Annotated in this window: 108 protein-coding genes, 3 tRNA genes, 3 pseudogenes and 1 other annotated feature (1 of these 115 running past the window's edge); of the genes and pseudogenes, 89 read left to right on the forward strand and 25 right to left on the reverse strand. The window is 45.2% G+C overall.

The features are described from left to right. Positions 1 to 3: 3 nt before the first annotated feature. The 11 genes from G9F50_RS14775 to G9F50_RS14825 all read left to right on the forward strand — a co-directional run bounded on the left by G9F50_RS14775 (position 4) and on the right by G9F50_RS14825 (position 9632). A tRNA-Thr gene (locus G9F50_RS14775) sits at positions 4 to 76 on the forward strand. 19 nt (positions 77 to 95) lie between these two features. Then, a tRNA-Tyr gene (locus G9F50_RS14780) sits at positions 96 to 180 on the forward strand. 4 nt (positions 181 to 184) lie between these two features. Beyond that, a tRNA-Gln gene (locus G9F50_RS14785) sits at positions 185 to 256 on the forward strand. Positions 257 to 488: 232 nt separating this feature from the next. Further along, positions 489 to 1052 carry an RNA polymerase sigma factor SigW gene (gene sigW / locus G9F50_RS14790; RefSeq protein ID WP_003156766.1) on the forward strand — a complete coding sequence of 188 codons (564 nt, stop codon included), beginning with the start codon at positions 489 to 491 and terminating at the stop codon, positions 1050 to 1052. A gap of 13 nt (positions 1053 to 1065) precedes the next feature. Next, positions 1066 to 1692 carry an anti-sigma-W factor RsiW gene (gene rsiW / locus G9F50_RS14795; protein ID WP_011996220.1) on the forward strand — a complete coding sequence of 209 codons (627 nt, stop codon included), beginning with the start codon at positions 1066 to 1068 and terminating at the stop codon, positions 1690 to 1692. Positions 1693 to 1857: 165 nt separating this feature from the next. Continuing rightward, complete coding sequence (gene cdaA, locus G9F50_RS14800) at positions 1858 to 2679, forward strand: diadenylate cyclase CdaA (RefSeq protein ID WP_003156763.1); 822 nt, start codon at positions 1858 to 1860, stop codon at positions 2677 to 2679. Next, entirely contained in the window at positions 2672 to 4111 is a 1440-nt protein-coding gene (gene cdaR, locus G9F50_RS14805; RefSeq protein ID WP_165417776.1) for a CdaA regulatory protein CdaR, read from the forward strand. The genes cdaA and cdaR overlap by 8 nt, the downstream gene beginning before the upstream one ends. Before the next feature lie 17 nt (positions 4112 to 4128). Beyond that, positions 4129 to 5475 (forward strand): phosphoglucosamine mutase, encoded by a 1347-nt coding sequence (glmM, locus tag G9F50_RS14810; protein WP_007408011.1) that lies wholly within the window; start codon positions 4129 to 4131, stop codon positions 5473 to 5475. Between the two features lie 431 nt (positions 5476 to 5906). Then, positions 5907 to 7709, forward strand: coding sequence for a glutamine--fructose-6-phosphate transaminase (isomerizing) (gene glmS / locus G9F50_RS14815; RefSeq protein ID WP_003156758.1), 1803 nt, complete (start codon positions 5907 to 5909; stop codon positions 7707 to 7709). Between the two features lie 419 nt (positions 7710 to 8128). Next, entirely contained in the window at positions 8129 to 9001 is an 873-nt protein-coding gene (locus G9F50_RS14820) for an ABC transporter ATP-binding protein (protein ID WP_085341685.1), read from the forward strand. After that, entirely contained in the window at positions 8979 to 9632 is a 654-nt protein-coding gene (locus G9F50_RS14825; protein WP_165406588.1) for an ABC-2 transporter permease, read from the forward strand. The genes G9F50_RS14820 and G9F50_RS14825 overlap by 23 nt, the downstream gene beginning before the upstream one ends. 113 nt (positions 9633 to 9745) lie before the next feature. Here G9F50_RS14825 and G9F50_RS14830 read toward each other — a convergent pair whose 3' ends face one another. Beyond that, on the reverse strand, positions 9746 to 10627 hold the full coding sequence (locus G9F50_RS14830) for a hypothetical protein (protein WP_041481998.1): 882 nt from the start codon (positions 10625 to 10627) through the stop codon (positions 9746 to 9748). A gap of 134 nt (positions 10628 to 10761) precedes the next feature. On the opposite strand from G9F50_RS14830, the gene G9F50_RS14835 reads away from it, so the two are divergent. Then, entirely contained in the window at positions 10762 to 11928 is a 1167-nt protein-coding gene (locus tag G9F50_RS14835; protein WP_015239061.1) for a DUF4885 family protein, read from the forward strand. Positions 11929 to 11980: 52 nt separating this feature from the next. Here the strand turns inward: G9F50_RS14835 and G9F50_RS14840 are convergent, their stop codons facing one another. From G9F50_RS14840 to G9F50_RS14850, 3 genes are all read right to left on the reverse strand, one after another. Then, positions 11981 to 12826 carry an aldo/keto reductase gene (locus tag G9F50_RS14840; protein WP_185670514.1) on the reverse strand — a complete coding sequence of 282 codons (846 nt, stop codon included), beginning with the start codon at positions 12824 to 12826 and terminating at the stop codon, positions 11981 to 11983. A gap of 110 nt (positions 12827 to 12936) precedes the next feature. Then, a complete protein-coding gene (locus G9F50_RS14845; protein ID WP_007408978.1) occupies positions 12937 to 13629 on the reverse strand; it encodes an LrgB family protein in 693 nt (230 codons plus the stop codon). Further along, a complete protein-coding gene (locus tag G9F50_RS14850) occupies positions 13599 to 14003 on the reverse strand; it encodes a CidA/LrgA family holin-like protein (RefSeq protein WP_003156751.1) in 405 nt (134 codons plus the stop codon). The genes G9F50_RS14845 and G9F50_RS14850 overlap by 31 nt, the downstream gene beginning before the upstream one ends. A 195-nt stretch (positions 14004 to 14198) precedes the next feature. Between G9F50_RS14850 and G9F50_RS14855 the strand changes: the two genes are divergently transcribed. From G9F50_RS14855 to G9F50_RS14910, 12 genes are all read left to right on the forward strand, one after another. Continuing rightward, positions 14199 to 14630 (forward strand): MarR family winged helix-turn-helix transcriptional regulator, encoded by a 432-nt coding sequence (locus G9F50_RS14855; protein WP_011996235.1) that lies wholly within the window; start codon positions 14199 to 14201, stop codon positions 14628 to 14630. A gap of 425 nt (positions 14631 to 15055) precedes the next feature. Further along, complete coding sequence (locus tag G9F50_RS14860; RefSeq protein ID WP_022552512.1) at positions 15056 to 16441, forward strand: amino acid permease; 1386 nt, start codon at positions 15056 to 15058, stop codon at positions 16439 to 16441. Positions 16442 to 16533: 92 nt separating this feature from the next. Continuing rightward, positions 16534 to 17247 carry a YjjG family noncanonical pyrimidine nucleotidase gene (locus G9F50_RS14865; protein ID WP_021495325.1) on the forward strand — a complete coding sequence of 238 codons (714 nt, stop codon included), beginning with the start codon at positions 16534 to 16536 and terminating at the stop codon, positions 17245 to 17247. A 10-nt stretch (positions 17248 to 17257) separates the two neighbouring features. Further along, positions 17258 to 18388 carry a sensor histidine kinase gene (locus tag G9F50_RS14870; protein WP_060562999.1) on the forward strand — a complete coding sequence of 377 codons (1131 nt, stop codon included), beginning with the start codon at positions 17258 to 17260 and terminating at the stop codon, positions 18386 to 18388. 4 nt (positions 18389 to 18392) lie between these two features. Then, the gene (locus G9F50_RS14875; RefSeq protein ID WP_060563000.1) at positions 18393 to 19037 is read left to right on the forward strand and encodes a response regulator; all 645 of its coding nucleotides are present in this window, start codon (positions 18393 to 18395) and stop codon (positions 19035 to 19037) included. Positions 19038 to 19178: 141 nt separating this feature from the next. Next, positions 19179 to 20114 (forward strand): ABC transporter ATP-binding protein, encoded by a 936-nt coding sequence (locus tag G9F50_RS14880; protein ID WP_060563001.1) that lies wholly within the window; start codon positions 19179 to 19181, stop codon positions 20112 to 20114. Between the two features lie 8 nt (positions 20115 to 20122). Beyond that, complete coding sequence (locus tag G9F50_RS14885) at positions 20123 to 21310, forward strand: ABC transporter permease (protein WP_060563002.1); 1188 nt, start codon at positions 20123 to 20125, stop codon at positions 21308 to 21310. Further along, positions 21307 to 22449, forward strand: a complete 1143-nt coding sequence (locus tag G9F50_RS14890; protein WP_060563003.1) for an ABC transporter permease — start codon at positions 21307 to 21309, stop codon at positions 22447 to 22449. Before G9F50_RS14885 ends, G9F50_RS14890 begins: the two co-directional genes overlap by 4 nt. A gap of 13 nt (positions 22450 to 22462) precedes the next feature. Beyond that, positions 22463 to 22642, forward strand: coding sequence for a hypothetical protein (locus G9F50_RS14895; protein ID WP_060563004.1), 180 nt, complete (start codon positions 22463 to 22465; stop codon positions 22640 to 22642). Between the two features lie 103 nt (positions 22643 to 22745). Then, complete coding sequence (locus G9F50_RS14900; RefSeq protein ID WP_007408988.1) at positions 22746 to 23222, forward strand: DUF4879 domain-containing protein; 477 nt, start codon at positions 22746 to 22748, stop codon at positions 23220 to 23222. A gap of 80 nt (positions 23223 to 23302) precedes the next feature. Then, positions 23303 to 23551 (forward strand): sigma-G-dependent sporulation-specific acid-soluble spore protein CsgA, encoded by a 249-nt coding sequence (locus G9F50_RS14905; RefSeq protein ID WP_031378862.1) that lies wholly within the window; start codon positions 23303 to 23305, stop codon positions 23549 to 23551. A 109-nt stretch (positions 23552 to 23660) separates the two neighbouring features. Then, a complete protein-coding gene (locus G9F50_RS14910; RefSeq protein ID WP_060563005.1) occupies positions 23661 to 24359 on the forward strand; it encodes a YqeB family protein in 699 nt (232 codons plus the stop codon). Between the two features lie 45 nt (positions 24360 to 24404). Here G9F50_RS14910 and G9F50_RS14915 read toward each other — a convergent pair whose 3' ends face one another. Further along, the gene (locus tag G9F50_RS14915; RefSeq protein WP_025284161.1) at positions 24405 to 24665 is read right to left on the reverse strand and encodes a hypothetical protein; all 261 of its coding nucleotides are present in this window, start codon (positions 24663 to 24665) and stop codon (positions 24405 to 24407) included. Between the two features lie 185 nt (positions 24666 to 24850). On the opposite strand from G9F50_RS14915, the gene G9F50_RS14920 reads away from it, so the two are divergent. After that, positions 24851 to 26470 (forward strand): glutamate/serine transporter AimA, encoded by a 1620-nt coding sequence (locus G9F50_RS14920; protein WP_007408992.1) that lies wholly within the window; start codon positions 24851 to 24853, stop codon positions 26468 to 26470. A gap of 92 nt (positions 26471 to 26562) precedes the next feature. On the opposite strand, the gene G9F50_RS14925 is transcribed toward G9F50_RS14920, so the two are convergent. Continuing rightward, positions 26563 to 27450 (reverse strand): glycerophosphodiester phosphodiesterase, encoded by an 888-nt coding sequence (locus tag G9F50_RS14925; RefSeq protein WP_007408993.1) that lies wholly within the window; start codon positions 27448 to 27450, stop codon positions 26563 to 26565. A gap of 95 nt (positions 27451 to 27545) precedes the next feature. Further along, the gene (gene glpT, locus G9F50_RS14930) at positions 27546 to 28880 is read right to left on the reverse strand and encodes a glycerol-3-phosphate transporter (RefSeq protein ID WP_003156725.1); all 1335 of its coding nucleotides are present in this window, start codon (positions 28878 to 28880) and stop codon (positions 27546 to 27548) included. 334 nt (positions 28881 to 29214) lie between these two features. Between glpT and G9F50_RS14935 the strand changes: the two genes are divergently transcribed. Further along, positions 29215 to 29457 carry a DUF2651 family protein gene (locus tag G9F50_RS14935; protein ID WP_007408994.1) on the forward strand — a complete coding sequence of 81 codons (243 nt, stop codon included), beginning with the start codon at positions 29215 to 29217 and terminating at the stop codon, positions 29455 to 29457. Positions 29458 to 29512: 55 nt separating this feature from the next. Here G9F50_RS14935 and hpaB read toward each other — a convergent pair whose 3' ends face one another. The 3 genes from hpaB to G9F50_RS14950 form a co-directional block, all read right to left on the reverse strand. Beyond that, entirely contained in the window at positions 29513 to 30958 is a 1446-nt protein-coding gene (gene hpaB / locus G9F50_RS14940; RefSeq protein WP_113708620.1) for a 4-hydroxyphenylacetate 3-monooxygenase, oxygenase component, read from the reverse strand. A gap of 150 nt (positions 30959 to 31108) precedes the next feature. After that, on the reverse strand, positions 31109 to 31996 hold the full coding sequence (locus G9F50_RS14945; RefSeq protein ID WP_060563006.1) for a hypothetical protein: 888 nt from the start codon (positions 31994 to 31996) through the stop codon (positions 31109 to 31111). Between the two features lie 71 nt (positions 31997 to 32067). Next, positions 32068 to 34272 (reverse strand): glycoside hydrolase domain-containing protein, encoded by a 2205-nt coding sequence (locus G9F50_RS14950; RefSeq protein WP_060563007.1) that lies wholly within the window; start codon positions 34270 to 34272, stop codon positions 32068 to 32070. A gap of 373 nt (positions 34273 to 34645) precedes the next feature. Between G9F50_RS14950 and G9F50_RS14955 the strand changes: the two genes are divergently transcribed. The 9 genes from G9F50_RS14955 to trhO all read left to right on the forward strand — a co-directional run bounded on the left by G9F50_RS14955 (position 34646) and on the right by trhO (position 41890). Further along, complete coding sequence (locus G9F50_RS14955; protein WP_025284165.1) at positions 34646 to 35089, forward strand: hypothetical protein; 444 nt, start codon at positions 34646 to 34648, stop codon at positions 35087 to 35089. A 264-nt stretch (positions 35090 to 35353) separates the two neighbouring features. After that, positions 35354 to 35824 (forward strand): helix-turn-helix transcriptional regulator, encoded by a 471-nt coding sequence (locus G9F50_RS14960; protein ID WP_003156718.1) that lies wholly within the window; start codon positions 35354 to 35356, stop codon positions 35822 to 35824. A 72-nt stretch (positions 35825 to 35896) separates the two neighbouring features. Further along, entirely contained in the window at positions 35897 to 36964 is a 1068-nt protein-coding gene (locus tag G9F50_RS14965) for an iron-containing alcohol dehydrogenase family protein (RefSeq protein ID WP_060563008.1), read from the forward strand. Positions 36965 to 37045: 81 nt separating this feature from the next. Then, entirely contained in the window at positions 37046 to 38200 is a 1155-nt protein-coding gene (purT, locus tag G9F50_RS14970; protein ID WP_032870218.1) for a phosphoribosylglycinamide formyltransferase 2, read from the forward strand. Between the two features lie 476 nt (positions 38201 to 38676). Beyond that, positions 38677 to 39210, forward strand: a complete 534-nt coding sequence (pssA, locus tag G9F50_RS14975) for a CDP-diacylglycerol--serine O-phosphatidyltransferase (RefSeq protein ID WP_003156712.1) — start codon at positions 38677 to 38679, stop codon at positions 39208 to 39210. Further along, a complete protein-coding gene (locus tag G9F50_RS14980) occupies positions 39201 to 39689 on the forward strand; it encodes a DedA family protein (RefSeq protein WP_025650172.1) in 489 nt (162 codons plus the stop codon). The genes pssA and G9F50_RS14980 overlap by 10 nt, the downstream gene beginning before the upstream one ends. After that, on the forward strand, positions 39682 to 40497 hold the full coding sequence (locus G9F50_RS14985) for a phosphatidylserine decarboxylase (protein ID WP_060563009.1): 816 nt from the start codon (positions 39682 to 39684) through the stop codon (positions 40495 to 40497). Before G9F50_RS14980 ends, G9F50_RS14985 begins: the two co-directional genes overlap by 8 nt. A gap of 42 nt (positions 40498 to 40539) precedes the next feature. Further along, complete coding sequence (locus G9F50_RS14990) at positions 40540 to 40815, forward strand: hypothetical protein (RefSeq protein WP_060563010.1); 276 nt, start codon at positions 40540 to 40542, stop codon at positions 40813 to 40815. A gap of 106 nt (positions 40816 to 40921) precedes the next feature. Continuing rightward, positions 40922 to 41890 (forward strand): oxygen-dependent tRNA uridine(34) hydroxylase TrhO, encoded by a 969-nt coding sequence (trhO, locus tag G9F50_RS14995; protein ID WP_025853808.1) that lies wholly within the window; start codon positions 40922 to 40924, stop codon positions 41888 to 41890. A 36-nt stretch (positions 41891 to 41926) separates the two neighbouring features. On the opposite strand, the gene gltP is transcribed toward trhO, so the two are convergent. Next, positions 41927 to 43177, reverse strand: coding sequence for a glutamate-aspartate/proton symporter GltP (gene gltP, locus G9F50_RS15000; protein WP_014304261.1), 1251 nt, complete (start codon positions 43175 to 43177; stop codon positions 41927 to 41929). Positions 43178 to 43546: 369 nt separating this feature from the next. On the opposite strand from gltP, the gene G9F50_RS15005 reads away from it, so the two are divergent. After that, positions 43547 to 44614, forward strand: coding sequence for a branched-chain amino acid aminotransferase (locus tag G9F50_RS15005; protein WP_060563011.1), 1068 nt, complete (start codon positions 43547 to 43549; stop codon positions 44612 to 44614). 40 nt (positions 44615 to 44654) lie between these two features. Here the strand turns inward: G9F50_RS15005 and G9F50_RS15010 are convergent, their stop codons facing one another. The 4 genes from G9F50_RS15010 to G9F50_RS15025 form a co-directional block, all read right to left on the reverse strand. Continuing rightward, positions 44655 to 46058 (reverse strand): amino acid permease, encoded by a 1404-nt coding sequence (locus G9F50_RS15010; RefSeq protein WP_162262651.1) that lies wholly within the window; start codon positions 46056 to 46058, stop codon positions 44655 to 44657. 113 nt (positions 46059 to 46171) lie between these two features. Beyond that, positions 46172 to 47119, reverse strand: coding sequence for a homocysteine S-methyltransferase (gene mmuM, locus G9F50_RS15015; RefSeq protein ID WP_015239082.1), 948 nt, complete (start codon positions 47117 to 47119; stop codon positions 46172 to 46174). A gap of 115 nt (positions 47120 to 47234) precedes the next feature. Beyond that, positions 47235 to 48671, reverse strand: a complete 1437-nt coding sequence (locus G9F50_RS15020; RefSeq protein WP_060563013.1) for an alanine/glycine:cation symporter family protein — start codon at positions 48669 to 48671, stop codon at positions 47235 to 47237. Between the two features lie 24 nt (positions 48672 to 48695). Continuing rightward, on the reverse strand, positions 48696 to 49679 hold the full coding sequence (locus G9F50_RS15025; protein ID WP_007409011.1) for a glutaminase: 984 nt from the start codon (positions 49677 to 49679) through the stop codon (positions 48696 to 48698). A 243-nt stretch (positions 49680 to 49922) separates the two neighbouring features. Between G9F50_RS15025 and glnK the strand changes: the two genes are divergently transcribed. The 5 genes and pseudogenes from glnK to G9F50_RS15050 form a co-directional block, all read left to right on the forward strand. Continuing rightward, entirely contained in the window at positions 49923 to 51215 is a 1293-nt protein-coding gene (glnK, locus tag G9F50_RS15030; RefSeq protein ID WP_052827007.1) for a two-component system sensor histidine kinase GlnK, read from the forward strand. A 1-nt stretch (position 51216) separates the two neighbouring features. Beyond that, a complete protein-coding gene (gene glnL / locus G9F50_RS15035; protein WP_060563014.1) occupies positions 51217 to 52164 on the forward strand; it encodes a glutamine utilization two-component system response regulator GlnL in 948 nt (315 codons plus the stop codon). 6 nt (positions 52165 to 52170) lie between these two features. Next, positions 52171 to 52405, forward strand: a pseudogene (locus tag G9F50_RS15040) (hypothetical protein); the annotation flags it as partial. A 48-nt stretch (positions 52406 to 52453) separates the two neighbouring features. Further along, positions 52454 to 52704: a binding site (T-box leader), on the forward strand. An 87-nt stretch (positions 52705 to 52791) separates the two neighbouring features. Next, on the forward strand, positions 52792 to 52956 hold the full coding sequence (locus G9F50_RS15045) for a tryptophan RNA-binding attenuator protein inhibitory protein (RefSeq protein WP_007409016.1): 165 nt from the start codon (positions 52792 to 52794) through the stop codon (positions 52954 to 52956). 115 nt (positions 52957 to 53071) lie between these two features. Beyond that, positions 53072 to 53266: pseudogene (locus G9F50_RS15050) on the forward strand (transposase); the annotation flags it as partial. A gap of 145 nt (positions 53267 to 53411) precedes the next feature. Here the strand turns inward: G9F50_RS15050 and G9F50_RS15055 are convergent. Further along, positions 53412 to 54305, reverse strand: a complete 894-nt coding sequence (locus G9F50_RS15055) for a cation diffusion facilitator family transporter (RefSeq protein ID WP_060563016.1) — start codon at positions 54303 to 54305, stop codon at positions 53412 to 53414. Between the two features lie 428 nt (positions 54306 to 54733). Between G9F50_RS15055 and G9F50_RS15060 the strand changes: the two genes are divergently transcribed. The 4 genes and pseudogenes from G9F50_RS15060 to G9F50_RS15075 all read left to right on the forward strand — a co-directional run bounded on the left by G9F50_RS15060 (position 54734) and on the right by G9F50_RS15075 (position 57351). Then, the gene (locus G9F50_RS15060; RefSeq protein WP_060563017.1) at positions 54734 to 55354 is read left to right on the forward strand and encodes a nitroreductase family protein; all 621 of its coding nucleotides are present in this window, start codon (positions 54734 to 54736) and stop codon (positions 55352 to 55354) included. 24 nt (positions 55355 to 55378) lie between these two features. Next, positions 55379 to 56317: pseudogene (locus tag G9F50_RS15065) on the forward strand (ring-cleaving dioxygenase). A 129-nt stretch (positions 56318 to 56446) separates the two neighbouring features. Continuing rightward, complete coding sequence (locus G9F50_RS15070) at positions 56447 to 56836, forward strand: DoxX family protein (RefSeq protein ID WP_007609195.1); 390 nt, start codon at positions 56447 to 56449, stop codon at positions 56834 to 56836. Between the two features lie 176 nt (positions 56837 to 57012). Next, a complete protein-coding gene (locus tag G9F50_RS15075) occupies positions 57013 to 57351 on the forward strand; it encodes a thioredoxin family protein (protein WP_007409022.1) in 339 nt (112 codons plus the stop codon). Between the two features lie 63 nt (positions 57352 to 57414). Here the strand turns inward: G9F50_RS15075 and G9F50_RS15080 are convergent, their stop codons facing one another. After that, positions 57415 to 57798, reverse strand: coding sequence for a DUF2512 family protein (locus G9F50_RS15080; RefSeq protein ID WP_003156684.1), 384 nt, complete (start codon positions 57796 to 57798; stop codon positions 57415 to 57417). A gap of 153 nt (positions 57799 to 57951) precedes the next feature. Between G9F50_RS15080 and G9F50_RS15085 the strand changes: the two genes are divergently transcribed. The 4 genes from G9F50_RS15085 to tatC all read left to right on the forward strand — a co-directional run bounded on the left by G9F50_RS15085 (position 57952) and on the right by tatC (position 61392). Then, positions 57952 to 58380 (forward strand): cell wall hydrolase, encoded by a 429-nt coding sequence (locus G9F50_RS15085; RefSeq protein ID WP_003156683.1) that lies wholly within the window; start codon positions 57952 to 57954, stop codon positions 58378 to 58380. A 263-nt stretch (positions 58381 to 58643) separates the two neighbouring features. Beyond that, positions 58644 to 60395, forward strand: coding sequence for an alkaline phosphatase D family protein (locus G9F50_RS15090; RefSeq protein ID WP_033575133.1), 1752 nt, complete (start codon positions 58644 to 58646; stop codon positions 60393 to 60395). A gap of 12 nt (positions 60396 to 60407) precedes the next feature. Beyond that, positions 60408 to 60605, forward strand: coding sequence for a twin-arginine translocase TatA/TatE family subunit (locus G9F50_RS15095; RefSeq protein ID WP_003156681.1), 198 nt, complete (start codon positions 60408 to 60410; stop codon positions 60603 to 60605). Positions 60606 to 60666: 61 nt separating this feature from the next. After that, entirely contained in the window at positions 60667 to 61392 is a 726-nt protein-coding gene (tatC, locus tag G9F50_RS15100) for a twin-arginine translocase subunit TatC (RefSeq protein ID WP_060563019.1), read from the forward strand. Here the strand turns inward: tatC and pcp are convergent. After that, positions 61389 to 62036, reverse strand: coding sequence for a pyroglutamyl-peptidase I (gene pcp, locus G9F50_RS15105; RefSeq protein WP_007409027.1), 648 nt, complete (start codon positions 62034 to 62036; stop codon positions 61389 to 61391). The two genes, tatC and pcp, sit on opposite strands and share 4 nt — an antisense overlap. 71 nt (positions 62037 to 62107) lie before the next feature. On the opposite strand from pcp, the gene G9F50_RS15110 reads away from it, so the two are divergent. After that, the gene (locus tag G9F50_RS15110) at positions 62108 to 63235 is read left to right on the forward strand and encodes an aminotransferase class V-fold PLP-dependent enzyme (RefSeq protein ID WP_060563020.1); all 1128 of its coding nucleotides are present in this window, start codon (positions 62108 to 62110) and stop codon (positions 63233 to 63235) included. 35 nt (positions 63236 to 63270) lie between these two features. Here the strand turns inward: G9F50_RS15110 and lmr(B) are convergent, their stop codons facing one another. Together lmr(B) and lmrA are read right to left on the reverse strand one after the other, a co-directional pair. Then, positions 63271 to 64710: a lincomycin efflux MFS transporter Lmr(B) gene (gene lmr(B), locus G9F50_RS15115; protein ID WP_060563021.1), complete on the reverse strand. Its 1440-nt coding sequence runs from the start codon at positions 64708 to 64710 to the stop codon at positions 63271 to 63273. A 36-nt stretch (positions 64711 to 64746) separates the two neighbouring features. Beyond that, a complete protein-coding gene (gene lmrA / locus G9F50_RS15120; protein ID WP_015416737.1) occupies positions 64747 to 65313 on the reverse strand; it encodes a transcriptional regulator LmrA in 567 nt (188 codons plus the stop codon). A 177-nt stretch (positions 65314 to 65490) separates the two neighbouring features. On the opposite strand from lmrA, the gene G9F50_RS15125 reads away from it, so the two are divergent. The 4 genes from G9F50_RS15125 (at position 65491) to G9F50_RS15140 (ending at position 69718) form a co-directional block, all read left to right on the forward strand. Further along, positions 65491 to 66606, forward strand: coding sequence for a type II asparaginase (locus G9F50_RS15125; RefSeq protein ID WP_060563022.1), 1116 nt, complete (start codon positions 65491 to 65493; stop codon positions 66604 to 66606). A gap of 196 nt (positions 66607 to 66802) precedes the next feature. Then, positions 66803 to 67447: a lipase EstA gene (gene estA, locus G9F50_RS15130; RefSeq protein WP_003156672.1), complete on the forward strand. Its 645-nt coding sequence runs from the start codon at positions 66803 to 66805 to the stop codon at positions 67445 to 67447. Between the two features lie 137 nt (positions 67448 to 67584). After that, entirely contained in the window at positions 67585 to 68655 is a 1071-nt protein-coding gene (locus G9F50_RS15135; RefSeq protein ID WP_060563023.1) for a helix-turn-helix domain-containing protein, read from the forward strand. A gap of 130 nt (positions 68656 to 68785) precedes the next feature. Further along, positions 68786 to 69718, forward strand: a complete 933-nt coding sequence (locus G9F50_RS15140) for an aldo/keto reductase (RefSeq protein WP_060563024.1) — start codon at positions 68786 to 68788, stop codon at positions 69716 to 69718. A gap of 43 nt (positions 69719 to 69761) precedes the next feature. Here G9F50_RS15140 and G9F50_RS15145 read toward each other — a convergent pair whose 3' ends face one another. Continuing rightward, a complete protein-coding gene (locus G9F50_RS15145; RefSeq protein ID WP_060563025.1) occupies positions 69762 to 70757 on the reverse strand; it encodes a DUF5105 domain-containing protein in 996 nt (331 codons plus the stop codon). A gap of 126 nt (positions 70758 to 70883) precedes the next feature. Between G9F50_RS15145 and G9F50_RS15150 the strand changes: the two genes are divergently transcribed. Together G9F50_RS15150 and G9F50_RS15155 are read left to right on the forward strand one after the other, a co-directional pair. Next, positions 70884 to 72284: a YcdB/YcdC domain-containing protein gene (locus tag G9F50_RS15150; RefSeq protein ID WP_060563026.1), complete on the forward strand. Its 1401-nt coding sequence runs from the start codon at positions 70884 to 70886 to the stop codon at positions 72282 to 72284. Positions 72285 to 72484: 200 nt separating this feature from the next. Beyond that, the gene (locus tag G9F50_RS15155) at positions 72485 to 73843 is read left to right on the forward strand and encodes a YcdB/YcdC domain-containing protein (protein ID WP_060563027.1); all 1359 of its coding nucleotides are present in this window, start codon (positions 72485 to 72487) and stop codon (positions 73841 to 73843) included. On the opposite strand, the gene cwlK is transcribed toward G9F50_RS15155, so the two are convergent. Beyond that, positions 73840 to 74343 carry a peptidoglycan L-alanyl-D-glutamate endopeptidase CwlK gene (gene cwlK / locus G9F50_RS15160; RefSeq protein WP_060563028.1) on the reverse strand — a complete coding sequence of 168 codons (504 nt, stop codon included), beginning with the start codon at positions 74341 to 74343 and terminating at the stop codon, positions 73840 to 73842. The two genes, G9F50_RS15155 and cwlK, sit on opposite strands and share 4 nt — an antisense overlap. A 109-nt stretch (positions 74344 to 74452) precedes the next feature. Between cwlK and G9F50_RS15165 the strand changes: the two genes are divergently transcribed. The 6 genes from G9F50_RS15165 to G9F50_RS15190 all read left to right on the forward strand — a co-directional run bounded on the left by G9F50_RS15165 (position 74453) and on the right by G9F50_RS15190 (position 80929). Continuing rightward, complete coding sequence (locus G9F50_RS15165; protein ID WP_003156660.1) at positions 74453 to 75574, forward strand: response regulator aspartate phosphatase; 1122 nt, start codon at positions 74453 to 74455, stop codon at positions 75572 to 75574. Positions 75575 to 75689: 115 nt separating this feature from the next. Next, positions 75690 to 76469 (forward strand): glucose 1-dehydrogenase, encoded by a 780-nt coding sequence (locus G9F50_RS15170; protein ID WP_060563029.1) that lies wholly within the window; start codon positions 75690 to 75692, stop codon positions 76467 to 76469. 82 nt (positions 76470 to 76551) lie between these two features. Further along, the gene (locus G9F50_RS15175) at positions 76552 to 78231 is read left to right on the forward strand and encodes a glycoside hydrolase family 13 protein (protein WP_060563030.1); all 1680 of its coding nucleotides are present in this window, start codon (positions 76552 to 76554) and stop codon (positions 78229 to 78231) included. A gap of 185 nt (positions 78232 to 78416) precedes the next feature. Further along, on the forward strand, positions 78417 to 79382 hold the full coding sequence (locus G9F50_RS15180) for a metal ABC transporter substrate-binding protein (protein ID WP_060563178.1): 966 nt from the start codon (positions 78417 to 78419) through the stop codon (positions 79380 to 79382). Positions 79383 to 79436: 54 nt separating this feature from the next. Then, positions 79437 to 80132 (forward strand): metal ABC transporter ATP-binding protein, encoded by a 696-nt coding sequence (locus tag G9F50_RS15185; RefSeq protein ID WP_003156655.1) that lies wholly within the window; start codon positions 79437 to 79439, stop codon positions 80130 to 80132. Continuing rightward, complete coding sequence (locus G9F50_RS15190) at positions 80090 to 80929, forward strand: metal ABC transporter permease (protein WP_060563031.1); 840 nt, start codon at positions 80090 to 80092, stop codon at positions 80927 to 80929. Before G9F50_RS15185 ends, G9F50_RS15190 begins: the two co-directional genes overlap by 43 nt. Before the next feature lie 44 nt (positions 80930 to 80973). Here G9F50_RS15190 and G9F50_RS15195 read toward each other — a convergent pair whose 3' ends face one another. Further along, positions 80974 to 81969 carry an LLM class flavin-dependent oxidoreductase gene (locus G9F50_RS15195; protein ID WP_060563032.1) on the reverse strand — a complete coding sequence of 332 codons (996 nt, stop codon included), beginning with the start codon at positions 81967 to 81969 and terminating at the stop codon, positions 80974 to 80976. Between the two features lie 275 nt (positions 81970 to 82244). Between G9F50_RS15195 and G9F50_RS15200 the strand changes: the two genes are divergently transcribed. The 10 genes from G9F50_RS15200 to G9F50_RS15245 all read left to right on the forward strand — a co-directional run bounded on the left by G9F50_RS15200 (position 82245) and on the right by G9F50_RS15245 (position 92346). Beyond that, on the forward strand, positions 82245 to 82841 hold the full coding sequence (locus G9F50_RS15200; RefSeq protein WP_015239102.1) for a TerD family protein: 597 nt from the start codon (positions 82245 to 82247) through the stop codon (positions 82839 to 82841). A 23-nt stretch (positions 82842 to 82864) separates the two neighbouring features. After that, a complete protein-coding gene (locus tag G9F50_RS15205) occupies positions 82865 to 83446 on the forward strand; it encodes a TerD family protein (RefSeq protein WP_003156648.1) in 582 nt (193 codons plus the stop codon). A 32-nt stretch (positions 83447 to 83478) separates the two neighbouring features. After that, positions 83479 to 84057 carry a TerD family protein gene (locus G9F50_RS15210; protein ID WP_003156645.1) on the forward strand — a complete coding sequence of 193 codons (579 nt, stop codon included), beginning with the start codon at positions 83479 to 83481 and terminating at the stop codon, positions 84055 to 84057. Positions 84058 to 84095: 38 nt separating this feature from the next. After that, a complete protein-coding gene (locus tag G9F50_RS15215) occupies positions 84096 to 84869 on the forward strand; it encodes a TerC family protein (RefSeq protein WP_003156644.1) in 774 nt (257 codons plus the stop codon). A 72-nt stretch (positions 84870 to 84941) separates the two neighbouring features. Further along, complete coding sequence (locus tag G9F50_RS15220; RefSeq protein WP_060563033.1) at positions 84942 to 86564, forward strand: YceG family protein; 1623 nt, start codon at positions 84942 to 84944, stop codon at positions 86562 to 86564. 6 nt (positions 86565 to 86570) lie between these two features. Next, positions 86571 to 87659, forward strand: a complete 1089-nt coding sequence (locus tag G9F50_RS15225) for a toxic anion resistance protein (RefSeq protein WP_007609246.1) — start codon at positions 86571 to 86573, stop codon at positions 87657 to 87659. Positions 87660 to 87774: 115 nt separating this feature from the next. Next, on the forward strand, positions 87775 to 88977 hold the full coding sequence (locus G9F50_RS15230) for an MFS transporter (RefSeq protein ID WP_060563034.1): 1203 nt from the start codon (positions 87775 to 87777) through the stop codon (positions 88975 to 88977). Positions 88978 to 89359: 382 nt separating this feature from the next. Then, entirely contained in the window at positions 89360 to 90616 is a 1257-nt protein-coding gene (opuAA, locus tag G9F50_RS15235) for a glycine/proline betaine ABC transporter ATP-binding protein OpuAA (protein WP_003156640.1), read from the forward strand. Further along, entirely contained in the window at positions 90617 to 91465 is an 849-nt protein-coding gene (opuAB, locus tag G9F50_RS15240; RefSeq protein ID WP_003156639.1) for a glycine/proline betaine ABC transporter permease subunit OpuAB, read from the forward strand. Beyond that, positions 91465 to 92346 (forward strand): glycine betaine ABC transporter substrate-binding protein, encoded by an 882-nt coding sequence (locus G9F50_RS15245; protein WP_015416757.1) that lies wholly within the window; start codon positions 91465 to 91467, stop codon positions 92344 to 92346. Before opuAB ends, G9F50_RS15245 begins: the two co-directional genes overlap by 1 nt. Positions 92347 to 92380: 34 nt before the next feature. Here the strand turns inward: G9F50_RS15245 and G9F50_RS15250 are convergent, their stop codons facing one another. Further along, a complete protein-coding gene (locus G9F50_RS15250) occupies positions 92381 to 93502 on the reverse strand; it encodes a M20 peptidase aminoacylase family protein (RefSeq protein ID WP_043021497.1) in 1122 nt (373 codons plus the stop codon). A 133-nt stretch (positions 93503 to 93635) separates the two neighbouring features. On the opposite strand from G9F50_RS15250, the gene G9F50_RS15255 reads away from it, so the two are divergent. From G9F50_RS15255 to G9F50_RS15330, 16 genes are all read left to right on the forward strand, one after another. Next, positions 93636 to 95069 (forward strand): YfcC family protein, encoded by a 1434-nt coding sequence (locus G9F50_RS15255; RefSeq protein ID WP_060563035.1) that lies wholly within the window; start codon positions 93636 to 93638, stop codon positions 95067 to 95069. A gap of 91 nt (positions 95070 to 95160) precedes the next feature. Beyond that, on the forward strand, positions 95161 to 95649 hold the full coding sequence (locus G9F50_RS15260) for a DUF6773 family protein (RefSeq protein WP_165406590.1): 489 nt from the start codon (positions 95161 to 95163) through the stop codon (positions 95647 to 95649). A 232-nt stretch (positions 95650 to 95881) separates the two neighbouring features. Then, a complete protein-coding gene (gene amyE / locus G9F50_RS15265) occupies positions 95882 to 97861 on the forward strand; it encodes an alpha-amylase (RefSeq protein WP_165406591.1) in 1980 nt (659 codons plus the stop codon). A 248-nt stretch (positions 97862 to 98109) separates the two neighbouring features. Next, complete coding sequence (locus G9F50_RS15270) at positions 98110 to 99063, forward strand: L-lactate dehydrogenase (RefSeq protein WP_007609256.1); 954 nt, start codon at positions 98110 to 98112, stop codon at positions 99061 to 99063. A 1187-nt stretch (positions 99064 to 100250) separates the two neighbouring features. After that, positions 100251 to 100469 (forward strand): thiazolylpeptide-type bacteriocin, encoded by a 219-nt coding sequence (locus G9F50_RS15275; RefSeq protein ID WP_099566370.1) that lies wholly within the window; start codon positions 100251 to 100253, stop codon positions 100467 to 100469. A gap of 26 nt (positions 100470 to 100495) precedes the next feature. After that, entirely contained in the window at positions 100496 to 100699 is a 204-nt protein-coding gene (locus G9F50_RS20825) for a thiazolylpeptide-type bacteriocin (RefSeq protein ID WP_076983281.1), read from the forward strand. A gap of 84 nt (positions 100700 to 100783) precedes the next feature. Then, positions 100784 to 103294: a lantibiotic dehydratase gene (locus G9F50_RS15285; RefSeq protein WP_060563038.1), complete on the forward strand. Its 2511-nt coding sequence runs from the start codon at positions 100784 to 100786 to the stop codon at positions 103292 to 103294. After that, positions 103295 to 104371: a hypothetical protein gene (locus G9F50_RS15290; RefSeq protein WP_060563039.1), complete on the forward strand. Its 1077-nt coding sequence runs from the start codon at positions 103295 to 103297 to the stop codon at positions 104369 to 104371. Next, positions 104371 to 105894, forward strand: a complete 1524-nt coding sequence (locus tag G9F50_RS15295; protein WP_060563040.1) for a hypothetical protein — start codon at positions 104371 to 104373, stop codon at positions 105892 to 105894. The genes G9F50_RS15290 and G9F50_RS15295 overlap by 1 nt, the downstream gene beginning before the upstream one ends. After that, complete coding sequence (locus G9F50_RS15300) at positions 105891 to 107582, forward strand: YcaO-like family protein (RefSeq protein ID WP_063096131.1); 1692 nt, start codon at positions 105891 to 105893, stop codon at positions 107580 to 107582. Before G9F50_RS15295 ends, G9F50_RS15300 begins: the two co-directional genes overlap by 4 nt. Continuing rightward, entirely contained in the window at positions 107579 to 108892 is a 1314-nt protein-coding gene (locus tag G9F50_RS15305) for a nitroreductase family protein (protein ID WP_142671737.1), read from the forward strand. The genes G9F50_RS15300 and G9F50_RS15305 overlap by 4 nt, the downstream gene beginning before the upstream one ends. Then, the gene (locus G9F50_RS15310) at positions 108889 to 109731 is read left to right on the forward strand and encodes a thiopeptide-type bacteriocin biosynthesis protein (RefSeq protein ID WP_060563044.1); all 843 of its coding nucleotides are present in this window, start codon (positions 108889 to 108891) and stop codon (positions 109729 to 109731) included. Before G9F50_RS15305 ends, G9F50_RS15310 begins: the two co-directional genes overlap by 4 nt. 18 nt (positions 109732 to 109749) lie before the next feature. Then, a complete protein-coding gene (locus tag G9F50_RS15315; protein WP_060563045.1) occupies positions 109750 to 110520 on the forward strand; it encodes a SagB/ThcOx family dehydrogenase in 771 nt (256 codons plus the stop codon). Positions 110521 to 110525: 5 nt separating this feature from the next. Then, the gene (locus tag G9F50_RS15320) at positions 110526 to 111545 is read left to right on the forward strand and encodes a hypothetical protein (RefSeq protein WP_060563046.1); all 1020 of its coding nucleotides are present in this window, start codon (positions 110526 to 110528) and stop codon (positions 111543 to 111545) included. Then, complete coding sequence (locus G9F50_RS15325; RefSeq protein WP_060563047.1) at positions 111542 to 112273, forward strand: ABC transporter ATP-binding protein; 732 nt, start codon at positions 111542 to 111544, stop codon at positions 112271 to 112273. Before G9F50_RS15320 ends, G9F50_RS15325 begins: the two co-directional genes overlap by 4 nt. Beyond that, entirely contained in the window at positions 112266 to 113003 is a 738-nt protein-coding gene (locus tag G9F50_RS15330; protein ID WP_060563048.1) for an ABC transporter permease, read from the forward strand. The genes G9F50_RS15325 and G9F50_RS15330 overlap by 8 nt, the downstream gene beginning before the upstream one ends. A 491-nt stretch (positions 113004 to 113494) precedes the next feature. Here the strand turns inward: G9F50_RS15330 and G9F50_RS15335 are convergent, their stop codons facing one another. Then, positions 113495 to 115027: an MDR family MFS transporter gene (locus G9F50_RS15335; protein ID WP_015239110.1), complete on the reverse strand. Its 1533-nt coding sequence runs from the start codon at positions 115025 to 115027 to the stop codon at positions 113495 to 113497. 113 nt (positions 115028 to 115140) lie between these two features. On the opposite strand from G9F50_RS15335, the gene G9F50_RS15340 reads away from it, so the two are divergent. Next, positions 115141 to 115343, forward strand: partial view of a MarR family transcriptional regulator gene (locus G9F50_RS15340; protein ID WP_003156626.1) — the 5' end (the start) only. The gene runs 259 nt beyond the window's last position; only the first 203 of its 462 coding nucleotides appear in the window; it begins with the start codon at positions 115141 to 115143; its stop codon lies off the right edge, out of view.

Raw genomic sequence — 115343 nt, forward strand, 5'->3', positions numbered from 1 at the left:
TTTGCCGGCCTAGCTCAATTGGTAGAGCAACTGACTTGTAATCAGTAGGTTGGGGGTTCAAGTCCTCTGGCCGGCACTGTTTTTCAAAAAAATACGGAGGGGTAGCGAAGTGGCTAAACGCGGCGGACTGTAAATCCGCTCCCTCAGGGTTCGGCAGTTCGAATCTGCCCCCCTCCACCATTTTTGGGCTATAGCCAAGCGGTAAGGCAACGGACTTTGACTCCGTCATGCGTTGGTTCGAATCCAGCTAGCCCAGTCTCAGACACCTTTTGCATAAAGGTGTCTTTTTTTTTATCAGCATTTTGTTTCGATTTCTGATTGTTCATCAGATATACTATTTTTAAGCTGCTGTTAAGGCAGTATATTCTGTATTTTCCATCTACACCCTGCCTGAAATTTGGTAAAATAAATGTAATAAAAAAAATGAAACCTTTTAAAACAATCAACGTATAGATACAGACCGGTGAAGGGCAGAGGTAAGATAAAACATGGAAAACCTGATTAAAAAAAGAATCAAGCAAGTCAAAAAAGGCGATCAAAATGCGTTTGCAGAAATCGTTGACCTTTATAAAGATAAGATTTACCAGCTTTGCTACCGCATGCTCGGCAATGTTCACGAAGCGGAAGATATTGCGCAGGAAGCTTTTATCAGAGCGTATGTCAATATCGACAGTTTCGATATCAACAGAAAGTTTTCGACGTGGCTTTACAGAATTGCGACCAACCTGACCATTGACCGCATCCGCAAGAAAAAGCCTGATTACTATCTGGACGCAGAAGTAGCGGGAGCAGAAGGGCTGACGATGTATTCGCAGATCGCCGCGGACGGGGTTCTCCCTGAAGACGCCGTATTGTCATTGGAGCTGTCGGACACAATTCAGAAAAAGATTTTAAAGCTGCCTGACAAGTACAGAACGGTTATTGTATTAAAGTATATTGACGAACTCTCTTTAATTGAAATCGGGGAGATTCTGAATATCCCTGTCGGCACCGTCAAGACAAGGATACACAGAGGCAGAGAGGCTCTTAGAAAACAATTGAGGGATCTTTAAGTGGGGTGATGAAATGAGCTGTCCTGAACAGATCGTGCAGCTTATGCATAAGCATCTTGATGGAGATATCCTTCCTGAAGATGAAAACGTATTAAAACAACATTTGCAGTCATGCGGGAATTGCAAACGGCATTTTCATGAAATGGAGAAATCCGTAGCACTCGTCCGAAGCACATCGCATGTCACGGCCCCTGCTGATTTTACTGCCAAAGTTATGGCGAATCTTCCAAAAGAGAAAAAACGCGCTTCTGTAAAACGATGGATCAAAACTCATCCGATGATTGCAGCCGCAGCGGTTTTTGTGATTTTAATGGGCGGCGGTTTTTTCAACAGCTGGCATAATGACCACAATTTCAGTGTGTCCAAACAGCCGAACCTTGTCGTGCAGAATCACACGGTCACCGTCCCTGAAGGCGAGACCGTAAAGGGCGATGTCACAGTAAAAAACGGCAAGCTGTTCATTGAAGGAAAAGTCGACGGCAATGTGACCGTCGTCAACGGAGAAAAATACATGGCCTCAGCCGGACAAGTCACCGGGCAGATTGAAGAGATTAACCAATTGTTTGACTGGGTCTGGTACGAACTGAAATCGGCGGGCCAGGGCGTCGTGAGCGCTTTGGACCCGAGTGAAGATGAGTAAAGCGTATAATCGCTTTACTCTTTTTTTGTGCATCGCCGCGCTGGCTCATTTCACTTGAGAAATCAAAATGTGGTATAATGAGCACGCTATATGATGTACATATTGCTCATGCAGCACAATTCATAACAGAAAAACGAAATGACTGAATTCTTGGAGGACGAGGAAATGGCTTTTGAGGACATCCCATTTTTGCAATACCTCGGCAATGCCGTTGATATTCTCCTTGTTTGGTATGTGATATATAAATTAATCATGGTCATACGCGGGACGAAGGCGGTTCAGCTTTTAAAAGGAATCGTCGTCATCGTATTGGTCCGGATGGCCAGTTCATATTTGGGACTCAGCACGCTTCAGTGGCTGATGGACCAAGCGATAACATGGGGATTTTTAGCGATCATCATTATATTCCAGCCTGAGCTGAGACGGGCGCTTGAACAGCTCGGACGGGGCCGGTTCTTTTCCAGGAGCGGAACCCCCGTGGAGGAAGCGCAGCATAAGACAATTGAAGCGATTACAAAATCGATCAGCTACATGGCGAAACGCCGCATCGGCGCACTCATCGCGATTGAGCGCGATACGGGAATGGGCGATTATATTGAGACGGGCATCCCGCTTAATGCGCAGGTCAGCTCGGAGCTTTTGATTAATATCTTCATCCCGAATACACCGCTGCATGATGGAGCGGTCATTATGAAAAATAACGAGATTGCGGCGGCTGCCTGTTATCTGCCGCTTTCTGAAAGCCCGTTTATTTCAAAGGAGCTGGGGACGCGTCACAGAGCGGCTGTCGGCATCAGTGAAGTGACGGACAGCTTAACCATTATTGTATCTGAAGAGACGGGCGCCATCAGTGTGGCCAAAAACGGAGACCTTCACAGAGAATTGACGGAAGAAGCACTGAAAGAAATGCTTGAAGCCGAGTTTAAGAAAAACGCCAGAGATACTTCTTCTAACCGCTGGTACTGGAGGGGCAAGAAAAATGGATAAATTCTTAAACAACCGCTGGGCTGTAAAGATCATTGCATTGCTCTTTGCGCTGCTGCTTTACGTTGCGGTTAACAACAACCAGGCGCCGACTCCGAAAAAGCCGGGGGAATCCTTTTTTCCGACATCAACGACTGACGAGGCTACGCTTACTGATATTCCTGTAAAAGCATACTATGATGAAGCGAACTATGTTGTCACCGGCGTGCCCCAGACCGTAAATGTCACGATTAAAGGCTCGACAAGCGCGGTGAAAAAGGCGAGACAGACGAAGAATTTTGAGATATACGCCGATATGAATAAGCTGAAGACCGGGACTCATAAGGTCGAATTGAAGGCGAAAAACGTATCGGACGGACTGACAATCTCCATTAACCCGTCAGTCACGACGGTTACGATTCAGGAAAAAACGGCCGAGAGTTTTCCCGTGGAAGTTGAATACTACAATAAAAGCAAAATGAAAAAGGGATACACCCCTCAGCAGCCGATTATCAGCCCGAAAAACGTGCAGATTACAGGTTCGAAAAATGTGATTGATAACATTTCACTTGTCAAAGCATCCGTGAACCTTGAAAATGCAAATGAGACCATTGAAAAGGAAGTGAAGGTGACCGTCTATGACAAAGACGGCAACGCACTTCCTGTTGATGTTGAACCGTCAGTCATTAAAGTGACGGTTCCCGTAGCCAGTCCGAGCAAAAAGCTTCCTTTCAAAATCGATAGGAAGGGAAGTCTTCCGGACGGGGTGAGCGTTGCGAGCATTGACTCGAATCCGAGTGAGGTGACGGTTTACGGCCCGCAGGATGTGCTGGATTCACTTGAATTTATTGACGGCGTATCTCTTGATTTAGGCAAAATTGATAAAGATACCGATATCAATGCCGATATCCCGCTTCCTAAGGGTGTCACCAAGGTATCACCGGAAAAAATCACGCTTCATGTTAAAGTGGACAGTGAAGACAAAAAGAATTTTGACAATGTCGGAATCAAGACGGTCGGACTGGGAGGCTCACAGCAGATTGAGTTTCTCGATCCTGAATCGCAGGCGATAAATATTACGGCCAAAGGCTCTCCCGCCAACATTAAGGCGCTGAAAAAGTCGGACATTGAACTGTATGCCAATGTCTCGGACTTGGATGACGGAGAGCACTCTGTAAAGCTAGAAGTAAACGGCCCGCAAAACGTCACATGGGCCCTGTCAAAAGACGCGGTTAAGATCAAGCTGACTTCTAAGAAAAACACAAGTTCAAATAAAAATGACGGCGGCTCCGCTGATTCCGGCAATAAGAACGGCACAAGCGGAGACGCAGACAAAGACAAGAACAAAAACCGGGAAGACGACACTGACAGCGATCAGAATAAAAGTCAAAACCAGGATCAAAATCAAGACCAGGATGAAGACGGATCAAGCGCTGATTCTTCTTCAACAGAATGAAAAAGGAGCGATACAAAATGGGCAAGTATTTTGGAACAGATGGTGTAAGAGGTGTTGCCAACAGCGAGCTTACGCCAGAGCTGGCCTTTAAAGTTGGGCGTTTTGGCGGTTATGTCCTGACCAAAGATAAGCAGCGCCCGAAAGTGCTGATCGGCCGTGATACACGTATCTCCGGACATATGCTGGAGGGAGCCCTTGTCGCCGGACTTTTATCGATCGGAGCTGAAGTGATGCGCCTCGGCGTTATTTCTACGCCGGGGGTATCCTATTTAACGAAAGCCATGGATGCTGAGGCGGGCGTCATGATCTCCGCTTCTCACAACCCCGTACAGGATAACGGAATTAAATTTTTCGGAGGGGACGGCTTTAAGCTTTCTGATGAGCAGGAGGCCGAGATTGAACGTCTCATGGATGAACCGGAAGATAAGCTGCCGAGACCGACAGGCGCGGACCTCGGGCTTGTAAACGATTATTTTGAAGGCGTTCAAAAGTATCTGCAATTTTTAAAGCAGACGGCGGACGAAGATTTCACAGGCATTCATGTAGCGCTTGACTGCGCCCATGGTGCGACATCATCCATTGCGACGCACCTTTTTGCCGATCTCGATGCTGACGTATCTACAATGGGGACGTCTCCGAACGGATTAAACATTAATGATGGCGTCGGGTCTACACACCCGGAAGCGCTGAGTGCTTTCGTCAAAGAAAAAAACGCCGATATCGGCCTTGCGTTTGACGGAGACGGCGACCGCCTCATTGCTGTTGATGAAAAAGGAAACATCGTCGACGGTGATCAGATTATGTACATATGCGCGAAGTATTTGAAATCAGAGGGCCGTCTGAAGGATGATACCGTCGTATCGACTGTAATGAGCAACCTCGGTTTCTACAAAGCGCTTGAAAAAGAAGAAATCAAAAGCGTTCAAACGGCAGTCGGCGACCGCTATGTCGTAGAAGCGATGAAAAAAGACGGCTATAATGTCGGCGGCGAGCAGTCAGGGCACCTTATTTTCCTTGATTACAACACTACCGGCGACGGTCTTTTGTCCGCGATCATGCTTGTGAATACGCTGAAGGCGTCCGGCAAAACCCTTTCAGAACTTGCGGATGAAATGAAAAAATTCCCGCAGCTCTTAGTGAACGTGAAAGTGACGGATAAATATAAGGTAGAAGAAAACGCTAAGGTGAAGGCCGTTATTTCTGAAGTGGAAAAAGAAATGAACGGAGACGGCCGGATTTTAGTGCGCCCGTCAGGCACCGAACCGCTCGTCCGCGTGATGGCCGAAGCGAGAACAAAAGAGCTTTGTGACGAATATGTCACAAAAATCGTGGATGTCGTGCGGACAGAAATGGGAGCGGAGTAGCGAAGTTTATAAGCAGAGAGCGAACAAGACAAGTGCGATCAGCATAATATGATAGTAAACATGATGCCGGGGCGGCAAAAAATAATTGACCGTCCTTGGCACATGCTGTAAAATCAAGCTTGTTCAGCCTTTGTTTTTCACTTGCAGGAAAGGCGGGATTGTTTGCATCTTTTATAATTACAGCGCCCGAACTAAGCGCCCGAAAAACGGCTTAGTTGACGAGGATGGAGGTTATCGAATTTTCGGCGGATGCCTCCCGGCTGATTCATTTAGATCACAGCCGTAAGGATTTCTTCAAACCGGAGGGGCGACTCTCCGAACAAAGAGAAATCACATGATCTTCCAAAAAAACATGTGGGAGGGGACGATTGAAAGTCCCCTTGTAATTTGACTTTCTTCGTCTCCTTTTGCACCTTTAGGAGGAAGAAAAAATGTGTGGAATTGTAGGTTATATCGGTCAGCTTGATGCGAAAGAGATTTTGTTAAAAGGATTAGAGAAGCTTGAGTACCGCGGTTATGACTCTGCCGGTATCGCTGTGGCGAATGAGCAGGGCGTGCATGTGTACAAAGAAAAAGGCCGCATCGCCGACCTTCGTGAAGTGGTGGATCACACGGTTGAATCTCAAGCGGGAATCGGCCATACACGCTGGGCGACTCACGGCGAACCAAGCTTCCTGAACGCTCACCCGCATCAAAGCGCACTCGGCCGCTTTACACTTGTTCACAACGGTGTGATCGAGAACTATGTTCAGCTGAAGCGCGAATATCTTGAAAACGTTGAACTGAAAAGCGACACGGACACTGAAGTAGTCGTTCAAATGATCGAGCAATTTGTGGCGGGAGGACTTAGCACAGAAGAAGCGTTCCGCAAAACACTGACTCTGTTAAAAGGCTCTTACGCAATTGCATTATTTGACGGTGAAAACACAGACACCATTTACGTTGCAAAAAACAAAAGCCCTCTGTTAATCGGCCTTGGAGATACGTTTAACGTCGTGGCATCTGACGCGATGGCTATGCTTCAAGTAACGAATGAATACGTTGAGCTTTTGGACAAAGAAATGGTGATCGTGACAAAAGACGAAGCCGTGATTAAAAACCTTGACGGTGAAGTCATGACACGTGCGTCTTATATCGCTGAGCTTGACGCCAGTGATATCGAAAAAGGCACATACCCTCACTACATGTTAAAAGAAACGGATGAGCAGCCGCTTGTTATGCGCAAAATCATCCAAACGTATCAAGACGAAAATGGCAGACTGGCCGTGGCCGGCGATGTCGCTGACGCCGTGGCGGAAGCGGACCGCATTTATATCGTGGCTTGCGGAACGAGCTACCATGCCGGTCTTGTCGGGAAACAATATATTGAAATGTGGGCAAACGTACCGGTTGAAGTGCATGTAGCGAGTGAATTCTCTTACAACATGCCGCTTCTGTCTAAGAAGCCGCTCTTTATCTTCCTTTCTCAAAGCGGAGAAACAGCGGACAGCCGCGCCGTGCTTGTTCAAGTCAAAGCGCTGGGTCACAAAGCGCTGACGATCACAAACGTTCCGGGATCAACGCTTTCCCGTGAAGCGGATTACACATTGCTTCTGCACGCAGGCCCTGAGATCGCGGTTGCATCAACAAAAGCGTATACGGCTCAGATTGCCGTCCTCGCGATCCTTGCATCCGTTGCAGCAGAACGTAACGGCGTTGATATCGGTTTTGATTTAGTCAAAGAATTAGGTATCGCGGCAAACGCCATGGAAGCCCTCTGCGACCAGAAGGACGAAATGGAAATGATCGCGCGTGAGTACCTGACTGTTTCAAGAAACGCTTTCTTCATCGGCCGCGGCCTTGACTACTTCGTGTGTGTCGAAGGCGCCCTGAAGCTGAAAGAGATTTCTTACATCCAGGCGGAAGGCTTCGCCGGCGGCGAGCTGAAGCACGGAACAATCGCTCTGATTGAAGAAGGAACACCGGTCTTTGCACTGGCGACACAAGAACACGTCAACCTGAGCATCCGCGGAAACGTGAAGGAAGTCGCAGCCCGCGGCGCCAACACTTGCATCATCTCGCTGAAAGGCTTAGAAGACGCAGACGACAGATTCATCCTGCCGGAAGTCAACCCTGCGCTTGCTCCGCTGGTATCTGTTGTGCCATTGCAGCTGATTGCTTACTACGCTGCACTGCACCGCGGCTGTGACGTTGATAAACCGCGCAACCTTGCGAAGAGTGTGACTGTGGAATAATATATTTAACCCCTTTGGTTATTAGCCAGAGGGGTTTTTTAATGCGGAAATGAGAAATACATACTCTTTGCGATTGTAAAGAAATCCCCTTTTATATATTGAAAAGGATTAACACCTGCTTTATAATACGAGATGCATTCCGGTTAAAATCCATAAATGTAATCATTAGTAAATCATTTTTGTGCATGCCTCATCAGAAAGTAATCACCTTCAGCAGTTTTCATCATGAATATCCCATTATATAAATGTAATCAATCGATTACACATCCACATTATGCTTAAGACTTTAAAATCCCTGTTGTATTTGCCGACTCCTGATCCATTATGAATACTCGACTAGATATAAAAATAACAACATTTTTGCAATAATCCGGTTCAATTCTCAAAAAAAGTCTGACAACAATGATAGGAGTGGAATGATGTCAAACCTTTTAGAAATCAGAAACATCAGCAAATCTTTTGGCCATAAAGCTGCTTTAAAGGATGTTACATTCAATGTGCCTGCCGGATCAATTGTCGGTTTTATCGGTGATAACGGCGCAGGCAAGTCAACAACATTTAAAACGATATTAGGATTAATCTCTCAGGATAGAGGTAAAGTGAAAATCTTTGGTAAAGAGAATCTGGATAAACATATAAAGTTCAAAGAAGATATTGGGGTCGTATTTGATGCGATGAATCTTCCTGCGCACCTTACGATAAAGCAGCTGAATCATGTATTTAAGAAACTATTCGACGCTTGGGACCAAGATCATTTTTACCGGTTGGTTCATTCTTTCTCTTTACCTATGGACAAAAAAGTGAATACATTCTCGCGCGGCATGTCAATGAAGTTATCCGTAGCTGTTGCTTTGTCGCATAATGCACAATTATTACTCCTGGATGAAGCAACGGGAGGGCTTGATCCCTCTTCAAGAGATGACCTGTTAAATGAATTAAAAAGCTTTGTGAGTAAAAGCAACGGCGGTATTTTACTTTCATCGCACATTATGACTGATGTCGAGAAGATAGCCAGCCATATCATTATTATGAAAGATGGCGAAATTTTATTAAATGAAGAGAAAGATAAGGTTCTTGAAAGCTATACTGTTATAGACGTTGATGAAGGCCAATTGGCTGAGCTTGACGAAGATATCGTTCTAGCAAAAAGGAAACATGGATCTTATTGGAGTGTGCTTGTATCGGATCAACAGAAATTGCCGAATGGCGTAACGGCCAACACCATTTCCATAGAAGAAATCAGCGTCTTTTTAACGAGGAGTGAAAACATTGAGAGGTCTGTTACTGACTAACTATTACCTGGTTTATCGAAGTTTCTTTGCATACACGGGGTTGGCCATATTGGTATCAGCAGTCATTTTTTATTTTGGGGATGCTTCAATGCATCGTTTTGTTGCTATGCTGATTATTTTGTTTGTCGTCATGCCCGCACTTGAGGTTATAAAGTATGAGAGCAAGTCTGGCTATGACAGGTATGTCCTGACTTTACCGGTCAGCAGAACAAATATTGTTCAAAGTCACTATTTCTTTTATCTTTTGATTGTTGTGATCGGAGCCGTACTATCTTATGGTGTTTTCTTTGTATACAGCCTGGGATCTGATGAACCGATTGACAGCATATTTAATATTGTCTCTTTTGGAACGTTCATCGTTCTCTTTGCCGGTGCAATCGTTTATCCTCTTCTCTACATGATAGGCCCGGAAAAATCCGATGCTATTGTAATTGGAGGGGCAATGGGGGGACTTTTTGCTACCTTTGGATTGCAAAGTGTCGTTGGGTATGTAGCAGAACAATTATCGCCGTCATTTTTGCACATAAATCCTTCTTTATATGTCCCGATTATATATCTCATGATCGGCATGACCTTATATATCATTTCATTTTTCATTGCCGCAGCTATATATCATAAAAAAGAATTTTAGCAGCGTGTTTAATGATTTTATGCTATGACAACAGGATAAGATGGTACGGGCTCATAAATTCACTTTAACTCCAAGCAGGCAGCCGCCCGCCCAATGGGCGGCTGTTCTTCTAATTAAAACTGCGTTGTCACATCGTACTCATAATCAATCTTCAATTTTACATTTTTCATAGTCGATTTAGCTGTTGCAAGTGTGTTGTATTTAAAATTCCAGATGCTTGCCGCTGAGAGGTTATCATCCAGTGTAATACCGTAATTCCCTTGTGTGGAGCTGTTTGCAAGTGCACGGTGCCACACTTTATTTTCTTCCGACATGATGTAGTGGCTTGTATTTCCTTGGCTTGGTGTTTGGGTTGCGGTGGTGTTGATTCTTTTCACTGTGGCGTCTCTTGGAATGCTTGTCTGTTTGGTTAAGTCGAGTCTAAGAACAGTTGAATCTGATCCATTCGGACTGAGGCTTGTGTTCCCTTTATTTTCAGCTGTACCGCTGAATGAGAAGGTCTCACTGCCGGATTTGATTCGGTCGTAAATAGAGAGTGTAAAGTACATATCGTCAGTGTAGGAGCCGCGGGACACTTTCACGTAGAACGTCTCGTTATTTTCTTTCGCATCTGTATTTGCATAGATAAAAGGTAGCGCCGTATCAGGATTTATCACTTCTGTGCCTTTACTGATCAGTACTTTATTTTTATTATAAATTTCAATGTCCATTCCCTTGTATTCACTTCTTGTTGAACTCCTGACATAAAGTCTTTCTCCCTTATTTGCCGTGAAAGTGAAATACGAATCCTTTTCCCCTTTTGGCAATATGGCTGTATCAATATTTTTATATTTCCAGTAGCCTACTGGATTGGCAGTTTCAAATGAGTGATTTCCTGTAATAGCGCTTATTTGTGATGAGTTCTTTTGAGACGCAGAGGCTGAGGCTGAAGGTGCAAACAATACGCCTGATAATAAGATTGCACTGACAAATAGTATAGATATATACTTTTTCATGGAAAATTCCTCCTTTTTGACTACATCATACATAAAAACCCTCATGATGTAAACATTTGTTATTTAAGGTTAAAATCAACTGGGAAACAGCCGATACAAACACTAGAACATCATCTCAAGCGGAGGTTAAAAACATGCGCCTAAACGCTCGTTATATAAAAAATCAAGTAATGGCTCAGCAAGTGCTTCAGCGGTATTCTTCCAAAACAAATGTGAAAGATGCGGCAAAAGGGCCGGACAGCTTATTGATTCAGGCAGGCGGGACCCGCGATCTGAGCCAGGTGAATTATTCAAGGAGCGGTGTCACTGAGAAAGGGAGCAGCCTGTCCCGTTTATATCAATCTGCAAATCAGAAAACGATTACGGATAATGGGAAAGAGACGGTAATAGACGCTAATAATCCGTATGAGTCTGAGAGTGATATTGCGAGCAAGATTCTTGATGAGAAATACAGCCGTATCAATGAAATTAATAAACGAAAACCAGATCCTTTGCATTATATTAAGGACAAATACCAGCGTGCCGATTCACCTTATTTCAGAAGTGATTTATCAGAATCGGAGCGTCAGGCCGCTTATCATAATGAAACGGAATGGCTGTTTAAGGGGAAAGCCCAAAGCTATGATTTCCGTGATGCGGCGTTTCGGGGTGAAACGCTCAACGGAGAGATTCAAGTCGAAAATGAAAGGGTGTTTCAGCGGGCGCAGGTGAATCAGCAGATAGATATGCTTTTTCATCGGAATCATATTCAGATTCCGGAGGGTGCGAATCTTACATTTACGATATCACCGATTGATTATCTGTTAAAAGTGAGCGGGACTGACGATAAAGATCTCACTCAGCAGATTGAAGCCGTCTTAAACTCCGGGGAAAACAGCAAAGAGCTGTTTGCGCACATCATTCGCAGCCGGAGTGATGATTCCTCGCAATTTACGGCGGAAGCGTATGAGAAATATCAAGTCGTTCGGGAAATGTATGAGGTGACCGGCTATCATCTGAAAGACTTGCAGATCGTGGACGGAAAGTACGTCACAGAAGACGGCCGCGACCTTTTAGACGTCTATAAAGAAGCGCTGCAGCACGATCCTTTGCTGAAACATACGGCGGCAGAAGCGGCCGCCCATTACGGACAGGGGCTCACGAAGCTTGCGAGAACGGGTTATGATGCAATTCCTGATTTGGTGCTGTCCATTGAGTATAAAAACGGATCTCTGCGTGATGTCGGCCAAAGCAGGCAATACGGATCTGGGGATACAGATTGGCTTTCTGAATGGAAACGGGAGCTGGGTGTGCGTATATAAATTGAGAAAAAAGCTGACGAATGATGCCGTCAGCTTTTCTTTATGCGTTTACTTAAAACTCCTCATACTCCGCCGGGTCTTGGCCGTTTATGCGTCCGTCGGGGCGGGTAAGCGAGTCGATAATGCTCATGTCGTTTTCATCAAGGGAGAAATCAAAAACGGAGATGTTTTCAAGCTGGCGCTCGGGCGATGCTGATTTTGGAATCGGGATGGTGCCCAGCTGGATATGCCAGCGTAAAATGACTTGAGAAATGGTTTTGCCGTATTTGTCCGCAATCCGTCCGAGTTTTTGATCGTTCAATACTTCGCCGGCGCGGGATAACGGACTCCATGATTCTGTCACGATGCCCTGTTCTTCGTGCCATTGGCGCTGCTGCTGCTGATTAAAAGCGGGATGCAGTTCTATTTGGTTGATGCCTGGCTTTACGCCGGTTTCACGTTCGAGCCGTTCGATATGCTCAGGCAGGAAATTGCAGACGCCGATGGATCGGATCAGACCCCATTTTTTCGCATCAATCAGTGCCTGCCATGCTTCCGTGTAGCGGTCTTGTTTCGGGTTCGGCCAATGGACGAGATACAGGTCATAGTAGTCCAGACCGACGCGGTATAAAGATTCTTGGATGGTTTGTACAGCTTTGTCATAGTCATGGTAGCGTCCGGGCAGCTTGGACGTCACGTATAGCTGTTCTCTCGGAACAGAGCTTCTCTTGATGGCTTCTCCGACCGTCCCTTCATTTTCATAGTTATAAGCGGTGTCAATCAGACGGTAGCCGATATCAATGGCGCTGGTAATGGCATGAACGCCGTTGTTTCCATTAAGAGCGTATGTACCGAAGCCGATCGCAGGAATGCTTGTCCCATCCAGCAGTTTCTTTTGCGGAATTGCTCCAGTCATCATTAAATCCCTCCTTGTTTTCTACTTTACCATTATTTTTACAAATGAAACATAATAATGGAAGGAAATGAGATGAGCCGCACATGAAAAAAGCTGACGGAGAACCGTCAGCTTTAAATTTGAAACATCCATGCTACGACGGGGCCGAAGACCGACCCTAACACGGCGCAGAGCGTCATGGAAACAGAGCTCATGGAGACCGTTAATTCTCCGTACTCCATTGCTTTTGAGGTGCCGAGCGCATGGGAAGCGCTCCCGAATGCAATTCCTTTCCCGAGTGAGCTGCGAATGCGGATCCACTTGAGAAGCAGCGGTCCTAAGATAACGCCGGAAAACCCTGCGATCATGACGAACACGACTGTCATGGAAGGGACACCGCCGATACCGGACGCAATCTGTATCGCGACAGGCGTCGTAATTGATTTTGGGATAATTGACAAAATCAAACTCCGGCTGATGCCGAACAGCTCTGCAAATAGCAGGCCGCTGACCATTCCGGAGAATAAACCGGCCAATACGCCGCCGATGATCGGAAACATATACTTGATTAACACCCGGCGCTGCTTATAAAGCGGGTATGCCAAAGCCACCACGGCGGGACCGAGCAGTGAATTGATCCATTGTCCGCCGATCATATAGTCTTTATACGAAATATGAAAAACAAGCAGCACGGCGATAATGAAAATCGTAGTCGTCAAAACCGGTATGAGAAAGGGATATGGAAAGCGCACATATAATTTCACCATAGCCAGATAGGCGGCGGCCGTGAACAAAATTATAAGGATTGCGATACATGCTTGCTGCACTTCTTTTTCTCCTTTCTCTGATTGGCTTTGTGCTCTAACAGCTGGCTGGCGTACCCTGCGGCGATCATTGTGACGATGGTGCTCAGCACGATGATCAGAAACAGAGCAGCCCCGCTGGCGGAAAACAGTGACGGGTAATTGATGACGCCCGTCATGGCCGGAATGAATAACAGCGGAAGAAAAGACAGCAAAAATCCGGCTCCGTCTTCAATCATTTTGACGGGAATGATCTTAACCGATAAACATATGATCAGCAGGATCAAACCGATGATACTTCCGGGAATGGGCAGGTGAAAGAACTGCTGAACGGCTCCCCCGATAAAGGAAAATGCGAATAAAATAATGATTTGCAAGATGATGCGTATGACTTTCACGACAATGCTGTTCTTTGGAGAAGAGCAGCTTCCCCCTTTCTTGATGCTTCGATATGTTTCTTTACTTTTTGTGCATATATTTGTACTATACAAATATATGTATGCAAAATCTTTCTATATGTTTTCTGAGTAAATGTGCATATGTTTGTATTATACAAATAATATTGCTGTTGTCAATTGTAAGGAGTGAGGCTGTTGTCAAAACAAGATCCGATTGAATTAATTGAATATGAGCTCACCACTTTTATCAGGAGAGCTGTTTATCTTGATAACTCCGACCGTAAAATCGGACATCTGGAAAGGGCTGCGTATTTGTTATTACGGCAGCTGGATGAATTCGGACCGGCGCGTGTAAAGGAATTAGCCGAATCTTTTAAGCTGGATATTTCCACATTGTCACGCCAGGCCGCGGCCTTGGAGTCGAAAGAGCTGATCCAGCGTTTTTCCGATCCTTCTGACGGGCGGGTCAGTCTGTTTGCGATTACGAAGCTTGGCAAACAGAGGTTAAAAGCTGATAAAAAGATGCGTCTTGATCGATACCGACATATGCTTGACGATTGGTCAGGCGATGAAAAAGAAAAGTTCGGCCGGCTTTTGCTGCGGCTGAATGAGGCATTTATCGATTAATGCATGATTTTTGCCGGTTAAGCAGGATTATGGCGTATACAAGGGAGAATGGAAGAGAGTAAGACTTTACGCCATTCTGCTTAGCAAAAATAATATTGAATAGGGGGCGGAACATGTTTCTCCAGGGGACATCCTGTTTCTCGGAGGCTGCAGCATTTATTATCTCAATATTCATAATTCAATAAAAATGAAAGCGCTTTATTTTTAGTTTGTTGGTTTAGGGTGTAAGGTGTTTACCTGAAAAAAACAATTGTATTTTCCACGAAAATTTATTATGATGGAATAAGGAAATTGGAGATTATATAACAATAGAAAGATAGAATATTTCTAATATTGCGGGAAATGAAGAGTGAGTTAGGTTCAACAGGTGCACCTTCTGCTTCATTATTTCACATATATCAGAGCTGTTAAGAGGAGGAAGCGAAGTGGCAAACAAAGAATTAAAGAGAGGCTTAGGCGCGCGTCATATACAGATGATTGCGTTGGGCGGCACGATCGGTGTCGGTTTATTCATGGGATCATCCAGCACGATCGGATGGACCGGGCCGTCTGTCCTGCTGGCTTATGCGATCTCGGGTATCTTTATCTTTTTTATCATGCGTGCGATGGGCGAAATGCTCTATGTAGAGCCGAGTACAGGGTCGTTTGCGACATTCGGCCATAAGTATATACATCCGTTAGCCGGCTATATGACGGCGTGGAGCAACTGGTTTCAATGGGTGATCGTCGGGATGTCTGAAATTATCGCCGTCGGTTCGTATATGAAATATTGGTTTCCTGATCTGCCGGCATGGATTCCCGGCATTATCGCCATGGCCATTCTCGGTGCGGCGAATTTAATTTCGGTAAAATCTTTCGGTGAGTTTGAATTTTGGTTTGCCATGATCAAAATCGTCACCATTATTCTGATGATTGTGGCCGGAATCGGAATTATTTTCTTCGGTTTCGGTAACGGAGGGCATGCGATCGGATTATCTAATTTATGGTCGCACGGCGGTTTCTTTACGAATGGTTTTTCAGGATTTTTCTTTGCCTTGTCTTTGGTCGTTGCGGCCTATCAAGGGGTCGAACTGATCGGGATTACGGCAGGAGAAGCGAAGGACCCGCAAAAAACGCTGCGAAGCGCGATTCAGAGTATTATTTGGCGGATTTTAATTTTCTACATTGGTGCGATTTTCGTAATCGTTACCGTATATCCGTGGAATGAGCTTCACTCACTCGGCAGTCCGTTTGTTTCGACATTTGCGAAAGTCGGGATTACGGCGGCGGCCGGTTTGATTAACTTTGTTGTGATTACCGCTGCGATGTCCGGATGCAACAGCGGGATATTCAGTGCGGGACGCATGCTTTATACATTGGGCGTGAACGGACAGGCCCCGAAATTCTTTAAGAAAGTTTCTTCGAGCGGTGTGCCGATATTCGGTACGCTTGCGGTATTAATCGGACTTGTGATCGGTGTCGTGCTGAACTACATCGCGCCTCCGAAAGTTTTTGTCTATGTGTACAGCGCGAGTGTGCTGCCGGGAATGATTCCGTGGTTCGTCATTTTAATCAGCCATCTCGGTTTCAGAAGAGCGAAGGGCGCTGAGCTTGATAAGCATCCGTTTAAGATGCCTTTTGCGCCGTTTACAAACTATTTGACGATCGCTTTCTTACTCATGGTATTGATCGGCATGTGGTTTAACAAAGATACGCGGATTTCTTTGGTTGTCGGGGTGATTTTCCTGGCGATTGTGACGGTCAGCTATTATGCGTTCGGTATCGGCAAGCGCATGCCTGGTGAAAAATCGAAAATAGAAGACGCTGTATAATTCAAAAAGACACCTCTCTTACAGGGGTGTCTTTTTCGGCTTGTCCGCGAGTGGTATACTGGTTAAAAAAAGCAGAACCGGGGGAAACATCGATGAGTCATTACCGTACGTTATTATTTGATATAGACAATACGCTGCTTGATTTTACCGCTTCAGAAACCGATGCTCTTCAAAAATTGTTTCAAGGTTCAAAGCTGGAGCTGACGGCAGAGGTGGAAGCCCGTTATAAAGCGTTAAATCAGGGGCTGTGGAAAGCGTTTGAAGAGGGGGAAATGACCCGCGATGAAGTGGTGAATACACGGTTTGCCCTTTTGTTTAAAGAATACGGCCTCGAAGCCGACGGCGTGCTGTTGAATCAGGCGTACCGCCAATACTTAGAAGAAGGGCACCAGATGATAGACGGAGCTTATGAGCTGATTGAACGGCTGAGTCCTTTATTTGATTTATACATCGTGACGAACGGCGTCTCAAGATCACAATATAAGCGGCTGGGCGACTCCGGTCTGTATCCGTTCTTTAAAGATGTGTTTGTATCTGAGGACACGGGTTTTCAAAAGCCGATGAAGGAATACTTTGATTACGTGTTTGCGAGAATTCCCGGTTTTTCTGCCGAGGGCGGACTTATTATCGGCGATTCACTGAGCGCGGACATAAAAGGCGGTCAGATGGCGGGAATTGATACGTGCTGGTTTAATCCCGGAAAGAAAGCAAATGAGTCCGGAATCATCCCGACGTATGAAATTCATTCGCTTGATGAGCTGTATGATGTGCTGAACGTGGAGCGGAAAGCCGCCGCTCATTTGTAAGGAGAATACGATGAAGATTGCACATACGAAGTTACTGATCAGGGGTTTTGCATTACTATCAATCTTTCATGCGATTCTTCAGCTTCCTCCCGGCCGGGGGGAGCTGAAGGTTTTTTTGTCTGTGCTCGTGATGATGCTGACGGCTAATGACTGCCTGCGGCCGCTGTATATGAAGAGAAGGCCTGCTGTATATCAAGGCTCTTTTCTCCTGAGCAGCGTTATCGCGGGAGTTCTTTTGTACAATGTCTATAGTGTGGGGACACAGGCTGTAATGGTGCTTTTATTGGCGGAGGTGCTTATTACTGATAAGCAGATTTCGGCTGTTTTGTTAACGATGAATGCCGCCGCATTTGCCGCCGCTTTATACGCCGGCGGAGCGGGTGTCAGTGATATCGTGCCGCCATACTTCATCATGTTTGCGGTGATTTATTTATATCGGAAAAACCTGCAGGAGAAGTCGAAGGTTGAATTGCTGAACCGAGAGCTGAAGATCGCTAATGATACACTGAAGGAATATTCAGACCGGATTGAAGAACTGGCCGTTACGAAAGAAAGAACAAGAATTGCGCAGGAGCTGCATGATTCTCTCGGTCATTATCTGGCTGCTCTGAAAATGAATTTGGAATTTGCCGGGAAGACAGCCGGGCATCAGCCGGACAAAGTGAAGCAGATCATTCATAAGGCGCATGATCTTACGAAAGAATCCATTTTAAAGCTTCGCCAGGCCGTTATGCTGCTGCAGGGCTCTTTGCCGGGGCGGGGATTTGAGCAAGAGCTTCGTGACATTTTCAGCCATTTTCAAGAGGCGGGAGGCATACGCTTCGAGCTGGAGATGGATGCGGCCATAGAAGCGGAACAGCCGGATGTGAAGCATTGTCTTTATCAATCCGTTCAGGAAACGATTACGAATGCGATAAAGCATGGACATGCTTCATATGTTTCTGTCCGGATTCAAAAAAACCGAAACATGATATTGGCGCATATTCATAATAACGGCTCAGCCTGCGGAACGATCATAAAATCAAATGGTCTGAAAGGAATTGAGAAAAGAGCAGCCGCACTTGGCGGAGAGGCTGTTTTCTCGTCTGGGAAGGAAACGGGTTTTGACGTGAAAATAAGGTTTCCGTGCAAGGAGGATTAATCAAGTGAATGTCATGATTGCAGACGACCAGTCCATTGTGAGAGAGGGGCTGAAAATGATTCTGAGTCTTCACGAAGGAATTCAAATATCGGGAGAGGCTTCTTGCGGCGAAGAGGTTCTCCGGCTGCTTTCTCAAACCGAAACTGATGTGATTTTGATGGATATCAGAATGCCCGGTATGGACGGAATCGAAACGACAAAAGCGGTAAAAGCGCGATATCCGTCCGTAAAAGTCATCATTCTGACAACGTTTGAAGATGATCACTATATTTTTGCCGGGCTGAAAAGCGGAGCCGACGGCTATCTCTTGAAGGATGCTGATTCAGATGAAATTATCGCCTCCCTTCAAGCCGTTTATGAAGGGAAGATGATGCTGAATCCCAAAATCACGGTTTCCGTCGTAAAAGCGCTGAACAATATGGAGATCCCTGCGGTGCAGAAAGAGCCGCGGACAAAGCTGAAGGAGATTCTCACGCCGAGAGAGCTTGATGTGGCGAAACACATTATGGAAGGCAAAAGCAATAAACGCATTGCCGCAGACTTATTTCTGACTGAAGGCACTGTGAAAAACTATGTATCCAGAATCCTCGATAAACTTGAAGTGTCAAACAGAACCGAGCTTACTTTATATTTGCAAAAATTGGTATAACCCCGCTTCACCCTCCTCTCTCCCTTTTTATCACTAAACATATGACGAAAGTAATATCCATATCGAGTACGAAAGTGAATAGAAAACAAGGATTGCCGAGAGTAGAATAAGTGCAGACATGACACAAGGAGTGCTGCACGAATGCTCGAATTAACGGATTTGACAAAGAAGTACGGCGATTTTACCGCTGTCAATCATATATCACTGCGCGTCGAAAAAGGAGAGATATTCGGTCTGCTGGGACCAAACGGCGCCGGTAAATCAACAACGGTGTCGATGATCAGCACCGTGCTCCCGCCGACGGGCGGAACAATCTGCATTGACGGAACCTCATTACAGGAGCAGCCTGCGGCCATAAAAAAAGTGATGGGAGTCGTCCCGCAGGAAATCGCTTTATATCAAGCGTTAAGCGCAAAGGATAATCTGGCTTTTTTCGGGAGTCTGTACGGACTGTCCGGTAGGGAACTTTGTAAACGGGTTGATGAAGTGCTGGACATCATCGAATTACAGGAACAGCGAAATCAAAGGATATCTGAGTTTTCAGGCGGCATGAAAAGACGGGTGAATATCGGGGCCGCGCTAATGAATGAACCGAAACTATTCATTTTAGATGAACCGACCGTCGGAATTGATCCGCAATCCAGACATCATATTCTTGAAACCGTGAAGACGTTAAATCAAGAAAAAGGGATGACCGTCATCTACACGAGTCATTACATGGAAGAGGTCGAATACCTCTGTGAAAAAGCGGCGATCATGGATCACGGCTCAATCATTGCCTGCGGGACGAAAGACGAATTGAAGCAGTCAGCCAAAGCCTCTGATACCCTGATCGTGAATGCAGAGGGGCTGAATGATGATGCCGTTAAAAAAATCCGCTGCATTCCCGGTGTTGCCGAGGCTGCTGTCAGCCAGCAGACCATTACGATGCTCGTCTCTGCGGCAGATCGCAATATCCTTGATATTGCGGATGATATCAGGAAGACCGGTATCACCATTAAGGGCATTCATTTCGAGGAAGCCAATCTGGAAAGTATTTTCCTCCGGCTCACCGGCAAAACGCTGCGGGATTCATAGGGGGCGTCATGAAAATATTATTCAGGCTGATCTTATTAGATTTTCGGTTATTGGCCGGAGCAAAGTCTTTCTATATAAAACTGATTCTGTTTCCGGCACTGATGATTTTTATTTTAGGAACGGTTTTTCACGGCGATTCGAAAGTGAAGCCATTTCAGACCGCGTTTTATAATGCGGATCACGCGGAGAGTTCTTTGGGCGACGTATTAAAGAATGACGTGCTGAAACAAACTGATCTCATCCGTGTAAAAGACATAGGCAGTTACCAAGAAGGGAAACAGCTTGTCGAAAGCGGCAAAGTCTCCGTTTTTGTATACGTGCCGAAAGGCTTTGCAAAAGCGGCAGAACACAATGAAAAAACAAGTATCAAAGTCATCTCGGACCAACAAGGCTCTGTAAACGGAGACATTGTGGAAATGATGGCTGATTCGTTTGTCACCAGAGTAAAAGCGGAGATCAGTGAAGAAAAAGCGGTGCTGAAGAAGTCGGGACATCTGTCAAAGGGAGATGCCAGCAAAATCATCAGCGGCCTTTCGGGTGAACGTGAACAGGCTGTCACCATTCCGAAACAGTCGGCCGGCAATCACGCGGCTCCGATTGATGCGATGCAGTATTATTCAATCGCAATGGTCGTCATGTTCTCCATTATGACCGCGTTTGCGCTCATTCACGGGATAGTGGAAGAGAGACAGCAGCACACGTTATTCAGAATCAAATCAATGCCTGTTTTACGTATCCAGTATGTGGCGGGTAAGCTTTTGGGAATCATGCTTGCCATCCTTATGCAAATGGCTGCCGTCATCATCGCAAGCAGCATCTTGTATCAGGTAAAATGGGGCAATTTGTTTGAAATATTGCTGGTTACGATTGTTTATTCATTTACGATCGGCAGTATCGTGCTTCTTTGGGGGGTTGCTGCAAAAAACCACGAGACCGTCTCAAGCATGGCGGCTCCCATTTTATACGGATTCAGTTTTTTAGGCGGAAGCTTTATCGCAAAAGACGGCTTGCCTGACAGTTTGAAAATCGTGCAGGAGCTGATACCGAACGGCAAAGCGATCAACAGCTATGTCAGTGTCACGCAGCATGCCGGTCTGAGCGGTATTCTGGCGGATTTGGCAGAGCTTGCCGCCATCGGCGCCGTGTTTTTATGTTTGACCATCTGGGTGTTTAAACGGAAGGAGGCTGTTTCATGACGCAGCTGTTATTCATGATCAGACATCAGCTGAAACTGATGCTGCAAAATCGTGCTGCCATCTTTGCGACGATTTCCGCCCCGCTCCTTCTCACATATTTCTTTTCCTTTTCTGCGGATGGCAGTCAGCAGAAGGAAGTATATGTAGCTGATAAGGATCAGAGCGCCTATTCAGCGCAATTTATGAAAATGATTCAGACAGCCGGCCATATAAAAGTCACGAAGGTCACGGAGGACGTATTAAAAACAAAGATTCATCATCAGGATATTTCCTTCGGATTGCTGATCGGCTCTCATTTTGAAGAGACATTATTTTCCGGAGATGAATTGAACGTTTCATTTATTCAGAATGAAGAAAAGGATGATGCTGTTTTGACAGAGCAGCTGATTGCGCAGCAGGCGGGCGCGCTGAAAAAAATAGTCCGCGATGCAAAAGTGATATCCCGCACGCTGCACACCGACGGGAAGCAGGCGGCAGCTGATCTCTTGAAGGATATTCAGGGTCATTCCGCCGTCAATGTTGACCGCCATCACGTTTATGAAGGCGGACAGGCAGCCGACAGACTTATCGGATTTTTAGTGATGTTTATCTGGTTTGTTGCAGTCCAAAGCCTGCGATCATTTATAGATGAACAAGAAAATCATACATATGACAGATTGCTGAGCACACCCGTTTCCTATACGGCATATGCAATCTCTAAGTTTGCGGCGGCGTATCTTTTCGGTCTTCTCCATATTATCGTGATCCTCGCTGCCGGAACATTCATGCTGCATATCCGTTTTGCTGATCATGTTTTTGCTGCGGGAGCGGTGCTTGCGGCCTGCTCGTTTGCGCTGACTGCTGTAACGATGGCCGTGATACCGTTCATGAAGAGCCAAAAGCAATTCACGTCGCTTGCTTCCGTTTTTATAGCTGTCACGGGTTTATTGGGAGGGGCTTTCTTCACATTAGACACGGCTCCGGAGTACATGCGGATGCTGTCGTTGTTTACTCCTGAAAAATGGGCGATCGGCGCATTTCAAAACAATGGCGGAGGCAACATGCAGATCGTGCTGCTGAGCCTGTTTCTTGCTGCCGGTGCAGCGTCATTGGTCTTATCACTCTATTTGATAAACCGTAATATGAAAAAACACAGTTAGGAGGATGGCTGCTTTGTATATGGCAGAAATCATCGGAATCATAGAAGTGCTCGCTGGAGCCGCAATGAACCTATGGATTGGCTGGCTCGGAAAAACCTTTTTCGGTAAAGATGACAGAAGTTCGAGAGTCGTGTTAAGAATCTGCGGCATCTTTCTCATGATCAACGGCGTTTCAAGAGCGTTTCATATCTAGTTCACAAAGTGTTCCGGACTCTTTTATAAAATGTAATCTTTTTCCTTGTAAATCGTGTAAAATAGTATAGGATTCTAAGAAAAGAATAAGAGGGGGAAGAAACATGAAAAAGAGACTCGTTATGCTATTCGCGGCGGCCGCCGCTGTTTTGTTGCTTGTGAGCGGGTTGTGGGCTCCATCAGCGTCTGCGGCGCCGGCTCCTGCTTTAACACAAATCCGTATTATCGGTGTGACGTCTGACGGTCAGAGTTACCAATGGGAAAATATCGGGCCGAACCAAATCAGCGCATCAAAACCGATGAAGGGTACAACGGGTTATTTAGCCGTATATTTCCAAGGGTATCCGAACAATAACACGATCCAGGCGTTTAACAACGGAACGAATATTACAAATCTTACGTCAAAAGCGCTGGAAGATGAATATACGAAAAACGGCAATATCGTTACAGGCTACATTAAATATTACAGTGTTCCTCTTTCTTATGTCAGTTCAGGAACGTTCTCTTTCTCCGCAACGGGGCTGAACGGGCCGTACACGCCGTTAAGCAGCGGATTTTTCTCCATTCAGGTACAGAGTTAAAATAGCCGCCCGGTGCTTTCATGTATAGTTTTTCTCTCTTTCCGGGAAGCTATTCCTATAGAAAAGGGAGGGCTTACATGATGGACAGGACACTCGGATATTTGCGCGAGTCGCTTTCGAACCACTTGGAGCATGATGTGTGCCGAGGGATTTATAAAAAGCTTCAGGTGAAGCATTATGCAAATGAGGGCGAGTTTGTGAAAGATCTAAATGATTTGGAAATGGATGCGCTGAATCAGCTGCTTGAAAAGGAAATCAAATATGCTGAGAACGAGCAGGATGAGAAGCGCACGATGGAATTGAATGAAGTATATGAGCTCCTGTTTTAAAAAGCCTCCCGGCGGTCGGGAGGCTTTTTATTGTTTCGGAAACAGTTTACAGAATCATCCAACCCTTTGTATAATGGATAGTTGTGAAAAACACAGACGGAGGAGAAACATGAACGAAATAAAAAAACAGACGGTTCTTGAGTTGTCATCGGTTGAAAAAGCTTTGGTTTTTCTGGTGCCGCCATTATTGGGGCTGGTCATCGGATGGTTTCTGCCGGTCATTGCGAAGTGGGCCGTAACATTGGATTGGCTGCCTTTCCACGGGCCGCTGGACATTATCGCTTCTTTTCACGGATGGAAGGCTGCGGCTGCAACCGCCGTTATCGGCTTAATCGGGGGAGTGTGGCTGACGCGGGCAGCTTTTAAAGAAACTCTTGTGGCAGTCGTGACGGACAGCGAGGTGTCCTTAACCATATATAATGAAGAAAGCGTGTTTTCGAAAGACAGCATTTCCGGTGTGTTTACGGATGAAAAGCATCTTGTCTTATTGGGGACTGAGGGGCAGGAGCTTTTTCGGGAGAAGCTTGAGCCCGCGGTTGAAAAAGCGGCTGATGCGTTTCGCGCGCATGGGTATGTCTGGCTGGGGACGGAAGATCCTTTTAAAGAAGAATACAAACGGTGGGTGCCGGACACGCCGGATTTGGAGCCAGGGGCAAATGCTCTTTTAAAAGCGAGAGAAAAGGCGCTGAAAGAGGAGGAAAAGGCTGATGCGAAAGAGCTGAAAGCAGAAATATCCAAACTGGGCATTACCGTGCGGGAGAAAGGGTCGCGCCAATATTGGCGGATCTATCAAACGCCGTCTGCATAAAAAAAGCTGCCGCCGTTTGATACGGCCGGGCAGCCCGGGAACAGATTATTTCTTCTTGTCATCATAATATTGAACCGGGTACATGGAGCCTTCGGATACCATTTTGTTATCTTCAATATCTTCGGGATGCGGGTTGCCTGCTTTGTTGACGGGGAATGATTCAATATCCTGCTTCCCGGAGAGCGATGTTTTCATATTGCGGATAAAGCTCATCACCTTTTGGCGGTTTGATTTATCTTTGAGCAAATAGGAAGTCACTCCGACAGTCGACACGGCAAGTCCTGAAATGAGCAGTTTTTGTTTCACGATAAAAACTCCTTTCTATTTCTGGCTTGCAGTAGTTATTCCCGCTTAACGGCTGTTTAAACATCGGAAGGGTAATTTTGGCTTTCTGCTTTAATGCGATAAAGATTGACAAAACTATTTTCAGAATAATATTATAAATATATGATAGCGCTGGAGTCATATTTTAATTGAAAGGTGTTAACTTTATGAATCAATTACATCGCAGAATGGGAACGTTTGCACTCATGATGGTCGGACTTGGGTCGATGATTGGCTCCGGTTGGTTATTTGGGGCGTGGCGGGCGGCTCAGATTGCGGGACCTGCCGCAATTATTTCCTGGATTATCGGTATGATCGTTATTTTGTTTATCGCACTTTCTTACAGTGAATTGGGTTCAATGTTCCCGGAAGCCGGGGGAATGGTAAAATATACTCAATATTCTCATGGATCATTTATTGGATTTATCGCAGGATGGGCAAACTGGATTGCGATTGTTTCCGTTATTCCGGTGGAAGCAGTTGCGTCTGTTCAATACATGAGCTCATGGCCGTGGGAATGGGCAAAATGGACAAGCAATCTCGTTCACAACGGCACTCTTACGGGAGAGGGGCTCGGCTTCGCATCCGTATTACTGATTATTTACTTTTTACTGAATTATTGGACAGTTAACTTATTTTCAAAAGCGAATTCATTGATTACCATCTTTAAAATCATTATTCCGGGGCTGACAATCGGAGCGCTGCTGTTTACCGGTTTTCACGGCGGAAACTTCACATCCGGTTCAAGCATTGCACCGAACGGCTGGGCAAGCGTGCTGACGGCGGTGGCCACATCAGGTATCGTATTTGCGTTTAACGGGTTTCAAAGCCCGATTAACATGGCCGGAGAAGCAAAAAATCCCGGCAAATCGATTCCGATTGCGGTTGTCGGTTCGCTGCTGGTCGCAACCGTCATTTACGTCCTATTGCAAATCGCATTTATCGGTGCGGTTGAACCTTCCATGATCGTTCACGGCTGGAGTCACCTGAACTTCAACTCTCCATTTGCCGATTTGGCGATCGCATTGAATATCAACTGGCTTGTCATTATTCTTTATGCGGATGCGTTCGTATCTCCGTCAGGAACGGGTATTACTTATACCGCTACGACGTCCCGCATGATTTACGGCATGGAAAAAAATAAATATATGCCGAGCATTTTCGGAAAGCTTCATCCGCTGTACGGCGTGCCGCGCCAAGCGATGATTTTCAACCTGGTCGTATCGTTTATCTTTCTGTTTTTATTCAGAGGATGGGGCGTGCTTGCTGAAATCATTTCCGTTGCGACGCTGATTTCTTATATCACGGGTCCCGTGACGGTGATGACGCTGCGGCGGACGGCGGCGGATTTGTACCGGCCTCTCCGTCTGAAAGGCCTCAGCGTGGTTGCACCGCTCGGCTTCGTGTTCGCGTCTCTCGTGCTGTATTGGGCGCGCTGGCCGTTAACAGGGCAGGTGCTGTTTATCATTTTGATCGGCCTTCCGATTTATTTCTACTACCAAGCGAAAGCGAAGTGGAAAGGATTCCGCAGAAACTTTAAAGGCGGCGTCTGGATGGTTGTCTATCTGCTCAGCATGATGGTCATTTCATGGCTCGGAAGTGAAAAATTCGGCGGTCTGAACATCATTCCGTACGGCTGGGATATGGGGCTGATCGCAATCGTTGCCCTTGCCTTCTATGCGTGGGCGCTGAAGAGCGGATTCAAGACTGAGTATTTGAAAGACGCCAAAGCAATCAACGATCAATTAAAAGGCGGACAGGCGGAAGCCGCTGCCGGAAAAGAATAATGATTGATAAAAACCTTGCGGGAACGTTCCCGCAAGGTTTTTGATCGGGCAAAAAAACATGGGTTCGGCATCATCCCCGAACCCATGTGGCTTTATGATTTGTATTCTTTTTTAACCTTTTGGAATATATCCGCATAGTTGGTAAACACACCGGTTACGCCCCAATTCAGCAGACGGCGCATGTCCGCCTCGCTGTTTACGGTGTAAGGATGAAGCAGAAGGCCGTGGCTGCGAATGTTTCGGACATTTTGAGCGTTCAGCGCTTTGTAATCCGGTCCGATTCCGACGGCATATGTTTTAATGTCCGTTAAATCTGCGTCAGTCATTGACGTCATCTGTTCCGCTTCAAGCAATTGGACAGCGGGAAGTTTCGGATCGAGCTGTTTGATTTTCAGAAGGCTGTCCCTGCTGAAAGACTGAATGATAACTTGTCCAAGTTTCGCATGCTTACCTGCCAATTTGTATTTTTTCAGTGAAGCGATCAGTTTTTCTTCCATACCCGGATATGTTTCGGGCGCCTTTGTTTCAATATAATAGTTTGCATGTCTGCCGAACCGTTTTAACACGTCATCAAGTGTGGGAACGCGAAGTCCGGCGTATTGCGGTTTTGCTTTTTCCGGATAGGCCTTATTGAACCAAGAGCCGGCGTCGAGCTTTTGAATCTCGGCTAATGTATGATCCTTCACCCAGCCTTGTCCGTTTGTGGTGCGGTCCAGTTTTTCATCATGCATGACGATCAGCTTGCCGTCTTTTGTCATTTGTAAATCCAGCTCAATATAGTCAGCCTTCATTTTTTGCGCAGTTTCATAAGAAAGGATCGTGTGCTCCGGGACATACCCCGAAGCACCGCGATGGGCAATGGTCAAAATTCTGTCAGGAGACAAGAGGTTTCCTTTTCCCGCCGCCGATACAGGCGTGACGATGAATGACAATAAACCGAATGAAAGCAATACCAAAGCAAACAATTTATGTTTCCGCATGTTTTCTTCCCCCTTAAAAATCAATATCTGTCTCTAGTGTAGAAAATCGTTGTAAATGCTGTACTGCAAAAATATTAATCTTTTATGTTGTTTTCTTACACATGCTCCGCCCGCTTGCCCGTATTCCACGTCATAGCCAAGAAGACGATGGACAGCACGCATGAGGAGATAAGCATGATAAAGCCGCCGTTCCAGTCAAAGCGGTCTACGACATAACCCATGATGGCGTTGGCGAAAGCAGAGCCTCCGATGTAGCCGAAAAACCCGGTTAAGCCGGCTGCCGTTCCCGCCGCTTTTTTAGGCGCAAGGTCAATGGCCTGAAGCCCGATCAGCATGACAGGTCCATAGATTAAGAAGCCGATGCTGATCAGCGCGATATTATCGATGAGCGGATGACCGGCAGGGTTAAGCCAGTAGACCAATACAGCGATAAATACGCCGGCCATGAACAGTACGCCTGCCGGCGCGCGGCGGCTTTTGAAAAACCGGTCGCTGATCCAGCCGCACAAAATCGTTCCCGGAATTCCCGCATATTCATAAAGGAAATAAGACCATCTGGAATCTTCAGGAGAGAACCCTTTCGCTTCCGTCAAATAAGTCGGCGCCCAGTCAACGACACCGTACCGTACGAAGTAAACAAAGACATTGGCAAATGCGATATACCACAGAAATTTATTATTCAGCACGTATTTAAAAAGAATTTCTTTGGTCGTCATCTCTTTTTCCTGGTCTTTGAACGCATGTTTCGGATAGTCATTGCGGTATTCTTCAATCGGCGGAAGCCCGCAGGATTGCGGCGTGTCCCGTACGAGAAGAACAATCACAAATGAAATAACGATGGCGATAATCGCCGGAAAGAAAAACACGCTTTTCCAAGTAACAAACATGGCGATGCCGAGAGTCACGAGCGGGGCGAGAATACCTCCGCCTATGTTATGGGCGACATTCCATATCGACATTTTCGTGCCGCGTTCACTGATGGAAAACCAATGAGCCATCGTCCGTCCGCAAGGCGGCCAGCCCATTCCTTGAAACCATCCGTTAATAAACATAAAAATAAACATAATCGTCACGCTTGACGTGACCCACGGCATGGAAACAAATAAAATGTTTACGACACCTGACAAAAACAGACCCGTCGCAAGGAAATACCTCGGGTTGCAGCGGTCAGACACCATCCCCATAATAAATTTACTGAAGCCGTAAGCGATTGATACGGCCGCAAGCACCAAGCCAAGTTCCCCTTTTGAAAACCCTTGTTCCTGAAAATAAGGAATAGCGAAGGCAAAGTTTTTGCGAAGCAAATAATACCCGGCATACCCGATGAAAATCCCCAAAAATACTTGCAGCCTGAGCCGTTTATAGGCCGCATCCGTCTTTGAATCATCCAATCTCTCAATATGCGGAGCCGGCTTAAACAATTGAAACATCATATCCTCCCCTTTGCTGAACGTCTATCATGATGTATGTATGACTCCTTTCCTTGAAAATGACAAAAAGAACCAGAAATCACCCTTGTGAAAGGGCGGGGTTTCCTGGTTCTCCTCATCTCCATCCAAAAATCATTAACTTGTGTATGATAGCGCTTTCTTAAATTATCATAGTCTGACGTGAATGTAAACGCTTTAAGGAAAGTTTTCATTTTTTCGAATAAATAACCGGAGGGAAAATCAGCCGGAGCGCGAAAGATTTGAAGTACTCGATTTTGTACTCAGGCATAAGATGTGTTAGGCCGGACTAAGAAAAGCGAAGGGAGTGCATCTGTTGATTGATGAATTGGATTTTGCGTTCGGTGTTCTGCCGCTTTGTATCATCATCTTGTCAGTCGCCGGAACGTACCTGTTTAAAAACGCGTTCATTATGCCGGCTGCCGCTTTGGCCGTTTGCCTTATATGCACCTTTACCGTATTGAATTTCTCGTTTATCGGGTGGGCCGTTGTGTATACGCTTGTCTCTTTCGCGTTATCGCATATTACGATGGTGGTGATCAGCCAAAATAAAAAATAGGATCGGCGGCAGCCGATCCAGCTATCATAAGCAGAGATGCGCTCTCTGCTTTGTTTTATTTATGAATGTGCAGGAATTCCTTGATGACCGCGGTCTGTTCTTCTTTCGGATAGCTTCTGTACAGATGGCTGGTTAAGCGGACGGGGTCACCGAAGAAGTACCGCTCATATTGTGTCTGTCTTGTTCCGAAGGGGCTCATGGTCAAATCCCATGCGAGGCGGAACACTTTTACCCGGTCCTCAGCGTTCAATTCGACCGCCTGCAAATATTGGTCAAGGTCTCCTCTGATGTCAGAACGGAACGCTTTTTCAGTCGGCAAAGTCACCATTCCGCTTGCCCCGATCAGCTGAATGATTTCCGTGAAGCGCGGGTAGATGTCGGGAAAAATCGCGCTGACCACACGAAGCGGAGTGACACTCGGACGCATATAACCCCATTCATCTGTTTCCGCATCATTCTCCGACTTTTCCAAAAGGGCTTTCATCGTTTCCAGACCGGTGATGATTTCAGCCATCTTAGCCTGAATATGCTGATATTCGCCCACATCTATCGCTTCGACAAGCGTTTGGGCGAGGCCCAGGAGAAACTCCGTCTTTACAATTTGTCTCGTGATGACTTGATGAAATGCGAAGGCGTTAAAAGAGCTTTTCATATTAAAATCAAAAGCCGCCTCGTAATTATTATAAAAAAATACGCGTTCCCAAGGGACCAAAACGTGATCAAATACAACGATAGAATCCATTTCTTCATATCTTGAGCTGAGCGGATAATCAAACGATGATTTTCCGAGTACGAAAGATTCCCTGCAGATGAATTTTACTCCCTTTGTATTGGAAGGGATTGAAAAAGCGAACGCTTCATCCGATTCAAAATACATTTTAGGCAGAGAAACCACGAGCACTTCATCCGTCAGGCCGCCTTGTGTGGCTAAAATCCGGGCGCCGTGTATGATGAGGCCTTTTTCATTTTTATCGACGACTTTTGCCGAGATAGGTGTCGGCGATACGTTTACACCCATTTGTGAACGATTCACCTGAGGGGTGATAAACGTGTGCGTAAAAGAAAGATCCTGTGCAGCAGCGCGTTCGTACAGCGCTTGAACATGTTCCGGAAAACAATGATCGCGGTCTTTCAAAAGCGCGGCGGAGGAGGCGAAGCTCATCAGCACGGTATTCATATAATCCGGGCTTCGTCCCATCATTCCGTGCGTGTGTCTGGCCCAATGTTCGAACATGTTTCTTCTTCTTTTTACGTCTTCTTTCGTTTTCGGCTGCAGGTATGAAAGCCCGGCCCGTTCTTTTTTACCGGGAAGACTGTAAGTCATTTGATCTTTCATATCCGGTGTCGTTTGCAAATCATAAAGAGAGCGCTTCGTTTCCAGAAGGCCCTTAAATGCGGGATGTTCAGAAATCTGTCCCTCGATCTTTTCACCATCGAGCCAAATCTCATTTCCAAGCTGATTTAATCGGTCAATGAACATTTTGCCATTAATGATACCCATCATGTCGCCCTTCTTTCTTTGCAGATCCACTACCTCATTATATTGAAAACGAAATTGGGTGTTCCGGTTATTTCCAAAGGAGAAGAGCCTTTTTTGATAAGGGGGGTGAAGGGATTGCATAATAAAAAAACCCCTTAAGCAGAGGGGTTTTTAACTGATCATGTCTTTGTATCGTTGTTCGAGGACAAAGTCTATCATTCCGGTGATACGGGTGTTTTCAGCGTTCTTTGTAAAGTGAGGAATGGAGTGCAAAGGCCCTTTTTGGTACAGTTTCAGCAGTTTTATTAGATATATTAAGCCCCTGGCGAATAAAAAAAGCAGAAGATACGGAAGTAGGCGGGGAACATGAACATAGCTGACTTGACCTGAGAAAAGTGCAGTCAGAAACATAGCAATAATGCTTCCGATAAAAATCCATTTCATAAAATCCAATAATGAGAAGTCGGGTTTGGAAAACTGATTTTTCAGCTTGAATAACTTCTCCGTATCTTGTTCTTCAAGACATTTCATCAGTTCTTCATCATTTTTACAAGAGCTAATCTGCTTCATGCTTTCTTCGAGTGTATCATCACTTTGTTTACCGCCCGCTAAAGAAGCCAGTGTACGATATTTCTTTTCCAGATTTGTATTTATCATATTTATAACCCGGAAGGAGTAAGTGTTTCTTCTTAAGCGGCTGTCAGGTAACCGGTCTTTCTTTTCGCGCGAAAAAAACATATAAAACGCGACAATACATCCGATTGTAAACAGTGAAAACACTGCCGGCAACAGATCAGATAAAATGGGAATAGGTATGAGTGTTTTGACTTGAATAAACAAGAATGAAGCGAAGATCAACGCCATCGCTATACAGCAAAAAGCAATCTTCATGAGCATTTGAAAAGGAAGAGCCGGGGCAGAGTAATAGTACTTTAAAAGACTGAGCGTATGTACATCTTGTTCGGATAAAAAGTCCATCATTTCTTGTTCATTCTTACATTTTAACAATCTTTGTGCAGTTTGCTTTGCTGTGTTAAATGCGGATTGATTTTCATTCAATGAGTGAAACCTCCAAAAAAATAATAGGAATAAAACTGCATGAATGAGATATTCATGCAGTTTTTCTTTGATTAGTAGAGATCAGTCATATAAGCGTAAAGGGCTAGTAAAACTGCGGCGAATTCAGTTACCGCTTCTACTGTTTTATTCCCGGTCGGTTTTTCAGTAAGGATCTTAGAGGTGAAATAGAAAGCAGACACCCCTGCAACAATAACGAGAGTTGAAGGGAGAAGATCCCAGTCCTTCGCTAATTCACTTTCTGCAGCTGAAACCGGTACACCTTTATACGTTTTAATTCTAAACGTAAACATGGTCGTAAGTCCAGTTGTGGACCCATCGGCAACTGGAATGTCAGGTGTATAGATTTTAATTGAAACATCTAATGATTGAGCAGAAGGGGTCACTGCCATTTCCAGATAACCGTTTCTTACAGATAGGCTCAGATTGTCTAATAAATTTTGATAAGAACGGATGTCTGAAGCCGTAAGTATTGTTTGTGTATCTCCCAGTAAACCAGTAACATAAGCCCCGGGTTTTCCATTCGTTATTGTCATTGTATTAGCAGACCCCTCACTTGGGATCGTATACAGAATTGAAGTAGACAATAAGATATCTAAAGTTGGGGAAGTTAAAATGGTTTCGGTTGTATCGAATTCGAACATCATATTGGCAAGACCGGATGCATTCTCTAAGGCTGGAATTGTTGACAGGATATTAGTTAATGTGTTTAGTCTTGCATCATACACAGGATCAGAAGGCGGATGGACGCTGCTTGCACCCGAGTCTTTCCCGGAGTATCCGTCTTTGTCAATGGCGACTTTTCCCGCTCCGCTTCCGATTGATCCTTCATAAAATTGATCAAAAGCCCAGTTTTTCGGCATCGGGTATCCGAGGTTGCCGCTGAATCCGGTCGACATGTTAGCGGTAAAGCTATATTTGGTCAGACCTGCTTCTGACGTCCGGATACAAATGTTTCTCGGTCCGTATACGCCGATTTCATATTTCGGCGCAGTAGAGAACGCCTGCATTTTCATAAAAGCTGACTTGATTTCTTGGAAGTAAGGAATGATTTTATCCGTGACTTCATAATCATACGCATCGAAATCGACCGCAAAGTAAATGGTCGTTCCTGACGGAAAACCTAATCTTCGGGCGGCTGATGCAGCGCTGTACGCATCTCTCGTTCCTTGGTCTTTTACAAAATAAGAAGATTCATAGCCGCCGTCCTGATAAATCGGAAACACGCTTAAGCCGGCATTGAAAATCGTGGAAAGTTCTTTTGACGTTAACGCTTTCGATGTCAGTCCGCTGCTTGTCCGCACATTCCCGGTCAGATATCTTCCCACGATCTTATAGCCATTCTCACGCAACGTTTTAGCCGTATCTGCCGTCAAAATGGCAGCGGTGTCACAAGCTGAAGCAGCCCGCGTTGTGTCGCCTGAGCTTGATAATAAAGCTTTAATCGTCGGCATGTCCGCATAACCGGTCTGCGGCAGGCACATAAACTTTTGGAAAGCTTTCACTGCCGATACAACGCCGACGCCGTATTTTCCGTCGAATTCACCGGGGTCAAATGATTCCCCATTACAGTAAAGCGCGTATTGGACAATCAAAACAAAGCCTGTCCGTGAATCGCCGGGAGTCAAGGTAGGGCATAAGTCGGTCGTGCCGTTTCCGAAAAATCCATTGGCGACGCTTGTGCTCATGCCTTCTTCTTTTTGCAGGGCATAAATGAGAGCCTTGTTTGTATCGCGGGCGTATAAGCCGTCACAAGGCATCAAGCCGATGTAGTCATTGTAATCCCGGTTCAGGTTCTGCTGGATTTGGCGGATTCTTTTGTCGCCTCCCGCTACTAATCGAAAAGCGCTCATATCCAGCAAGGCTTTCATAATGAGTGCCGTGACGATGCCGTCTTGCTTAGTGAGCCCGGCCGCTTTTTGAAACTCTTTTACAGCCCTTTCGGTATTTTCATAGAAAACGCCTGAAAATCCGCCGGGGTTAAAACCTTTACACCACAGCGCCCCCTGCAGAATGTAATTCATGTTTGTCGGCTTAGAATCGGGAGCCTGCTTTTTCAACGGCTTAAACAATCTTTGTGTCGTCGGTCCGAAGTTATCGGCAGGTTCTGAAATACCAAGCTCAATTTGAAGCGCCCGTGTCAGACCGTAAATGGTATCCCAGCCCGTTTTTCCGTTTTCCGGCACTTTGTTGTACCCGTGTCTGCCTTTGTACGTCTCATTCAGCCATTGTTGTGTTTCCAGGACCATTTCGTCCATTGCAATCCCTCCATTATGTGTATTGTGCGTTCATTCATAGGTGGCAAACGTATGACAGTTTGTCATGGGTGCAGGGGTTTATCCAAGGAGAGCCCCATCACGGCAGCAGAACAAACGCCGAAAGAGAGGCATTGATAGGAAAAGACCTCGCTATGACAATTGATACAAAAACAACAAAATGAATAGCGGTTTAAAGTAACTTTATCACTTAATCAAAAATGACAAGAATCATAAGTAGTAGTCATATAGTCATTTTAAGGGCTGTTCACATCTCCTCCTGCGGTCAAAATGGTTAGTTGGACGGATTTATGATTGGCTATATTGTCATTAACATAAATAGGGTAAATAGTTACAGGAAGGAAGGATTTTCTCGATGAAAAGCAAAAAGATTTTTAAGTCGCTCATCATTATTTTTACTCTTTTAATCAGCGGAATTGGTTTTATGGGTTTTTCTTCTCCGCAAAAAGCAGAGGCTAAAGACTGGCTTCATACTTATAAAAGCGGGTATTTCACTAACTATGTGATCAATACATATCACCCTAAATTCACTAAAACGACAAAAAAGTACACCTTGAGAGCCGTGACTTTTAAATCCAACAGTAAAGGGAAGGGCACGTATAAAATATACGTCCAAAAGCAAGTCAACGGCAAAGGTGCCTGGAAAACAATCAAAACCGCCAATGCAAAGAAAAATGGAACGACTTATTTTGAAACACCTTCGTTGAAAAAAGGAGATTCATACAGATTTAAATTGGTCAATCAGGGTTCGAAAAAACGTGTCAATTATAGTGCAAGATGGATTGTATTCGCTTCATAATGCTGATCTTCCGGTCTATAAAGTTTTAGCTGCTGCAGCTGCGGCAGCTTTTTATTTTGTCCGGAGCTCAACCGCCAGGGAGCCAGCACCTGTCTCTTCGGGCGTACGTTTGTATTTCACCGCATCATTCTGGATTATGCGGGAAGGTACATCGCTTCAATGATAAGCCAATCCCGGGTTCTTTTGATTCGTTTGAAAATGTTCTGATATAAAAAAGGCGTGCCGCGGTGTAAAATGGCTATATTGATAAATATGGAGGTTGAGATGGATCAAGATTATATGACTGAGCTTGTCTCAGTCCAGCTGAAGAAAATCCGATCGGAGAGAGGCTACACACAGGAGAAAATGGCGGATGTGATCGGTCTTTCTAAAAAGTCGCTGGTGCAGATTGAGAAAGGGCGGGCGCTTGCGGAATGGCCGCACGTTGTGGCGGTTTGCGCGCTTTTCAGATCAAGTGAAACATTGCAATCCGTATTAGGAGATGATCCGCTGGAGGTCATTGAAACGGTTGCTCACCGCACAATTGACAGGCCGAAGGGGAAGACGATGGGCGGCAAGGTGTGGTGGAAAGCCATCGAGAAAAAAGGCGAGTTCCGCTTGCAGCAGCATTTGATTTCCCACCATTACCGCATCCTTGATTCTTATGATGATCTGTGGTTCAGCAGTTTTGAAAAGGCAGAGGCTTTGGAGCGGCTTGATGAGCTGTTTTTGGAGGCGGAAGAAGCGAAGCGCTGACGCACCTTCAGTTGATGTATTTTCTGACAAGTGGGAAAATATATATAAATTCCAGCCAAAGGAGAGATTCGAATGAAGCATGAAGATATCGTCCGAAGCGGCCCGAATCAGTACATATGCAAGGGAGGAATCGCAAAAGAACTTCCGGGGCTGCTGGAGACATTCAGAAAACCCGTTATTGTGACCGGAATCAAATCCTATCAGGCGTTCTCCGATTACAGCGGCGGTTCTTCCTGGGATGTGATTCAGCATAAAGGATACTGTTCACCTGAGGCGGTGCGTAAGGTCTGTGAGCAGGCGGAAGACGCGGATGTGATCATCGGTATCGGAGGCGGCACGATATTGGATTTGGCAAAAGCGGCGGCAGACCGGCTTGATATTGAAGCTGTGATGGTTCCTTCCATTGCGGGGACGTGTGCGGCAAGTACGCCGTTGAGTGTCATATATGATGAGAGCGGCAATTTTATCAGAGTTGATTATCATAAGCGTTCAAGCTATTTGACGCTTGTTGATCCGCTGTTTTTGCTTTCCTCTCCCATTGAATATATGAAAAGCGGGATCGGTGATACGCTGGCGAAATGGTATGAGGCCGAGGCGGTCATCAGAAATACGGAGGCGGCGCCGCTGATGGCGCAGGCGGGTCTGAGACAGGCGGAATATATCCGTAATCTGTTATTGCGTTACAGTGAAGCGGCCGTCGGAAGCATGGAGAAAGGCGAGCTGTCCGTGCCGTTCATCCATACGGCGGAAACGATCATTATGCTTGCGGGAACGGTCGGCGGGTATGGCGGCCGTTTGTGCAGGATGGCAGGGGCGCATGCGGTCCACAACGGACTCAGTTTTCTTCAGGAGACACATCAGGTGCTGCATGGCCAGAAGGTTGCTTACGGCATATTGGTGCAGCTCGCGCTTGAGAATCGGAGACCTGAGATTGAAGAGCTGCTTCCGTTTTACCGCCGGCTCGGTTTCCCCGTCAGCCTCTGTGATCTCGGCATCCTTGACAACCATGAGGAAGCCAAGCGCCGCATTGCTTCTCACGCCTGCCGGGCGGAAGAATCGTTATGTTTAATGGGGCAATATCGCGAGAAGGACGTGTCAGCTGCGATTGAATCGCTCGAATCAGCGCAAAAGACAGGATAGAGCTTGTCATCTATCTTGTCTTTATTTTTTGAATATTTCCGTTATAATGAGTGGGGTATAGAAAGGGAGGGGCCAAAGGACATGTATCAGGCGAAGAAGATGTTGTTATTAGGATCAGGCGAGCTGGGGAAAGAAGTCGTCATTGAAGCGCAGCGGCTCGGGGTTGTCACTGTAGCCGTTGACAGCTATGAGCATGCTCCCGCCATGCAGGCCGCGCACAAAAGCTATGTGATTGATATGCTTGATAAAGCGCAGGTCAGAGAAGTCATTGAGAAAGAAAAACCGGACTTGATCGTGCCGGAAGTGGAAGCCATTGCGACGGATGAGCTGCTGAAGCTTGAGGAAGAAGGTTTTCACGTCATTCCGAATGCGCGTGCGGCAAAGCTGACGATGGACCGAGAAGGCATCAGACGGCTTGCGGCAGAGACGCTTCATCTTCCGACTGCCGGCTATGAATTCGCGAATACATATGAAGAATTTAAAGAAGCGGCGGAAACAATCGGCTTTCCGTGCGTGGTAAAACCGCTGATGAGCTCTTCCGGAAAAGGGCAAAGCGTGTGCCGCTCGGCTTCCGGGCTGAAAAGCTGCTGGGACATGGCGATGGAAGGCGGCCGGGTGAAAAACGGCCGGGTCATCGTTGAGGAATTCATTCCGTTTGAATCAGAAATCACTCTTCTGACAGTGCGCGCGGCGAACGGTACGTCCTTTTGCGCGCCGATCGGACATGAACAAAAAGACGGTGACTATATTGAATCATGGCAGCCTCATCATATGACGGAACAGCAGATCAAAGAGGCGAAACACATTGCGAAAAGCATAACGGACGAGCTCGGCGGATACGGTTTGTTCGGGGTGGAGCTTTTCCTTACTGAAGATAAAGTATATTTCAGCGAGGTGTCTCCCCGTCCGCATGATACGGGGCTCGTTACGCTTGTAACGCAGAATTTGTCGGAGTTTGCGCTGCATGTCCGCGCGGTATTGGGATTCCCGATTCCGGAAATCACTCAGCTCTCGCCGGGGGCAAGCCGTCCGCTGAAGGCGCCAAAAGAGCTTGCTGATTATGCGGTTGAAGGTTTGGAGAAGGCTTTGGGGGTAAAAAGCACTCAGGTCCGCGTATTCGGTAAACCCGTCACGAAAGTTGGACGCCGTATGGCGGTTGCGCTTTCTGCAGCTGAGACCGTTGAAGAAGCCAGAGAAAGAGCGGCCGAAGCTCTCAGTCATTTATCAATTACATAAAATGATCTTAAAAGGCGTTTTTACCGTAATGGTAAGGCGCCTTTTTTGTTTGGCAGACTATATACTGGAAAACGGGGTTGTGAGATAATGTATGAGGCCGTTTTGTGCCGGCTTTTTAATTCATGAAACTTTTTATGTCCGCAATCGTTATATGTAATGTTCTCATTTCACGGAGAAGGAAATAACAATACATCATACGGCTTTTCATTCATCAAGAACGGACAATCCGGATCGCGGCATGGAATATTGAAGCAGGGTAATCCGGAATAGAGGAATCCATGATTGCTTACCTTAATATGAACGGCGAAAAAACAAAAATCACCAGATTAGATTGTTCAAATAACACCAAATGCTGTATAATAAAAGAATTTGAATGATAGCATTGAAAGAATTTCATTTTATGTTTCCGTAAAATGGAGCCTTTATGCATACGCAGTCCGATTTGATATGGTTTTAATTGGAGGTTTGTGTAAACTGTGAATTATATACCTAGTATGATTACAATTGGAAATTTTATTTGCGGGCTCTTATCGATTCATTCCCTTTTGTATCATAATATACACTCTGCGGTGATCTTTATTTTCACCGGGATGTTTCTTGATTTCTTTGATGGTTTGGCCGCCCGTAAGCTGAACGCGGTATCGGAGATGGGAAGGGAGCTTGACTCTTTTGCTGATCTCGTGACGTTCGGCGTGGCGCCGTCCATGCTCGCTTACAGTGTTTCACTATATACGCTTCCGTTCATCGGAATTTTAATCGCGCTTTCCTACAGCATCTGCGGGATGATCCGTCTTTCCAGATTTAATATTGAACAAAGCAAGCTGCCGACGTTTATCGGGATGCCGATTCCGTTTGCGGGTATGTGTCTTGTCATTTTGAGCTTTATCAATAACGCTTTTCTTCTGGGGGCGGGAACGATCGCGCTCGGTTATTTAATGGTCAGCAATATTAAATTTCCGCACTTTAAAAAACAGGCGCCTGAAAACCTGGAGAGCAGAAGATGGAATTAGTTCAGCAATTAATATCCGATTACGGATATATCGCGATTTTTCTTATGCTGACACTCGGTATTATCGGATTGCCTATTCCGGATGAAGTCATGATGACGCTTGTGGGCTACTTCGCTCATATAAACGTGCTGAATTACGGGCTCTCCATTCTCATCAGCTTTATCGGAGCGCTCCTTGGGATGATTATCAGCTACTTCATCGGCAGAAAAGCCGGCCGCCCGTTTATTAATAAGTTCGGGAAATGGGTCGGCCTGAAGGAAAAGAGGATGGCGAAAGTAGACAGGTGGATGAAGAAGTACGGGCCGTACACCATTATTTTAGGTTATTTTATTCCCGGCATCAGACACGTGACCTGCTACTTTTCCGGAATCGGCAGAATGGAATTCAAAACCTACTTATGCTTCGCCGCCATCGGAGCGTTTTTATGGTGTTTTATTTTTATTACTATAGGAAAATTCATAGGAGTAATCAATGTTTAATACTGCCGCTAAAGTTCTTTACCGTTCATTGATTGAACTGACTAATAATCGATTGACGTCTTATCTCATTAAAAACTTCTGTGAATCGAAACTGAGCAAGCCGATGATTCCGCTGTTTTCCAAACACTATCGCATTAACTGGAATGAAACGGAACGCACGGCTTCTGACTTTGATTCACTGGCGTCATTTTTTATTCGTGATATTAATTTGAATCTCCGCCCCGTGGCAAAAGAGAAGAACGCCATCGTCAGCCCGGTGGACGGCGTCGTTCAGACGGTGGGCATGATTAATCCCAATCAAACTTTCATGGTAAAAGGGAAGGATTATTCGTTCGCCGAACTGACGGGGTTTAAAAGCGCCGATCACAAGTATAACGGCGGGTGTTTTGCCGTGCTTTACCTGAGTCCGAGACATTACCACCGCTTCCATTCTCCCGTCAGCTGCACGTATAAAAAGCTGGCCGAGCTGGGGAAACGCTCCTATCCCGTTAATACGATGGGGTTAAAGTACGGGAAAGATGTGCTCTCAAAAAATTACCGTTATGTGTACGAGCTGACCCGTGCTGATCAGCAGATGCTCATGATTCCGGTAGGTGCGATGAATATTAACTCGATCGTTCAGACAAACACCGGAAACCGGCTTGAGACGGGGGAAGAGCTGGGCTATTTTTCATTTGGATCGACCGTTATTTTAGTATTCGAGAAAGATATGTTTACCCCTTCGGATAACCTGACTGAAGGCCGTGAATTACAGGTCGGTCAGATCATCGGTTATGCGGAGTCACAGGAGGAGGCGTCCGCTTTATAAAAGCTGCTCCTCTTTTTTATATGGTGTAAGGAAGTGAACTTTATGGAAGAAAAGGATTTGGGAAAGCTGATCGAACAGTACCAGCATACAGGCGATCAGCAAATTCTTGAAGCGGTGCGGGAAGCATGCCGGCCTGTTGTTGAGGCGCTCATCTCAGAACTGGCTGAAGACAGCGCCGATCTTCTGCGGGCAAAAGGCCGTGAACGTTTTCCATTTATTATCGGCAAGTATCAGACCGCGGCCGGCCTTTCGCTTGAGACCTTTTTGCGCAATACGTATCGGTTTTATTTTCAGCAGGTTTTAAAAGGCGAAGCGTGACTGGAAGAAAGAGTACGGACGGAAATGTTCATCTTTCGCCTGTTTTCCTGTATGATATAGTATAGTGTGCGTGATCATTAATATAATTGAACAGGGTGTATAAATCATGGAAAAACAATATAGAGTTTTACTTTATTATAAATATGTAAAGATTGATGAGCCTGAAGAGTTCACGGCTCAGCATTTGAAGTTTTGTAAGGAGCTCGGTCTGTTAGGCCGTATTTTGATTTCTGAGGAAGGCATTAACGGCACGGTGTCCGGAACAGTTGAACAGACGGATCAATACATGAATGCGCTGAAAGCTGATCCGCGTTTTGCCGACATGCCGATCAAAATTGACGAGGCTGACGGCCATGCATTCCGCAAAATGTTTGTGCGCCATAAAAAAGAGCTGGTGACGCTTCGTCTCGAAGATGATGTTGATCCGAATGTCACGACGGGCAAGCATTTGAAACCGAAAGACTTTTATGAGCAAATGCAGGATCCTGACACGATCGTGATCGACGCCAGAAACGACTATGAGTATGACCTCGGTCATTTCCGCGGAGCGGTCAGACCTGATATTGAGGCGTTCCGTGAGCTGCCGGACTGGATTGAAGAACACAAAGACATGCTTGAAGGCAAAAAAATCCTCACGTACTGCACAGGCGGCGTACGCTGTGAGAAATTTTCCGGCTGGCTGCTGAAGCAGGGCTTTGAAGACGTGTCCCAGCTTGACGGCGGTATCGTCACTTACGGTAAAGATCCTGAAGTGCAAGGGCAGCTGTGGGACGGACAGTGCTATGTGTTTGACGAAAGAATCAGCGTACCGGTCAACCGCGTAGAGCACGTTATCATCGGAAAAGATTATTTCACGGGCGAGCCGTGCGAGCGTTATGTGAACTGCGCAAATCCGGCATGTAATAAAAAAATGATCTGCACACCTGAGAATGAATACAAATACATGCGCAGCTGCAGTCACGAATGCCGTACGAACGAACGCAACATGTATGTGAAAGAGCACGAAATGACTCAGGAAGAAATCAATGAACGCCTTGCTTTGATTGAAAAAGAGGATCATGCGGCGATTGATTAATAGAAAAGACCACCAATGAGGTGGTCTTTTTTGTGTTTACATACTTTCTGTCCGTGCGGTCTGGTCTGCCGTGACGGGTCCTTTATATGTGAAAGCTTTTTCCCATTTGGATACGACGATGCAGGCGACCGCATGGCCGGGCACGTTGACACCGGTTCGCGCCATGTCCATGACGCGGTCGACACCGGCAATGATGGCGACGCCTTCCGCAGGGAGACCGACGGCATTCGCTGTCGCCAGAAGCACGACGAGTGAGCCTGACGGGACGGCGGCAATGCCTTTGCTTGTCATGACGAGCACAAGCATCATCAGAAGCTGCTGAGAAAGCGGCATCTCCACATGAAACGCCTGCGCCAGGAAAATACAGGACACCGATAAATAGAGGCTGGAACCGTCACAGTTCAGCGATAAACCTGACGGAACCACAAAGGAGACGACCCGCTTCGGACAGCCGTATTTCTCCATCCGATCCATCAGCTGAGGCAGAATGGTTTCTGTGCTTGTCGTGGAGAAAGCGATCAAAAACAGATCCCAAATCATTTTCAGCACTTCAAAGTACTTGATTTTAAAGATAAGCCCCACGATCGGAAACAGAACGAAAAGTATCAGGAACAGCCCGAGGAACACAGTGCCGATCAGCTTCAGCATCGGGAGCAAAAGCGCGATTCCGAATTGTCCGACTGAGGCGGCCATCAGGGCGAGAACGCCGATCGGAGCGGTGACCATCACCATCTGCGTCAGCTTGAACATAATATTTGCCGTGGATTCAAAGAAACTCATGACAGGTGCGGAGGCTTTGCCGATGCCGGCTGCGGCAACACCGAATAGGATCGCGAAAAAAATGACGGCGAGAAGATCATTTTTCGCCATAACGTCAATGATGTTAACGGGGATAATATCAAGAAGCATTTGTTTCAGGTCGACTACTTTTTCCGTATAGCCGGAAAGCTCGTGAATATCTTTTTTAGCAAGATGAGAGAGGTTAAGGCCGACTCCCGGCTTCAGCACGTTCGCCAATAACAGACCGAGCGCCAGAACAAGCGTCGTAATCACTTCAAACCAAATAATCGTTTTGATGCCGAGACTGCCCATCTTTTTCATACTGCCGCTGCCGGCGGCTCCGATAACAATGGTCGAAAACACGATCGGCACGACAATCATTTTAATCAGGCGGATAAATCCGTCTCCGACGGGCCGCAGCGCCATCCCGAAATCCGGGAAGAAGTGGCCGATCAATGCTCCGATGGCTAAAGCGATCAAAATCTGGAATGCGATAAATTTTTTCAAGCGAATCCCCCTTTTACTTGCGCATTTCATACGTAATTCGTGAAGCAGGCGGCAACCACCTTCCTATCCGCCATAAATTTGTCACATGATTGACTGTGCGAAAGAAAGGATTGCTTTACATTATGTAAGCGCAATCATTTAATATGACAGAAAGTCCTCATTGAAAAAAAACAAGCAGAATAAAATAAAGTTAGATTTTCGCTTGAAAATATCAAAAATTTTGATAATTATCCTCTTATAAGTGGTATATTTGATATGATACGGTCAACTGCATCCTCATATATCTGTGCATACACGATTCAGGCAGAGAAAACAGGCAGCTTATAAAAGACTGAAAATTTGAACAATTATAAGAAAGGTGTGCTTTTGTTGAATCAACTGATTGAAAGACGTAAGGTCACAGCAAGAAAAGAAAAACCGGATTCCGCTTCATTGGGATTTGGCAAGTACTTCACAGATTATATGTTTGTTATGGATTACGATGAGGAGAGAGGGTGGCATGATCCGAGAATCACCCCTTATGAACCGGTCCATCTTGATCCGTCCGCATCGGTTTTCCATTACGGGCAGGCCGTATTTGAAGGGCTGAAGGCTTACAGGTCAGAAGACGGCCGGGTATTGATGTTCCGTCCTGACCAAAATATAAAACGGCTGAATAAATCGTTACGGCGGATGAGCATGCCGCCTCTTGACGAGAAGCTGGCGCTGGAGGCATTGATACAATTGGTGGAGCTGGAGCAGGAATGGATACCGATAGAAAAAGGAACCTCTTTATATATCCGTCCGTTTGTAATTGCGACTGAGCCTTCTTTAGGCGTCCGGCCGTCAAAGCGTTACAAGTTCATGGTTGTTCTGACGCCTGTCGGTTCGTATTACGGCGATCAGCTGAAACCGATCCGGATTTATGTGGAGGATGAGTATGTGCGTGCCGTCACCGGCGGAGTGGGCGACGTCAAAACGTCCGGAAATTATGCGGCCAGCTTACAGGCTCAGCGGAAAGCCGAAGAACTGGGGTATGATCAGGTGCTTTGGCTCGACGGGGTGGAAAAGAAATATGCCGAAGAGGTAGGGAGTATGAATATCTTTTTCATCATAAACGGAGAGGCCGTAACGCCGGCGTTAAACGGAAGCATTCTCGGGGGCATCACACGCGCATCTGTGATAGAGCTGTTAAAAAGCTGGGGCATCCGTGTCAGGGAAGAACAGGTCGCCATTGATGACATCTATGAGGCTGCGATGAGAGGCGAGGTGTCAGAGGTATTCGGTACGGGAACCGCGGCCGTCATCTCGCCGGTCGGCGCGCTGCACATTCACGGAGAAACGATTGAACTGAATAACGGTTTGATCGGTGAAGTGTCAGAAAGGCTCTATGAAACGATTGCCGGCATCCAAGTCGGGAAGGTGCGGGATTCGTTCAGATGGGTGGTTGAAGTATAAATGAAAAAAGAACCCTTGCGCTGCAGGGTTCTTTTTTTGGTTATTGGGATTTTACGGATTGCACGCGGGCTCTGCTTTTCCGGTTTTTCAAGTAATAAGCGGTGTAGCAAACGGCCATAAATGCAATTCCGCAATAAAGGGCGATGGCCTGGTTCGGATCAAAAGCGATGCCGATACAGGAGGCGAGGCATAGGAGAAAGGCCGCTATCGGTACGGCCGGATATCCCGGCGTCCTGTATTTCAAGTCTGAAAGCTGGTGCCCTTCTGTAAGAAACCGTCTTCGGAACAAAAATTGCGATGCGGCGATGCTCATCCACACAGCCACTACCGCAAATCCTGAGACGGAGACGAGAACAAGATAGACTGTATCCGCTGCAAATACGCTTGACAACAACGACAGAATGCCGCCGATCATACTGAAGATCAGAGCGTTAAAAGGAATGCCTTTAGAGGTCAGCCTGGCAAAGGCGGGATGAAGCTCCCCTTCTTTAGACAGGGACCACAGCATGCGTGATGACGCGTACAGCCCTGAATTGGCCGCAGACAGAAGCGCCGTTAAAATGACGAAATTCATCAGATCGGCCGCATAAGGCACGCCGACTCTGTCAAATACCGTGACGAACGGGCTTTCAATCACACCGGCTTCCTTGATGGAGATCATCCCTGACAGCACAAAAATCGTTCCGATAAAGAAAAGCGCCAGCCGCCAGACTGTGGTCTTAATGGCGCGCGGAACGGTTTTTTCCGGATCGGCGCTTTCCCCTGCGGCGATTCCGATCAATTCCGTCCCTGAAAAAGCAAAGTTTACTGAAAGCATCGTCATCAGTATCGGGAAAAAGCCATTTGGAAAAAGGTTGCCGCCATCCGTAAAGTTCGACAGCATAGGTGCGGCCTCACCGCTTTTCATCGGGACGATGCCGAACATCGCCGCTCCGCCCAATAAAATAAACAGTAAGATGGCTAAGACTTTAATGCTTGAGAACCAAAACTCTGATTCAGCAAAAAATTTCACGGAGAAGGCGTTTAATAAAAAGATGAAAAGAGCGAATACCGCACTCCACATCCAAACTGAAGTATGCGGGAACCAACGCTGCATGAAAAGCCCGGCCGCCGTGAATTCAGAGCCCAGCGCCACCGCCCACGTCAGCCAGTACAGCCATGCGACCGTAAAGCCCGTCGCGGGCCCGATATAGGTCTTCGCATAGGTGTGGAATGCGCCCGTCACCGGCATGGCCACTGACAGTTCACCAAGGCAAAGCATGACAAGATAGACGATGCCCGCGCCCAAAAGGTAAGCGAAAATGGTGCCAGCCGGACCCGCCTGATGAATGGTATATCCAGAGCTTAAAAACAGCCCCGTTCCGATCACACCTCCGAGTGACAGCATAAAGAGGTGTCTGCTTTTCATACTTCTCTGAAAATTCGTCTCGTTCTTGTTGTTCATTGTTTTCCAACTTTCTGCGAGGGCCGTTCTAATAAAAAATCTCATGCCGGCGAACGGCACGAGATTCCGGCGAACCGGCTTTTTGAATAGAATATACAAACTATTCCGATTAGTCAAGTTGTTTTTAAGGTCTTGGCCCAATCGGCAATGGCCTGAATGTCCGCAGGTTTCGTCCGGCAGCAGCCGCCGATCAGGCTCACGCCGTTTTCGTACCAGCCTTGCGCGCTTTTTCCGAAATGGTTTTCGCACGCTGCGCCTTTCCAGGTTTTTGTCACTGGGTCATATTGTTCGCCGGAGTTCGGATAGGCGATAATCGGTTTGGATGCTGACCGTTTGATTTCTTCTATCAGCGGCGGAATATGTTCAATCGGTGTGCAGTTGATGCCGATCGCTGCGATTTGGCTGCAGGAGTCAAGCAGGGCCGCGCATTCGGAAATTGGCGTGCCTTCGCTGATATGCCGTCCGTCTTTGGCGCTGAAGCTGATCCATGCATAAGTGCCGGGGAATTCCTCCAGCAGCCTTGTGATCGCTTTTGCTTCTGACAGGCACGGAATGGTCTCACAGGCCAAAAGATCGGCGCCGGATTCTATGAGGGCTTTCATCCGGGGGCGGTGAAAGCTGATCAGCTCATCCTCCGTCAGTCCGTAATGCCCGCGATATTCAGAGCCGTCAGCGAGGCTCGCGCCGTAAGGTCCGATAGAAGCGGCGACCAAAGGTTTGGGCCGGTGTAAACGGTTTTCTTCATGCGCCCAAAATTCATCGCGTGCTTGTGCGGCAAGTTCAACAGATGTCTGAATGAGACGTATCGCATCGGTTTCCGGGATGCCGCGCGCTGCAAATCCTTCAATTGTCGATTGATAACTGGCGGTGATCGCGCAATCAGCGCCGGCGGCAAAATATTCTGCATGCACCTGTTTGATCAGTTCTGGCCTCTCCAAAAGAATTTTGGCCGACCACAGATCGTCATGTAAATCACAGCCCATCCGCTCAAGCTCGGTTGCCATCGCGCCGTCTATGATCATAACCGGGTATTCATTTAATATTTGTGTAATGGGATTCATAGGCCTTCCTTTCTGACTTTACTGAAAATATATAAAAAGGGTAATGGACGCTATTCTCTTTGTCAATGAACCGGCAGAAAAAAGGTGTTCAGGACGCTGCCCGAACACCTTTTGTTTAGGAAATGTGTTTGCCTTTCGCACTTTTCGCGATGTCTGAATACTCCCAGCAGTCGATCCCGTCATCATCAGGGAGCACATCTCTGTAAAAGACAGGGTCCTTTCCGGCTTTCTTTTGCCGGGCATAATCGCTCAAAGCGGCAAACGCTTTTTTCGACAGAAGGAAAATCGCGATTAAGTTCACGACCACCATTAAGCCCATGAACAAGTCAGCCATATCCCACACAAGCTGGACTTTGGAAATACAGCCGAACAGTACCATTCCGAGCACGCAGATGCGGTAAATGAACAGCCATTTTTTGTTCTGGCTTAAAAATCCGATATTGGTTTCTCCGTAATAATAGTTGCCCATCAGAGCGCTGAAGCCGAACAAAAGCATTAAGACGGCAAGGAAACCTGACGCCCATGCGCCGACATGATCGCTCAAGGCGGCCTGAGAAAGCGCGATGCCGCTCAGTCCCGGCTGGTGATACGCGTCTGAAAATAAAATGATAAGCGCCGTGCTTGTACAAATGACGAGTGTATCCGTCAGGACGCCGAATGCCTGAATGAGCCCCTGTTTCACCGGGTGGCTCGTTGTAGCTGTCGCCGCCGCGTTCGGAGCGCTTCCCATACCCGCTTCATTTGAGAAAATCCCGCGTCTTACACCTTGCATCAAGGCCGCACCTAAAGCGCCGCCCGCTGCCTGATCAATGCCGAACGCATTTTTTACGATTAGCGACAGAACGCCGGGCAATTGGGTGATGTTCGTCAGAATGACAAAGAAAGCGACACCGATATATAAAACGGCCAAGACGACTACGATGTATTCCGCCATTTTCGCAATTCGTTTGACGCCGCCGAAAATCACGCCGCCGAAAACCACGATTAAAATAATGCCCAATGTAAGCCGGCTGGTGCCGAATGCGTTTTGAAAGGCGACGCTGATCGTATTGGATTGAACGGAATTAAAAACAACCCCGAATGACAGTGTGATTAATACGGCGAACAGCGCGCCCATCCAGCGTTTCTTCAGGCCCTTTTCCATGTAATAGGCCGGGCCCCCGCGGAATCCGTTTTGATCTTTTACTTTATAAATTTGGGCCAGCGTGCTTTCAACAAAGCTTGAAGCCGAACCGATGACTGCGATAATCCACATCCAGAAAATAGCGCCCGGACCGCCGAGTGAGATCGCAATGGCGATTCCGGTAATATTCCCGGTTCCGACACGCGCCGCCATACTGATGCAAAATGCCTGAAACGGGGAAATGCTGTTTTTTGTCCGGGCGGCCGCGCCTTCCTTCAAAACCCGGATCATTTCCTTCAGCATGCGGACTTGCAGACCCTTTGATCTGAACGTAAAAAACAGTCCCAGAGAAAGAAGCAGTACGATTAACAGTTTTGACCATAAAAAATCATTTGTCGAGCCGATTACATTTTCAAGGAATTCCTGCATCCAATCACCTCTTGGTTCGTTTGATTAAAAAATACTGAGCTCCCACTCCTGTGCGATATGTTTCAGCAGCATGCCGCCGGTCAGGCTGTTGCCGTATTCATCAATGGCCGGACCGTAAATGCCGATGCCGCAGCCGTTATGAAAAGGCTGTTCTCTTCTGGCGCTTGGGGGAACCAATGCCATAATGCCGCCGGATACCCCGCTTTTGGCCGGGACGCCGACGAAAGCCGCATATTTGCCTGACGCATTGTACATTCCGCACGTCAGCATCAGGGCTTTGGCGAGTTTCGCGACATCTTTCGGAATGACCTGTTCCCGTCGGATCGGATGGTATCCGTCATGCGCAAGTATCAATCCGATTAAAGCGATGTCCTCGGTTGTACCCTCCATGGCGCACTGCTTTAAATACACTTCAAGCGTTTCTTCCACATCCGCCTCGAGAAAGTTCGTTTCTTTTAAATAGTAGGCGAGCGCTCTGTTCCGATGCGCGGTCTGCCATTCAGAACGGAAGACCTCCTCGTGAATGTGAGGGCGTTTTCCTATTAATTTTTCAAAAACGGAAAAGAGATATTCTAATTTATCATGCGCCGTTTCACCCGGAAGCAGCGAGGCGACGGTAATGGCGCCGGCATTGATCATCGGGTTGAAGGGCTTCCCGGGTTTATGGATTTCAAGCCGGATGATAGAATTAAACGCATCACCCGTCGGTTCCACGTCCACACGATCCAGCACGTAAGAAATGCCTCTGTTCATGCAGGCGGCAATAAAGCTGATGACTTTTGAGATGCTCTGCAATGTGAACGGGACATTCCATTCACCGGCATGAATCATTGAGCCATCCGGCTCTAATATGCAAATGCCCAGCTGAGAGTCGTTGATTTCTCCGAGGGCGGGTATATAATTTGCGCTTTTTCCATTGACGGAAAACGGTCGGTAATGCTCGACCCAATCTTGTAAAAGTGAAGCCAGTTCCTCTTTTTCAAGGCGCTCTCTGACCATATCTTTCATAACATTCCTCCTCTATTGCAAGCCTGTCCGAAGCGGAAACCGGTCTTGGAAAACGTTTTCAAAAATAGCGTGTTCCATGTTAATGTATAATGACATCTACAGAATCATACAAAATACGACAAAATCATTCTTAAAATAAGCCGATAGATTTATAAATCAGCCGGAGCGTCCCGCCATTCGGGTCTAAAGAAATTTGCGGACTGTATCGGTCTTGTTCAAAATAGACAGAAGAAGGAAGTGATTATGATCAGGCTCGACTATTTACTGAAAAAAGACGGCTATCTTTTCGCCCTTATGCTGATCACCGTGCCGCTGGCGGGGGAACTGAAATTTTACCCCCTGAATGAGGTATATCGGATCAGCTTCGGCGCCCCGGCTTTTTTCTTTTTTCTGCTGCTGCTTCGGCATGTGCCGGCAGTATTGTCAGGGCTGTTGACAGGTGCAGCCGTTGTGGCATTCCGGATCGGCCTGGAGTGCTGGGGAGGAGAGCATGCCGGCTTTACGGAGGCTTTTTTCAGCCAATATCCCAGTTTCTTTTTTTACTTTACATATGCCTGCTTGTTTTATGTGCTGAAGGTCAGGCTTTTTTGGGATCGGCCGCTGATGATCGGGTTTCTCGGTTTTCTCATTGAAATTGCGTCCGATGCCGTTGAAATGACGGTTCAGTTTTCCGGCGGCCGGCAGATTATGATGCCGGACAAGCTGGCGGATATTGCGGTTATCGCTGTTTCTCACACATTTATTGTGCTGAGTTTTTTCAACGTGATGAAGCTGCACGAATCTCAGGTCAGGGAAAAACAAACGAGAAAGCAGCATGAGCACATGCTGATGATTGTGTCCAACTTATATGAAGAAACGATTCATTTGAAAAAAACGCTGAAAACGACGGAGCATGTGACGAAAGAATCCTATCAGCTATATCGGGAAATGAGCGGGAACGACCGGGAGCTCGGGAGCCGAATGCTGCGCCTTGCGGGAGAAATTCATGAAGTGAAAAAAGACAATCAGCGAATATTCGCCGGTTTGTCGAAGCTGATTTCCAATGAGAGATTCCGGGATTACATGAATGCCGCCGCTCTGGTCGGCATCGTCATCCGAATCAATGAAAAATACGCCGAATCTTTAGGCAAGGACATTCAATTCCGGAGCGTGATTGAAGGAGAACATCCCGATTATCACGTCTTTACCGTCCTGTCGATCTTAAATAACCTGACCGCCAATGCCGTCGAAGCCATGGGAGACAGGGGTGAGATCCGCCTCGCGCTGCGCAGGACGGAAGGAGAAAAGGCTGAATTTCAGGCGGAAGATGACGGCCCCGGCATTCCGGAAAAAATAGGAGAGGTCGTTTATGATCCCGGGTTTACATCCAAATACGATGAATTCGGCACACCTTCAACGGGCATCGGGCTTACTTACGTGAAGGAAATTGTAACTGAACTTGACGGAGACATTTCCTTTCATAACAAGCCAAAAGGCGTCATATTTACGATTAAACTGCCGGTGAAGCATTTGATTGCAGAAAGGATGAACTCATAATATGCGTTTTTTTATAGCTGATGATGACCGGGCGATCCGTTCCATTTTAAAACAGATGATCGAGGACGAGGACTTAGGCGAAGTCGTCGGTGAGGCTGAGGACGGAAGCCAGATTGAAGGGCATTATCTCCATTTTAAACAAGTCGATATTTTATTAATTGATCTGCTGATGCCGGGTCGGGACGGGATTGAGACGATCCGGCATCTTCAGGGATCGTACAACGGAAAAGCGGTGATGATATCGCAGGTGGAGGCAAAGGAAATGGTGGGAGAAGCTTATTCTCTCGGCATCGAATACTTTATCCACAAACCGATCAACAAAATCGAGATCGTCACCGTTTTGCGAAAAGTAAAAGAGCGGATTGAACTGGAAACCTCGATCGGCGATATCCAACACTCGTTAAGCCGTCTTATTCAGCGGAATGAGCCGAAAAAAAGCGGGCCGGGGGGGATGCACGAGAAATCAATCAAAGAAACAGGAAAATTTCTTTTATCGGAATTAGGCATCGTGGGAGAAAGCGGGGCGCATGACCTCATGACCGTCCTTCACTATTTATTTGAGGATGAACAGGCGGAAAGAAACATCCCGTCTTTAAAGCAGATGTTTACAAACGTCGCCATCCGGAAGCTGGGGCCTGCGGCGGCACAAGCCGAGGTTAACAGAGAAATCAAAGCCTCGGAACAGCGGATCAGAAGGGCCGTCATTCATTCGTTAAACCATTTCGCTTCATTGGGCACAACTGATTTTTCAAACCCCAAATTTGAATATTACGCCTCGAAATTCTTTGATTTCCCCGCTGTCAGCAAGAGAATGAAAGAAATGCAGGCTAAGGAAACCGTGCCGCTTTCTCCGGTTAAAGTGAATATGAAAAAATTCATTCACGTCTTCTTTTTGGAGGCGAAAGATTTACGCGAAGGATCAAAATTTGTCAGCGGAGGCAGCCGGTAAGCTGGGCTTTGGAAAAGATGGCAAACGTGGATAAATGACAGCTCGTACTGGCTTGATTTTTTCCGCGCTGATCCATGGCTTGCACCCTCCGCATATTTTTGTAAACGAAAATCAGCATGTGACAGAATGGCAGGCCGCTTACCCTGTGGAAACGGCGAAGTTTGCGCTTCAGACGGGGCAAGAGGAGCATATGCAAATGGCGCGGGACATGCTCGGCCTGACCGATCCAAAAGGTTATTGACTTCCGCCGGATGACAGCGTATGATACATTTTAAAATAAAAGAACGGATGAACAATGCTGAGGAAGAGTAAGTACGCATCAGCGCGCGGGGTTCAGAGAGTCGGTGGCCGCTGTGAACCGATCCCCGTCCGGTGCCGAATGGGCTTCTGAATTGCTGTGCTGAAATGACAGTAGGCGGTGCCGGGATTCTTTCCCCGTTATCAAGAAAGGAGTATTGAAACCGTGTGTTTCTGTACTTTTTGAGCGAATGGCTCTTCAGCCGTTAATAAAGGTGGCACCGCGAAAACCTCGTCCTTTGATGGACGGGGTTTTTTGTATTGTTAAGGAGGTGATGGCCATGGAAAGTGACTGGAGACGGACAGACAATCAAAAAAGGAGGGATATTCATGGTGATCGCAACCGACGATCTTGAGCTCACGTGTCCGCATTGTGAAGGAACCGGCGAGGAGAAAGAAGGGACGCCCTGTCCGAAGTGCGGCGCGAAGGGCGTCATATTGACCGCTCAAGGAAACACGCTGCTGCATTTTATCAGAAAGCATATTGATCAGTGAAATCAAACGAAAAAGGCCGTTATCCGGCCTTCATGCTGTCGAGAAAATCTCGACAGCCTTTATTTTTCCCTTGTCATAAAATAAAAGAAAGACTGAAAAAAACGGTTTCTTTCTCATGTTCCACACAAGAAATTTTTCTCAAAACAGAGCCGAATTCGTTCTGTTTGACCAACTCGTCGAAGAGGATCACCTTCTTCGAAAAATTGATAAATACATAGACTTCTCTTTCATCGTTGAAAAGGTCACACCTTACTGCAGCGAAAATAAAGACCGCCCCTCACTTGATCCGCTGATCTTATTCAAAATGATGTTGAAGATTGCCACATACCCAGCCAAGCAAAGCTAGGCATGCGGGAGTGCTTTTTCTGCACCTGAAATCAAATGAATATGTAAAGAAACAGCACAAAACAAAAAAGCTTGTAGAAAAAACATCGTTTTCTCTACAAGCTGCTTTTTCATTCTTCAAAATAAGGATTCACGTGGATGAGCACTTCTTCAACATCTGAAAAGTGTCTTTGGATTTCATTTCGGATTTCGCGGGCAATATCGTGTCCCTGCTTAATCGTCAAATCATGATCCAAAGATAAGCGGACATCAAGCAATTTATAGTGGCCGTGTTCTCTTGCTCGGATTTTATCGAGCCGTTTGACTTGAGGGCAGTGCAAAATAACGGCTTTATATTCCTCTATCAGTTCGGGATCAACACTTTTTTCCATGAGAACGTCAACAGACGGCCTGATTAATCCCATTGAAATCTTAAAAATGAGGTAAGCCACGATGACACTGGCAATTGCATCGGCGTACAACAGATAGGACCATCCGCGTGTGTTCCCGATAATCGCCAATAGGACGCCGATAAAAGCGGCAAGAGAGGCAACGATATCGCCTTTATGATCGTATGCAATCGCTATAATCGCTTTACTGTTCCATTTTTCCCCTTGTTTGATCGAATAACGATATAAGATCTGCTTAGCCACGTAGGATATCAGAGCCGCAAACAATGCGCTGTATTGCGGGATGCTTGGACCTTCAACAAAGGACGAAATCGCTTCTATCAGAATATACACGGAAACGAGCATTAATATGATTCCTACAATCGCTTCGCTGATGACCTCAGCTTTGCCATGCCCGAAAGGATGGTCTTGATCGGGCGGCTTATTAGAAATGCCGATGACGGCCAGGACAGCAATTGAAGCCACGACATCCGCTGCAGAATGTATACCGTCGGCAAAAACTGCTTCACTATCGCCTATCAGTCCAAAAAAGATCTTTCCTGCCATTAAGATCAGATTGGCTATCAATGCAATCAAAGCAACTTTTTTGCTTATTTGTTCTCTTTCACTTGTCATTTTTTCCTCCTATAAAACTGCACAAAAAAATAGAGGCGCTTTTGATTCGCTCTCCGTATCCTTTCTTGTGTAATCACTTTGCTTATCGTACCAATTCAGCTTCGAGTGGGTCTATAGCAAGGTTGTTTCCTGTTTACTAATAAATAAGGTGACAGAAAAAAAGTTGGAGCAGAGCTAAACAGTACACAGACAAAATGGCGCTGAATTTAAAAATGAACTGTTGACATTTGAGTATTTATCTTTTATTATTATCTCGAATTCAAGATTTTTTAATTCAAGATAATTTAGTTAGAGTGCAGGATAAGAACCTGCTGATCGTTTGAATCACGAAAAGATCAGTGAAGAGAACGTTTCGTTTTTTGATCATATGTTATTTGGTTTTTTATACTATAATATCTCGAATTCGAGATAAAGGGGGTACGAGGGAAATGGCTGAATTTGTACAGCTAGTGAATGAAAGAAGATCTGCAAGCAATTTTCTTCCAGATCATCCAATCACAAGAGATGAGCTCAATGAAATGTTTGAATTGGTTGCGTTGGCTCCATCAGCTTTTAATTTGCAGCACACAAAATATGTGACGGTTCTTGACCCGGATGTAAAAGAAAAGCTGAAGCAGGCCGCAAACGGACAATATAAAGTGTTTAGCTCATCAGCTGTTCTTTTGGTTTTAGGGAATAAGCAGGCATATCAGCAAGCGGCTGACATCTATGAAGGATTGAAGATGCTGGGGGTATTAAATAAACAAGAGTATGATCACATGGTTCAAGACACCGTTTCGTTTTATGAAAACAGAGGAGAACCATTTAAGAGAGATGAGGCGATAAGAAATGCTTCACTTTCTGCGATGATGTTTATGCTGAGTGCTAAGGAAAAAGGATGGGACACCTGTCCGATGATAGGGTTTGATGCTGAAGCCGTGAAACAGATTTTGAATATAGATGATCAATTTGAGGTCGTCATGATGATTACAATCGGGAAAGAAAAAATAGAAAGCAGAAGGCCGCGCGGCTACCGAAAGCCTGTGAATGAGTTTGTGGAGTATATTTAACTATTTGTAAAGGAGCAAATAAAAATGGCGAAAAAAACGATGGGCATCCATCATATTACAGCAATTGTCGGTCACCCTCAAGAGAATGCTGATTTCTACGCTGGAGTGCTGGGGCTGCGATTGGTCAAGCAAACGGTCAATTTTGATGATCCGGGTACGTATCACCTTTATTTTGGGGATGAAGGCGGGAAGCCGGGAACAATCATCACATTCTTTCCATGGGCGGGCGCCCGCCAAGGCATCATTGGAGACGGACAGGTTGGCGTGACATCTTACGCCGTGCCGAAGGGTGCCATGGAAATTTGGGAAAAGAGACTTTAAAAGTTCAACATTCCATACACAAAAATCGAGCGTTTTGGAGAACAATATATAGAATTTGATGACCCGCACGGTCTGCACTTGGAAATCGTGGAAAGAGAAGAAGGAGAAGCCAATACGTGGACGTTCGGAGACGTAACCCCGGATGTTGCCATTAAAGGCTTTGGCGGTACGACCCTGTTATCAGCACAGCCTGAAAAAACAGGTGAACTGCTGGAAAACATCATGGGGCTTGAGCGAGTCGGCAAGGAAGGAGACTTTGTTCGTTATCGTTCTGCCGGTGATATCGGGAATGTGATTGATCTTAAATTAACGCCGATCGGCCGCGGACAAATGGGTGTCGGCACAGTGCATCACATCGCTTGGCGGGCTCAGGATGACGAAGATCAATTAGATTGGCAAAGATTCATTGCTGTGCACGGATATGGTGTGACTCCTGTTCAGGATAGAAACTATTTTAATGCGGTTTACTTCAGAGAACATGGGGAAATCTTATTTGAAATCGCAACTGATCCGCCGGGCTTTGCCCATGATGAGTCACAAGAAACAATGGGCGGAAAATTGATGCTCCCTGAGCAGTATGAACCGCATCGGGCACAAATTGAACAAGGGCTGCTGCCGTTTGAAGTAAGGGAACTAGATTAGTCTTAATGACTGCTGACGCATGAAGAAAAAGAAAGAGACATACATTTAACAGATGTTTGCTGGAAGCGACTGTTGGTAAACAGCTGCCTTGCAGACATCATATAATATGAAAAATAAGGAGAGATAAAAATGGAAGATGCAGGACTATTACTTATTCGAATCATGATTGGTGTGGTGTTTCTGTTTTATGGATCACAAAAATTATTCGGCTGGTTTGGCGGATACGGAATTAAAGGAACCGGACAATGGTTCGAGTCAATTGGAGTTAAACCAGGCAATGCCGCGGCCGCTTTATCAGGTCTCGGGGAACTCGCAAGCGGAATTCTATTTATTTTAGGTGTTTTCCTCCCGCTCGGAGCTGCTATTATAACGATTATTATGTTAGGTGCCATCGTAAAAGTCCATGGAGCGAAAGGATTTGCCAACGGTGCCGGCGGTTTTGAATATAACTTGGTGCTGATTGCAGTCTCCATCGGAGTTGCACTCATCGGTTCAGGGGCGTACGCTTTGCATTTTTAATATAAGTATCTAAGAACAGTTACTGAAAAGCGGTAACTGTTCTTTTATTTTCAAGCACAACGTTCAGGTGCTCTGAATAGCAAAAAAGCGGATATGTTCAATATAAATGTGTATAGTGGAAGTACGCGATTGATGAGCTTGGTCATGAAAGACGAGCCGATTGGAGGAGGGTTTTGTTGAAAGAGATGGCAGAATTACATTCATTAGATTCTATCGAGAATTTTATTAAACAGCATCAATTCAGTTTTATCTACATTTCAAGACCCGCCTGTACAGTATGTCACGCTGTTCTGCCGCAGCTCAGAAAAGTATTGGATCAGTTTCCGAATATCAAATTGGGGCATATCAATGCTGACGAGGTAGAAGAGGTGGCCGGCAGATTTTCAGTCTTCACTGTTCCCGTGCTTCTTTTGTTCATTGATGGGACTGAGTTTCTGAGAGAAGCCCGCTTTGTTCATTTTGAACAGCTCGAAGAAAGGCTGAAAAGGGTTTATCAGTTATATCAAGATGTATAAAGCGTTTATGCTTTACAAATAAAAAGCCCCCTTTAAAGGGGCTTTTATCCGGCCTTTTTTACGTTATTCGGACCGGGGTTCTAAAAAACGGGACCCGCCCAAGTCTTTTCTCATCAGATAGATATGGAAAAAATATTCTCCGACGGCGATGATGACGGCGGAAATAAGAGCGGCAAACGCCAGTCTTCCTCCGGAAATGCCCATGGACAGCGGCATTCCCATCAGCCAGACAACAAGAAACGCGATTCCGAAATCAGCGGACGCCGCCGTGATATTATTCCATCTCGGAAGCACGTACAGGTCACCCGTAAAGTAGGAAACGGCTCCCAGCACAATGGTCATCAGCAGCACGTCGCCGAATGTAAAGCGAAAACCTAAGCCGAGTATCAGATACAGAATAATGATGGTCATAATGCCTTTAATGGCAAGCGCTTTAATGTGTTCCATGCGAATTCCTCCTTATGGAAATCATGTTAGTATGTTTCCTCATAACGTGAAATATAAACCCTTTTTTCGTGAACATTTGTTTTCTGGCTTTTGGCTGTCATCACTGGGCCGCTGCTGAATATGATGAAAGGAGAAAATACGGGAGGTGTCATGATGGCAGTCGTAAAAGCGTCGAGCGCCGATGTCGATCTAATGGCAAGGCTGCTCAGGGCGGAAGCGGAAGGCGAAGGGAAGCAGGGAATGCTTTTGGTCGGCAATGTGGGAATCAATAGGGTGCGGGCGAATTGTTCTGATTTTAAAGGCCTGCGCACCATCAGGCAGATGGTGTTTCAGCCGCACGCGTTTGAAGCGGTGACTCACGGATACTTTTACCAGAGACCGCGTGAATCCGAGCGGAGGCTTGCCCGCAGGAACATTAACGGAGAACGGTTTTGGCCGGCTAAATTCAGCCTGTGGTATTTTAAGCCTCCGGGCAACTGCCCGCAGACTTGGTATGGCCAGCCGTTTGTCGCCAGATTCAGATCCCACTGCTTCTATCAGCCGACAGGTGAGACGTGCGAAAACGTGTACAATACATTTTAATCCCGGGCGCACCGTTCTGAGAATGAACGGTGTTTTTTTAATTTTTTGTGAAGAAAAATAGGAAAAAAGTGCGCTTGACGGATGACAAGCCAAAAACAAACAGAGGGGGTTTTCTCCCGGCGGGGCAAGGTTTGTCGAAACAATGTGAAAAATGTCTCCCGCCGTCCATTTTTCAGCCTTACAAACCCTTCACACTTCTTCATAGCGGTTTAACATTTCTTTTTTATAATAAGGGCGATCAATGAGACGAAAGGGGAACTGACATGACACATGACGGCCGTTTAGATGAATGGATCAAGGAATTGGAGAACAAAAGCTTTCAGAACAATACGTTTGACCGCCGCGCATTTATACAGGGCGCCGGGAAAATCGCCGGTCTTTCCCTCGGGTTAGCGATCGCGCAATCCATCGGCGCGTTTGAAGTGAATGCCGCTCCGAAATTTTCAAACTATCCGTTCACCCTCGGCGTAGCCTCCGGCGACCCGCTGTCTGACAGCGTCATTCTCTGGACGCGTCTTGCCCCTGACCCGCTGAATGGGGGCGGCATGCCGAAGCAGGCCGTGCCGGTAAAATGGGAAATCGCCGCTGATGAACATTTTCGTCACATCGTCAAACGCGGAACGGAAATGGCCAAGCCGAATCTCGGACACTCCGTCCATGTCGAGGCGGACGGGCTCAAGCCCAATAAAGTGTACTATTACCGGTTTAAAAGCGGGCATGAGCTCAGTCCCGTCGGCCGGACGAAAACGCTGCCCGCTCCCGGTGCTGACGTATCCGCCATGACATTTGCATTTGCCTCATGCCAGCAGTATGAACACGGCTATTATACAGCGTATAAACATATGGCGAAGGAAAAGCTTGATCTCGTGTTCCATCTCGGAGATTACATTTATGAATACGGACCGAACGAATATGTGTCAAAAACGGGAAATGTCAGGACGCACAGCAGCGCTGAAGTGTATACACTGTCAGATTACCGCAACCGTCATGCCCAATACCGCTCTGATGCCAATCTGAAAGCCGCCCACGCCGCATTTCCGTGGGTCGTGACGTGGGACGATCATGAGGTGGAAAACAATTATGCCAATATTATCCCTGAAAAAGGCCAATCCGTTGAAGCGTTTGTGCTCAGGAGGGCCGCAGCTTATCAGGCTTATTATGAACACATGCCGCTCAGGCGCATGTCATTGCCGAACGGTCCTGATATGCGGCTGTACAGGCAATTTTCTTATGGCAATTTAGCATCGTTCAATGTGCTTGATACAAGACAGTACAGAGATGATCAGGCCAACGGCGACGGGAATAAGCCGCCTTCTGATGAGTGGAGAGATCCGAAGCGTACATTGATGGGGACAGAACAGGAGCAATGGCTCTTCGGAAATTTAGCCGCCTCAAAAGCGAAGTGGAATGTGCTGGCGCAGCAAATCTTTTTCGCGCAATGGAATTTCGGAACAACCGCCAATCCGATATACAGCATGGATTCATGGGACGGCTACCCGGCTCAGCGGGAGCGGGTCATCAATTTTATAAAAAGCAAAAACCTGAACAATGTCATCGTGCTGACGGGTGATGTTCACGCAAGCTGGGCGTCAAACCTGCATACCGATTTTAATCAAACGAATTCAAAGATTTTCGGAGCCGAATTCGTCGGAACTTCCATTACATCTGGAGGAAACGGAGCGGATAAACGGGCCGATACGGATCAGATCTTAAAACAAAACCCGCATATTAAGTTTTTCAACGATTACCGCGGCTATGTCCGCTGTACGGTGACCCCTGCCCAATGGAGAGCGGATTACAGAGTGGTGCCGTACGTGACGGAGCCGGGGGCTGAGGTATCCACGCGGGCTTCATTCATTTATCAGAAAGACCAGACGGGGATTCGGAAGGTCTCTCAAGCTGCGGTTGCAGGCGGTGTAAAGCAGTCAAATGAGGTGGAAGAGGATCGTTTCTTCGCCCATAACAATGCGCATGAAAAGCAAATGAGAAAGAAACGGGCCAAAATCTCACAATAAGGAGGCACACTCATGTTTTCTAATATCGGCATTCCCGGGTTGATCCTGATCTTCGTCATCGCTCTCATCATTTTCGGGCCTTCAAAGCTTCCGGAAATCGGCCGTGCCGCCGGCCGCACGCTGCTTGAATTTAAAAGCGCCGCAAAAACACTGGTCTCAAATGAAGAGCCGGACAAGCAGACGGCTGAGAAAGACAAAACGGCAGGCTGAATCCTGACATGGGGGCAGACGAATCCGCTTCTGCCTCTTTCTCTATAAGGAGGATGTACGATTGGATAAAAAAGAAACCCACTTGATCGGGCATTTAGAGGAAGTCCGGCAGCGTCTCATTAAAACCGTTATCGCCTTTCTCGTGTTTTTTATCGGCGCCTGCTGGTTTGTGCAGGATATTTATGACTGGCTGATCAAGGATTTGGATGGCAGGCTGGCCGTTTTAGGGCCGAGCGAGATTTTATGGGTATATATGATGATTGCGGGAATATGCGCCCTTACGGCAACGATTCCGGTTGCCGCTTTTCAGCTCTGGCGTTTTACGGCGCCGGCTTTGACTTCGTTTGAACGCCGCGCCGCTTTGCTTTACATTCCGGGGCTTTCGGTTTTGTTTATAATCGGAATTTCCTTCGGGTATTTTGTGCTGTTTCCGATTGTGCTCGGATTTTTAACACAATTATCCGCCGGCCATTTTGACATGGTATTTACGGCGGACAAGTATTTTACCTTTATGCTGAATCTTACATTGCCGTTCGGATTTTTGTTTGAAATGCCTTTGGCCGTCATGTTTCTGACACGGCTCGGAATCGTGAATCCAACCCGGCTGGCAAAGGCGCGGAAGCTTTCGTATTTTGTGCTGATCGTCGTCTCGGTGCTGATTACGCCTCCGGATTTTATGTCCGACTTTCTCGTCATGATTCCGCTGCTCGTCCTCTATGAAATCAGTGTGACGCTGTCCCGCATCGTTTACCGGAAGAAATGGGCCGAGGCGCCGTCTGCAGCTTAGTGAAGTTCGCCTCCGCCGGTCTCAATATCGTCCTCATGCGCCGCGGCGGTCACCGCGGCGATTTTGAGCGCTTTTGTCACGAGATCCAGGCTGAGGCTCGGCGCTGACTTCTGCAAGGTTTGCTCCGGAATGTACGGGATGTGTATAAACCCGCCGCGGATGTGCGGATGATGGCGGCTGATTTCATCCATCAGCCCGTAAAAGAGGTGATTGCATACAAATGTCCCCGCCGTGTAGGATACAGCCGCGGGAATGCCTTCCTTTTTGATTTCCTCAACGATCCGTTTGATCGGAAGGCCGGTCCAATAGGCCGCGGGACCGTCTTGAGAAATGTTTTCCCCGACAGGCTGGTTTCCTTCGTTATCCGGTATGCGCGCCTCATTGAGATTGATCGCGACCCGTTCCGGCGTGATCTGCATTCTGCCGCCTGCCTGTCCGACACAGATGATAATGTCAGGCTGATGCTTTTTGATCGCCTCGCGCAGCACGGCAAGAGACTTATAAAAAACGGTCGGCACTTGTTCAGATACGATAGAGGCGGGGCCCTCAGCGGCACCATTCAGCCGTTTGACCGCTTCCCATGAAGGATTGACCGTTTCCCCGCCGAAGGGGTCAAAGCCTGTCAGCAATACTTTTTTCTCCATATAAAACCCTCCTTTTCTTTTTACCATACTCTATAATGGACATATATTCCTGCCGAAGGGGGAAACATGTCTTGAATTCGCCTCTGGTGCAATACCGATCTTTATTTCCGGCGCTCCGCACACATACGATGCTCGCCAGCTGCTCTCAAAGCGCTCTTGCCCTGCCGGTTTCAAAAGCGATCAATGACTATCAGGAAAGCCTGCTTCAGCATGGCGGAAACTGGGAAGAAGCCATTGGACGAACGGAGCAGGCAAGGTGTGAATTTGCGAAATTGATCGGCGCCCATCCTGAAGAAATCGCCGTTTTACCTTCAGTAACGGCTGCTGTCTCTGCCGTCGTTTCTGCTTTACCGGATTGCCGAAAGAAACAGGCGGTGTATACGGAATTGGATTTTCCGGCGATCGCCCACATTTTGAAGGCACAGACTGAGATGGAGCTTTCAGTCGTGCCGTCTGAAGATGGAATGATCCCGTTAGAGCGGTATGAGACGTACATATCGGAACAGACGCTTTTCACCTGTGTGCCCCATGTGTCATATACGTCCGGTTTTGTCCAGGATATGAAGCGCATTGCCGAGATATCCGCAAAGAAGGGATCGCTTCTTTTTGTCGATGCTTATCAATCAGCGGGGCACATCCCGATTGATGTAAAAGAATGGGGAGTTGATATGCTGGCCGCGGGTGCGAGAAAGTATATGCTCGGCATACCGGGAACGGCGTTTCTTTATGTCAGAAAGGAACTTGCCGAACGGCTGAAGCCGAAAGTCACCGGGTGGTTCGGGCAGCAGCGGGCGTCGATGCTGGATTCAACCCGTTTTTCTTATGCGGACGGAGCCAAACGCTTTGAGACCGGAACCCCGGCATTTATCAGCATATATGCGGCACAGGCGGCTTTATCTCTAGTAAACGATGCCGGCACAGACCGCATTCACCGGGAAGTAAAAAAACTCAGCACATTTGCGTATGAATACGCTTTTGAAAAAGGGTTGCACCTCACAGGGCCGCCGTCTGCCGATGACAGACCCGGCATGATTTCCATACGGGATGAAAAAGCGGCGGAAACGGCTGCGCTGTTGAGGCGGAAAAACATCGTATGCGCACCCAGCGGACAAATCATCCGGCTGGCGCCTCATTTCTATAACACGGCTGACGATCTGATCTATGCGATTGATGAACTGGCTGAAGCGCGCGGTATATAAAAAAACAGCAGACTCACGGGGAGTCTGCTGTTTTCTTATGAGTGATTCACTTTGACCCGTTTCATAAAGAAGGCGCTGATCAAGCCGATAACTGCGACAATCATCGCGAAGATAAAGGCGTGCTGGACGCCCGCAATCAGCGCGTGAGAGTATGCGGAAGGATCATTCGGGTTTTTCACGGTGCTCATATAATTCTTCTGCCCGGCTGCCATGATGCTGACCGCCACCGCAGTGCCGATTGCGCCGGCCATCTGCTGGAGCGTATTCATAATGGCCGTTCCGTCCGGGTAAAATTCCGGCGGCAGCTGGTTTAAGCCATTCGTTTGCGCCGGCATCATGATCATGGAAATGCCGATCATCAGGCATGTGTGGAGCACGACGATGAGAATGGCCGTTGAAGTGCTGGTAATGTTTGAGAAAAACCAAAGTACGGCGGCCGTGATGACAAACCCGGGAATGACAAGCCACTTCGGTCCGTATTTATCAAACAGGCGCCCCGTCACCGGAGACATAAAGCCGTTTAAAATACCGCCCGGCAGCAGGATGAGCCCGGACGTAAACGCCGTCAGCATCAGTCCGCTTTGTAAATACATAGGCAATAGGAGCATTGTTGATAAGATAACCATCATACAGATAAATACAATCACGACACCGAGAACAAACATCGGATAGCGGAAAGCGCGCAGATTCATCATCGGCTGCTTCATTGTCAGCTGCCTGATGGAAAATAAGATGAGCGCGATCGCACCGACAGTGAGCGAACCGATAACCGTCGGGCTTGACCAGCCGTCTGATCCTTCGCCCGCATTGCTGAATCCGAATACGATGCCGCCAAACCCGATCGTAGACAGAATAATGGAAAGCACGTCAATTTTCGGTTTTGTAATGTCAGACACGTTCTGCATGTAGGCGATGCCGAATAAAAGAGCCAACACAAGAAACGGCAGGGAAATCCAGAAAATCCAATGCCAGTTCAAATGCTCTAACACAAGCCCTGAAAATGTCGGACCGATCGCAGGAGCGAACATGATGACAAGCCCGATCGTCCCCATCGCCGCTCCGCGCTTATGCGGCGGAAAGATGACGAGGATTGTATTAAACATCAGCGGCAGCAGCAGCCCGGTTCCTAAAGCCTGCACGATTCTTGCCGCCAAAAGAAACGGAAAGCTCGGCGCAAGCGCTGCAATCAGCGTGCCGATAATGGAAAAAGCTAGTGAAACGATAAACAGCTGTCTTGTCGTAAACCATTGCAAAAGCAGACCCGATACCGGGACAAGAATACCGAGAACGAGCAGATAGCCCGTCGTCAGCCACTGGACGGTCGCAGGAGTGATATGTAACTCCTTCATCAGGTCAGTCAGGGCGATATTCAGCGCCGTTTCACTGAACATGCCGATAAACCCTGCCGTCAGTAAAGAAATCATGATCGGCATGACTTTATATTGTTTGGAAGGCTGAGCGTTTTCCAAAATCATTCTCCTCTCTTTCTATACGTACATGTCTCTCGTATTTTATGTCTTCAGCAGGTTCGGGATTTGTTTAGAAATATGGAGGATCGGCATTTTGTCTTTTTTGGCTAAGGACACAATGATGCCGCCTTCTATCATGGCATTTAAAACAGTGCTGATTTCCGCCGCTTTCTCATCAGAAAAACCGGCTGATCTCAATTTGCCCGCGAACAGATTCTCCCATTCCTGATAAGCGCTTTGACAGGCCTGCCGGAGCTTTTCGCTCTTTAAAGCAGTCTCGGCAGCCAGTAAACCGACAGGAAACCCTTCAAAGTTCTCCGGACATGTGAATTGGCTTGATAAGTCCTGTAAAAACGCTTGAATGCTTTCCGCAGGATCAGGATGGGCATCAAGGCTTTCTTTTATTTTCATACGGATATAATGGCTCATTTCATTGACAGCCTCAATGGCGAGCTGCTCTTTGCCGTCCGGAAAATGATAGTAAAGAGAACCTTTCGGCGCACCGCTTTCTTTAATAATCTGATTCAGCCCCGTGCCGTAATACCCCTGAAGCTGAAACAGCCTGGTTGCCGCGGCGAGGATTTTTTCACGAGAATCTCCATAGCTCATAATGTTCCCACCTTACTGATTTTTGACAAATTTAAAATATAGTGACTGGTCTATTATCTTGATTTCACATGACGGTATCAAGGTTTTTTAACGGTTATTTTCTTCGGGAGGTTGCCTGACAAGCGCGTTGACCGGTGAGAGGAAAATCTTCATAAATAAAGAAAAGGAGAGAAAAGAATGAAAAAACAATTCATGCCCTTTATTACATTTATCACGGCTCTGCTCTTCATCGCGGCCGGCTGCTCCCAATCTCCTCAAGCGAAAGAAACACCGCCCCGGACGGCAGCCGCAGCCTCAGCGAAAAAAGACGGACTTCCGAATGTTAAAATTCTTGCCACCGGCGGCACAATTGCAGGCGCTGCTCCTTCAAAGACGTCCGCTACGGAGTACACGGCGGGGGCAATCGGAGTTGATGCCCTGATTCAGGCCGTTCCGGAGATAAAAGAGGTCGCGCATGTGAGCGGAGAACAGGTTGTGAATATCGGCAGCCAGAATATGAATAACGAGACACTGCTGAAACTTGCAAAACGGGTAAACAAGCTGCTCAAGTCTGATGATACAGACGGCATTGTCATTACACATGGAACAGACACACTTGAGGAAACCGCCTACTTTCTCAATCTGACGGTCAAAAGTGACAAGCCCGTTGTTGTCGCCGGGTCAATGAGGCCGTCCACGGCGATCGGAGCGGACGGGCCGTCCAACTTATATAACGCTGTAAAAACAGCGGCTGCGCCTGATGCGAAAGGCAAGGGGACGCTTGTCGTATTAAATGACAGAATCGCTTCGGCGCGCTATGTGACAAAAACCAATACAACCGCGGCCGACACATTCAAATCGGAAGAAATGGGTTATATCGGAACAATTGCTGATGACATCTATTTTAATAACATCATGACCCGAAAGCATACGAAGGATACAGATTTCAAGATAGATAAACTTGATAAACTGCCGCAGGTCGATATTATATACGGCTATCAAAATGACGGAAGCTATCTCTTTGAAGCCGCCGTAAAATCAGGGGCGCAAGGCATTATTTTTGCAGGCCCGGGAAACGGCTCAATGTCTGATGCGGCGCAAAAAGGCGCCGTAAAGTCGGTCAAAAGCGGGCTGGCGGTCGTCCGCTCCACAAGGACGGGAAACGGAACGGTAACACCTAATCGAGAGTATGAAAAAGACCATTTGACAGCTTCAAACTCTCTCAACCCTCAAAAAGCGCGGATTCTTCTAATGCTTGCGCTGACAAAAACGCATGACCCTAAGCGGATTCAAACCTATTTCAATGAGTACTAGGAGAAGAGAACCGGGTGTTCTCTCCTTTTTTGGTATGCCGTATTAAAGCATAAGCGTGCTTTCGGGAAAGGGACGTCTTTCTCATTTTTCCGCTCTTTTTTTAATTGTTGAAAACAGTAAAAAATACACTATTTTTTCCTTTTCTTCTCTAATAGAATGAAAACTGCAAAAATATTACATAGCAGGAGGAAAGTTCATGAAACATATAAAAAGCAAAATCCTAGTCATCCTTACAGTTTGTATGCTGTCCGTCATTTCCGTATTTGCCTTCCAGCCGACCGTATCGAAAGCCTCCTCAGGGCATAACCCTGTTGTCATGGTACACGGAATCGGCGGGGCGTCCTTTAACTTCGCGGGAATCAAAACATACTTGGCATCCCAAGGCTGGTCAAGAAAAGAGATGTACGCCATTGATTTCTTAGACAAAACCGGAAACAACAGACACAATGCGCCGAGACTGTCCAATTATGTGAAAAAAGTGCTCAGTGAAACAGGTGCGAAAAAAGTCGATATCGTCGCGCACAGCATGGGCGGCGCCAACACGCTCTATTACATTAAAAATCTTGACGGCGGAGACAAAATCGCAAACGTCGTCACACTGGGCGGAGCGAACGGCCTTGTGACCAACCGGGCGCTTCCGGGGACTGATCCGAACCAAAAGATTTTATATACATCGATTTACAGCTCAGCGGACTTAATCGTCCTGAACCCGCTGTCACGGCTGATCGGCGGGAAAAACGTGCAGATTCACGGTGTCGGACACATCGGACTTTTGATGAACAGCCAAGTAAACGGGCTGATTAAAGAAGGTCTGAACGGCGGCGGACAAAATACAAATTAACAGTTTCAAAGCCCCGGAGAATGAGAATATCCCGGGGTCTTTTTTTTCTTCCATATTCTTTTTTCGCCGTAAACCAAGCCCTCTGAAGTTATTTTTGTTAAAATAATAAAGTTATATCAGAATTCGGAGGGTTTATTGTGGGAAAAGTGAAAAGAAATGCCCCTTGCCCATGCGGCAGCGGGAAGAAATATAAAAAATGCTGCGGAAGCAAAGAAGCTGCCATTCCGGCAGACATCGCGGCAAAAGAAGCGAAACAGATTCAGGAAAGCCTAATGGAGTACGCCTTTACAGCACATAGAGACGGCATATCATCATTTATTAACCAGCACGCGTTCATTACGGAGCTGGACAGACAGACAAAAGACATCGGAGTCTTCAACCTCGGCATCTGGGGAATTTTCTTCCGTCCGCTGGCAGGCGGCAAGACGATTTTTGAAGAATATCTTCAGAAAAAAGCCGGCGGCATCAACCGCCCGAAAACACGGGAAATCGTTGAATCATGGAAAAGCATGACACCTGCCGTTATGGTGCTTGAAGATGTGAAAGAAGGAATGATTCACTTTGAAGATGTGATGACGAAAAAACAATTCAAAGTGGAAATGGACGTCAGCCAGCAGGATCTTCCGCCGGCGGGAAGCCTGATTCTCGGCTATCCGATCCACGAAGCGGAAAAAGCGGAGTTCTTCATGCAATTTACGATCTTCCCTGTGAAGCGGACCGAAGCTCTAATCAGCAAAGTGAAAAAGGCGGCTGCCCCTGCTCTTGCGGAAGGAAAATCGCCTGAGCGCTTTATGCAGGAGGACTTCGACACTGTGCTGGCCGCTCTTTTAGGAACGGCGGAAGAGCCTGAGCAGGCTGCTGAAGAAAAACAGGCCGAGTGGGCGAACGACATGGAGAAGGAAACGGCAGACGCCATTGAAAAAGGCCTGAGCGGGGATGAATACCCGGCTGAGCTGGTTCCGGCCGTAATTGATCTGTGGAAAACGTTCTGTGTCAAAAAAACACCGACGATCAGAAAGCCTGAAGCTTTCGCGGCGGCGGTCGAATATTACGTAAACAGCATTTCTCTGAACGGCGCGTCCGTTTCTCAAGCCAAGCTGGCGAAGAAGTACGGCGTCAGCGCCTCAACGATTTCCAGCCGCTATAAGGAAATCGAGGGTGCTCTCACGGATGAAGCCGAACGCTTCGCCGCAGCTCTGACATCTTAATACACAGCCAAAAAAACCTTGAAGGGCAAACGCTTTTCAAGGTTTTTTTTGCAGATAGGCTCTCATGCAGGATAATTCTTACCGTCTATCTAATACTAAACAGAGCGATAAAAGGAAGGGAGCCTGAGCCATGGATGAGACACGTACGCTGGGCAGGACGGATTTACGGGTAAAGCGTATCGGTTTTGGCGCAAATGCGGTCGGAGGACATAATCTGTTTCCGAATCTTAATGATGAAACGGGAAAAGAACTCATCCGCACAGCATTGGACGGCGGCGTCAATTTTATTGATACGGCGTTTATATACGGTTTGGGGCGTTCCGAAGAGTTAATCGGTGAAGTTGTCGCAGAGCGCGGCGTGCGGGACAGCCTCGTGATTGCGTCAAAAGGCGCGCATAAAGAAGTCAACGGACAAATCGAGCTGGACAACAGCCGTGAATTTCTCCGGAGTGAGGCGGAAAACAGCCTGAAGCGGCTGAAAACAGACGTGATTGATTTGTATTACGTCCACTTCCCTGACGGCAAAACACCGCTCTCCGAAGTGGCGGGCACGCTAAAAGAACTGAAGGACGAAGGGAAAATCAGAGCAATCGGCGCGTCCAATCTCAGCTTCCGGCAATTGCAGGAGTTTAACGCCGACGGCTATTTAGAGGTTTTTCAATCGGAATATTCACTGATTCAGCGTGAGGCGGAGCATGATCTGCTGCCTTATTGTGAAAAGAACGGCATTTCCTTTATTCCTTATTTTCCGCTTGCTTCCGGCTTGCTGACGGGAAAGTTTACAAAAGACACAGTCTTTGAGGACAACCGAAAGAACAGGCCGCCGTTTCAGGGAGAAGCTTTTCACCAAAATCTGGAGCGAGTGGATAAGCTTCGGGCCGTTGCGGAGGAAAAAGGGGCGCAGACAGCGCATATCGCACTCGCATGGCTTCTGTCGCAGCCGGCGGTGGATGCGATCATTCCCGGAGCCAAACGCCCCGACCAGCTGAAACACAATCTGGACGCGCTTAATGTGCAGTTAACCGAGGATGAGGTTCAATATATCAGTGACATCTTTAAGTGAAAATAAAAAAAGGAAATAGCCTGCGCTATTTCCTTTCTTGTTGTCAGGACGTTTTCAAAAACGCTTCTGTCAATCCTTCCAGATCGGCGTCTGTATCCAGATACCACTGGCCGCGGGCGTTTTTCTTCATCTCAATTTCTCTTGTAACAGAAGAAGAAGCCGGTTTCAGGCGCATAAACTCTTCCGGATAGACAGAAAGCAGGTGGCTGACAATTTCGTTTTCATCAGCATCAGGGTGCTTTCCGGCATAGTCTTGCACGCGGTCTTGCAGCTGGCCCGCAAGCGGAGACATATCAAGCGGCGTCACTTTTGCTTCAAGGACGGCTTTTTTGCCTGACATGGATTTGGTATGCACCTTGAGCTCTGTGTTATCCCGAAGCGCTGATGACATGGCGTCAATAATAGCGGAAATGGCTTTTGAGTCCGCCTGTTCTTGTGAAATGCCTGCAGAAGCGATAAAGCTGGCTTTCGCCGATTCCTGATATGCGGCGGCCGTCATTTTTTCATTTACACCAGTCAGGCGGGTGAAATCTTTATTGTGCTTGCCGTACAGCATCACATCAATGTATGCGGATAATGCGTCCGCCGGGTCAGGTTTTGCGTTGGAGGCTGTGCCTTTGACTTTCAGTTTATAAGATAAAGGCTTCGCGTCTTTTGCCTGCGGCTGATATACCAATTCATAGGATTTGCCTTCGTCAGCCGTGAAGTACAGATTGCCCGTCACTGTCTTACCCGCATGAAGCGTGCCGCTCTGCATCAAGTCTTCCTTATCGGCCTTGGCTGTTTTCGCGTCATCCTGATAAAGTGAGAAGTCGCTGCTTTTGACGGTAAGCGGGTCTTTGCCCGTATTTTTGACGGTGACCGTTACTTTCAGCGCGGCCGGATGTTCAGTATCGTCTGAAGCGGCCCATGCCGTCTCTTTTATTTTCACTTTCGCCGTGCTGCTTTCCTGGCCGCCGCTCGTTTTGCTGCTGCACGCGGCGGTAAATGCCGTGAGAAGCAGAATGAAAAACACGGCGCTCATTTTTTTGATGGACATCTGGTTTACCCCCTGTTGTTAATGATTAATTCGATAGTCATGAAGATGGACAGGTTAATTATACTAGTTTTGTATAAAAGAGTCTTGGTAATCATCAATCTTTTTGGAAGAAAAGGAAGTGTTATGATGAATAAAGAAGAATTGAAACAGCTGGCTCTCCGAATCGGAAACGTACCTGCCCGCTACGAGAGTAATGTGGAAGAATACCGGGAAGATGAGGTTCTGTTTTGGTGGGAAGATAAGAATGATCCGGAAGCCGGCATCATGGTCGAATTGGACCGGGACGGAAAACTGAAATCCTTATCCCGTCCGGCTTTCCGGACTGATCTGCCGGCTCTTTCGGAATCGGACATAGAAGAACGGATGCGGGCGTTTGTAGAAACCCATCGTCCGGGGGCATTGGCTGAGTTCGAATTGGAGAAAAAAAGCTCCGCAAATGATGGTGATGTGAGATATTCCTATGTTCAGATGGCTGACGGTCTGCCGCTTCCGCTGACCGGGTTTTACGCCGACCTGTCTTTGACAGGGGAAGTAACCGGCTTTTCTTACCATGGGAAGGCCGATAATCTCTTAAGACCCGGAACAATTGCGGACAAGCGGGAAGCATTGGCTCACTTTGTCAAACATATTGAAGCGGAGCTGTTGTTCACCGTACTGCATCAGTCCGTCTATGTGCAGGGGGATGACAAGCCCCATCTCGTCTATGAAATCGTGTCTCCGACGCGGCCGATATCGGCTGACCTGAAGGAAGAGAATGCAGAAATAGACGAATATGAAGAGCTGGAAGACGACATGCTGCCGTATGTCCCGATTTCACGCCCTGCACCTGAAGCGGAAAAGATGAGCATCAATGACATGATCGGGCTGCACGACGGTTTTTATAAAGAGAGGGAAAGCGATCTTGGAGACGGCCGCATCGGCATTGCCTGGCGTCCTGAAAAAACAAAATCCGTCCGGAAAGATAAAAGCTTAGAAAGTCTGTTTAAAGAACGGAATGAACATGTATTGAAAACAATGCATGATAAAGAATCGGGCCGGCTCGCCGGAGTGATGTCATTTATACATAGTGAAGGCGAACCGGAGTTTTCCGAGGAAGAATGCCATCACATGGCCATCCGCTTTTTGTTCGCCATGTTTCCGGAAGCGGATCAGTATTTCCGGGTTCAATATGATGAGCCGGATGATGAAGGAGAAAACGTGGGACTTACATATAAGGCTTGTTCAGGCGGCGTTGATTTGCGATTCGGAGAGGGGAGAATCTGCGTCAGCAAAAAGACGGGTCTTGTCACTGTATATATGCCGCCGGAAATTGATCCGAAAGAGCTGGAGGAAATCGATCCCGTTCCTTCATTGACAATGGAAGAGGCGAAGGACGCGATCCGCCGGGCCATCAAAGCCGAGCTCGCTTGGGATCGTTGTTACGAAGACGGCAGCTGCGGAAAAGTGTACAGGCTCGTATATAAGCCGGTTTTCCCGCGGTTTATTGAGGCTCATACGGGAGAAGTGATCACGAGTTTAATAGGCTGAAGGTCATGGGCGTTCGTCCCGGGTCTTTCATGGGAAATGTGACTTTTGTATGGGAAACAGCCGCTCTGAATACGGCTCTTTTCCCTCTTTGCTAAAAATAGACACATAAAAGGCACTTTCTTCCCTTTAAAAGGATAAGGACGTTTTTATATAATTAAAAACAGTTCTTTTTTATACACTCTTCTGAAAGGATGACCCCATTGCTGAAAGAACATCTGAGAAAAAAAGCGCTGGAGATCGGGAACATACCGCCGCACTATGAGCTTGAAATAGAAGATTATGATGAAAAACAAAAAACGAGAGCCTATTATATATGGAAAGATCGTAACCATCCGGATAAAACGGTAACGATTGAGCTGGGCGACGACGGATCTTTGCTTACCTATTCACGCAACGACTGTCCGGGTTCAGACATGCAGCTGTCAGACGCCGAATTAAAGCTGACGGCTCTTCGGTTTGCGGCGAGACACCGCCCGCTTACTTTTATGAATTTCATCTTTCAGGCGAGGGAAGAACGCAATGGGTGCATCCGATTTATCTATACAAAAAAAGTGCTCGGCCGGCCGCTTCCCGATTCAGGTTTTTTCGTTGATGTAACCAGGAGCGGCTTCGTCGTGCAGTTTATCTATTACGGGGATAAGGGTGAAGCGCCCGTCCCGGAAACATTTGTCGATCGGGAAAAAGTCGTCTCGCATTATATGAGTGTGCTGACATTCAGTCTCGTCTATGATGTGGTCAATTTTGAGAAAATACCGCGTCTCGTCTATGAACCGATTCTGCCGGCTTACAGCTATCCGGCCGGTGAAGATGATATCGTGCCGGATCAGCAGCTTTGCGAAGACAGGAATGAGCCGGCAAAACCGCTTCCCGCGTTTGAACATAAACGGGAAATCAGCCTGGATGAATTGATGGGGTTTACCTCGGATATGGTTCAGACGCGCCGGCGCGATCTCGGGGATGAGATCGGAACGACATGGCGGAAAGGGTCGGTTCCGGAACGGAAAGATTTGAGTATCGAAAGCTATTTTGAAAGCAGCAACAAAAATACAATGAAGATGAAAACGGACAAAAAGACAGGGAAAATGACAGCCTTTAAATCTTTTATTGAGCATCAGGGCCCGGCCTTTTATTCTGCGGAAGAGTGTGAGACCGTCGCGCTTCAATTTTTATACAAGCTTTATCCGAGAGCGGACGAGTTTTTTAAAATGAACCCGCTGAAAACGGACGGAAGGGGCAGGTTCCGCTTCCATTTTTCCGTATGGCATCAGGATATTCCGCTGCGGTTCGGCGCTGCGAGAATACTTGTCAGTCCCGTAACGGGGCTTGTGGAAGCTTACATGGCGCCTGACATTGACCCGGAGCAGCTGGAGAAGATCAATCCGGTGCCGGCCGTTACTCCCGAAGAAGCAAAGGCCGCTTTTTTATCCGATTTCCATTTGCGGCTGGAGTGGCAGCGCGATTTTACGCCGTCCGGCAATGAAGGATATAAGCTTGTGTACAGGCCTGTCTATCCTCCGTACATTGATGCGCAAAAGCGAAAAAAGAAAAGGTTTTATTAGCCAGGGATCATTTGTAAATGAGGATAATCTTTAAAGCCTCTCCAATCGCCTCCCCAATCAAAACCGAGCGTTTTGGCAATCGATACGACCTCAAGCCAATCGGGCGTGCCGTTTCGGTTTCCGTCGTACGTCATATCCCAAATCAGGCTTCCATCCTTTTTTTGCAGGGCGAAGTCGATCGCAAGGCCGTAATTGTGGTAAGATTCCCCGCCTTTTGCGTAGGTGACGATATTTCCTTTTTTTGAACGTCCTTGACGGTACAATTCGTTTTGTTCCTCAATTGATCTGAAACCCTCTGTAATAACGACGGTGATGCCTTTTTTCAGAGCGGCCGTCTGCAATAGCTCCGCATTCTGTTTCACGAGCGGATGAAGAGCGCTTGGAATGGCTCTATCTTGTAATGCCGTCTGCGGCCTCAGTTCTTTCTGCACATAGGAAAAACATAGGTCTGCGGAAAAGAAGAGGATCAAAAGCAGCGCAATTCTGACTGGTAGTTTCATGGTGAATTCTCTCTTTCTTTAATTGATTAAAATCTTTGTTTGCTCACTGCCATAAATTTGCTATGATAAAATATAACATAATTAGTAGCCGGAGGAAGGAAGCAAATCTATGAAATCCAAGATTCCATCTGAAGAAGTGGCCGTTAAGATGAATGAATGGTATAAGCTGATCCGCGCGTTTGAAGCCGATAAAGCTGAAGCGCTGAAGCGGGAGATTCAATATGAACTCGAAGATATGGAAGAAAATCAGGATTTATTGTTGTATTTTTCATTGATGGAATTTAGGCACCGCATCATGCTGGATAAATTAAAACCCATGAAAGACGGCGACTGCCAGCCTCCGTTCTCTGAAATGCTCACTGAGATTGAGATGAACCAGCAAAAGCTGACCGGCTTACTGGAATATTATTTTTACTATTTCAGGGGAATGTATGAATTTAAGCAGAAAAACTTCATCTCAGCGATTTCTCATTATAAGCGGGCTGAGGAAAAGCTTGAATATGTGGAAGATGACATAGAGAAAGCCGAGTTTCTGTATAAAATTTCTGAGGTGTACTATCATATCAAGCAGACTTTCTTTTCGATGAATTACGCGGGACAGGCGCTTGATATTTACAAGAAATATGAATTATACGGAATGCGAAGGGTGCAGTGCAAATTTATCATTGCCGGAAATCTGATGGACGCCCAGCAGCATAAAAAAGCGCTGGAATACCTCGAGTGCGCCTTGGAGCACGCGGAGCGGCTTGATGATCAATATATGATTGCTGCGGCCTATTATAATATCGGGCACTGTATGTACAGTCTGGGTGACTTTTGCAAGGCGGCGGAGGATTTTGAACGGGCGGCTGCCGGATTTGAAGCACACAGCTTCCGGCAGGTCATCCAGGCTGTTTTTTCACTCACACATATCTACTTTAAAACGGAAAAATACAGTGAAGCCGCCGCCAGCTGCGCGCGGGGCATGAGAAGCGCGGCGGAGTGGGAAGATGAGATCTATATGACGAAATTCCGTCTGATTAAAGAGCTTTATCAGGGGGAAGGCGGACAGGATTCGCTCAAAGAGTATTTTGACATCCTGGAATCAAAGGAGCTGTTGGCTGACACAGAGGAACTGCTTCAGGACGCGGCTCATTTCTTTCATAAACGGGAGAACTACAAAGCGGCATCTTATTTTTTCAGCAGGCTTGTCGGCGTGCAAAAAAGGCTGCAAATGAACAACTACGCATAATGAAAAAAAGAACGAGGGAGCTTCGGCTTCATCGTTCTTTTTATGATTCCTTTTGTTTTCAGCCGATTAAAACCGGGTACATGCTCTGTATTAACATCAGGGAGGAAATGAGACAATGTATCAGGATTTACAGGGAAAAACAGCGATCGTAACAGGTTCTTCGAAAGGAATCGGAAAAGCCATTGCCGAACGCTTCGGCAAGGAGCGGATGAATGTGGTAGTGAACTACCTCGGTGATTCCGCCGGAGCGGAAGAAGCGGCGGACATCATTGAGAAAGCGGGAGGCAGAGCCGTCACCGTAAAAGCCGATGTCTCCTCAGAAGAAGGGATTCAGGCGCTGTTTAATGCCGCTCAGGAGCATTTCGGGGGCGTGGACGTGATGGTCAATAATTCCGGCTTTAACGGAGCCGAAGCGATGCCCCATGAAATGAGCCTGGAGGATTGGCAAAGGGTCATCGACGTCAACGTGACCGGCACCTTTTTGGGGGCGAAAGCGGCACTGAAACATATGCTCGAGCACGGCAAAAAAGGAACGGTCTTAAACATATCGAGTGTTCATCAGCAAATACCGCGTCCTGAAAACGTGCAGTACTCGGCATCCAAAGGCGGTATCAAAATGATGACGGAAACGATGGCGCTCAATTACGCAGACAAAGGCATCCGGGTGAATGCCATCGCTCCCGGCACGATCGCCACGGAGTCCAATAAGGATCTGGAAGATGAAACACATAAACAGGCCCAGCTGAAAAAAATTCCGATGAACGCCTTCGGAAAACCGGAAGAAGTCGCCGCGGCCGCCGCATGGATGGTGTCGGAAGAAGCGAGTTACGTAACCGGAACGACACTTTTCGTAGACGGAGGCATGACGCTTTATCCGTCTCAGCTGGAAAGTTAAAAGAGGAGGGGAAACCTTCTCTTTTTTGTTTAGAGAAGGGTCATAAAGGAAATGGTTCTCTAAAAAACAGGAGGGCCGCAAGATGGCGAGTGACTGGTGGAAAGACGCCGTTGTCTATCAAATCTATCCGCGAAGCTTCCAAGATACGAACGGCGACGGCATAGGCGACCTGCGGGGGATTATCGCGCGTCTCGATTATATAAAAGAACTTGGCGCTGATGTAATATGGATCTGCCCGATTTACCCGTCGCCAAACGTCGATAACGGCTACGATGTGACGGATCATCAAGCGATTATGGAATCATACGGAACGATGGAGGACTTTCACGATCTGCTTGCAGAATGCCGCAGCCGCGGATTAAAGCTTGTGATGGACTTCGTCTTAAATCATACCTCCACGGAGCATCCTTGGTTCAAAGAGGCGGAAATGAATCCGGACAGCAAATACCGCGATTATTATATTTGGCGGCCGGGCACCGCGGACGGCCCGCCGACCGATTGGGTGTCGGATTACGGACAATCCGTCTGGCAGTACGAAGAACATACGGGCGAATATTACCTGCATATGAACGCCGTCAAACAAGCCGATCTGAATTGGGAAAATCCCGAGGTTCGGCAATCAGTATACGAGATGATGAGATTTTGGCTCGATAAAGGCGTGGATGGATTGCGAATAGACCAGCTCCATCTTCTGTCAAAAAAAGAATACCTGCCGCCATATGAAGATTACATCGCCCGCCGGGCCGATCCGAAGCCTTTCCGGCCAAACGGGGCACGGATACATGATTACTTAAAAGAAATGACGAAAGAGGTATTTTCCAAATATGACGTGATGTCGGTCGGCGAGGCCGGATCAGTGACGCCTGAGGAAGGACTCGTTTATACGGGAACCGATGAGCATGAGCTGAATATGATTTTTCATTTTCAGCATATGGAGCTTGATCAAAAGCCGGGCCAAGAGCATTGGGATGTAAAACCGCTTGAGCTGTCCGATTTGAAGAAAGTGCTCACAGACTGGCAGGAAAAACTGGAACATCGAGGCTGGAATACGCTGTATTGGTGCAATCATGACCAGCCCCGGATCGTATCCCGTTTCGGAGACGAAGGCACATACCGCAAAGCATCCGCCAAAATGCTTGCCGCCCTGCTTTATTTCATGAAAGGCACGCCGTACATTTACCAGGGGGAAGAAATCGGCATGACAAACGCTCCGTTTGACAGAATAGAGGATTATCAAGATATTCAGACCATCAATATGTATCATAAAAGGGTATTTGAAATGGGCCGGAACAGGGAAGAAGTCATGGCGTCCATTATGGCGAAAAGCCGGGACCATGCCCGTACACCGATGCAGTGGGACGGCAGCAAGAATGCCGGATTTACGGAGGGCGAACCGTGGCTCACGGTCAATCCCAATTACAAAACCGTCAATGCGGCCGAGGCTCAGGATGATCCCGATTCTATATTGAACTTTTACAAAAAACTGATCCGCCTGCGAAAACAGTATGCTGATATCATAAAAGGCAGCTACACGCTGCTGCTTCCTGATGACCCGCAGCTGTTTGTGTATGAAAGACAGGCAAACGGACAAAAACTCATGTCCATCAGCAACGTATCGAAAGAAGAAGCCGCTTTTTATTGGCCGGACGGTTCCGAACCTGAAAGGGCCGAGCTGCTTCTCAGCAACTATGATAATGACAGCGGCACGGAATCCCGCATCGCATTCCGTCCTTATGAAACAAGAGTTTATCTGCTTGCCTGATATGTGATAGGACGCCCCCGTCCATACATGGCGGGGGCTTTTTAGGTAAATTGGATATTAATTTAGAAAAAAATATCTTGCAAAACGTAATTACTTCGTTTTATTATGGTATAGGTAACAAATGAACGAGAAAGTACGCTTTGGAAATCGTCATCATTCTGATTTACAGAACAGGGGGAAACGGCTTGTTTAAAAAATGGAGCGGAATCATTGTCATTGCGGCATGCTTTTTAATTGCGGCGGGCTGCGGCAATTCATCTTCAAAAGGTTCGTCAGGTTCTTCAAAAAGCGGCAAACTGCACGTCGTGACGACCTTTTATCCTATGTACGAATTCACGAAACAAATTGTCAAAGACAAAGGCGATGTAGACATTCTCATCCCGTCTTCGGTCGAACCCCATGATTGGGAGCCGACGCCGAAGGATATCGCCGGCATTCAAAACGCCGATCTTTTCGTATACAACAGCGAATATATGGAGACATGGGTTCCTTCAGCGGAAAAAAGCATGGGCTCTGATCATGCGAAGTTTGTAAAGGCGTCGAAAGGAATTGACTTACTCGAAGGTTCGGATGAAGAGGAAGAGGAAGAGGAACATGGACACGGCGGTCATGACCACAGCCACAGCATGGACCCTCACGTGTGGCTCAGCCCGGTTCTTGCGCAAAAAGAGGTCAAAACCATTACGGCGCAGATCGTAAAACAGGACCCGAAGAATAAAGAATACTATGAGAAAAATAGTAAAGAATATATTGCAAAACTGCAGGATCTTGATAAACTATACCGTACAACATTAAATAAAGCGGCGAAAAAAGAATTGATCACACAGCACGCGGCATTCAGCTATCTCGCCAAAGAATACGGCTTAAAACAAGTCGCGATTGCAGGCCTTTCTCCTGAAGAAGAGCCGAGTGCGGCCAAACTGGCGGATCTCAAAATGTTTGCCAAAAAGCATGATGTGAAGATCATCTACTTTGAAGAAGTTGCATCGCCTAAAGTTGCAGATACGCTTGCCGGTGAAATCGGCGCGAAAACGGAAGTGCTCAATACACTGGAAGGTTTAAGCCAAAAAGAACGGGATAAAGGCATCGGTTATATCGACATTATGGAGAAAAACCTTGATGCACTGAAAGATTCGCTATTGGTTAAATAACATAGTGTGCGCCGCGGGGTGCACACTATTTCTATGCGGGAAAGGAAGGTCAGCATGAATCTCGTTACATTACAGGATATCGTTTTTGGTTATTCGCATACACCCGTGCTTGACGGCGTGTCGCTGGAAATCAAAAGCGGCGAATTCGTCGGCATTACAGGACCGAACGGCGCGTCAAAATCGACGCTGATGAAAGTCATGCTCGGCATGCTCAGACCTTGGGAAGGAACGGCCGAGATCAGTAAAAAAAACGCAGCCGGAAAACGCCTGACAATCGGCTATGTTCCGCAACAGATTTCTTCATTTAACGCAGGATTCCCAAGCACGGTTCTGGAGCTTGTGCAATCAGGCCGTTATACGAAAGGAAAATGGTTTAAACGATTGAACGAAACGGATCACCACGAGGTGGAAAACGCGCTGAAGATGGTGGAAATGTGGGATTTCCGCCACCGGAAAATCGGCGATTTATCCGGCGGACAGAAGCAGAAAATCTGCATTGCGAGAATGCTTGCGAGCAATCCGGATCTGCTGATGCTTGATGAGCCGACAACCGCGGTTGATTATGAAAGCAGACAGGGTTTCTACGAATTTATGCACCATCAGGTGAAAAATCACAACCGCACCGTCGTCATGGTGACACACGAACAAAACGAAGTACAGCAGTATCTGGATAAAGTTATACGGCTTGAGAGGGGGGAAAAAGGCGGATGGAAATGTTTGACTTGGAATTCATGCGACGAGCTTTTCTAGCGGGAAGCATGATCGGAATTATGGCGCCGATATTAGGCGTATATCTCGTGCTGAGAAGACAGGCGCTGATGGCGGATACGCTGTCTCATATTTCATTGTCGGGCGTCGCCATCGGTTTTTTTCTCAGTACCAATATTACGGCGGCGAGCATCGTTGTCGTCACGATCGGAGCGATCGGCATTGAATACATGCGGCGGGCATACCGTACATATTCAGAGGTATCTATCGCAATCTTAATGGCGGCCGGGCTGTCGTTTGCGATGTTTCTGATCAGCCTGTCAAAAGGCGGCGCGTCGATGAGCATCGATCAATATTTATTTGGATCGCTTGTCACGGTCAGCCAGCAGCAAGTCTATATTATCGGAGGCATTACCCTGCTGATTCTGCTTTATTTCATTATATTAAACAGACCGCTCTATCTGCTTACCTTTGACGAGGCGACGGCGAAGACATCAGGCATTAACACAAACCTCCTGTCAATGTCATTCAGCATCGTGACGGGGCTGTCGATTTCGGTCATTATTCCGATTATCGGCGTGCTGCTCGTTTCCGCGCTCCTCGTACTGCCCGCGGCTTTTGCAATCCGTATCGCCAAAGGGTTTAAATGGGTGTTTGCGGCAGCCATTATTATTTCCCTTTTCAGTGTGTTCATGGGGCTGACGTCTTCGTACCAGCTCGGAACGCCTCCGGGGCCGTCAATCACTTTACTGTTAATCATTCTGCTTCTGCTCGGGTTTACGCTGCAGGGGATTTGGAATGCGTTTAAAAAAGGAAAAGAACGAAAAAACCGCCGTTAAGCGGTGCAGCAGTCTCATCTGCTGCTCCGTTTGACGGCTTTTTTTTACAGAAATATATCAGCAAGACGCTTATATGACTCTTTTTTTGCTTCGAAATCAAAGACGTTGCACAGCACCATCATCTCTTTTGTCTGATACCGCTCGGAAAGTTCAAGCAGACGGCGTTTCACTGCGGCAGGAGAGCCGATCACCATCCGCTTCCTGTTTTCTTCTATCTGTTTACGGTCCTCCGGCGAATACGGATAAGCCTTCGCTTCCTCCACACTCGGCACGCGGCTGTCGGCGCCTTTTCCGACACGAAGAAGCCATAAATCCTGGCTTAAGGCGAGTTCTTCCGCTTTCTCATCCGTAGCCGCGCATATGACGAAAATGGCACAGAGCGAGGCGGGAGCGGAAAAATGGGCGGAGGCCCGGAAATGGTCCCGATAGATCTGAAAAGCTTTTTCCCCGCGTTCCGGATTAATGAAATGGCCGAAGACATAGCCCGCACCTTGAAGAGCGGCGCGTCTGGCGCTGTTTTCCCCGAGGCCGAGCACCCAAAGCTGCGGGGCTGTTTCAATCAAGGGCGCTGTTTTTATTCCGGCATAAGCATGGTCCGAGGGAACCGAATCTGTCAGAAAGGATGATAAATCCTGAAGCTGCCTGTTGAACTCGGTCATGCTTTTCTTTACCCCGTCTGTGAGGGCGAGCCGGATTTTCGTCGTGCCGCCCGGTGAGCGTCCGACCCCGAGGTCAATCCGGTTCGGATGCAACGCCTCAAGCTGACGGAAAGTTTCCGCGACTTTATAGGGGCTGTACTGCGGCAGCAGCACGCCGCCTGATCCGACACGGATGGACGTTGTGGCTGCGGCGGTATGAGCGATCATAATTTCCGGCGAAACGCTTGCGAGCCCTCTTGTGCCGTGATGCTCGGCAAACCAGTACCGCTTATAGCCCCATCCTTCACTGAGGCGGGCGAGCTCCGCTGAACGGCGGAGCGTCTCGTGCGGCCCGTTTCCTTTGGATACGGGCGCCTGATCAAGTATGCTTAAATCAATCACTCGTCTGCCCCTTTCCTGACATGTATTGATACAAGGATAGGAAAAATGTTCAGTCTTCGTCAATTTCTTTGTTTTCTCTATTCTCTCCGGAACGAAGGAGAATATAGGAAGTAATTTTTCGCCGTTTTTCGCCAAAAATTCTTATGTTTTATGAAACTTTGATATAATAAAAGACGTATATCTTAATAAACACCGGGATTCTTGTCCCGGAATTTAGTAAAAATGCGCACTTGCGGCGTGCTTAGCGGCACCCTTACAGAATAGGAGTGAATCATATGGCGATCTCTTTACAAAAAGGACAGCGGATTGATTTAACAAAAGGAAAAGCCGGTCTGTCAAAACTGCTGGTCGGACTCGGCTGGGACCCTGTATCATCCGGGGGCTTTTTCGGAAAGCTGTTCGGCGGAGGCGGTGCCAATATCGACTGTGACGCTTCCGTACTGATGCTTGAAAATGATAAAATGACAGACAGCAAAAACGTCATCTATTTCGGCAATCTGAAAAGCCGGTGCGGCGGTGTCGTACATACGGGTGACAACCTGACGGGTGAAGGCGACGGCGATGATGAACAAATTCTCATCGATTTGGCGAAAGTGCCCGCTCAGATTAATAAACTTGTGTTTGTCGTCAATATTTACGACTGCGTCAGACGAAAACAGGACTTCGGCATGATTCAAAACGCGTTCATCCGCGTCGTTGATCAGGCTAATCGCGAAGAACTGGTGACTTACAATTTAAGAGATAACTATTCAGGCAGAACGAGCCTGATCGCGGCTGAAATCTACCGCCAGGACGGCGAGTGGAAATTCGCTGCAGTAGGAGAAGGCACAAACGATACAAAAATCGGCGATATCGTTAACCGATACGCCTAAACGATAAAAAGGAGAGTGCACACATGGCAATTTCATTGGCAAAAGGACAAAAAGTAGATTTGACTAAAACAAATCCGGGTCTTTCTAAAGTCGTTGTCGGCCTTGGCTGGGATACAAACAAATACGACGGTGGACATGATTTTGATTTAGATTCCAGCGTCTTTCTATTAAATGAAGCGGGAAGATGCGCGTCGCCCGATGATTTCATTTTCTATAATCAGCTTGAAGGCGGAAACGGCTCTGTCGCACATTCAGGCGACAACCTGACAGGCCAGGGCGAGGGCGATGACGAAAGCGTAAGAGTCAACCTGAGCGCGGTGCCCGCGGCTATTGACAAAATTTCATTCGTCATCACGATTCATGAAGCGGAAGCGCGCGGCCAAAACTTCGGACAAGTTTCCAACGCGTTCGTGCGCATTGTCAATGAAGAGACAAATGAGGAGCTGATCCGCTATGATCTGGCTGAAGATTTCTCAATTGAAACAGCCATTATCGCAGGGGAGCTTTACAGACATAATGGCGAATGGAAATTTTCCGCGATCGGCTCAGGCTACCAAGGCGGACTGGCTCGTATTGCGACAGATTACGGCCTGCAAATCGGCTGAACCATATCAAACACAGAAGGGAGAGACGGCACATGGCTATTCAATTGGCGAAAGGACAGCGTGTTGATCTGACAAAAACGAACCCCGGCCTTACAAAAGCGGTGATCGGCTTAGGGTGGGATACGAACAAGTACTCCGGAGGGCATGACTTTGACCTTGACGCGTCGGCTTTTCTTGTCGATGCCCATGACAACTGTGTAAATGATCTTGATTTTGTTTTCTACAATAACCTGGAACACCCGAGCGGGGGCGTCATCCATACGGGAGACAACCGGACGGGCGAGGGCGAGGGAGACGATGAACAAATTATCGTCGACTTCTCAAAAATACCCGCAAATATTGAAAAGATCGGCATCACCGTCACGATTCATGATGCGGAAGCGCGCGGCCAAAATTTCGGACAAGTTTCGAACGCGTTCGTGCGCGTCGTCGATGAAAACAGCCAGAATGAACTGCTTCGTTTCGATTTAGGGGAAGACTTCTCGATTGAAACGGCGGTTGTCGTTTGTGAGCTTTACCGCCATGGGGCTGAGTGGAAGTTTAACGCCATCGGCAGCGGGTTTTCCGGCGGTCTGGCATCACTTTGCCGGAATTACGGCTTGCAGGTGTAAGCAGGAAATTACCGTTTTACTAAATAGGAGGAAAAAACTTGGATTTTCTACATCATATTATGTCGACCTACGCTTCCTTTTTTGATTGGAAAATGTGGGGTGAGGTGCTGACTGACCCTGTATCATGGGGGCTGATCGGTTCCTTGGTTCTGCTGGAAGGGCTGCTGTCGGCCGACAATGCGTTAGTGCTTGCGGTTATGGTAAGGCATCTGCCTGAAAAACAGCGGAAGAAAGCATTAACATACGGATTGTTCGGGGCATATATTTTCCGTTTTATCTTTATCGGGATCGGAATGCTGCTCATTAAGTTCTGGTGGATTAAAGTGCTTGGCGCGCTGTACCTGGCTTGGCTCGTCATTAAGCATTTCTGGATCGGAGAAGGTGATGACGATACGGAAGGCATGAAGAAAAATTCATGGATGGTCCGTACGTTCGGAATTTTCTGGGCCACTGTCGTTTCAGTTGAGTTAATGGATCTGGCCTTCTCTGTTGACAGCATTTTGGCCGCGTTTGCGGTATCGGAAAAAGTGTGGGTGCTCTTGATCGGCGGTATGCTTGGCATTCTCATGATGCGTACAGTCGCAAAAGTATTCCTTGTTTTAATTGATAAAATCCCTGAGCTTGAAAATACGGCTTTTGTGCTGATCGGGATTATCGCCGTGAAAATGGCGGCGAGCGCCTTTGATTATGAAATGCCGCACGTGGTGTTCTTCGGAATCATCATCGCTGCGTTTGTGGTAACGTTTATTATCCACTATTTCAACAAACAAAAGCAGGTTCAGGAGCAAACGGCTGCATCTAAAGAAGAATAAAACAAAAAAGGAGGGAGAGTTCATTTCCTTCCTTTTTTGTACCGATCATCATGAAGAGAAAGGAGGAAAATGATGAGGCAGGAAGAATTGGTGATCCAAAAGGCCGAGCCGGAAAACGATGACTGGGAAACGTTTCTGCTGCGGCCGCTGCCGGAACGTCCCGGTTACGATCGGGAAAACGGGCTGGCGTTTACCCGTCTTGCCGTCCGGATTTTGGGCACTCCTTATGATGAAACGGAGTATTACAATAAGCTTTTCGAGCTGTCTTCTCATGAAAACATCCATGTGTTAAGCGAGACGCTGGATAAGACCATCGCGCCTGAAACGTTTCAGGCGCTCCAGCACATTCATTCGGTCAATCAAAAAGAGAAAGGGCTTTCGGTTTCCAGGTTTGTCGCGTTTCTCGATGGGGGCAGGCTGCTTGCCAAACACGCTGATCCGCTTATGCACCGCCGGCTGAGAACCGCGTTTATGACGCTTTTGGAAACCTTTGCGGACCGGCATGAAAACGGGCTGAATCATCCCGATTTCCGGCGTGTGCTCTTGGATGTGTCAAAGTTTTCGCTGAACCACCTGAATCCATGGCTTGAACAAGCCGATATAGAGCGTGAGATGCCGAAGGTGGTGTGGTATGGAGACGCTACCAAAAGCCAGCTCTATTTTCTTTATTATCTCATGCTGATCGGCTGTGACGTCCTATTGTTTCATCCGGCTGCGGAAGATCCGTTCAGCTTGATTGATCCGGATGAGGAACTCAGCTTTGTGATAAAGCTCCCCGCAACAGGCGGCCTTGAGCCATTCCCGAAAGAAAAGCCGGACAGAACGTCCACGACAGCCTACCGGTCAACGAAAGAAATTGAGCATGTGCTGAACCATGAGGAATCTATGATGTATAAGCCTTGGCAGTTCAGGGATCATACCCCGCAGTCCGTGACATTAAAAACGACGTATGATGAGTTATTTCTCATTGCGAAGGAGCGGGCGTTTATCCGGCCGCAATTTAAAGCGGACAGGGAGCGGGTGGCCGTTCCGAACCTTTTTGCGAAAGTGATGGGGGTTTCCAAAGATACGAAAGAATATTGGAATAGACTCCATACCGCCGCAGACTATCAGGAGACACACATGATCCGCAGTTTTCCGTTTACGGAAGAGCTGAAAGCCAACTACCAGTATCACTACAGTCAGGTTTTGAACGAAGAAGGAGCGATTGACGCGGACAGGCTGAAAAGAAGCAACATCTGGCAGTACAAGCATCTCCCGTCAGGCGTGCAGAACGCCATCGCCAATGTGATTTCTGACATGTGCAGAAACCCAGGGCTGAAGGCTTTGCCCGGGGAGCAGGCAAGGGATGCCGCAATCTATTTGTTCCGCCAGGCGACGAACCTGCCCGCTTCGCTGCTGCAATTGATTCAGACGTTTGATTACGCCCAAACCGTTCCGAAACTCGTTTTATATCATACGGAACAAAATGGCGAACTTACACGTTCTGACGCCGCCGCTCTATTGTTTTTAAATAAATTCGGCGTCGATATCATCTTGTATAATCCGCCGGGGCATCAAGATATTGAGCATTATATAGAAGAAAGCCAATTTGATGTCCATTGGCTGGAGGACATGGTATTTCGGCAGGAATATAAGGAGCCGTCACTCGTAAGAAAGCTGTTTAGAACCATTACGCAAAAGCAGGGAGAGTAAATAAACATGACAGAAAATCAAAATCCGCTTGTTCTTGATAAAAATGAAGAGATTTCTGAACAAAAAGCAGATGACATCAGGGTGCAGCTGCGCCAAGACCCTGAGGTGCAGCGCATTTCACAGCAGATTGACGTGAAAAACCAAATGGAGCTGCTTGAGTACGGAAAAGAACCGGCAGTTGAAATCTCGAAGTTCTCCGACCGCATCTTAAATATGATGAAAACAACAAGTGTCACGGATTCAGGCACAATGCTGACGCAGCTCGGAAAAATCATGGACCGTTTTGACAAAAATGATTTCGATGAACCAAAAGGATTTCTCGCTAAAATGTTCAAACGCGGCAACAGCATGATTGAAAAGATTTTTCAAAAGTACCGCACCCTGGGCGGAGAAATTGAAAAAATCCACGTCGAAATTTCAAAATACAAAGATGAAATGGCAAAGACGAACCATACGCTAGAAGAGATGTATGAAAACAACATTAACTACTACATGGAGCTTGAAAAGTATGTCGTTGCCGGGCAGATGAAGCTTGAGGAAATGCAGGCGCTCATTCCTTCTTATGAAGAAAAAGCGGCCGGCGGAAACCAGCTTGCGCAAATGCAGCTTGATACGCTGCGTGACGGGCTTCAGGCGCTTGAGGAACGTGTCTATGATTTAGATATGGCGCGGATGGTAGCGCTGCAAACGGCGCCGCAGATCCGCCTCCTTCAGCGCGGAAATACGAAGCTCATCGGGAAAATCAATTCCGCTTTCGTCATTACAATTCCGATTTTCAAAAACGGCATCATTCAGGCTGTCACAGTCAAACGGCAAAAGCTTGTGGCTGATTCAATGAGCGAGCTGGACCGCCGCACGAATGAAATGCTGAAGCGAAACGCTGAAAATATTTCAAACCAAAGCGTGGAAATTGCCCGTATGGCAGGCCGTCCGAGCATTGACATTGAGACGATTGAAACGTCTTGGAATACGATTGTCAGCGGTATGCAGGAAACGAAACAGATCGAAGAAGAGAACAGACGTATCAGAGAAGACGGCGCGAAACGGATTCAACAGCTTCAGGATAATATTAAAAACGCAGTCTTAAAGAATTAACACACACCCCGCTTGCTTACGGCAAGCGGGATTTTTTTGCGAAAAAAGATAATGACAATGTGTAAAGACAGGTGTAAACTTATACGGTAATCATTTTCGATTTGAGGTGCTGCTTATGAACACACAACCTGCCGTCACCCCGCGAAAACTTCTGGCGATTGCCGGAATGGGCTGGCTGTTTGATGCGATGGATGTCGGAATTTTATCGTTTATTATCGCCGCGCTTCACACTGATTGGAATTTAACACCCGATCAAATGAAATGGATCGGAAGCGTCAATTCCATCGGTATGGCAGCGGGCGCCTTTGTATTCGGAATGCTGGCCGACAGAATCGGCCGGAAAAAAGTGTTTATGATCACGCTGTTATTCTTTTCTGTCGGAAGCGGCATATCCGCTTTCGCAACGGGATTGACGGTTTTTCTCATATTGCGTTTTCTGATCGGAATGGGGCTTGGCGGGGAACTGCCTGTCGCCTCAACGCTCGTGTCAGAAGCGTCCCCTCCCGAAAAGCGGGGACGGATCATCGTGCTGCTTGAGAGCTTTTGGGCCGCGGGCTGGCTTCTTGCGGCGGTGATTTCCTACTTTGTCATACCGTCATTCGGCTGGCAGGCCGCGCTGCTCTTAACGGCGCTGGCCGCGTTTTATGCGCTGTACTTGCGGAGAAGCCTTCCGGAATCACCGGCGCATCAGGCATTGCCGCAGAAAAAAAGCATACGCGGGCAGGCGGGAAGTGTCTGGACGAAACCGTATATCCGGCCGACGGTGCTGCTGTCTGTTGTTTGGTTCTGCGTCGTCTTTTCTTATTACGGCATGTTTTTATGGCTGCCGAGCGTGATGCTGATGAAAGGCTACAGCATGATTGAGAGCTTTGAATACGTCCTTCTGATGACACTTGCCCAGCTTCCCGGATATTTCTCTGCGGCGTGGCTGATCGAAAAAGCGGGGCGGAAGACCATCTTAGTCATCTATTTGCTCGGAACGGCGGGCAGCGCTTATTTCTTCGGTGCCGCGGATTCATTGGCCATGCTGCTCACAGCGGGCATGCTGCTGTCCTTCTTCAATCTCGGTGCATGGGGCGTGCTTTACGCCTATACACCGGAGCAGTACCCTGCGGCGATCCGTGCGACCGGTTCCGGAACAACGGCGGCGGTCGGCAGAATCGGCGGCATTTTCGGTCCGCTTCTCGTCGGATCGCTTGCAGCCCGGAACGTTTCGTTTACAGTGATTTTCGCCGTCTTTTGTGCGGCCATCCTGATTGCCGTCATCACCATTATTATTCTCGGAAAAGAAACGAAACAGACAGAGCTTGCGCAATGAGCACCCTTTTGGGGTGTTTTTTTTAGTGAGCGGTCTGTTGACAGACCTATATTTTTCCTTAATATTCCTTATTTTTAGGAGGGGAAAACTTCTTTTTTCAGGACAATGTCGCGAAAAAATTCTTGTTTTTGTAAAAAAAGGATAGGAAATCAGTTTGCAGCACATTCGATGGAAACGTTCTCAAGCCTGATAAAAGCCCGGTTTCCTTTATAATTTATCCTCAATAAGGAGGATTAGAGAGTATTTAGAAGCATACCAGAGGAAAATAAGACACAGGGATGTTTTTAAAGTAATGATACAAAATAAAAAGGGATTATGATGTTTGTTTGACTTATTACAAACGTGTTACGGTATTAAAGATTGCTTATTATGGAGGGAAAATATGAATTTGGATGAGAAACCAATTAAGATAAAAGTCGAAAATGTATCTAAGGTTTTCGGAAAACAGACAAAAAAAGCCATTCAGATGCTGTCCAGCGGAAAAAACAAAAAAGAGATCCTGAAAGCTACCGGATCAACCGTTGGTGTCAATCAAGCAAACTTTGATGTATATGATGGGGAGATATTTGTCATCATGGGTCTATCGGGGAGCGGTAAATCAACTTTAGTTCGGCTGTTAAACCGGCTTATTGAACCGACTGCCGGGAATATTTATATTGATGGTGACATGATAACAAATATGTCAAAAGACCAGCTCCGGGAAGTGCGCCGGAAAAAAATCAGCATGGTCTTTCAAAAATTTGCACTGTTTCCGCACAGAACGATTCTTGAAAATACGGAATACGGCCTGGAGCTTCAAGGCGTCGACAAAAAAGAGCGTGAGCAAAAAGCGCTTGATTCGCTTAAACTTGTCGGTCTTGAAGGCTTTGAACACCAATTCCCAGATCAGCTCAGCGGAGGAATGCAGCAGCGTGTCGGACTTGCCCGCGCATTGACGAATGATCCTGACATTCTTCTGATGGATGAAGCTTTCAGTGCGCTTGATCCGCTGATCCGCAAAGACATGCAGGATGAGCTTTTAGACCTTCATGACTCTGTCGGCAAGACGATCATCTTCATCACGCATGATCTTGATGAAGCATTGCGCATCGGCGACAGAATCGTGCTGATGAAAGACGGTAACATCGTTCAGATCGGGACGCCTGAAGAAATTCTGATGAGCCCGTCCAATGAATACGTTGAGAAATTCGTTGAGGACGTTGATTTATCCAAAGTTCTGACAGCGGGCCACATCATGAAGCGCGCTGAAACCGTGCGGATTGACAAAGGGCCTCGTGTAGCGCTGCAGCTCATGAAGAATCTCGGTATTTCTTCTATTTACGCCGTTGATAAACAGAAACAGCTTCTCGGCGTCATTCACGCGGCGGATGCGAAAAAAGCGGTGGAATCCGACTTATCGCTTCAGGATATTTTAAATACTGAATTTACGACTGTGCACGAAAGCACATACTTGACGGAAATTTTCGATGTCGTGTCTGATGCGAATATTCCGATCGCCGTCACGGACGATAAGGACCGCATGAAAGGCATTGTCGTAAAAGGCGCATTAATCGGCGCGCTTTCAGGAAATAACGATTATATAAATGTTGAAGATTCTGCTGAACAAGCTCAGGATTCTTCTGTTCAGGGGGTGAAGTAAATGGACAGATTGCCTAGAATTCCGTTAGCAGATATCGTTGACCGGTTTGTTGACTGGCTTACCATGACGTTCGGAGGTTTCTTTGACGGAATCTCAAACGGTTTGGCCGCTTTCGTAAACGCGATTGTGAGCGGTTTGGGTTTCATCCCGTCTATTTTATTGACTGTTATTTTTGCAGCTCTCGCTTGGTGGATCAGTACGAGAGGAATTGCACTCTTTACGTTAATCGGATTCCTTGTTATTGATTATTTGGGCTATTGGTCGCCGATGCTGCAAACGTTGGCGCTTGTCGTCACATCTGTTTTGATTTCCATTATTATCGGAGTTCCGATCGGCATATGGGCGTCTCAGAAAGAAACGGTCCGCCGCATTGTTACACCGATTCTGGATTTAATGCAGACCATGCCGGCTTTCGTATATCTGCTGCCTGCAATTTTCTTCTTTAATATCGGGGTTGTGCCAGGCGTCGTGGCATCTGTTATTTTCGCGATGCCTCCGACGATCCGCATGACGGTTCTCGGTATTAAACAAGTTCCGGCTGATTTGATCGAAGCGACGGAAGCATTCGGTTCAACGACGTCTCAGCGTCTGTTCAAGGTCCAGCTTCCGCTTGCCACAAAAACAATTCTTGCCGGTATTAACCAAAGCATCATGCTTGCTTTATCAATGGTCGTTATCGCGGCCATGGTCGGTGCGCCGGGCCTCGGTTCTGAAGTATACAGCGCCGTGACACAGTTGAAAACCGGTGTCGGAGTGGAAGCGGGTATCGCGATCGTCATCGTAGCGATTACACTCGACCGTATCACGCAAAACATTAAAGTGAAGAAGAAGAGCAGGGGGAATGCCTGATGCTTAAGAAAATCATCGGTGTCGGCGTTACCGCTGCGCTGGCTCTTTCTTTGGCTGCCTGCGGTTCGCAGACTGATGGTAAGGCAACGGCTGCGGACCAGGTGAACAAAACCATTATCGGTATTGATCCGGGATCGGGGATCATGGCCCTGACGGATGAGGCCGTGAAGGATTACGGATTGAAAGACTGGAATGTCGTCACGGCGTCAAGTGCTGCCATGACCGCGACATTGAAGAAATCATATGACCGGAAAAAGCCGATCATCGTAACGGGCTGGACGCCGCACTGGATGTTCTCCAGATACAAGCTGAAGTTCCTTGATGATCCGAAAAAAACGTACGGAACTGCCGAGCAGATTCATACAATTACAAGAACCGGCTTCAGTAAGGAACAGCCTAACGCGGCCAAAGTTCTCAGCCAGTTCAAATGGACGCAGGACGATATGGGAGAAGTCATGATTGCCGTTGAGGAAGGCGAAAAGCCGGCCAAAGCCGCTGCTGAATATGTGAAAAAACATAAAGATCAAGTAGCTCAATGGACAAAAGGCGCTCATAAAGTAAAAGGTGATAAAATCAACCTGGCTTATGTGGCGTGGGACAGTGAAATCGCAAGTACGAACGTGGTCGGAAAAGTATTTCAAGACCTCGGCTATGACGTGAAGCTGACGCAAGTGGAGGCAGGACCGATGTGGACTGCGATTGCGACAGGCAGCGCGGATGCGTCATTGTCTGCTTGGCTTCCGAATACCCATAAGGCATATGCGTCTAAATATAAAGGCAAATATGAAGATGTAGGAACGAGTCTGACAGGCGTCAAGATGGGTCTGGTCGTTCCTCAGTATATGAAAAACGTCAATTCAATTGAAGATTTGAAGAAGTAATGAAGAAAAGCAGCCCTGTAACGGGCTGCTTTTTTTACGCTTCAAACGATTTGAGGACGGCGGCCGTTAATATCTCAACGCCAGTAAAGATGGCGCTTCGGTCAAATGTCATTTGGGGATGGTGAAGTCCCGGCTCCAGACCGCATCCCAGGCCGAGCATCGTCGTTTTCAAGTTCGGCACCTTTAACCCGTAAAAATGAAAATCCTCTCCACCGGTTGTCACAAGAGGTTCATCCACATGTTCTTCTCCGAGAATGCCGCTTATCGCAGATGCCATGATGGCTTCCGCCTCCTTGTTTCGCTCGGCTGCCGGGAGGCTGTGTTCTTTTTGCAGTTCAATTTTTGCGCCGAATGCGGCAGCCGCCGCCTCACAGGCTCTTTCGGTTTCGGCGGTTAATTTCTCCATGGCGGCATTGGTTTGTGCGCGGAGATCAAGGCTGAACGATGCTTTTCCCGGAATGATATTGGAACTCTCTCCGCCTGCCTGAAGCTTTGTCATCTTCACGGAATGCGGGATGCCGGGATCAAGATGAATGAAGCTGAGTTTTTGGACGAGAAGAGCGGCGATTTCGATACTGTTAAGGCCGAGATGCGGTCTCGCGCCGTGGGCTTCTTCTCCGATAATCAGGCCTTCTATATGCTGGCTTGAGCCATGCAGAATGGACGGTGCGCATCGGCCGTTTGCCGTTTCCTGTACGGGGCGCACGTGCACGCCGTATAAGAAATCAACATCATCCAGTACGCCTTTTTCAATCATTTTCAGCGCACCGCCGCCTTTTTCTTCAGCCGGCTGAAAAATAAAGCGGATGGTGCCCTTCGGAAGTTTCGGCTGACTCTTTAAAAGCATCATCGTGCCGAGCGCCATCGTCATATGTGAATCATGTCCGCATGAATGGTTCGCCTGAAAGACACCGTCCACTTCCTGCCACAGCGCGTCAATATCCGCCCGGACAGCCACAACAGGCGAGCCTTCTCCGATTTCGCCGACAACACCGGTACAATCATCAAACGTGCGGGTTCGGCAGCCGGCCTCTTTCAGTTTTTCAGTCAGATATTCAGTTGTTTGATATTCTTTCCAGCTTACTTCGGGATTGGCGTGCAGGTGGTCAAAAATATCCATAATGACTTGCTTTTCATGCGCTGTGAGTCTGTTCATGCCGTAAGTCCTCCTTCAAAAGCTGTCTGTTTTTTATTTTTGATATTGAAAACAGGCAATCGGTCTGTATATAATATAGCACATATCTGTATTTTCTGAATAGTTTATAAATTTAAAGCGGGATGGTGATGTTATGGCTGTGCCGAAGGCCGAACCTGTATTGAAAAAGAAGAAATTGTTTGTGATGCCTGATGCTTATGTGCTGCTGTTCATTGTCGCTTTACTATGCGCGATAGCGTCGTACATCGTTCCCGCGGGGGAATTTGACAGGGTGACAAAGGGCAGTGTGACGTCCGCCGTCCCGGGAAGCTATCATTCTTTAGACCAGTCTCCTGTCAGCCCGATCGCTTTTTTTACCGCGATTCAGGAAGGGATGACAAGTTCCGCGCCGATTATTTTTTTAATCCTGTTTACGGGCGGCACCATTGCGATTTTGGAGAAAACGGGCGCCATCAATGGATTGATCAGTAATGTCATCAGTACGTTCCGCACAAAACAGCTGCTGTTTATTGCGATTGTCGGATCTCTATTTTCGATCCTCGGCACAACCGGCATCGTCGTTAATTCCGTGATCGGTTTTATTCCGATCGGCCTGATCGTCGCCCGCTCGCTGAAATGGGACGCCGTGGCCGGAGCGGCCGTCATTTATATCGGCTGCTATGCCGGGTTTAACGCGACGATTTTATCACCTTCACCGCTCGGGTTATCACAAAGCATCGCGGAGCTGCCGCTGTTTTCCGGCATCGGCCTGCGGATTGCCGTCTACATTTGTTTTCTGCTATCATCTATTTTATATATTTATCGGTATACGAGAAAACTCAGAAAAGCAAAGGAAGCCAGTCTGCTGGGGAACGATTGGTTTCCGGCGGCAGGTTCACTCCCGCAGGTTTCTGAGCCGGAGGACAAGCATGTCCCGTTTACTGTCCGCCATAAACTGATTCTGGCTGTTGCGGCTTTGTCGCTTGCCGGCTTTTTATACGGCGCGCTTACTCTTGGCTGGTCTGATTCAGAGATGGCCGCTGTGTTCATTTTTATCTCAATCGTGTCCGGCCTGATTGCGGGAATGGCGGCAAATGATATCGCAAAAACGTTTATTACAGGCTGTCAGGGGCTCGTTTATGGTGCGCTGATCGTCGGAATGGCGAGAAGCATTTCCGTTATCCTGGAACATGGAAAGCTGCTTGATACGGTAGTCAATGGACTTGCGTCACTGCTGCACGGTTTCAGCCCGATGGCAGGCGCAATCGGAATGTATATTTCCAGCGCTCTGCTTCATTTTCTGATTTCATCGGGCTCAGGGGAGGCGGTCGTATTTATTCCGATCTTGGCGCCGCTTGCCGATCTGATGGGCATCACGAGACAGGTCGCGGTTGAAGCGGTCATGCTCGGAGAAGGTGTTGTAAACTGTGTCAATCCGACTTCCGGCGTGCTGATGGCCGTACTGGCTGCCAGCGGCATTCCGTACGTAAAGTGGCTTCGTTTTATGATTCCGCTGGCGCTGATTTGGTTTGTCATCGGCCTTGTGTTTATTTGCATAGGCGTCCTGATCAATTGGGGTCCTTATTAATATTTTTGTCAATGATATTTCGGTTTATCATTATGAATCGGCAAGATATAATGGGAGTTGTAAGCCATTCTTAATAGTACGGGAGGAAGTCATGAATCAGCGTCGGAACGGACTTTCAAACGTGAATGGAAAGAGTGAGAGTGTGAAAGAGAAAGAACGAATGATTTGGTCAGAAGTCGGAATGCTTGTGGGCACACTGTCTTTGCTTGACATCATCGTACGCGGACTTGTTCTGAACTGTCCGTTTAGGGAATGGGCCGGAAGCTTGGCGGTTTTCTTCATTATAATTGTTTATTATTGCATCAGGGCGGGAGCGTCGGGAATGCTCATGCCGAGAATAGACACCAAAGAAGAACTGAAAAAGCGGGTGAAGCAGCAGCGGATAGATTCAATTGCAGTCACTTTTGCGGCAGCGGCGCTTACGATGTACGACAGGGGGTTTCCCCATACATTCTTTGCTTGGCTGAAAATGATCTTTCTTTTTATCGTCTGCGGAGGCATTCTGTTTCTGCTTCGGTATGTCATTGTGAAGCTGTCTTACAGAAGAGCGATAAAAGAAATAAAAAAGAAATCATGTTGATGGTGGTTTCTTTTTTTGTTTATAAGAGAAAAGTCTTTTTATTTGATAGGAATAAAGATTTGAATTCACTCTGCCGCGTTGCTTTGATAGAGAGTGTGTGATAAGTTCAAATGTAAGCGTTAACAGAATTCTCCAGTCTTCACAATAATTGAAAGGAGGAAGCTGAAGAAAGAGTAAGAGGAATTTTTGACTCCGCAGTCAGTCTTCAAAAATGAAATAAGGAGTGTCAAAAATGTTTGAAAAACGATTCAAAACCTCTTTACTGCCGTTATTCGCCGGATTTTTATTGCTGTTTCATTTGGTTTTGTCAGGCCCGGCGGCTGCAAACGCTGAAACTGCAAACAAATCGAATAAGGTGACCGCGTCATCGGTCAAAAACGGGACCATCCTTCATGCCTGGAATTGGTCGTTCAATACGTTAACACAAAATATGAAAGATATTCGTGATGCGGGCTATGCAGCCATTCAGACGTCTCCGATTAACCAAGTAAAGGAAGGGAACCAAGGAGATAAAAGCATGAGGAACTGGTACTGGCTGTATCAGCCGACATCGTACCAAATCGGCAACCGTTACTTAGGCACTGAACAAGAATTTAAGGACATGTGTGCAGCCGCGGAAAAATATGGCGTAAAAGTCATTGTCGATGCGGTTATCAATCATACCACCAGCGATTATGGCGCGATTTCTGACGAGATTAAGCGTATTCCAAACTGGACCCATGGAAACACACAAATTAAAAATTGGTCGGATCGATGGGACGTCACTCAAAATTCATTGCTTGGGCTGTATGATTGGAATACACAGAATACTGAGGTGCAGGCATATCTGAAACGTTTCTTGGAAAGAGCATTGAATGACGGAGCAGACGGGTTCCGCTATGATGCCGCCAAGCATATAGAGCTTCCGGATGACGGGAATTACGGCAGCCAATTTTGGCCGAATATCACAAATACATCAGCGGAGTTCCAATACGGAGAAATCCTGCAAGACAGCGCGTCCAGAGATACTGCTTATGCGAATTATATGAATGTGACGGCTTCTAACTACGGGCATTCCATCAGATCCGCTTTAAAGAACCGTAATCTGAGTGTGTCGAATATCTCCCATTATGCATCTGACGTGTCTGCGGACAAGTTAGTCACATGGGTGGAATCACATGATACGTATGCCAATGATGATGAAGAGTCCACATGGATGAGTGAGGACGATATTCGTTTAGGCTGGGCAGTGATTGGTTCCCGCTCAGGAAGCACGCCTCTTTTCTTTTCCAGACCTGAGGGCGGAGGAAATGGTGTAAGATTTCCCGGAAAAAGTCAAATAGGAGATCGCGGGAGCGCCTTATTTAAAGATCAGGCGATCACTGCGGTCAATACATTTCACAATGTAATGGCCGGGCAGCCTGAGGAACTCTCGAATCCGAATGGGAACAACCAAATCTTTATGAATCAGCGCGGCTCAAAAGGCGTTGTGCTGGCAAATGCAGGATCGTCTTCTGTCACCATCAATACTTCAACGAAATTACCTGACGGCAGGTATGATAATAGGGCCGGCGCCGGTTCATTTCAAGTAGCGAACGGCAAACTGACAGGTACGATCAATGCCAGATCGGCGGCTGTTCTTTATCCTGATGATATTGGAAATGCGCCTCATGTCTTTCTTGAGAATTACCAAACGGGGGCAGTCCATTCTTTCAATGATCAGCTGACGGTCACCCTGCGTGCAAATGCGAAAACAACAAAAGCCGTTTACCAAATCAATAATGGGCAGCAGACAGCATTTAAGGATGGAGACCGACTAACGATCGGGAAAGGAGATCCAATCGGCACGACATACAACATCAAATTAACCGGAACGAACGGCGAGGGTGCAGCGAGAACCCAAGAATACACGTTTGTTAAAAAAGACCCGTCCCAAACCAACATCATTGGCTATCAAAATCCGGACCATTGGGGCCAGGTAAATGCTTATATTTACAAACATGATGGAGGCAGGGCCATAGAATTAACCGGATCGTGGCCGGGGAAAGCCATGACTAAGAATGCAGATGGAATGTACACGCTGACGCTGCCTGCGAATACGGATACGGCCAATGCCAAAGTGATTTTTAACAATGGCAGCGCCCAAGTGCCCGGACAGAACCATCCCGGCTTTGATTATGTGCAGAATGGTTTATATAACAACTCTGGTTTGAATGGTTATCTTCCGCATTAATGAATAGAGACATCATCACATCAAACCCTTGCTTCTGTTAGGAAATCAATCACGCTGAAAAGATGACAACACCCTAAAACGGTTCCGTTTTAGGGTGTTGTCAACAATCTGGAAACCATCACCGGTATTTTTTTGTCCAAAAATCAAACTTTTCTCTTGCAAAAGTTTGTGAAGTGTTGCACAATATAAATGTGAAATACTTCACAAGATAAAAACAGACACCACGAAACACTGGAGGATGAGCATACATGATGAACGAACGAGTGAACAAAGTAGCATTAATCGGAGCAGGTTTTGTTGGAAGCAGTTATGCATTTGCGTTAATTAACCAAGGGATCACAGATGAGCTTGTGATCATTGATGTAAATAGAGAAAAAGCCATGGGAGATGTCATGGATTTAAATCACGGAAAGGCATTTGCGCCTCATCCGGTCAAAACGTCTTACGGCACATATGAGGATTGTAAGGATGCCGATATCGTGTGCATCTGTGCAGGAGCCAATCAAAAACCGGGTGAAACGAGACTTGAGCTGGTCGAAAAAAATCTCGCCATTTTTAAAAGCATTGTCGGTGAAGTAATGGCAAGCGGATTTGACGGCATCTTCCTCGTTGCCACAAACCCGGTCGACATTCTCACTTATGCGACATGGACATTCAGCGGGCTGCCGAAAGAACGCGTCATCGGAAGCGGCACGACACTGGATTCTGCGCGATTCCGTTATATGCTGAGCGAATACTTCGGAGCCGCTCCGCAAAACGTACACGCCCACATTATCGGCGAGCACGGCGATACCGAGCTTCCTGTATGGAGTCACGCCAATATCGGCGGAGTGCCGGTGCAGCAATTGCTGGAGAAAAATGCAGCTTACAAACAGGACGAGCTGGATCAGATCGTTGACGATGTGAAAAACGCGGCCTACCATATTATCGAGAAAAAAGGCGCGACATATTACGGAGTGGCGATGAGCCTCGCCCGCATCACAAAAGCGATTTTGCGTAATGAAAACAGCATTTTAACCGTCAGCACATATCTGGACGGCCAATACGGTGTAAACGACGTCTTTATCGGCGTTCCGGCCGTCGTCAATCGGAACGGCATCGCAGGTGTGACGGAACTTGAGCTGAATGAAACAGAACAGGCTCAATTCAGCCGCAGCGCAAACGTGCTGAAAGATATTCTCGCTCCGCATTTCGCTGGGTGAAACTTAAACTGAACTATCCAAATATATGTGGTACTAATAACCCCAAGGGGGAGACAAAATAAAACACCTTTATGTTGTAACTAGATATATATCTAAAAGACAACATTGAGGTGTTTTTTTATGGCGAAATGAAAATGCTAATCAAGTGGTATCATAACAGGAAAACCAGCACATTCTTCAGAAAGGCTTTTTCAAACATAAAAGTTTTGTTAAATGAGTAGTAGCATCAGTTTTTTCCATAAGTATAACGCTTGTTTTTAGATGCACTCTATCAATTCCTTCCTCCTTAGACACCAGCGTTCCTCTTAATAATCAGGACAGCAGCTTATATCAATGTGAGATAAACTAAAAAGGCAGACTGTTAACAAGTACCTAAAGAGGAATGCCCATTGTTAATGCCCCCATAGATTCCTTCCACTGATCATTAAAATTTAGATCAATTATCCTTAAAGAAATCTGATGAACACTGTGACCGCATCGTAGAGTAACTTGCCACAATTTTTTGGCTCAATTTGCGTTGAATAATACGTTGTTTGCAATTACTAGTGAGGTAGGAGACATATATCGAAGCGGGCTCGGAAATCTGGTAGCCACAAACATAGCTGATTAGGGTAATCGTAAAACTTATTTTAAGGATAGTTAGAGTCAGTTTGATTCCTGATCATATTCGTATGGACATTTTGGTGCAGGTTAGATTACCGGATAATAGATTTATTATTATTCTGTAATATAAAAAAAGTTAAAAAATGAAATTGTGAAATAGAATATATGCTTAAACAGAGCGGTATAGATGCAACTCTTCTTAAATATGAATTTTTTTATGATAGTTAAATTTAGAATAGTAATTAATAGTTGTTCTTTTTTTTATGAATCAAATTAAATGCATATTAAATAAGGTGAGGACAATAGATTCAATATAAATAGGATAATTTTGATATAAATCTTGACTGGGATAAGTTCAACTGATATTTTAGATTATAATAACATGAAAATAATTGAAATAAATCAAATAAAGTGTATACATACCCATTATTTCCTTTTTTAATTTCTTGGTGTCTGTATTGTGAAGATGAAAAAGGTAAACTTATACTTATTCACATTCTAGGAGGTGATGTGATAAATTAATACGATTATTTATTGAACATCACAGATTTATACATAAGCACAATTAAAAAGAAGAGGAGAATATGGAAAAAATGATGAGCCAAAATGTAAAGGAAAAAGAAGATTCTTTAGACTTAACATCTATTTTAGATGAAATTGAATCAATTGATATTATGGAAGTTTCAGAATCGATGTTGCTTTCTGAAACAGGTGCAACAAGCGGATCAAGTTCCTCAAGCAGTACATCATGCTGCGGTTCTTGTTCGTGTGCTAGCTGCGGTGCTTGTACAAGCTGCGGATAAGTAAATTGTAGGGGAGTGTCCAAAGTTTGAAAACCAAATTAAACGAGCAAAACTCATTAGACCTAACATCTATTCTAAATGAGATAGAATCAATTGATATTATGGAAGTTTCAGAATCGATGTTGCTTTCTGAAACAGGTGCAACAAGCGGATCAAGTTCCTCAAGCAGTACATCATGCTGCGGTTCTTGTTCATGTGCGAGTTGCGGTGGTTGTACAAGTTGCGGATAAATTAAATGAGACAAGGACGAGATCATTCTCGTCCCAGTTCTCTTTTTCGTGATATAAAATTTAATGACGGGGATGGAGAATAAGATGAATGCTTTTCCGTGGTATATCATTAGAAAGAATCCTATATCCGTTGAAGACTTTTCAGGTTTCCGCGATATAAGATGGATAAAACAAATAGAGAAATTTAAAATGGAAGAATCAAGATATGAGCAAGAAAAACAAGATACCATTAAAAGATTGGAGCAAATGTTCAAGAGAGACAAAAAAAACGAAATTATTAATGTGAAACGAAAAGTATACAATAATAAAATCATCAATCCTGATCAATATTCTGAGAGTATCTTAATTGCAACAAAGGATTATCTATTTAGAAAACAACAATTGAGAGATGCTGAAATTAAGCTAACTGCATTTTATGATGAAAAGCATTTGAGCGATCGCAAGTTAATGCAACGATTAATCAGTAATAATCATGAATTGACCAACCCACTCCCTCTTGTCAACTTGAATTTCTTCCATAAAGTAAATAAGTTTTTGGAGATAGATGTAAAGGAACACACAGCAAATATAAGGAAGGTTGATTATCAGTTAAGCAGAATTATATCAAGAGCGGCTTTGAAAACAAGTCCTTTTAGTTCTTTTACAAGTATAGAAATAAAAAAATTCAATGAAACACATACAAATAAACACAAAACAAAGGCTTATCACACGGAGATCAATTTTTTTCTCTTTCAGAAAATATTACATATACTTTCTATGGATAAAGAATATGCAAGAAACTTTCGTTATAAAGTGTCGTCCTTCTATGAAAAAAATGATCATTTAATATTTATTCCGCAAATAGACTTGAACCGAGGTAAAGTCTTTAATAATGTTGAGAAAGAGTTCTCGGTAAAAAATAATATAATGTTCAGAGAAATAATTCAATCTTTTCGTACCAACGAAACTTTGTCTTACGAAGAATTAACGGGTATTTTAAAACATTATATGGATAATAAGACGGTTGAATCATTTATTACTAATGGGCTGCTGAAAAAAGGTTTGCTGTTTGCGGATGTACAAACTGATGAATATTCCGAAAATGTGATAGAAGATTTTAAAAGAAAATTAGAAAAGTTACCGAATAACTCCGGAAAAACGGAAAAAATCATAAATATTGTAAAAGAAGTGTATCAAAAAACGAGGGAGTATGAAACTCAATTCATACAGAACCGTTTTAAAATAATGAGAGAACTAAAAGAAATTATCTCGAAACTGGAAAGTGTACTAAGATATCCTATAGCAAGTGAAGTAATATTTTATGAAGACTATATTATCAATGGATCTAATGATTCTTTTAATATAGTGCAGAATAATTTAGAAGAAATAAATATACTTCAAAAGCTAGCATTAATGATTAATATTCCTATTCAAGTCCAATTTGAATTTGCTGAGGTTTTTAATAAGGAGTATTCTGATAGAGAAATTCCAGTTAATTCCCTGGAGCTGAAAGAAATATTTATGAGTGTAATCAAAAACTTCAGAAATTGGTCAGATTTACTTGCCCCAATTTCAAATTTGAAGTCAAAAAAAGCACTTGAAATGGAAGCGTTGAAAAAAGAAATAAAAAACCATTTTTTATTTCAGAAATCGAGAAAAATAAAAGAAATAAACATAGATAGACAACTAATAGAAGACTGGTATAAAACATTCAAAACAATTTTTACGGAAAAAAGAACTTATTCTTCTACAGCTCTCATACAAAAAAGTGGCAGTTATTATGTCTTAAATAAGCTGTATGCAGGAAGTCTGAGACTCTTTAGCCGTTTTTTTGAATATTTTCCGGAGATTTATGATGATACGGATTTTAGAGACTACACAGGACGGATATTCCCAAAAAATACAATAGAAATCAGAGAAGGATACGGGTTTAATGCGAATCGCCATAGAAAACTTATTCCAAATCGTTTGATACTTCCGAATAGCCGGGGAAGCGATGATGATATCAACAAAATTCCAATTGATAATTTGTACTTTAAATATAATAAACAGACAGAGCTTGTAGAGATTTTTTCAGGTGTTAACAATAAGAAAGTAGAAATTGAATGTCTAGGGAGCTTAGTGGATTATATGCTCCCAAATTCAGTGCGGATGCTTTTAAATTCAGTTGTCCCTCGCTTAGATACTGACTTTATTAATTTATGGGAACATGAAGGTTCTGGGGATTCTTTTGTCATAGATCATATACCATCTATAAGATTGGGAGATATCATAATTTCCAGGGAGAAATGGCTTGTAAACACAGCTTTCTTTAAAAGAAGTTTAAGTGCAGCTAAAGATGCAAAAAATCTCTCTGAATTTTTTATTAAGCATGGTCTTCCTATGGAGTTTTTCGCGAAAAAATACCTAGGCGAGGAAAATTATCAACATGCTACCGCAAAAAAAACAGATATGAAACCGCAATATTTTAATTTATACTCTCCTATTTTTATTAAGGATTTCAAAAAGTTTCTAGAAAGTAACAGGATGATTATAATAGAAGAAATTAAACCGATTCCTCAAAATAGAGGTTTTAATAAAGAATATCAGATAGAAGTTTTGCTGGAGGATGAATAATTGGCTGATTATATAGAAGTAAAAGCATTTTTCTTTGGAAATGAGGCCGAAAAAGAACAAGTATATCTTAATTTTATTTTACCGTTTTTTTCCCCGATCCTTGGTCGTTTTCATGCAGAGCGGGGATGGACCGGAGGACCGCACTTTCGAATTATATTGTCAAAAAGTGATACAAGTATAATTGAAACATTTCCAAGTGAATTTAAGCGATACTGCACAACACATTTTCCTGAATTAACACAGGTCGAGATAGAAAACAATTTGTCCCCTTATTTGACTCATCAAGATATTATACCGAATATGGAAAGAAGAGAAAGCATTCCAATTTTGATTGAGAATCATTTAAGCGTTCTAATCGGACCCTACAATGAAGAATATATGTATAACACTTTTAATTCTTACGCTCATTTTGTAGCGCATACCAGAGCCCTTTTTATGATGCAAGAGTTTATTTCTGTTAATATTTATAAATTCAAAGAAATAAGCCCAGAAACACAGCTCAAAACTTTGACAAGAATGCTTTATGATGTTTTAGCATTTTCCAGTTATACGGACAAATTCTCTGTGCTAGTTTATGTTTCAAATACGGAAGGCGTTTTTTCAATAGCTGATAGTCTAAATAAAAAAAGGTCATTTGAAGACTCATTCTTAAAAATGTACAAAGCTTTAGAAATCCCTGCCTATTTTACAAATCAATCATACAATCTATCTATCGGTTCAAGCTGGTTTGATACTGTTTCAAAAATCGTAGATTATACAAAAAAAAATTTAGATGCTTTAGCAGATTCAGAAGATGGATTTTATTCGATTGAAAAACAGAAAGAAGATTTAGTAAAGAATATTGAAAGTATTGATAGCCCTTTTCATAAGAATCTCTTAAATCAAATTGATTCATTACTTAATCATAATGAGCATAAAATGTTCAAGTTTTTAATCAATATCATTTATAAGTCAGTTCATATGTTGGGGTTTACTTTTGTTAAGAAAAATTTTGCTTGCTTTGCTGTTTCCAAATATGTATTAGATAAGCATCATACAACATGGGAAGAGATTTTAAAAGAAAGAGAGCGAGTATAATGATATTAAAAACGCGTTCGAATTTTTCTATCATGCGTATAGATCAATCGATTCTCATAAAGAAAATAAATGGACAGCACCAAGCTGTTTTGTCTGATGAAGACTATAAAACTTTCATTGACATATTGGCGGAATACCGTAATCCAAAGATGTTATCTTTAGTCAACCAAAGCAATGACTATTTGAAGCTGTTTAAGTTTGCTCTCAAGAGCGGTTTGCTCATAGAAGTGAAGGGAAAAACAAATCACCTTACAACGTTAATTACACAGAATATTGAGAACCGTTTTGAAGATTATGAAACAATTTTGGAAGATTTAGATGAGAAATCTATAGAATTAAAAGGTGCACCAGAACAGGTCATTTCTTTTTTTATGAATAATGGGATTCTTGATGATGAACGTGAGCAAAAATCCATAATTTATTTTAATGATAATATTAGAGAAGCTCCCCTAAAAAGTATATGTATAGAAATAAATGAAAGCGGGCGCAGTTTTCTGTTTAAGAAAAAAAGTAAGGAGCAATATGATTTCTTAAAAAGATATGCTAATCAATATCCAAAAGCAGATGGTGAACTTGCCAGAAGAATTTTACCTTTTTTAGTATACGTTTATGTCACCTCTGATCTATATGAGAGTGAACGCCAGGTGCAAGATACTTTGTTACTTGAGGATGGAACAATAATTTCGATTCCTGAAAAGGATATTACCGGAGTAATTGACAATTATGAGCGAAAGTTACCGAATGTGAATGATGATGAATTAACCATTATTCAAAAACTTGAATCTGCTTTTGTAAACTGTCCGTTGTTTAAGTGTGAGTTTAACTCAACTGAGACATCCAGAATAAATCAATTTATGGCAGCTCATTATCAAATTGATATTAACAATGATTTTAAATATATGAGTACACATATTAATTATAAAAAAGCTGCATTACATACTTTAATGCACAGCATAGAAAAATTCTTAACTTACGAATCTGAGAGAAATAAAGAAAATACTTTATGGATAGCAGATCTTGATAAAGATCGTTTTTATATAAGAGGGATTGCCTCATTTATAAAGAAAGAAAGCTCCATTCATCTTATTGAACGAATTGATATTACAGCAAAAAAATTGCTTCAAACGATTTATCATATGACTGAAATTAAAGAAGTATTAATTGGAATCGACTATTTGTTTAAAAAGGATGTCGGCATTGTTTATCTCATTGATGAAGATCATTATATCCTTTATAAAAGCGAAGTAACGACAGATTTTAATGAATCAATAATCCGGGGATTAACAGAGATCATAAGCAACAAGGCAAATGGTTTGCTTAAAAAAGGTGAATCGGTTGAATTATCCAGCTTTCAAGTCCGAGATATCGGTCGGAAAAGACCAAACTCACTAATATTGGCTGAGATGCTTGAAGTTTTTTCCGATTATGATATTAAAGAAAAACCATGGATATACCAACCACTATTTGAGTCCAGTAATTTATTAATAGGAAGTTTTCAATTAACCGGGGAGAATTTATCATGATGTACTCTATAAATAAAGATTACCAAAAAGTTAAAAAAGAAGATATTCATGGTAAAGTCAACTATTATGAAACTTCTTCTTATATTTTTATCGGTCCGTATGTAAATGATATAGAAGATCCATGCTTTAACTGCTTTAAAGAAGCGGTTAAAGCAAATGGGAGCAGATATTATTGGTGCATAGAGCAGGAACGAACTGAGTTAACTAGCTTTAACCTATTTGCGGATGATGATAAATGTACGGAAGAATTAAGGGGCGCAGTACTAATTTTTAATAAAAATACAGGAAGCATTGAAAAGAAAGAAATTTACAAAAATGCTTTTTGTGAAAATTGCAGTTCTGATTTCTTTGAGAACAAAATACTGAAAGATAATCATAATGAAAAATTAAATAAAGAGGGTAGAGTCGTTTCATTTACTAATGTTATTAATAAGCTGAAGAAGCATGAAAAACTCTTAATTGATCAGGATACAGGAATAGGAAGAATGCTGTTCAGAGATGCAGAATCAGATGTTATCCCTATGTATGGTATTGAAGCGTATATCGGACAAAGGCAATATCATTCATATGGCCGGGCAGAGAGTCTAAGTGCCTCTAAGTATTCCGCAATACTTGAAATGATTGAGCGCCATGCGAGTATGATTCCCCAATTCACTAAACCGCTGCGTGCTTCTTATCATCAACTGAAGCAAAAGAAAATGGATGTAATTAATCCTGAATCTTTTATTTTGCATAAAAGTGTTGAAGGAGAACATTTATATTCTCATGATAAGGAAATTTATTGGACAGCGTGCCGACGTTTAGATAACAATAAAGAAGTTTTAATTCCAGAGCAGTTAATTTATTTTGATAACCAAATCATACGTGGAGAAAATCGATTTATATATGAGACATCAAATGGGGCAGCTCTTGGGAACAGTATGAAAGAAGCAGTTATGTACGGATTGTTTGAGGTAATTGAACGAGATTGTTTTTTGGTTCATTGGTATTGCAAAAAAACACCTAAAAGAATAGACGTTTCATCATCAAATAATTTACAAATCAAACTTGTTTTAAAACAACTTGACGATTTGGGCTATGACGTGCACCTTTTTGATATTACTCTAGAAACTGATATCCCCGCTGTATGGGTTCTTGCAGTAAACCGTAAGGATGGTGCGAATTTAAAGTATTACAATGCAGCAGGAGCTCACTACAATCCAGAAAAAGCTATTTTTTCTGGTTTAGTAGAGGTAGCCACATCTGCTTTAATTTATGAAAAAAAACTTGATAAGGAGAAATCCCATTTAAATTACTTAATACAAAATCCAAGTGGCGTAAAAAAGATGGAGGACCATGTTAATTATTATTCCTTTGAAGAAAATGGCAAAGCTTTTGATTTTCTTCTGAATAATCTGGAGCAAATGGAGCTAATAGAAGTGCATAAAATGACTCCAGCATTTCCATTTACGTATGATGCACTTAAAAGAGCGGTATTAGATAAGCACCCTGATATTTACATAGCTGATTTAACTCAATATTTAACTGAAAAATTAGATTTTCACGCTGTGAAAATTCTTATCCCAAGTTTGCAACCGATGACTTTTGGACTTCAAAATGAGCGTCTGAATTTGGAAAGACTTAATCAATATTGCGAAGATCTATCGCTTTTAAAAAATAAGGAAAGAGAGCCGCATCCATTCCCATGAGTATTACTCTTAATGACCTTACTTTTAATAGATATGAAAAGAACCGTAAATCTTTGTCTTTTCAATTTGTTTCACCAAGAGGCACTTCATTTAAATATGAAAAGGACCAGAAAAGAAACTCTCATCAAAATAAACCTTTCCGAAAACTGGCCCTATTTGTTGAAGAGTTGTTTCGATTTCAGAGTTATGAATACCAAAGTCCTTACTCATTTCATAAATATGCCCCCTCAGCTAGAGGAATCTATTGTTTATACCCTTATGTCATCTGTATGGGATATGTATGGCTTTATGATGCTCTGGACCATAGATGGGTGTGTATTGGATATGTCCCTTCTAAAGTTCAAGCTGTCGAGATTATCATCTCTTGTGATTTCTGGAGGTTATGCTCTGTTTATGGAAGTTTTGGGCTTGCACTAGGATTGTTAGAACTTGGACATATGACAGCAGATATTAAAATGGATTCCGAAGATCATGGTTTTCCTGTTAAAAAGGTTGGCTACATGTTTAACCGTTGGCATTATTCAAAAATACTGAAGGCTCCTGAAGATATTCTTCTTGGATGTCTAATAGAGTTTGAGCAGTCAAAGCCGATTGATCAGCCTGACGTACGCCACAATATTTATAAGTATAAAAAGACTTATAACTATCAAAAAGAACTTCTTCAAATTGGCATTATGGACTACATAAATGCTTTGACTAAAATGGATGAAAGTCTTAAAAATAATGATTGGTTTTACGAGGAGTCTTCAAAAGGTAATAAAGCTCACAGACATTCAGGTAACCATGTATTTGGCTTACTGGATATTAGCTCTGCTTATTGTAACAAGACTTTTTTAGCACTCGTTTTATTTTTGCAAAATACTAAAGGAAGAATGAATAGGTCTAATCAGTTTTCAATTTATATTGCTGTTCAGAATATAGAAGATTGGAAAAAAGGTATTTATTATATAACTGAAAACGGGTGCAAATTAATATCATCTGATTTTGAAATAAAAAAATTCTTTTATGATACATACGATTTCTTTGAAATAGAAAGATCTCCTTTCACACTATTTGTTACATATACTGGTGATGGAGAAACAAATCAAGAAAGTATATATTATGCACATGTGGGAGCAGCTGGCCTTATTCAGTATGTTGCTAGGTATATGGCAGATGGGAAGGCTTATACAAGGCCCATTAAAAATATAAATGATTTATACTGCCACGAGAAATTTAAAACCGAACCTAATGAACAGGTCATTTATGCTATGCTTTTCGGTTACAACAATACAGGTATGAGGAAAGTTGAGGGGAGAGATTTCGTATGAATTGGCATTCTTACCATCTGTTTATTCATGATCAAGCATGTCATGATCTTTTTCTGAAAGAGTATTTAAAAAAGTTTTTAGACAAGGAAAAGGGTTTAATAAGTAAATTTTTTTTTATAAGATATTGGCAAGGAGGGCCGCATATTAGGTTTCGGTTTCAAAGCCACAATCCTGAGAAGGTACTAAGAAAATTAAAAATTGTATTTGCTGATTTTTTAAAAAACTACAACCCTTCCTATAGGTTAAAAAAGGAACAATATTATCATAATCATACATTTGACGGAGAGCTGCCTGATGAAGAGGATATGTATTGGGTGGAAGATGGTCAGATAGTTTCTATTCCTTACAAGCCTGAGTACGAAAGATACGGAGGCTTTGATATTATGGAGGTTTCTGAGACAATTTTTCATCATTCAAGCCAATTAGCCTTGCAGGTTATTGAACAAATAAATGATCCTAATGTGTTAACAAAGATTATCTTGGCTTGTGATTTTTTTATGTTGGCTGAAAGTCAGTTAGCATATAGCCAGCGCAAGATATTAAATGAAAGATATCATTCGTTTTGGCTGCACTTTGCAGGTGAAAGTGAAACACCCATTGAAGAGAACCTTTCAAAAATAAAAAATGCATATAAAGCGAGGGTAAAAAAAACAGCCCCATTAGATCTCGATATATACCATACCTTTAAAAAAGTTTTAGAGGAACAGATTCGACATGCTACAGCCATAAAACCAGATGTAAATATAAATCATTTGATTTTTTCACATATTCATATGTATAACAATCGTATTGGGTTGCCACCTTATTATGAAAATCAGATTCCTGTTATTATTTCATAGACTGGAGTGATGTAAAAAATGAAATGGAACTTCAATCAATCAATTACTTATGAAAATACACTTTACAGAAAATATCATCTGCAATCAAACCATGCCCCCCATATTCAGATGATAAATGCCCCAAGAAGGGAATATGCTATTCATTCCTTAGACAGTGTTGGTGCAAAAGTGAAATATAAGTTAAAAAGTATAGAGAATTTGCCTTCTTTAGAAGTGGAATTATCAGAAGTGCTAAAAAAAAGAAGATCTTCCTGGGTATTTTCTGAACTGGATTTAACTTTTGAAATGTTAGAGCAGTTATTGACATATAGCTTTGGTATTAGTAATATTAGGGAAAAAAAGCGGACATATCCTTCTGGTGGTCAATTTTACCCCATAGAAGTCTATTTTGTGCCGACAGCAAGAAGTGTAGATAGCAATTTGTTAGAGGAGAAAGTGTATAAATATAACATAGATCATCAAGAGATTGTGGAAATCTGCGATTTTAATATTGATGATTTAAAAGCTTTTAGTGCATCTACTGATGTGGGTTTTTTTTCTATTGATGGATGTCAAATTGTTTTATTTTTGGTAGCTGAAGACAAGGATATATTTGCAAAATATCTTGAGTTTACATATAGAATTATTCATTTAGATGCTGGGCATATGGCTCAAAATTTTTTACTTACCAGTGCTGCTCTTGGACTTTCAAGTATTCCTATAGGAGGCTTTTATGAAAAAACAGTAAAACAAATACTCGGTTTAGATAATACGTCAAAAATGATTATTTATACACTCTTAGGGGGATAATCTGTATGTCTGAGAAGCTCATAAAACTTAAAGAAAACTATCAAATCATACGAAATCCGCAAAATCCAAGTCAAGTATTTGTTTATGATAAAAATAAAGAAATGGTTTTTTTGAAATTTAGCATGAGTTCATTGGAAAAACTAGAGAAAGTAGATTTTAATCGCTGGGGGCAGCATTTTCAATCACTTCAAATATTAAAATCCTCTATTGAAGGTAATATAATCATTTCATTATATAACAGATATCCAGATTTGTTTATCAGTACTAATAATAGCGAAGATTTAATGATTGATGCAAAAATACTGGAGAGAGAAAACATTATTAATTATAATCACTTTTATAGTACATATCAATTATCCAACCACCAATATGATTCATCTCGAATTTTTTTGTGGGGAGCATCCCAAACAAATCTACTTGTTTTTCATCAGCTCATGAATCTCTCAATAGATGTCACACTTATTGTATCGTTAAAGGAAAAATTAACTCCATATGAAAATATTCTTTCAGGCAGAAGTCCATTTCAGCAAGTGCCGGACTTTATAAATAGTGTGAAAGACCATTATAACCTGGAAGACAAAAAAGCAAAGATTTTAATTTTTGAAAAAATATATGATTTTAAAACATTAGCAGGAAAAAACGTGATTCATATTGTTGACAACAAGATACTAGATAAATATGTTTTGCCAGAGCTATTTAATAGAATCGAATCCTCAAGAAATAAAGGTATTCTATATTATGGTTCTTATGAAAATGAGTTAGTGATCGGTCCCTTAGTATTCTCAGGTGAAACTGTTTCTTATTCCGATTTTCTTTTTAACTACGATAAAGAAACAAAGGCGCCATCTTCAGTTTTAAATTTCTTATCTGCAGGAATGATTCAACGGGTTATCTCATATCTTAATGCTGATTCATTAAAGTATCTGTCTGAAGATGCTCAGCTTCCCTTAAATTCTGTATTTTGCATTGATAAGTTTTCTCTTAACTCTAGGATAATCCAATTAAAGAGAGAGGTTTTAAAATGAAAGTTATTACTCAAGGTTTGAACAAATCATATAAAGATAAAAAAGTTCTGCAGGATATTAGCTTCACTATTGAAAATAACGAGATTGTGGCAGTAATAGGCCCTAATGGGGTTGGGAAAACAACCATGTTAGAAATTTTAATGACATTGAAAAAATACGATTCAGGTGATGTTCAAATATTAGGTCATAACTTACATAAAGAATCTAATATTCAAAAAGTGCGTTCAAAGATCGGAGTTGTTTTTCAGGAGGGGGGGATGTATGCATACCTAAAAACAAAAGAAGTGTTAGACTTATTCGCCTCGTTTTATGATATATCTAATGATAGAATCAATGAAGTTGTTAACTTATTCTCGCTTACAAAACATATGAATACAAAGTATGAGAAACTATCGGGGGGTTGGAAGAAAAGAGTTTTGTTAGCTACTGCATTTTTAAACCAGCCTGAATTACTTTTTCTGGACGAGCCTACAACGGGACTTGATCCTAAAGCGACAAAAGATTTATGGGATGCTATTAAGTTGGCGAAAAATAACGGAACAACAATCTTATTGTCTTCTCATTCTATGGAAGAAGTGGATATGTACGCAGACCGCTCTCTTATTCTAAAAGATGGCAAAATTGCAGAATTCGATTCTCCAACAGTGTTAAAAGAAAAGTATCAATGTACGTATTTTAAAGAAGTGTATTTTGCTATTTTAGAAAGGGAGTCTTCACATAATGAGTAAATCTTTATTTAAATTATGTAAATATGATTTTGTTGTTTTTTTACGTGAACCTTTTTTCGCTTTACCAATTCTTATACTGCCTGGGATTTTCTTTTTTGTCTTTATGTCTATTTTCAAAGAGCAGATTGGAGGAGCTGAAAACTTTGGTCCGTATATTCCAATTTACAGCTTATTAATCTCATTTCTCGTATTGTTTTTTAATATTGGTCTTCAATATGTAACAGAAAAAGAAAGAGGAATTCATAAACGTTTAATTATGTCTTCTATTACAATATATCATGTAATTCTTACATATATTATTAGAGGGGTTCTTATCTCGTTAATTGGTTTTATTGAGATATTGCTTGTTGGTAAACTTGTTTTCCATACTATTTTGACAGATCATATGTTTTTATTCATTCTAACTTTCCTGATTGTAATCGGTATAACCTTGTTGTTTAGTTTATCTACTCATAATCTCTTTAAAAATTCAAGGCAAGTTCTTCCTTATACAATAGTCATGTTTCAATATGTATTATTTGGATCCGGACTTATGTTTCCTATTGAGTCTGTTCCTGAATTTGTTAAGTATATTGTTTATATAAACCCATTTTATCACATGAAAAATTTGTTGTTATCTGTGTGGAATTGGCAACAGATAATCAACTGGCAAGGGATAGCATATTTGGTATTGGTTATTTTCGTATGTATATGCTTAATCTATATAAAATCGCGTTCTAAGGAATACTAAATTAAAGAATTGTGTATTGGCTGTTTTAGCGGCTTAAAATTTACACTATAAAAAAGCAGGATTGTTTAGAGGTATTATACTCCCCTTAGACAGGCAGATGTTATCCTAATCTGCCTGCCTAAGGGGAGTATTTTCGATAACTATTATCTATAAATTCAAAGCCCGACAAATTTGCTTAGTGGACATTATTCTCAATTAGAAATGATATACGAGTGTCTAATATCCAGTTCGTCAATGTCAGGAAAATCGATGAAAAAGGATAGTCATAAAGCAGCCATGAACGAATGGTTGCCCTATGACAAAGGGTAGTTCAACAATTTGCTTACTATAAGTTAAATAGCATTTCTTCCCTTATAAAGTTTAAGTATAGAAATGTTGATTGCATAAGTATCAGGCATTTAATGAACTCACCTATAAGTGGGTAAATACTATACTATTCCATCTCTACTTGATAGGGGATAATTAAGTTTCACTAAACCCGATCTTCTTCGTTAATTCGCTTTTTTCGCCATTTCCTGAGAGGTTTTTACTCTCGCTTTTCCCATAAACAAAATGGTAACGGCCGCAATGACGATCGGCGCCAGCGCAAGCGTAAATACATATGTGATGCTTTGCGACATGGCGTCAATAATGCGATCCAGAATGTGCGGCGGAATATGAGCGCGCGTGCCGGCCTGGAAAATCTCCTGCGGATTTCCGATGTTCTGCATCGCGCCGCCCGCTCCTTTCATGCCGCTGAATGAATCTGTGAGCTTGTTAGTAAACACATTCGTCTGGATGGTTCCGAAAATCGTCACACCGAGCGTCATACCGAATGATCTCAAAAACGAGTTTGTTGAGTTGGCGCTTCCGCGGTAACGCGGCTCCAGATCGTTCATGGACGCAGCCGGCAGCAGTGAGAAGTTGAAGCCGACGCCGAATCCGGAGATCAGCATGAATACCGTCAGCATCGTACGCGCCGTATCCGGTGTCATATTGGAAAGCAGCAGCATTCCGATAAAGAAAGCGACCACGGAAATCAGCATTAAAGTGCGGAACCGCACTTTCGTCTGGAAAATTCCGCCGATCATACTTCCGATAACAGAACCGATCATCATCGGCGTCAAAATAAAGCCCGCGCTTGTCGCGGTGCTTCCGTACACAGCCTGAACGAAGATCGGGATAAACACCGCTAAAATGACGAACGTGGCTCCGTAAAGGAACGCCAGAATCTGTGCCGTAGCAAATAAACGGTTTTTAAACATCCAAAATGAGATAATCGGTTCTTCCGCTTTTCTTTCCACAATAAAAAAGGCGATAAAGAACACGGCGAACACAGCGAACAGACCGATGATCTGCACGGAGTTCCAATCATACGTTTTTCCGCCGAGCTCAAGAGCGAACATCAGACCGACAATGGAAACCACCAGCGTGATTGCGCCGGCCCAGTCGATTTTCTGCTTCTTGTGTTCAAGGGATTCTTTATAATAACGAAGAATGAAAAACAATGATAAAATACCGATCGGCACGTTGATGTAAAACACCCAGTGCCAGCTGATGGAGTCGGTAATGAGCGCGCCTAAAAGCGGCCCGAGAACGCTGGACAGGCCGAAAACGGCACCGAACATGCCCGACATTTTTCCGCGTTTTTCCGGCGGAAATAAATCAAAAATGATCGTGAAGGCGATCGGCATCAGCGCGCCTCCGCCGATTCCCTGAATGACGCGGTAAATAATGAGCTGATCCATTGTTTGGGCGATTCCGCATAACGCGGATCCGATTAAGAAAAGAATAAGACCGAATAAAAAGAAACGTTTGCGTCCGTACATATCGGACAGTTTTCCGTAAATCGGCATACCGGCCATAACGGCTACCATGTATGATGCCGTCACCCACGCGAACTTATCGAAACTTCCGAGGTCCGCCACGATATTTCCCATCGCAGTGGCAACGATTGTATTATCCATAGCCGACATTAAAATGCCCAGCAAAAGACCGATGACGACAAACTTCGTCGAGGCGTCCTTCGCGGCTGTTTGTTCCATGCTTTTTCCTCCCATACTTACTTTTGATCATTAAATTTGCTATGATCATATTAGATTTGCCGAAAATTATCTTGATCGTCAAGATAAATTGATTTTATAGGGAGGCCTGTCAGTTGTCAACAAGAAATACCAGAAGCGAGACGGAGGAAACCGCGATACAGTTATTCCGAAAGATGGCCACAAGGACGATCCTTTTTCATCAGGCGGCCGCTCAATCTCTCGGTCTGTTTCCGACCGATTTGAAATCAGCTGATATCTTAAATGAAGCAGGCCCGATGACCGCAGGCGAGCTTGGGAAAAAAACCGGCCTCAGCAC

This window comes from Bacillus sp. EKM206B, from assembly GCF_011066015.1.
Classification (GTDB): Bacteria; Bacillota; Bacilli; order Bacillales; family Bacillaceae; genus Bacillus; species Bacillus velezensis.

What these genes read in the sequence shown, in the direction of transcription:
- G9F50_RS15090 (WP_033575133.1), top strand. Translation starts at nt 58,644, where the DNA reads ATGACACATGACGGCCGTTTAGATGAATGGATCAAGGAATTGGAGAAC.
- G9F50_RS15275 (WP_099566370.1), top strand. Translation starts at nt 100,251, where the DNA reads ATGGAAAAAATGATGAGCCAAAATGTAAAGGAAAAAGAAGATTCTTTA.
- G9F50_RS15245 (WP_015416757.1), top strand. Translation starts at nt 91,465, where the DNA reads ATGCTTAAGAAAATCATCGGTGTCGGCGTTACCGCTGCGCTGGCTCTT.
- G9F50_RS14900 (WP_007408988.1), top strand. Translation starts at nt 22,746, where the DNA reads ATGAAAAAGAGACTCGTTATGCTATTCGCGGCGGCCGCCGCTGTTTTG.
- opuAB (WP_003156639.1), top strand. Translation starts at nt 90,617, where the DNA reads ATGGACAGATTGCCTAGAATTCCGTTAGCAGATATCGTTGACCGGTTT.
- glpT (WP_003156725.1), bottom strand. Translation starts at nt 28,880, where the DNA reads ATGTTTCAATTGTTTAAGCCGGCTCCGCATATTGAGAGATTGGATGAT.
- G9F50_RS14905 (WP_031378862.1), top strand. Translation starts at nt 23,303, where the DNA reads ATGGACAGGACACTCGGATATTTGCGCGAGTCGCTTTCGAACCACTTG.
- mmuM (WP_015239082.1), bottom strand. Translation starts at nt 47,119, where the DNA reads ATGAATCCCATTACACAAATATTAAATGAATACCCGGTTATGATCATA.
- cwlK (WP_060563028.1), bottom strand. Translation starts at nt 74,343, where the DNA reads ATGAAACTACCAGTCAGAATTGCGCTGCTTTTGATCCTCTTCTTTTCC.
- G9F50_RS14990 (WP_060563010.1), top strand. Translation starts at nt 40,540, where the DNA reads ATGGAAGAAAAGGATTTGGGAAAGCTGATCGAACAGTACCAGCATACA.
- G9F50_RS14985 (WP_060563009.1), top strand. Translation starts at nt 39,682, where the DNA reads ATGTTTAATACTGCCGCTAAAGTTCTTTACCGTTCATTGATTGAACTG.
- G9F50_RS15270 (WP_007609256.1), top strand. Translation starts at nt 98,110, where the DNA reads ATGATGAACGAACGAGTGAACAAAGTAGCATTAATCGGAGCAGGTTTT.
- opuAA (WP_003156640.1), top strand. Translation starts at nt 89,360, where the DNA reads ATGAATTTGGATGAGAAACCAATTAAGATAAAAGTCGAAAATGTATCT.
- G9F50_RS15225 (WP_007609246.1), top strand. Translation starts at nt 86,571, where the DNA reads ATGACAGAAAATCAAAATCCGCTTGTTCTTGATAAAAATGAAGAGATT.
- G9F50_RS14870 (WP_060562999.1), top strand. Translation starts at nt 17,258, where the DNA reads ATGAAGATTGCACATACGAAGTTACTGATCAGGGGTTTTGCATTACTA.
- G9F50_RS14885 (WP_060563002.1), top strand. Translation starts at nt 20,123, where the DNA reads ATGAAAATATTATTCAGGCTGATCTTATTAGATTTTCGGTTATTGGCC.
- G9F50_RS15220 (WP_060563033.1), top strand. Translation starts at nt 84,942, where the DNA reads ATGAGGCAGGAAGAATTGGTGATCCAAAAGGCCGAGCCGGAAAACGAT.
- G9F50_RS15170 (WP_060563029.1), top strand. Translation starts at nt 75,690, where the DNA reads ATGTATCAGGATTTACAGGGAAAAACAGCGATCGTAACAGGTTCTTCG.
- rsiW (WP_011996220.1), top strand. Translation starts at nt 1,066, where the DNA reads ATGAGCTGTCCTGAACAGATCGTGCAGCTTATGCATAAGCATCTTGAT.
- glmM (WP_007408011.1), top strand. Translation starts at nt 4,129, where the DNA reads ATGGGCAAGTATTTTGGAACAGATGGTGTAAGAGGTGTTGCCAACAGC.
- G9F50_RS14835 (WP_015239061.1), top strand. Translation starts at nt 10,762, where the DNA reads ATGCGCCTAAACGCTCGTTATATAAAAAATCAAGTAATGGCTCAGCAA.
- G9F50_RS15255 (WP_060563035.1), top strand. Translation starts at nt 93,636, where the DNA reads ATGGCTGTGCCGAAGGCCGAACCTGTATTGAAAAAGAAGAAATTGTTT.
- G9F50_RS14830 (WP_041481998.1), bottom strand. Translation starts at nt 10,627, where the DNA reads ATGAAAAAGTATATATCTATACTATTTGTCAGTGCAATCTTATTATCA.
- G9F50_RS15060 (WP_060563017.1), top strand. Translation starts at nt 54,734, where the DNA reads ATGGCTGAATTTGTACAGCTAGTGAATGAAAGAAGATCTGCAAGCAAT.
- G9F50_RS15330 (WP_060563048.1), top strand. Translation starts at nt 112,266, where the DNA reads ATGAGTAAATCTTTATTTAAATTATGTAAATATGATTTTGTTGTTTTT.
- amyE (WP_165406591.1), top strand. Translation starts at nt 95,882, where the DNA reads ATGTTTGAAAAACGATTCAAAACCTCTTTACTGCCGTTATTCGCCGGA.
- G9F50_RS14820 (WP_085341685.1), top strand. Translation starts at nt 8,129, where the DNA reads ATGTCAAACCTTTTAGAAATCAGAAACATCAGCAAATCTTTTGGCCAT.
- glnK (WP_052827007.1), top strand. Translation starts at nt 49,923, where the DNA reads ATGATCAGGCTCGACTATTTACTGAAAAAAGACGGCTATCTTTTCGCC.
- G9F50_RS15295 (WP_060563040.1), top strand. Translation starts at nt 104,371, where the DNA reads ATGATATTAAAAACGCGTTCGAATTTTTCTATCATGCGTATAGATCAA.
- G9F50_RS15085 (WP_003156683.1), top strand. Translation starts at nt 57,952, where the DNA reads ATGGCAGTCGTAAAAGCGTCGAGCGCCGATGTCGATCTAATGGCAAGG.
- G9F50_RS15045 (WP_007409016.1), top strand. Translation starts at nt 52,792, where the DNA reads ATGGTGATCGCAACCGACGATCTTGAGCTCACGTGTCCGCATTGTGAA.
- cdaR (WP_165417776.1), top strand. Translation starts at nt 2,672, where the DNA reads ATGGATAAATTCTTAAACAACCGCTGGGCTGTAAAGATCATTGCATTG.
- G9F50_RS14980 (WP_025650172.1), top strand. Translation starts at nt 39,201, where the DNA reads ATGGAATTAGTTCAGCAATTAATATCCGATTACGGATATATCGCGATT.
- estA (WP_003156672.1), top strand. Translation starts at nt 66,803, where the DNA reads ATGAAACATATAAAAAGCAAAATCCTAGTCATCCTTACAGTTTGTATG.
- G9F50_RS15165 (WP_003156660.1), top strand. Translation starts at nt 74,453, where the DNA reads ATGAAATCCAAGATTCCATCTGAAGAAGTGGCCGTTAAGATGAATGAA.
- G9F50_RS15025 (WP_007409011.1), bottom strand. Translation starts at nt 49,679, where the DNA reads ATGAAAGATATGGTCAGAGAGCGCCTTGAAAAAGAGGAACTGGCTTCA.
- G9F50_RS15190 (WP_060563031.1), top strand. Translation starts at nt 80,090, where the DNA reads ATGGAAATGTTTGACTTGGAATTCATGCGACGAGCTTTTCTAGCGGGA.
- G9F50_RS15305 (WP_142671737.1), top strand. Translation starts at nt 107,579, where the DNA reads ATGAGTATTACTCTTAATGACCTTACTTTTAATAGATATGAAAAGAAC.
- G9F50_RS15200 (WP_015239102.1), top strand. Translation starts at nt 82,245, where the DNA reads ATGGCGATCTCTTTACAAAAAGGACAGCGGATTGATTTAACAAAAGGA.
- G9F50_RS14840 (WP_185670514.1), bottom strand. Translation starts at nt 12,826, where the DNA reads ATGATGACTGGAGCAATTCCGCAAAAGAAACTGCTGGATGGGACAAGC.
- G9F50_RS14950 (WP_060563007.1), bottom strand. Translation starts at nt 34,272, where the DNA reads ATGGACGAAATGGTCCTGGAAACACAACAATGGCTGAATGAGACGTAC.
- G9F50_RS15230 (WP_060563034.1), top strand. Translation starts at nt 87,775, where the DNA reads ATGAACACACAACCTGCCGTCACCCCGCGAAAACTTCTGGCGATTGCC.
- glnL (WP_060563014.1), top strand. Translation starts at nt 51,217, where the DNA reads ATGCGTTTTTTTATAGCTGATGATGACCGGGCGATCCGTTCCATTTTA.
- lmrA (WP_015416737.1), bottom strand. Translation starts at nt 65,313, where the DNA reads ATGAGCTATGGAGATTCTCGTGAAAAAATCCTCGCCGCGGCAACCAGG.
- G9F50_RS15335 (WP_015239110.1), bottom strand. Translation starts at nt 115,027, where the DNA reads ATGGAACAAACAGCCGCGAAGGACGCCTCGACGAAGTTTGTCGTCATC.
- G9F50_RS15145 (WP_060563025.1), bottom strand. Translation starts at nt 70,757, where the DNA reads ATGTCCATCAAAAAAATGAGCGCCGTGTTTTTCATTCTGCTTCTCACG.
- G9F50_RS15125 (WP_060563022.1), top strand. Translation starts at nt 65,491, where the DNA reads ATGAAAAAACAATTCATGCCCTTTATTACATTTATCACGGCTCTGCTC.
- G9F50_RS15310 (WP_060563044.1), top strand. Translation starts at nt 108,889, where the DNA reads ATGAATTGGCATTCTTACCATCTGTTTATTCATGATCAAGCATGTCAT.
- G9F50_RS15250 (WP_043021497.1), bottom strand. Translation starts at nt 93,502, where the DNA reads ATGAACAGACTCACAGCGCATGAAAAGCAAGTCATTATGGATATTTTT.
- G9F50_RS15205 (WP_003156648.1), top strand. Translation starts at nt 82,865, where the DNA reads ATGGCAATTTCATTGGCAAAAGGACAAAAAGTAGATTTGACTAAAACA.
- purT (WP_032870218.1), top strand. Translation starts at nt 37,046, where the DNA reads ATGTATCAGGCGAAGAAGATGTTGTTATTAGGATCAGGCGAGCTGGGG.
- G9F50_RS15260 (WP_165406590.1), top strand. Translation starts at nt 95,161, where the DNA reads ATGAATCAGCGTCGGAACGGACTTTCAAACGTGAATGGAAAGAGTGAG.
- G9F50_RS15185 (WP_003156655.1), top strand. Translation starts at nt 79,437, where the DNA reads ATGAATCTCGTTACATTACAGGATATCGTTTTTGGTTATTCGCATACA.
- pcp (WP_007409027.1), bottom strand. Translation starts at nt 62,036, where the DNA reads ATGGAGAAAAAAGTATTGCTGACAGGCTTTGACCCCTTCGGCGGGGAA.
- G9F50_RS15140 (WP_060563024.1), top strand. Translation starts at nt 68,786, where the DNA reads ATGGATGAGACACGTACGCTGGGCAGGACGGATTTACGGGTAAAGCGT.
- G9F50_RS14955 (WP_025284165.1), top strand. Translation starts at nt 34,646, where the DNA reads ATGAAAAGCAAAAAGATTTTTAAGTCGCTCATCATTATTTTTACTCTT.
- G9F50_RS15315 (WP_060563045.1), top strand. Translation starts at nt 109,750, where the DNA reads ATGAAATGGAACTTCAATCAATCAATTACTTATGAAAATACACTTTAC.
- G9F50_RS15325 (WP_060563047.1), top strand. Translation starts at nt 111,542, where the DNA reads ATGAAAGTTATTACTCAAGGTTTGAACAAATCATATAAAGATAAAAAA.
- G9F50_RS14865 (WP_021495325.1), top strand. Translation starts at nt 16,534, where the DNA reads ATGAGTCATTACCGTACGTTATTATTTGATATAGACAATACGCTGCTT.
- G9F50_RS15175 (WP_060563030.1), top strand. Translation starts at nt 76,552, where the DNA reads ATGGCGAGTGACTGGTGGAAAGACGCCGTTGTCTATCAAATCTATCCG.
- G9F50_RS15010 (WP_162262651.1), bottom strand. Translation starts at nt 46,058, where the DNA reads ATGAACAACAAGAACGAGACGAATTTTCAGAGAAGTATGAAAAGCAGA.
- G9F50_RS14965 (WP_060563008.1), top strand. Translation starts at nt 35,897, where the DNA reads ATGAAGCATGAAGATATCGTCCGAAGCGGCCCGAATCAGTACATATGC.
- G9F50_RS15150 (WP_060563026.1), top strand. Translation starts at nt 70,884, where the DNA reads ATGAATAAAGAAGAATTGAAACAGCTGGCTCTCCGAATCGGAAACGTA.
- G9F50_RS15055 (WP_060563016.1), bottom strand. Translation starts at nt 54,305, where the DNA reads ATGACAAGTGAAAGAGAACAAATAAGCAAAAAAGTTGCTTTGATTGCA.
- sigW (WP_003156766.1), top strand. Translation starts at nt 489, where the DNA reads ATGGAAAACCTGATTAAAAAAAGAATCAAGCAAGTCAAAAAAGGCGAT.
- G9F50_RS15020 (WP_060563013.1), bottom strand. Translation starts at nt 48,671, where the DNA reads ATGCAGGAATTCCTTGAAAATGTAATCGGCTCGACAAATGATTTTTTA.
- cdaA (WP_003156763.1), top strand. Translation starts at nt 1,858, where the DNA reads ATGGCTTTTGAGGACATCCCATTTTTGCAATACCTCGGCAATGCCGTT.
- G9F50_RS15320 (WP_060563046.1), top strand. Translation starts at nt 110,526, where the DNA reads ATGTCTGAGAAGCTCATAAAACTTAAAGAAAACTATCAAATCATACGA.
- G9F50_RS15300 (WP_063096131.1), top strand. Translation starts at nt 105,891, where the DNA reads ATGATGTACTCTATAAATAAAGATTACCAAAAAGTTAAAAAAGAAGAT.
- hpaB (WP_113708620.1), bottom strand. Translation starts at nt 30,958, where the DNA reads ATGGGTATCATTAATGGCAAAATGTTCATTGACCGATTAAATCAGCTT.
- G9F50_RS15095 (WP_003156681.1), top strand. Translation starts at nt 60,408, where the DNA reads ATGTTTTCTAATATCGGCATTCCCGGGTTGATCCTGATCTTCGTCATC.
- G9F50_RS14925 (WP_007408993.1), bottom strand. Translation starts at nt 27,450, where the DNA reads ATGCGGAAACATAAATTGTTTGCTTTGGTATTGCTTTCATTCGGTTTA.
- G9F50_RS14960 (WP_003156718.1), top strand. Translation starts at nt 35,354, where the DNA reads ATGGATCAAGATTATATGACTGAGCTTGTCTCAGTCCAGCTGAAGAAA.
- G9F50_RS14920 (WP_007408992.1), top strand. Translation starts at nt 24,851, where the DNA reads ATGAATCAATTACATCGCAGAATGGGAACGTTTGCACTCATGATGGTC.
- G9F50_RS14880 (WP_060563001.1), top strand. Translation starts at nt 19,179, where the DNA reads ATGCTCGAATTAACGGATTTGACAAAGAAGTACGGCGATTTTACCGCT.
- G9F50_RS15070 (WP_007609195.1), top strand. Translation starts at nt 56,447, where the DNA reads ATGGAAGATGCAGGACTATTACTTATTCGAATCATGATTGGTGTGGTG.
- G9F50_RS15210 (WP_003156645.1), top strand. Translation starts at nt 83,479, where the DNA reads ATGGCTATTCAATTGGCGAAAGGACAGCGTGTTGATCTGACAAAAACG.
- G9F50_RS14910 (WP_060563005.1), top strand. Translation starts at nt 23,661, where the DNA reads ATGAACGAAATAAAAAAACAGACGGTTCTTGAGTTGTCATCGGTTGAA.
- G9F50_RS14890 (WP_060563003.1), top strand. Translation starts at nt 21,307, where the DNA reads ATGACGCAGCTGTTATTCATGATCAGACATCAGCTGAAACTGATGCTG.
- glmS (WP_003156758.1), top strand. Translation starts at nt 5,907, where the DNA reads ATGTGTGGAATTGTAGGTTATATCGGTCAGCTTGATGCGAAAGAGATT.
- G9F50_RS15285 (WP_060563038.1), top strand. Translation starts at nt 100,784, where the DNA reads ATGAATGCTTTTCCGTGGTATATCATTAGAAAGAATCCTATATCCGTT.
- G9F50_RS15080 (WP_003156684.1), bottom strand. Translation starts at nt 57,798, where the DNA reads ATGGAACACATTAAAGCGCTTGCCATTAAAGGCATTATGACCATCATT.
- trhO (WP_025853808.1), top strand. Translation starts at nt 40,922, where the DNA reads ATGGAAAAACAATATAGAGTTTTACTTTATTATAAATATGTAAAGATT.